Genomic DNA, 114,671 nt, shown 5'->3' on the forward strand with positions numbered 1-114,671 from the left:
GCTCAAAGGCAAGCAAAAGGTGGAAATTGAGTGGGCTTTATTAGCAATTGCACAAAACTTAAGGAAAAAAGTAGCCTAAATAGGCACTTTTAAATGTTTTTTTCCAAAAAAAGGAAAATATATCAAATTCAGGAAATACTCAGGAAAGAAGCTGACGATTAATAAATAAAAAGCCGTATCTAACTTTTGATGTTTTGATACGGCCTCTTTTTTTTATCATTTGTAAAATTTTATGTCCATAGGATTAAGCACTTTTGTATCAGCAACAAATAAAAAAACATGAATTGGATATTTTTAATACTCGGCGGTCTATTTGAAGTGGGATTCACAACCTGTCTTGGCAAAGCAAAAGAAAGCACAGGGTCTATGATGTACATGTGGTACTTAGGATTTGCCGTATGTCTATTTGCTAGTATGGGCTTATTAATCAAAGCGACTCAAACACTGCCATTAGGTACAGCATATGCTGTATGGACGGGTATCGGTGCCGTAGGAACAGTTTTGATGGGCATATTTTTCTTTAAAGAGCCGGCTGATTTTTGGCGTATATTCTTCATTTTTACACTTATTGCATCCATCGTGGGCCTGAAAGTAGTTTCAAGTCATTAAACAAAATCTACGATTTTAACATAAATTTTCAGTAATTTTGCCTTTCCTACAGGCAAAATAGACCCATAGGATTTAGAATTATGTTAGAAAAATTACAAGCTATTAAAGAAAGATGGGAAGAAGTGGAGGCTGAATTAAGCAAGCCAGAAACCATCTCTGATATGAAACGTTTTGCAAAGCTGAATAAAGAATACAAAGACCTTGGCAAAATCGTAGAACAATACCATATCTATAAAAATATCGTTAGCAACATGGAGGCTAACAAAGACATTCTTGTGAATGAAAAAGATCAAGAATTGCGGGAAATGGCCAAAGAAGAACAAGATCTTCTGTATCAACAAAAAGAAGAGAAAGAAGAAGAAATTCGTTTGATGCTAATCCCTAAAGATCCAGAGGATGCCAAAAATGCGATCATCGAAATTCGTGGTGGAACCGGTGGTGACGAAGCGGCTATTTTTGCAGGAGACTTGTACCGTATGTATACACGCTATTTTGAGAAAAAAGGATGGCGCAATGAAGTAATGGATGTTACAGAAGGTACTTCCGGCGGTTATAAAGAGGTAATCCTAAAAGTAATCGGCGAAGATGTATACGGTCAATTGAAATATGAATCCGGTGTACACCGTGTACAACGCGTACCTGATACCGAAACACAAGGTCGTGTACATACTTCAGCAGCTTCGGTAGCTGTTTTACCTGAGGCCGAAGAAGTAGACGTAGAGTTAAATCCAGGCGACATCGAACTACAAACATCCCGTTCGGGAGGTGCTGGTGGTCAGAACGTCAATAAAGTAGAAACGAAAGTACAATTGACGCACAAACCAACAGGTATCGTGGTAGTTTGTCAAGTCGAACGCTCACAATTAGCCAATCGTGAATTAGCAATGGAGATGCTTCGTAACAAACTTTATGAGATTGAATTGAACAAAAAAAACGGAGATATTGCTGCCAAACGTAAGACTTTAGTATCAACTGGAGACCGTTCGGCAAAAATCCGTACGTATAATTATCCACAAGGTCGTGTGACCGAACATCGCATCGGATTGACCATGTACAATCTTCCAGCGATCATGGATGGTGATATTCAGGACATTATCGATGCATTACAATTCGCAGAGAATGCAGAGAAGATGAAGGATGGTTCGACAGACTAATTTTTTGAAAAAAAAGTTTGTTTTTACGCAAAACAGCCCTATATTTGCACACCTTCTCAGATGAAGGGTTTTAGTCTGGTCGCCCAGCAAGTTCGAAATTCCGAACATCGGAAAGTCACTTGTCGGAGTCAAGATTTAAAACAAAAAAGGTCTGGTAGTTCAGCTGGTTAGAATACATGCCTGTCACGCATGGGGTCGCGGGTTCGAGTCCCGTCCAGACCGCAAAGATAAAGAAAGCTTTCTTTCATCGTTCTGAAAAATATTGAAAATAATTTTGGTCTGGTAGTTCAGCTGGTTAGAATACATGCCTGTCACGCATGGGGTCGCGGGTTCGAGTCCCGTCCAGACCGCCAAATTATTTCTCCATTTTTCAATCGTTCTTTAACACATTATAAAAAGATTTTAGATCTATTAATTCAGCAAGGTGAATATCCTTTTTTGGGAGAGTCGCTTGCCTGAGTCAAGATAAAAAAAGGTCTGGTAGTTCAGCTGGTTAGAATACATGCCTGTCACGCATGGGGTCGCGGGTTCGAGTCCCGTCCAGACCGCTAAAATTCTTTTTAACAACAACAATTAAAAATTTTTAATCTGTTAGCTCATGGAGTTTGATTATTCCGTTTTGCGGAAGAATTGCTTGTCTGAGTCAAGATTTAAAACAAAAATGGTCTGGTAGTTCAGCTGGTTAGAATACATGCCTGTCACGCATGGGGTCGCGGGTTCGAGTCCCGTCCAGACCGCCAAAGAAAATAAAAAGGTTATTCATTCACTTGGATAACCTTTTTTGGTTTTCAACCATTTGCCTCCTACCTTCCAACAATTACCTAACCCCCTACTCCGTTAAACACATTCATATATAGTTAGCCCATTCAGGTGATGGCATAGCTCTATTATATACAGTAATACAAACCGTCTATCCTCCCTCAAAACAAATGACTTGTATCCCAATAAGTTAATTTATTACCTTAGCAATTTGTTTAAGTTTATTGGGTTTTCATTAAAAAATCTGCTACGTTTGATACAAATATTTTTTATATCTTAAATTTAATTTTCAAAGGGTTACTATTTGGATTTTTGGGTATTAATAAGTGAGTAAGATCAAGAACATATCATCAATTGAAGTTTCGGATACGGAGATCATTGCAGGCATTGCAGTGGGAGACAATCGAATCATCAATAAGATTTACAAATCTTTCTTTCCTTCTATTGCACATATGATAGTGAGCAATAATGGGAGCAACGATGAGGCGAAAGATGTATTTCAAGAAGCCGTGATGGTATTGTACGATAAGATTACTCAGCAGCAATTTGAGCTGAATAGTAAGCTCAGTACTTTTTTATACGCGGTCTCACGACGCTTATGGCTGAAGCAATTGTCTCGCAAAGGACATACCTTAAATACGACGGATATATCGGACTTCGAAGATATACTGCACGTAGAGGAGGATATCCAAGAACATCAAGAAATTGAGAATCAATTCGAGCAAATGAACGAGGCGATGTATCAACTTGGTGAACCTTGTCAGACATTGTTGAAAGATTTTTATATCAAAAACTTGTCTATGCAAGAGATCACAGAGAAGTTTGGATACACAAACAGCGATAACGCCAAGACGCAAAAGTACAAATGCTTACAACGTCTCAAAAAGATATTTTTTACGAATAAAATCAAAGAGTAACATGCAAAGGCATCAGTTCATAGAATGGGCAGACCAATATTTAAGAGGCGACCTTACAGGTGTAGATGCACAGGCGTTTGAAGATTATTGCAAAGCGAATCCAGAATACGCAGAAATTTTTAGCACACACCAAGATTTCATCAATACACTAAAAGAAGCTGAAGCAAGAAACAGTTTCAAAGCGGCATTGGCAGAGGAAGCAACTAAAGTTGAGGCGCCTACTCACAAAGGTGACTTTGGCGCTAAGGTTATTTCATTCTGGAGCAGATTGCAAATTAATACAGGCGTGGCAGCAGCCGTGGCTTTGATTTCGGTATTCACTACTTTATGGCTGACTGGCTATTTTACAGATGTCAAGAAAGCAACTTCTGATTATAGTGCTTTGCGCCGCGAGATGAATTCCGTAAAACGTAATGTGACAGCACAAAATAAAGTCATTCAAAACATTAACAATAGCGATAAGTCCAATAAAGAAACCACTCCTACTCATTTTGGAGCGACTGGTTTTTTATTGACAAAAGACGGTTATGTAGTGACCAACTATCACGTGGTGAATGGAGCAGACTCTATACACTTACAAAATAACAAAGGCCGAGCATTTCGCGCCGAGATCATTCACTCAGATGCAGAAAAAGATTTGGCTATTCTACGTATCGTAGATTCCAGCTTCAGAAATACAAAAGCCATACCTTACACCTTCAAAAAACAGCTTACGGACGTAGGTGAAGATATATACACTATTGGTTTCCCACGTGATGAAGCTGTCTATGGTCAAGGATATTTGAGTTCGAATACAGGTTATGCCGGAGATACTATAGCTTACCAAATCTCGATACCAGTAAACCCAGGTAACAGCGGTGGCCCTGTCCTTGATGCGCAAGGTAATGTAGTGGGTATTATTTCGGGTAAACAAAAAGGAATAGATGGTGCAGCATTTGCCATTAAAACGAAGGAATTAGTCGAAACGCTTAACCGCATACCGCAAGAGTCTTTAAAGGGTAACATTGTGCTTAACAATAAAAACTCCCTTAACAAATTAAGTCGCACCGAGCAGATCAAAAAGTTACAAGACTTTATATACATTGTAAAAGTTTATTAATCAGGTTAGTCTAAAATAAATCATATCGTAGAAGGACACGCTTACGTGTCCTTTTTTGTCATCTTTTTATTTGTCTGATTATTAGATATTTGATACCTTAGATTTAACATGAAAACTTTTTGGATATATTTATTCATATTCTTGTCTTTACTAGGAGCTACGCAGCTATTTTTATACTTCTCTAGCAACGAGGCATACACAGTAGATTACAAGCAACTGCTGATTCATTTAATCATTATTGTTATCTCTGCGGTCATTGTGTCTTACATGTTGAGGAAAAGAAAAAATGAGTATAACGAAAAAGCCAACTAAATAGTTGGCTTTTTCGTTATTATCATCCATTGAGTAACCTCAGATTATTTATTTGGCTGAGGAGTTACACGCAGGTAAGGTTTTATTTCTGTATATCCTTTTGGAAATTTAGCAGGAATATCCTCTGTTTTAATTGCTGGAACTACGATCACATCTTCTCCATCTTTCCAATCTGCTGGTGTAGAGACAGAATAGTCCGCTGTCAGCTGCAATGAATCAATAACACGTAATATCTCATTAAAATTACGTCCCGTAGAAGCTGGATAAGTTAATGTCAATTTGATTTTACGATCTGGTCCGATGACAAATACAGAACGTACAGTAGCCGTAGCGGAGGCATTGGGGTGAATCATATCATACAATTCCGCAACTTTGCGATCTTTGTCCGCAATAATCGGAAAATCTACGGTCGTATTTTGAGTCTCATTAATATCTTTAACCCACTCTAGATGTTCTTCAACCGGATCTACACTCAAAGCAAGAACTTTAACATTACGTTTTTCAAATTCAGACTTCAATTGTGCAGTACGGCCTAATTCTGTAGTACATACCGGCGTAAAATCAGAGGGATGTGAATACAATACTACCCAACTGCCTTCTGTATACGCGTAAAAATCAATCTCTCCCATCGTTGTTTGCGCTCTAAAGTTTGGCGCATCATCTCCTAATCTTAAACTCATATCTATGTGTGTTTATATTAAAAATCTATTTACTCTACAAATATAGTAGACTATATTTGTTTTGCAATAAAAAAAGAAGAGAAATTTCTACTTTTCTACAAAATATAACATATAATCAACAATATAGTTCACACGCACCAGTGGAAAGAACTTAAAACTTATCCTTTTTGCAGCAGTCGATACATAAAGATTCGCAGAGGATGATTTACGTTGAAAAAAAGTTTGGGACACCTCTACTCCTTGCGTCCTGCTTATAGGAATAATGAGCTCTTTTTCATTCCACACGCCATAACGCTTAATGATATGACTTTGGGTAAAGATGAGCGTATAGCTTCTATAATAAAAATAGGAATAGACAACAGCGACTAAAATACCCGCAATCAGCACCGGATAGAATATCATAGGCGCTAGATTCATTTGGAGTAGGGCTACATTTAGTACAGAAAATAAAAGCAATGCTTTGAAGAGCATACTGATAAAAAGACCAATTCGAGGTTTGAGCAATTCCTGATTCCTGTAAATATCCTCACCCAAAGCAAGATTAAAGACAATTTCTTTATCGCTTACCGTTATGCCGGGAATGTCCACACTGCTTTTATCCGCTTTCGCCAAATCCGATACCAATTGTTTTAGCGACACTATTCCGATACCAAATCTTTTCAGAAGTCGATTTTGCTTGAATAGGACTAGCTGTACTTTATCTTGATTGAATATGGTATTCACCTTCTTAAAAAGACCATATTGCATACTGAATGTACCAGCTTCATTTCTAACAATACTGAAATCATAATATTTGAAAAAGTACCGGACCATATTGATTACAAATGGAATAGTAACAAGCAAGAGTGCCAGTACAATCCCAATCAAAAACAACGAATTAGATAAATATTGGGGAACCTCCAAGCTATCCACATCCGTATCAAAGGTATCCAATGCATCAAGTAGATGCTGCAAAATATAAGCTATAAAGGCAAGGAAAAGCGCAAAGCCTTGGCGATAATTACTAAAAAGGCTAAATAGCAATATATTCTTTTCAGGTAGAGAAACAAGAGACTGTCTTTGACGAGTAGAATCAATTAGATTCGTATCGCTATTGCTGGGCGAAACATCATTCGGATCAGCCACCTTATTAATTTTTGCAAGTAATATTCTTTTCAGTGTACTGGCACTGGTGCCGTCCAAAGCATACAGATCCACCTCAACCTTATCACTACCTGCTGTATCTAGCGTGAGGCTATAGAGGGAAAGCGCCTTCTGCAGCACGTTTTGCGTAATATTGACTTGCAGAATATTGCTGAATTTTATAACAATCTTAGACTTACTGAAAAAGCCTTTCTGCACAACAAATTCATCCTTTTCTTCGTCGATATAATATTTGAAAGAAATAAAATTCACATAGGCTATGATCACCACGATAATTATAAATCCCAGAATTATGAGCCATAAGTAGCTCGACTGTAGAATTTCACGACGTTGAATGAAAATATAAGCAAATAGAAACACAAATTGCTTCAAGAGTTTGACGAAAGTCTTAAGAATATTGATCAGGTAACCCAACGAATTCAGCCTCTGGGGATGAGTTAAAGCGCGTACTTCCTCCATAAAATCTAATGAGACTTATTGACGATTTTCTGTGAAATATATTCCTGAATGTAAGAGACAGTGGCGTGCTGGATTCCTGGCACAACCAGACCTTCACCCACTCCTGCTGTATGCAATGCGATACTGGATAATCCAAATATACGGGATAGCGCACCTTCTTTAATATCCACATGCTGCACCTGTCTGAAAGGAATTATTTTAACCGATTTACTGAAGATACCCGAGCGATAAAGCATATCATTCTCGCGCAGTGCATACCCCCAATAACGCAGGGACCATAAACTTATTCCCAATAAAACCAAAAGAAGGCCAAGCCCTCCCAAGAGAATATTTTGATAGGTTGCATCCCAGGGTTGATCTTTGTGAGAAAAAATAATGAAAAATACACTGACGAAAATCACTATTAGCAGCATATAGCGAATCAGTAAGACCATTTTATATTTAGGGGAAATCTTTTCAAACTGGACTGATTGCCATTCAGGCAATTCGGAAACCAGGATCTGTTGGTTAGAAAAATCTGTCATAATATGTGTATTCGAATTTAATAAAAATTTTTCTATAAAAATATTATGCTAGCATAGTAAAAAATTATTTATATTTGGTATACAACCATATAAAACTTATTGTCATGAACTTTGAACTATCCGAAGAACATAAAATGATTCAACAAGCTGCTCGGGAATTTGCGCAAGAGCTTAAAGCTGGTGTTATAGCCCGTGATGAAGAGGCTAAGTTTCCATTTGATTTTGTAAAAAAAATGGGTGAATTGGGTTTTATGGGTATCATGACTCCTGAAGAATATGGAGGTGCTGGAATGGACACGCTAGCGTATGTCTTGGCCTTGGAAGAAATTGCCAAAATCGATGCTTCAGCAGCGGTGATTATGTCAGCACATAATTCTCTTGTGCTTTGGGGACTCAATGAATACGGTTCGGAAGAGCAAAAACGAAAATATCTTGTACCTCTTGCCCAAGGTCAAAAGCTTGGCGCCTTTGCCCTCTCGGAACCCGAAGCGGGCTCTGATGCATCTTCACAGCATACATTAGCCGAAGACAAAGGAGATCATTATGTATTGAACGGCACCAAAAACTGGATTACAAACGGTGGGAACGCCGATATATATTTGGTCATCGCACAGACAAATCCAGAACTTGGCCACAAAGGTATTAACGTACTCATCGTAGAAAAAGGAACTCCAGGATTTACAATTGGTCCAAAAGAAAATAAACTCGGTATTCGGAGCTCCGACACGCACTCTTTGATGTTCTCGGATGTAATAGTTCCAAAAGAAAACCGTATCGGCGAGGACGGCTTCGGATTCAAATTTGCGATGAAAACATTGGATGGCGGTCGTATCGGCATCGCAGCACAAGCCTTAGGCATTGCTGCAGGCGCATATGATCTGGCACTGGCCTATTCGCAAGAAAGAAAAACTTTTGGCAAACCCATTTCCAATCATCAAGCTATACAATTCAAGCTAGCCGATATGGAAGTAGAAATCGAAGCAGCTAGATTACTGACATATAAGGCTGCATGGACAAAAGACCAAGGTCTTCCTTACGGAAAAGAAGCGGCCATGGCCAAATTGCATACTTCAGAAGTAGCTATGAAACATACTGTAGAGGCTGTACAGATTCATGGTGGGTATGGTTATGTGAAAGAATATCACGTGGAACGCCTGATGCGGGATGCAAAAATTACTCAAATCTATGAAGGGACTTCCGAAATACAGCGATTGGTTATCGCAAGGGAAATATTAAAATAGAAAAAGTCGGCAATGCCGACTTTTTCTATTTTAATGCTTTTTCTATCTGACTTAAATATCCATAGTCTTCGAAGGAGAAACTGCCAGAAGATCGCATATGATAGTCAAACAGCACTTTCGCTTTTTGCAAAGCCATTTGGTCCTGCTGCAAAAGACCATCATACATGAGCAGTTGTGCTAACGGTCGGATCTGCTCAGGCTCTAGCGAAGCGGCATAAACCATAAGCTCTTGTTCGGTCAATTGCAACAAATCTTCACGTTCTTTATTAAAAAAATCCTGATAACCTTGCTGTATAGTTTGAGGTTCCAAATCCTGCAACTGCCCTTCCCATTGCTCGACAAGCAATCGCAAAAATTTGCCCATCTCATTAACCCAATTCAGAATTGTATCTTTTTCGTATCGTATGCCCATCGCTTATCTTATTTGTCCGTCACCACGAATATACCATTTTTCGGTGACTAGCTTTTCCAAAGCAAACGGTCCACGAGCGTGCAGTTTTTGCGTTGATATACCAATTTCTGCACCTAAGCCAAACTCCCCACCATCTGTAAACCGGGTAGAAGCATTCGCATATACGGCCGCAGCATCTACCATCTGCAAAAATATTTCTATATGTTGTTCATTCTTCGAAACAATACATTCTGAATGCTTAGAGGAATATTTTTCTATATGCTCCAAAGCTTCGGATAAACCCTCAACAGCTTTTATAGAACATTTAAAATCCAAAAATTCTCTACCAAAATCTCCATCTTGTGCCTGTGTCAAATACGGATAATTTTGGGCTGCGAAATGCGGATAAACTTCTTCGGAAGCAAACACCTCTACTTGGAATGGTATAAAATGCGAAGCTAATTTTTGAATAAAGGGTTCAGCCACTTCGCTATCCACCAAAATGGTATCTAGGGAATTGCATACCGAAGGACGGGAAGTTTTTGCATTCACCACAATAGCGACTGCTTTTTCCAAATCCGCGAATTTGTCTACATAGGTGTGGCACACACCTGCCCCCGTTTCGATAACCGGAACCTTAGCATTCGCCCGTACAAAATCAATTAAAGATTGTGAGCCTCGCGGAATAATGATATCCACATATTGAGTAGCGGTAAGCAATTCATGCAGCAGCGCTCGATCCGTAGGCAACAATTGCACAATATGCTCATCAACTCCTTGTGCCGTTAAAGATTCTTGAATTAGCTGCACCAAATACGTATTGGTAAAAACCGCATCTGATCCTCCGCGAAGCAAACACACATTGCCTGACTGGATACAAAGGGCTGCAACATCAATAGTTACGTTCGGTCGGGCTTCATAAATCACAGCAACCACGCCCAGCGCTACTGATTTTTTCTCAATGGTCAAACCGTTTGGCAAACGCTTAGAAGATAAAATCTTTCCCGTAGGATCTGGAAGATTTGCAACATCCAGTACGCTATTCGAAAGACTGATTATGCGCTCTTTGTTCAACAACAGTCTATCATATTTCGAATCAGTCGGGCTCATGCGCTGCAAATCACGCTGGTTTTCTTGGATTATGTGATCCATATTTTCCAGCAATCTTTCGGACAAACCTATTAAAATCGCTTGCTTATCAGCAAGTAACAGCCTTTGTATAGATTTTTTTGCTTTCTGTGCTGTACTAAGTTGTGCTTGTATACTTCCCATGTTTTCTCTTATAATAGTACAATATCATCCACATGTGCAATTTCCAGATTTTTGGTTTTATCTTTGGTCTTCATCGTGATGGAATCAATTTTGGATTTAGCAACCGCATGAATGGTCCCTTCTTCATCAGCGATATGAAAAACCTCGCCGACTTCAAAATGTTCAATTATGTGGATAATACCCACCGCCAGTAGACTTTTACGATTCCGAATAGCAGCTAAAGCACCCTTGTCAATGGTTACGAGCCCTTTAATCAAGCTTCCGCTGGCCATCCATTTTTGTCGTGATGACACCTTTTTCGTTTGTGCCACGCAGATAGTTCCTGTCTGCCCCTGCACAGCCTGTATGATTTTATCTTCGCCTTGCATATTAAATATAACCACCTCTATACCCATTTTGGTAGCCAAACGCGCAAAATTAAGTTTGGATGTCATCCCTCCTAGCCCAACTGAAGATTTATCTTTGCGTGCTAACGACAGAATTTGGGCATCAATATGATCGATCTGTTTAATCACCTCCCCATTCTGATCCAACACGCCAGGCACAGACGTACACAATAGGAGCTTCTCTGCACCAAATCCCGCAGCTATCAAAGTCGCCAACTCGTCGTTGTCCGAAAATTTAAGCTCTTTGTTGCTTACTACATCATTTTCGTTAGCAATAGGGATAACATTATTTTTCCATAGCGTCTCATACGTGCTTTTTAATTGCAAGAATTGCTCCCTATTGGAAAAATGGTGGCGTTCACAAAGACTCTGTGCTAATGCTATTTTAAAAGGTTTGAAATACGTAGCATATTTACGTACCAATAAAGGATTACCAATGGCAGCAGCAGCCTTACGTTGCGCCAAAGTGCCTTTATACTTTGGAATATACTTCTTCCCTGCCGCCACCGCGCCAGAAGACACGATTACAATATTGTATCGCTGTTGTAAAAAAGATACTTGCCGAGCGATTTCCAGAATTATTCTTTCGTCTATTTCTCCATCAGTGGTCACCGAAGCTGAACCGAATTTGATAACTAAGACACTTTTTTTTGTTAACACTTTAATAATTATTACAATAAAACTTTAGCAATAGGATAAACATAACAATACTTTGTTATAAATAAAATAAAAGTACTGCAATAAAATAAGAAAAATACTGTTCGGAATATTTTTTGTATAAAATAGGACATCCACTACAATATGCACATATGAAGATTAACCTATTTTTAATTATACTAGTATGTTTGATGAGTTGTCAATCATCAAATAATACATCAAATTCGCCGGCTGCAGCTGATACTATAGCACGGGTAAGCAATACAAGAGATAATAATGGCTGCGTGACTACAGCAGGTTATACTTGGTCTCAATTGAAAAAAGACTGTATTCGTCCCTTCGAAGTGGGGGTTACCTTAGAGATTCTCAACACTGCTAACACCTATCAGACTGCGGCGCACATTCTCATTGACAGCACACAAAAGAAAGCGGAAATATTTGTGCCTGATGAAGATGATAGCATCATTTTAGAGCAAAGCACTGATTCCACTTTTACAAATGGAAAATTTAATCTTACGCGAGAAAATTACTGCTGGACGCTGAGCTTAAATACGATAAAATTGTTTCAGGAAAGACAATAAGAAAGATTTGAGATTACCCAAATCTTTCTTTGTATGTTGCTTCCATAGCAAACATCTCATCCCTCAGTTTGGCCGCTCCTAGGAAGTCCATATCTTTAGCTGCTTTCTCCATACGCTTGCGCACTGTCTCAATTGCTTTGCTAAACTCTTTTTCACCCATATATTCCATCAAAGGATCTGCTGCAATGATTGATGTAGCATCAGGTTCTACATAAGCCTTGACTTCTCCGGAAATATAATTAGCTACTGAAGTCTGCTCCAAAATTTCTTCGCGCGATTTGCCCACTGTACGTGGCACAATATTATGTTCAATATTGTAGGCAATCTGCTTATCGCGTCTTCTGTTAGTTTCCTCAATAGTAATTTTCATACTATCGGTTATTTTGTCGGCGTACATAATTACACGTCCTTTTTCATTACGCGCAGCACGTCCGATGGTCTGTATCAACGAACGCTCGGATCGTAAGAATCCCTCTTTGTCTGCATCCAATATTGCGACCAAAGTAACTTCCGGCAGGTCCAAGCCCTCCCGCAAAAGGTTTACACCCACCAAAACATCAAACTCACCCAACCTTAGTCCGCGCAAAATTTCAACCCTTTCCAGTGTTTTCACTTCAGAGTGGATATATCGTACTTTTATATTGAGTCGAGACATATATTTGGTCAGTTCCTCCGCCATGCGCTTGGTCAATGTCGTAGCCAACACACGGCCACCATCTTTGATGGTTTTATCCACTTCTTCCAAGAAATCATCTACCTGATTAATCGCTGGCCGTACATCGATCACAGGATCCAAAAGCCCTGTAGGGCGTATGACTTGTTCCACAAAAACACCTTCGGTTTTTTGTAGTTCATAATCTCCCGGCGTAGCCGAAACGTATATAGTTTGATTGGTCAAAGACTCAAATTCTGGAAAATTCAGGGGTCTATTGTCCAATGCAGCAGGCAAGCGGAATCCGTGTTCTACAAGAGAAATTTTTCGCGAGCGGTCACCACCATACATGGCCCGCAGTTGTGGCAAAGTCACATGGCTTTCGTCGATCACGAGCATATAATCTTCTGGGAAGTAATCTAACAAGCAGAAAGGACGCATCCCAGGCTGACGACCATCAAAAAATCGGGAATAGTTTTCGATACCCGAGCAATAGCCCAATTCACGCATCATTTCCAAATCGTAATTGACACGTTCCTCCAGACGCTTTGCCTCCAACATTTTGCCTTCTTCCTCTAATTGTACTTTACGCGCGACCAGCTCTTCTTGAATAGACCAGATAGACTGGGTGAATTTATCCTTTGGCGTCACAAAGAGATTGGCAGGAAATAAAGACAGCGCCTCATGTTTAATAATGGTTTTTCCAGTCACCGGATCAATTTCGGCCAATTCGTCGATCTCATCCCCGAAAAATGAAACGCGGTAGGCATTATCCAAATAAGCTGGATAAATATCCACCGTATCACCCTTCACGCGGAAGGTACCACGCTTAAAGTCTGCCGTCGTGCGCGCGTACAAGATCTCAACAAGTCGGTGCAAAAATGCATTTCGAGAGATAGTCGTACCTACACCAAATCGGAATATCGATCGCGAGAAATCTTCGGGATTACCCATACCATAGATGCAGGATACCGACGAAACCACAATCACATCTCGCCGTCCCGACATTAATGCCGAGGTAGTTGCTAAACGCAATTTTTCAATCTCTTCATTGATGGCTAGATCTTTCTCGATATATGTATTGGTCGAAGCAATAAATGCCTCAGGCTGGTAATAATCGTAGTAGGAAACAAAATAGTTGACCGAATTATTCGGAAAAAACTGCTTGAATTCCCCATACAGCTGTGCAGCTAAAGTTTTATTGTGACTTAGAATTAAAGTCGGCTTTTGTGTCTGCTGGATTACATTGGCGATGGTAAATGTTTTACCCGATCCTGTAACCCCAAGCAGGGTTTGATACATTTCGCCCTCGTGCACACCCGCTACCAATTCTTTGATTGCCGCAGGTTGGTCGCCCGTGGGATAATATTCTGATGTAAGTTCAAATTTCATATATACTCCTAACGTAAAAATACCATTTTTTGATACCATCTCCTATTGCAAAGAAGATATTGTGGCAACATATAAACATATATCAGAGATTTTTGTTAAATTGATGATTAAACTTGATAGGTATGATTACGATTCTAACACAAAAAAATAGTATAGCTAATCATTACATTGCGGAATTACGCGATATTTCTATTCAGCAGCACAGAATGCGTTTTCGCAGAAACTTAGAAAGATTAGGGGAAATCATAGCCTATGAAATCAGTAAAACCTTTTCCTATTTGCCGACCGAGGTAGAAACCCCGCTCGGTATCGCAGAAACGAAGACTTTAATCGAACAGCCGGTGCTGATTACCATCATACGAGCTGGGCTTCCTTTTCATCAGGGATTTTTGAATGTATTTGATGAGGCAGATTGTGGATTTATCGCTGCTTTTCGACACACAAAAAAAAGTGGTGAATTTGAAATCCACAAGAAATACGAAAACACGCCCAATCTGGATGGCAAAGTAGTAATCGTAGCAGATCCCATGTTGGCTACAGGCAAAAGCCTCGTACTGTGTTGCAAAGAACTGCTCAGTGCCTACAATATTAAAGAACTTCATATTGCATCGGTCATTGCCTCCGAAGAAGGCGTCGAACATGTCCGTGCCTTCATTCCCGAAGCACAGATCTGGATCGGTGACCTAGACAAGGAACTTACGAGCAAAGCGTATATTGTACCAGGCTTAGGAGATGCAGGCGATTTGGCCTATGGTGCCAAAGAATAATTCATTAAGTATCTAAAAAAATTCAATATAAAATGTACCAAAGTATTTCACAATCACTTCTTAAAAAACAAAAATATGGACTGGCAAAAATACAATGGAGAATATCTCCGTATACCTATCCAAGATGCTGTTGAAACAGCTATTTTGCGTGAAAAACAAATAGGCAATAAACTCAAAGTCTATATCGGCACGGATTCCCAAGTCAAGCGCCGCATCATCGAGATGGCCACGGTTATTGTTTTTCTACGCCAACACAAAGGTGGATTTATGTTTATCCAAAAAGATAAAATCACACGCCGCATGACAATCAAAGAACGCATGCTGGTCGAGGTACAAAAATCCATAGAAACAGCCTACCAACTCTGTCACCTATTAGAAAAATATGATGTCGACCTGGAAGTACATGCAGACATCAACACCAATCCCAACTTCGAGTCCAATGTAGCGCTCAAAGAAGCCATGGGGTATATTCTAGGCATGGGCTTTGTTTTTAAAGCAAAACCAGAATCCTTTGCCAGCACAAATTGTGCAAATAGAATCGTACAATAGGTACGAGCAGGACACAGCGTGCCTTTTTATAATAAAATAGATAAAGGAGAAGTCACTTGCCAAAAATTTACTATTATTGCAGGACATGGCATCAAATAGTAGTAACACAGCATTAAAAATAGCGGTCGTAGGTCCTGAATCCACAGGAAAATCTACAATGGCCAAATACCTCGCTACACAGCTTCACACCCTTTGTGTACCCGAATATGCGCGCTACTATTGCGAACATCTCAATCGTCAGTATACTTTACAGGACGAAACAAACATGTATTATGGCCAACTGGCTCTTGAAAATGCTATCGTAAGCCAAGTAACCGCTCCCTTGGTAATTTGCGACACAACGATATTGACAGTGAAAATTTGGTGTGATCATCTCTTTGGGCATACGCCGGATTTTATTGTGAATGAAATCCAGAATAGACCATATGATTTATACCTCTTGATGGATATTGATTTACCATGGCAAGATGACCCTCTACGCGATTTTCCGACGGAACGAGAACATTTTATGCAGGTATGGCAGCAGGAACTAAATAGACTACAAGCAAACTATAAAATTATTTCTGGAACTGATCAGCAACGCTTGGACAATGGCCTTCAGTGCTGTAAAGATTTTATAGCCGTACATTCCACACCGTAATCCAAATGATTAGTATCTGTTCATATCAGATGTTACCAGAGGCAATTGCCTTAATAAATTAATCTAAATATTTTCGGGAAGTGAATAATTTTTGAACGAAATTACCACTGTGATCCATTTCGTCAATGAATCAGTTTATGGAGATAAAAAAATAACTCATCTTGTAGAATGAGTTTAATTTTTATTGAAATACAATTTTACATTGTAACCATTGAGAGTACCCCTTTGACCTTATACACTGCTTTTACGGTATTTTGATCAAGGATAATATCATCATAATCGGCTGAGTTCTTGGCTACTAATTTCCATCTATTCTCATCTAAGCCACGGATAAAACGAATTACTTTAATGTGCTCAGCAATGATTAAGTAAATATCACCGAAAATTACGGCAGATTTATCCACTTCTTTGACGAATACTACACTGGCATGCTCGATCTCCGGAGACATGGCTTCACCCTCATTGACGATGGCAAAATCACTGCCCGACAAAATAGGTATTTCCAATTCATGAGCAGCAGTCATTAAACTCAAATCTGTTTTGAAATCATCGAGACTCACATTATATAAAGGTATTTTATAAAAGTTGTCTCCATCTTTTAACATATTACCTTCACCTGTAATCAGCCAAGCTTCATTAATATCTGGAAAACGCGCAGCAATAGTTCCGGCTAGATTTTTACTAATAGCGTAGTTACCTCTTTTTATTTGGTACAATCTTTCCGCACGGTTGAGGCCAATTTCTTTGGCAAATGAGTTTACATTAAAACCCAAATATTGTATTACTTTTTCTAAACGTTCCCAGTTTGACATTTCAATTTGTAGTGGAATAATGTATATACGATTAAGTTTCGCATACTACAAACAAAAATAAGACCAAAAAGCGGGATTCAAAAATTATACATCAAAAACACTGAAAAAATTGTATAACACAATTTTATATTGTAATTTTACACCGAAAACCAAAAACACAGTTAACACTTTACACTAGTCAACATTAATCTATGGAATGAAAAGTCCCTCTGTAAATGACAACAATGCTAACTTAGTTGATGGCTCTGATGAGATCACCAAACAAGATATTATTAATCTCGCAACTTTAAAAAACATAATTTTAATTGATAAAAACTACGCCACAAACCATATTACTATCCGTAAGAAGAAAATAATGACTTCTTACGAAATAGAGATAAATGATATCGACGGCAAAAAACATCAACTTATTTTTGAATTAAAAACATACAAAAAATAAAAAATTAAAAAAATTTTGTGAATGCAATATTATATTGTATTTTTACAAAAAATTTATTGCGGACGTCTTATAAATAACATTTAAAAATAATTCGAACTAATCTCAAAAAGCGAATATGAAAATTAGAAATCTATCCAAATTAGCCTTAGCTGTAGCTATTAGTAGCTCAGTAGTATTTGAAGGCTGTAAGAAGTATGATGATGACATCACACGTCTTGAACAAAGCATCGATCAGAACAAATCTGACATTGCGACACTTAAATCTCAATTACAATCTTTAGCAGCGACAAATGTGGTTGAATCAGTGACTTCAATTGCTGGCGGTTTTAGAATTGTCTTCAAATCCTCAACAGGACAAACTACTTCATACGATGTAGTAAATGGTGCTGCTGGAGCTAAAGGCGACAAGGGAGATAAAGGTGATGCTGGTGCACCAGGTACACAATGGAGAATCAATGCTTCTACAGGTGTGTGGGAAAGCTCAGCAAATGGAACTACATGGACAGCTACGACTATCAAAGCACAAGGCGCTGATGGTAAAGCAGGTGCAGACGGTAAAGCAGGTGCTACACCAGAAATCAAAGATGTAAACGGTAAAAAATACTGGTTCATCGATGGTAAAAACACAGGTGTACAAGCTTATACTGGTGACATCGCTCTAGTAGCTACGGATGGTGGATACAATGTAGTAATGACATCTTCTGAAGGAGAATCGTCTTCTACAGTATTCTTAGCAAAAGAACAAACATCTGTTAACTCTTTGACATTTGTTGCTAAACACCACATATCACAAGGACCGGTAGCTTCATTCCCAAGAATCGTAAAATCACTTTCTGATAGAACAACAGTGATGCAAGGTTCTGGAACATTGACTTACAAATTAAATCCTTACGGCGTAAACCCTTCAAACTACCAAATCGAAGGTCTTATCGCTAATACGTCAGAAATGGCATACTTCAGATCAGGTGATAACAAGTTAGCTGATTTCACAGTAAGTACATTAGAGCAAAAATATGACGAAGTAACTGTCTTGGCTAAACCAGGCAAAGATGCTTTTGACGGTATAATAAGTAATAGCACTACAAAATTCTTAAATGTAGCACTACAAGTTAAAAACACAAAAGCTAGCGCTACAGCGGGAGTAAACGATGCGTCAGCATACCGTGTGATCTCTAACTATGCTATTGCAAAAGAAGAAGTGATCCAACAATCTGAATTAACGATTGAAGTAGCTGATAAAGGTGCAGATGGTAAATATACGTTAGCGACAGACGCTGTTCACAATAATCCAGAGACTCGTCAAAACTTCTTCGGTAATGCAAATACGTTGTTTGGTAACCTAGACAATGGTAATTCAATCTCTACGAATTTGATCAACAGCCAATCTGTACCTACGTTGAAGTTGAACTTATTCGAAGATGCAGAAAGAGAAATCACTTCAAAATTACCTGGTGATTTAGAAGAATACAAATACCGTGGCGGTGTTAACTTAAATGAAACTTTCAAAGGTTTCTACTACAAACACCTTGAAGCCTATACACAAGGTTATTCGTTGCAATCTTTAGATGACAACGGATTGGCAGGATATACTTTATCATTCGAAACTATTGATTATACAGATAGCCAAGGTAACAACCACAAGAATGATGTAGTAATCAAAAATGGTGTTTTACAAGTTAAAGAACGTACACCAGGAGAATACAACACAGCTTCTAACTTAAGAACACCAGTGTTGAAAATCACAATGAAAACTCCTGATGGAACAGTTTTGGCTACTAAATTTGCTAAAATCCAAATCGTAAGAGCATCTGCTAAACCTATCGAAATCAAAGGTACTTCGACTTATGCAATGACGAATACAAATGGTGTAAGCAACGTTACTTTAGTAGAGCCAGCTACATTAGATGCAGCATACAACAGATTAGGTCTTGACAGACAATCGTTCTTCAACACTTACTGGTTCAATCCTTCTACTATCTCTGTAACTAAGGATGGCAAAAATGTATCTGGAATCTCAGTAGTTCCTGCTTCATACGGTGACAATACATTCAAATTAAATGTAGCTAGCACAGTACTTCCAGGCACTTACGTGATCAAAGGACAATACACTGCTACAGGTCGTACACCAGTTGAAGTATTATTGACATTAACTGTAACAGGTAACAACATCACAACTATCAGCAAGCACGAAAGCTTCTGGAGCAATGGTATCGGTATCATTACAGGTAGATTAGAAAGCGGTCAATGGAAATTAAACGCAAATGTTTGGGATCTATGGAAACGCAACACTAGCACTACTTCTGGAGCTCCTGTAACTACTTTCGTAGTAACGAAAATCTCGAATGTAAACGGTATCACGGTAGATAATGCAAACAGCAACATCTTACTTGATGAAACTAATGCTGACGCGAAGAAATACATCAACACAAACACAACTGTAAGCTTCAAAATTGAAACTTATGTGAATGGTGTACACTACGCTGCTAATGATCAAACATTTGCTGTAGCATTCAAAAACCCAGTTAAACCAATCGTTGTACGTTCTGGTGGTGAGATGAAAGATAAAGAGAACTCGACTACTAACGAATCGAAATTCGATTTGAGAAAATCATTCTCAGTATCTGACTTCAACAACAACGTAATGTACTTATTTGATAGTGCAACAGCTACTACAAACAAATACAACACTGGTTTATTAGGTCAATACGGCATGAGCTTCCAATTCGGTGCTGGTCAAAGCTTAAATAGCGGAGTAGCTACTTTCGTAAGAGCAGAAAATGCTAGCGGTACTACTATCAGCTTACCAGCTCAAACTACAGCTACTGTAGTAGGTAATGAAGCAGTATGGACTAACAGAGGTGCAGCATTACAAAGTGATATTTACTTGGTATACAAAATCAAAGTTGCTAACAAATTCAATACAGGTTCAGTAGACGCTACTAAACCAGAAGTAGAGAAAGAAGTTAAAATTAGAGTAAAACCTAACAACTAAGCTTAGTATTAAGTAAAACTTCATACCTAAAGGGCAGCATTAATGCTGCCCTTTTTTACTATATTTCTAACGTTAATTTCAATCTACTTTAGGATTTATATATTGAAATATAATTTAACATCACTATGAAAAAACAGGTATACATTCTATTTGCTATCGTACTCGCCTTCAGCAGCTGCAAAGATACAAAACCCGTCCCTGAGCCTGAACCAGAGCCTGAGATAATCATTGCCGAACGTACTACCTTAATATATCTAGCTGCCAATAATAACCTAGCGAATGAAGCTGAACTTAATCTACAACAGATAGAAAGAAACCTGAGCAGCACCAAAGGAAATCTTATTGTATTTGCGACATTACCCAATAAGATCCCAACGCTGTATCATATCAAGCCCAATCCTTCGACTAATTTTGCCGATAGAAAAATTATAAAACAATACCCGAATCTAAATTCTTCCGATCCGCATACCCTTAAAACGATCATCAACGAGATGGAACAAAATTTTCGTTCCAAATCATATGGATTAATCCTTTGGTCACATGCTACAGGATGGGTTCCTGCGCAAGTAGGTCCAATCAAACTAAATTCTTTTGGCAAAGACGCCGGTAGAGAAATGGACATCAAAGAGCTCAACTCGGCAATCCCGAAAGATCTATTTGACTTTATAATGTTTGATGCCTGCTCCATGGCCAGCGTAGAGGTACTGTACGAACTAAAAGATAAGACAAAGTACTTTATCGCCTCTCCCGGAGAAGTGATCGCACAAGGTATGCCCTACCATCTTATCGTAGATGATTTACTCGAATCCGACGATGAAGTTTATAAAAGAATAGCCCAAAAATATTACGATCATTACAATAATTTAAGCGGAAATTTTCAATCCGCTACAGTGTCTGTCATAGATGCCTCAAAGCTGCAAAACATCGCTGAAACCACAAAAAAAATAGTTGAGCAACAGTCACCAAAATTTCCTGATTTTAATCGGAATGAGATCCAGCGCATGGACTTTGACCGCTTCAGCAATCCACTTATTGCCTTCGATTTTCTAGATTTTATGGAGACAAATTTCGCGGGTGCACAAGTTAATAATTTGCGATCAGCAATGGATCAAGCTGTAGTGTACAAAGCGAACACGCCTTTATTTAATGGTTTTGCCATCCGTAAAAACAGCGGCCTTACCTGCTACATTCCGCATGTACGAAACGAAGAGATCGTACATGATTATTACAGATCCCTTACATGGTATCAAGCTAGCGGTTTCAACAAGCTACTGTAAACCTATTTGCATAACTTATCTTACGTAATTACACACAAAATCAATAGATTACACATTTATTGGAAAGAATTTCACGTATTTATATATAAAAATACAAACAATTAGGTATAGTATGGTACAACCTTTATACCCTATATTTGTATATCAAAATAGAAAACCAATCTATTAGCTATTAGTACCTATGAAAAAAATAAAATCATCAGATTATATTCATGATCTTATTGAAAAAATCAAGCATGTCAAGACTTGTATCAAGGAAAATACAAGCCAAGAATCTGCTTTAAATCAAACGATCACTTTCCAAACAAAAGACAAAACGCATATACAAATCAGATTGTATAATTAAAATATCAATACACATCTACCTATTTAACAAAAAGGGTCATTGTATGCAAGAGGGCACTGAAAAAGTCCTCTTCAAAAATTTGAGTATCAAAAACAGGGAAAAAGCACATATTTAACCCACTGACAATCTCATATTTGAAGAGTTGTTGCTAAATGCATTCAAATAAACAAAGGATAAGGGCTTATGAGTATAAAAATTCATAAGCCCTTTTTTAATGGATAGTTTTTCAGTGCCCTCGTATGCAATGACCCTTTTTTATAAGATATCTATTAATACCTGTAAGATTCAGGTTTATACGGACCTTCCACTGCTACACCAATATAAGCTGCTTGATCCGATGTCAATTCATCCAGCTCCACCCCAATATGTGCTAAATGCAGACGAGCTACCTTCTCATCCAAATGCTTTGGCAAGGTATACACCTTTTTCTCGTACTGCTCGGTATTGGTCCAAAGTTCTATCTGCGCCAAAGTTTGGTTTGTGAACGAATTAGACATGACAAAGGAAGGATGTCCCGTCGCACAACCCAAATTAACCAGTCGGCCTTCGGCCAATAAGATTATATCCTTACCAGCGATAGTGTATTTATCCACTTGAGGCTTGATTTCGACTTTGGTATGGCCATGATTTGCATTTAACCAAGCCACGTCAATCTCGTTATCAAAATGCCCTATATTACACACGACAGTCTTATCCTTCATCATTAAGAAATGCTCTTCGCGAATGATCCCGAAGTTTCCGGTAGTCGTCACGACAATATTAGCTTCCTTCACCGCATCCGCCATCTTTTTGACTTCATATCCTTCCATCGCGGCTTGCAATGCACAGATCGGATCGATCTCCGTGACGATCACACGAACTCCCGCCGAACGTAAAGATTCGGCAGACCCCTTGCCCACATCACCATATCCCGCTACTACCGCAACTTTACCTGCCAACATCAAATCCGTAGCCCTACGTATTGCATCCACCAAAGATTCACGACATCCGTATTTATTATCGAATTTCGATTTCGTCACCGAATCATTGACATTGATAGCCGGCAGATGCAAAGTCCCATTCTTGTAGCGTTCGTACAGGCGATGTACACCTGTTGTCGTTTCCTCGGACAAACCTTTGATACCCGCTATTAATTCAGGATATTGATCAAAAACCATATTCGTCAAATCGCCTCCATCATCCAAGATCATGTTCAATGGTTGGCGATCTTCACCGAAAAATAAAGTTTGCTCGATGCACCAATTAAAGTCTTTCTCTGTCATCCCCTTCCATGCATATACGGGAATACCTGCTGCAGCAATAGCTGCCGCCGCATGATCTTGGGTAGAAAATATATTACAAGAAGACCAAGATACTTCCGCACCAAGCTCAATGAGTGTCTCAATCAATACAGCAGTCTGTATGGTCATGTGTAGACATCCGGCAATTCGAGCGCCTTTCAATGGCTTGGAAGCGCCAAATTCACGACGCAAGCTCATTAAGCCGGGCATCTCTGCTTCGGCCAATTCTATTTCTTTACGCCCCCACTCTGCTAAGGAAATATCCTTCACTTTGTATGGCACATAGGTAGTTTCTAATGATGACATAAGTATTTCTTTTTAAAATTTAGATCTAAACAAAATTAAACCAAACTGCAATCAAATCAAAGCATTAGCTAACTATTCTGTTTATTCTGACATTATCTTGAGGATAGTATCTTGACCGTACGTCTATATTCATTTATATTTGCACATAAGCAAAAAGAAAAAATTATGTATCCAGAATATTTAGTAGCACCTATGCGTCAAGAATTAGTAGACGCAGGCTTTCAAGAATTAAAATCAGTAGAGGAAGTTGACGCTGCAATTCCTTCTGAAGGAACTGTTTTTGTAGTAGTAAACTCAGTATGTGGCTGTGCGGCGGCAAATGCACGTCCAGCAGCTCGTTTTGCAGTTGAGAATGGCAAGAAACCAAGTAAATTGGTGACTGTATTTGCAGGTATGGAAAAAGAAGCTGTGGATAAAGCACGTCAATATATGTTGCCTTACCCTCCATCTTCACCAGCAATGGCTTTATTTAAAGATGGTAAATTGGTACACATGATCGAAAGACATATGATCGAAGGTCGTCCTGCACAGATGATTGCAGACAACCTAATCGCTGCATTCGACGAATATTGCTAGTTAGAGCAAAGCATTTGATTTTTGAATAAAAAAAGGAAGTCTTTTTGAAAGAACTTCCTTTTTTTGTTAATATCTGTAGCCCGGATAATAGTAAACATCATGTCTGTGGTGATGTCCTTTAGATTTTTTTGGCTTCTTATATTTCTTTTTCTTTTGGCCAGGCGCATGTCGCTTTGCGGATTTGTCACCATATATTTTCTTAGCCTTACCTGGAGGCAAATGTCCATGTGGATGACGCGAAGTGTAACATGACGACACAGTCAATGTAATAACGAATGCAACCAGATACGTAATAAATCTATTCATAAATCTCCCTTTCTTTTTAGTAGTTTATGCAATAAATAGACCAAACTTGACCCAAAGGGTTTAAAATTTTTAATACAGGTTCATAATTTTAACACTCTTCCTTTCCGCTTGAAGGCTACAATCCCCATGCATACAAACGTTCAGTTCTGTACAAAACTCATATAGAAATCATATTTAACTTATATTCTTTTACTTTTCTATTTTTAATCGTAATATTACGATGATAAATATATTATGGGAATCACAAAGACAGAAATATTCACCAATGAGCAAAATCAATTGGCGTCGATGCTAAAAGTATTGGGGCATCCGGCCCGATTGGCTATTCTCAACTATATTATCCAGCAGGACGCATGCATATGCACGGATATTGTGGAGGAAATCGGACTGGCACAGTCTACCATTTCTCAACATCTTAAAGAATTAAAAAATATTGGAATCATTCAAGGTACAATAGAAGGAAAGTCCATTTGCTATTGTATCAATGAGCAGGTGTGGAAAACCATTCAAAATGACTTTAACGGTTTCTTTAATAAGCCAGTATCTGCCGATTCTTGTTGCTAACGACTCATACATACCTTAAAATTACATACAATGAAACTATCACAAATAAAATCCATTCTGCCATCTTTAGAAAATGTAACCTTCCAATTGGAGGATGGCACATTTGTACCGGAACACTTTCATGTGACTGAAGTGGGACAGGTTGTCAAAAACTTCATCGACTGTGGAGGAGTAATCCGTCAAGAGAAAGTAGTTAATTTCCAATTGTGGAATGCAAATGATTACGAACATCGCCTAAAACCAGGTAAATTGTTAAGTATCATCGAACTCTCGGAAAACAAATTGGGAATAGAAGACGCTGAAATAGAAGTAGAATACCAATCTACTACAATTGGGAAATATGATTTGGACTTCGATGGTCAACATTTTGTGCTAAAAAACAAGCAAACTGCTTGTCTAGCTGAAGATGCTTGTGGTATCCCGGCACAGAAACCAAAAATTCAATTGGTCAACCTAGCAAATTCAGGCAGCTGTACACCAGGCTCGGGCTGTTGTTAATAGGCATAGATGGATATGTTTGATACAATAAAAGATCAACTAGTGCTTATCCAAGCCTATGATACGATATCGGAAGAAAGAAAGGCTGAACTACAGCCTTTCATAGATTATATACAGTCAAAACACGAAAATGGACAGGCAATAAATCTTAATTTCATATGTACACACAACAGTAGAAGAAGCCATTTGGCCCAAATTTGGGCTCAATGTGCTGCGTATTTCTACAACATACCCGAAGTATATTGTTATTCGGGAGGTACCGAAACGACAGCTCTGTTTCCAAAGGTGGTCGAAGTATTACAAGGTCAAGGTTTCGAGATTAGTAAAATAGCTGACGGCAATAATCCTATTTATGCGATCAAGATGGATGAAAAGAGTCCTCCCCTTATTGGTTTTTCAAAGAAATACGACCATCCATTCAACCCTGCTTCGGATTTTGCTGCAATTATGACTTGTGACCATGCTGATGAAACTTGTCCCTTTATCGCTGGCGCGAATGTCCGAATACCACTCCGCTACGAAGATCCGAAAGCATCGGATGGTACACCGCAACAAACTCAAGTGTATTGGGATAGAAGTGTAGAAATAGCCAGAGAAATGTTTTACGCGTTCTCCCGCTTATAAACAACAGTATTTATCCTATTGTATTAACCATCTCCATTATTCATAATAGTATAATGGAGATTGATTAATGCATTATTCCGTAATTAAAGATTGTAGCGCCTCCATCATAGCAGGACTTGAATAGTCTCTTCCGCCCTCCATGCGGACATCAATACTTCCTCTTTTATCAAGAATAACTGTCGTAGGGATAGCACCATCTAAGAAAGTGGATGGGATTTCCGAATTAGGCACGTACAACGGCATATCCAATTTATGCTTTTTCATAAATTTAGAAGCACCAGTTATATTATTATCCACATCGACCATGAGAAATGCCACATCCTTATTATCTCTAAACTTATTGTATAATGTTTGAATGGATGGCATTTCTTCAATACATGGGGGACACCAAGTCGCCCAAAAATTGATAAACACCACTTTTCCCTTTAAATCATCCAAACTGACTACCTCTCCCTTTTCGTTTTTAAAAGAAATGTTCGACTCCTTGGGCTCGACGACAGCAACCGCAGCATCCTCCTTCGTAGGAGCAGTTTTTATTTTATTTTCTGCTTGGCCGCAGAAGACGAAAGCGAAGGACGATAGAACGGCTACCACACCTAATTTTAATCTTTTTCTCATATTATCTAAATTTATAATTTACTTCTGGTAATTCAGAAAAGTAATTTCTATCCAAATCAACGGCTATTGCTCGACCCTCTACACGCGGGCTAATTACTTTAATTTCTTTTAGATACTCAACTATCGCCTGATGTAACGTAAAATCTTTAATTTCTACATCTTTGGCATTCGGCATACGACACAATACATGCAAAGGTTCGCCGGTACGATTACAAGATGCCATGCTGTATTCTTTATTTAAGTCTATGGGCTGTCCTTTGATTTCAACAGTAAGCAAACGTGAGCCCATATCTTTTGAACTATCAAAGGTAATTTTCATGCCAGCAAAACGAACCAACCAGCCACCAAATCTTTCTTGCGCATTCTTCGCAAATACATTATTCAGCTCTTTCTCGAGCCAATTCCAAATCTGTTGACCAGACACACGACCTATCTTCATTTTTTCATCTACAGGAATCATGCGCCAGAGATCTTCACGCGTAATAGGTTGTTTACCATCCTTACCCGGCACAATCGGTACTCCAAAACGGAATCCATTTGAAAAAGCAATGTCAGCTCCTGATTTCCACAATAATGCATCCGTGATAAAATTATCCATCGGATTCTCTACAACCAAATATCGATACATCGGCGTGGCAGTATAACCTATTACTTCCTGCATTTGTGAGCGATAAGGGTCGGTCAAAGAATCAATAATCTGTTGCATTTGTTTATCTGCTTTATACTTTTTGGGATTGACTTGGACCAATTCGTAGCGGTAATCTGCTATTTTTCGATTTTTAATTTTCAGGTCCAATTTTCCGACAAAAGAACCAAATGAACCGGGCTCTAATACTAAAGCATATTTGCCTTTGATTGGCTCGCGAACACGTTCGTGTGTATCATTTCCAAAAATAAAATCCACACCTTCCACTGCTTGGTTATTCGCCAGCATCAATTGTTTCGATATCCCAATGTGCGCCACCATAAAGAGTAGATCCACCTTTTCCCCCTCACGCAAATGTGTAATAAGTGATTTCAAATTCGATTCTACTTCGGAAAACAAAATCCCTTCACTAAACATCGGATTCTGACGAATCGGAATTTCAGGATCATTATACGCAATAAAGCCAATTTTCAAACCTTGTTTTTCAGTAATCCAATAAGGAGGAAATAAGGCAGACTTGTCGGCTTCATGATACATATTGGATACAATAACGGAAGTGTTGTATTTAGTCATAATATCCATCATGACTTGCTTCCCGTAAATTACCTCCCAATTGCCAGGAATCATTAAATCGTAGTTCATTTCATTTACAATAGCAGGAAAAATACGGCCTTGGCTGAGAACACTCTCTCCACTTCCTTGGATGAAATCACCACCATCAATTATTATTGTGCCGTTTGGATTTTCTTTATGAACTCCATCTACTAAGGTTTTGATGTGTGCCAATCCTCCTGCTTCACGAAATTTCAATTTTCCCTTTTCGACAAAAAGCTCATTGTGCTTATTCAAATATGCATGCAAATCGGCTGTTTGTAATATCGTGATCGTTGTGTCTTTGCTTTTTGCCATAATGAGTGAAGAACTGAGCACTGAAATGAATATAATATATAGGATTCTAATCATGATATTGTTTTTTGGGGTTAAATAGTGAGTAAGCTTGCGGATTGTTCAGTATAAAAAACAACAATCCCCCGCCAATAGCGACATTCTTCCATAATGGACCATGTAACAAGCCCGCGTCAACCTGAATAGTTAATGTGATAGGTACTAAAATTAAAAATAAGATTAAGGCTGACCAACGCGTGTATATGCCTAATAAAAAAGTAACACCAAATACAATCATCACATAGCCAGACATCAACACTTGTGATTCGAGCGATGCTAATTTTCCTAATAATTCTAAAAATGGAGATTGCTGTAGTCGAGCTACAGTTTTAGACGAGTTTACTAAATGTGAAATACCTGCATTGATAAAAATACCAGTGACAGCTATACGAAGTATTAATATAGATAATGGAGAAACTCCTTCTTTTTCTTTCATAAAAAGTGTTTAGGATTTATAAATAATGAATATTACTTGTGCGGAAACATCCGCTAAGCATTCACTAAATCCTAAATTGTTGAAAGAGAATATGGAGTGCGTGTAGATAAGGCTTGTGAAGTAAAGCTAAGTAATCTTTTACTTGAAAACTGGTTAATACTTTTGCTGAAGCTACAAATTGATTGCTGCGTGAAGGAATAATTCCTCGCGAAGAAACTTCTTGATCTACTAGTTGGGAAGTAAATTCAGAATAATTACAAATCGTGTTGCTAATCTTTGCCACAGATTTACTTTCTGCGACAGGAATACCCCAAGATTGTTTTAGGTTTTGTTTAGCAAAACAAGGCAAACACAACAATACCATTAGCAGCACTAAACCGCTATATCTCATGATAGTATTCCATTTGCCTTGCATTATTACTAATATGATTTTCTTTATACGTGTTGATTAATCAATGCTGTCAATTCTTCTTTCTGACCTACACCCGATTTACGCCAAACGACTTCACCATTTTTGAAAAGTACCAAGGTAGGTACCGAACGAATGGCATATTGACCAGCTAAAGCATTGTTTTTATCTACATCAATTTTAATAATATCTGCCTGCTCGCCTACCACATCTTTTACTTCCGATAAGATAGGCGCCTGCATTTGACAAGGTCCGCACCAAGTCGCAAAAAAGTCTACCAATACAGGTTTATCTTGATTGATAATATCTTGAAACGATTTACTCATAATCTTTTTATTTAAAATTTGAAAACAATAATCCGCCCATCATCGCACCATAGATGGTACTCATATAGGGATTCGCTGTAATAGCGCACGTCCCATTGACGCAACCTACATATTTGTAGTATAGGAAGCCTCCTAAAGCACCTAATACAACACCTACAATGGCTATGCCATATTGTTTGATAAATAATTCCATCTTCATTTTTTTAAATATATACTAAACTAAGAAAACCCACTCACCTAGTCAGTAACAAAAGTTACATTAATGGAGCTGATAATACAGATTTACAAACGCAACATGTTCGGTATTAAATATGTTTTTCTTCGCTTTGTACCTTTCAATCCAGATATAGCCGATTTCAGATTTTAGATGAGGTGAAATTCTAATTTCATTCATCAGTTGCATACGATTATGGTCTATACTATTGTTGTCTTTTCCTATTGGATTTACTAATAGTTCTTCCGAAAGGACTAAGTTATAATTATCCATAAATTTGTGCTTTCAGTCCAATACGATTCCGAGCACGTAATACATAGCGATTGTCGGATGTAAAATGACGACTTTCTACTGCTGCACGATTAGAAATTTGCCAATTTTTAGCGATCGATTTTTGCCATCGTCCTGCTGCTGAAAAACGAATTTCGCGATTACCTTGCACATAATCCTCTCTACTCAAATCAATTTGGCTATGCGAAAAATAGGCAAATGGCGATAAAGACACATTAAAATTACTTCCTAAATTACGATGATACCACCATCTTAAAGATTCCAACAATGGCTTTTGAATACCTGCAATATTTTCTCTTAAATTTTGCCTGCGGTATTGTATTTCCGTATCCAGTTTATTCACGTTGTCAAAAGAATAGCCAACTGTCGCTCTCCCCCACACACTGTATTCTCCTTGCGCATGAGCGACAGATAAACTAACCCAATACTACTATACCTATTAAAACACCTTTTAGCATAAGGCAAATTAGATGCTTTCCACTATCGATCTCAATGTACACCAGCCTCCGCCATTATGTACCTTTTCAAAACCTTTATTTTGAAGAATACGCATGGCTTGGCCACTTCTATTGCCGCTCTGACAGAATACCACGATAGTCTTTGATTTATCCAATAAATTCAATTTGCTCTCTAGCTCGCTCAATGGAATGTTCTTTGCGCCTTTTACCGTACCCCCATTAAATTCTAACGGCGTACGTACATCTATTAATTGTGGATTATTCTTCGAAAACACCTCTTTTAAGGCTGAATCATCATTTGAAAATATTCCTTTAAATATCGATAACATAACTTTTACTATTTAAATGACACTCTATTCGCTAACCAGTTTATTCCCCAACTTTTTCCATTCATTGATACCTCCATCATAAACAGTAATGTCTGTAAAACCTAAACTTTCAAAAAGTGAATAACCAATAGCTGCACGAGCTCCACTTTGACAATGAATTATTATCGGTTGATTTTTATCTAGTTTTGATGCTTTCTCTTTTATTTCAAGCAAAGGCAAATTTGCTATACCAGCAATATGTCCTTCAGCGTATTCTTTAGCTGTACGAATATCCCAGGCTTGTATGCCTTTTCTCTTCACAGCTTTTGTCAAGTCTTCAGCCTTAACGTATTTAATTGACTTTAAGTTTACAGACGAAATATTGTTTACCACACCCAATACATTGTCAAACCCTACGCGCATCAACTTATGTGCTAATGATTTTTCGTTACCTTTTTCTACTATAAATATGACTTGGTCCTTATGATTTACTAATTGTGCAAACCAATTATTGAATCCTTTATTCAACTCAATATGTATTGTATTTGGGAGAAATCCCTTCCCTACTTCTTTACGAACACGCGTATCGATTACTTTTACTCCTTTACCAATCAGACTTTTTATTTCCGAAGCATCAATTATTGCATATCGCTCATCCACCAACTTACAAGACGTGCCATCACGATTCCATTCTTTCATCAACTTGAAATATGGAGGAGGCACCACTTGATCCGCCAATATGTATTTTATAAATTCAGCTTCTTTACCTGAATATTGTAAAGCAGGATTAGTCAATTTTTCAGCCTTCAGTGTAGAAAATGCAATATTGCTTAACGTCTTACCACAGAATGAACCAGCACCATGACCCGGCCATATTTCTAAATCGTCAGGTAATGCTCTGAACTTTTCAATACTTTGATAAAGCGCTGCAGCAGAGGCTGTTGAATTCGCATCACCCTCTTCGTATTTCTCTAATAGATCTGGCCTACCCACATCACCCACAAAAAGAAAATCACCAGTAAAAGCTTTTATTGGATTTATTATATCCATATTGGAATACAATAAAAAACTAATACTTTCTGGCGTATGACCTGGAGTGTGTAGCACTTGGAGAAAATAATCTCCAAATGCCAACTTATCTCCTTGTTTCAACGGTAGATAATCAAATTTATATTGCCATTCCGCAGGTCCTTCCTGAGACAATGCTAATGTTGATGCAGTCATTTTGGCTAATTCACGCGCACCACTCAAATAATCGGCATGAATATGTGTTTCGGTAACGAATTTTAATGTGGCGTCGTAAGCATTCAATGTATCGATAAACTCTTGCACATCTTTACGCGGGTCGATTACAATCGCTTCCTTTGATTGGTTATCAATCAGAATGTACCCACTTTGCGAAAGACCTTCTTCGTAAATACGCATTACACGCATATCTTGAGCTTTGATTTGGTTACCAAAAAGTACCCAAATCATACTCAAACTAAATATCAAATTTCTCATATTACTTCACTAAAGATTTACCGTTCATTGTCCATTCTTTCATGCCTCCGGCATAATTTCTTACGGACTCGAAACCATATTTTTTCAAAATTGAATACGCTATGGTTGAACGGTCACCTGCCTGACAGTGAATCACGATATCTTTAGATTTATCCAACTTATCCAAGTTCGACACTAGCGTTCCGACAAAAGCATGCGTAGCACCTTCAATATGTCCCGCAGTGAATTCTTTCTCATTACGAACATCAACTAGTTGAACATTGTCTTCCTGAATAGCTGCTTCAAATTGCTCCATATCGATCACGTTAGCCGTTTGCAATTCAACACCCAAATCTGTTACGGAATCAATGAAACCATAGATATTATCCAAACCTATACGCATCAATTTGCGTGTGATATCTTCCATAGCTGATTCGTCTGCGATAAGCACAAATGGAACATCGTAGCTTAGCACCCAGCCCATCCAGTTTGAGAATGAATTGTTGCCTTGGATATTTAACGAATCAGGTAAATATCCTTTCGCAAATTCCACTTTATTACGTGTATCGATCACCAACACACCTTCTTGATACACTTTCAAGAATTCTTCTTTTGTCAATTTTTTAAGTTGAGGCACAGCAGTCAATAAAGGTCTATCCACTTTATTCAACTTCTTCATCATCGCAAAATATTTCGGCGCTTCGGGTTGACCATCTAATAAATCCTTCGTGAAGGCCTCTTCGTTATCACCATATTGCAAGGCCCAGTTTCTGATTTTTTCGTAACCAACTGTTGTACTTGGTACAGCACCTAATGCTTTACCACAAGCCGAACCTGCTCCGTGACCTGGCCATACTTGTACGTGATCTGCCAAACTCATAAAGCGTTTGATTGACTCAAACAATTGCTTAGCACCTTTCTCTTGTGTACCTGCCATACCAGCTGCTTTTTCTAACAAATCAGGTCTACCTACATCACCCACGAACACAAAATCACCTGTGAATAACATAATAGGTTCTGCAGTCGCTGGATGATCCGTCAACAAGAAGCTAATGCTTTCAGGCGTATGACCTGGCGTATGCAACACTTCTAATGTCAAATTACCTAAAGTAATCACATCACCATGTTTCAACCCTGTGTGTGCAAACTCATATTGCCAATCAACACCACCTTCGTCCGATAATAATAATTCAGCTCCTGTTAATGCTACCAACTCGCGTGAACCACTTAAGAAGTCTGCGTGAATATGTGTTTCGGTTACTTTGGTGATTTTTAAATTATTTTGAGCAGCGATTTCTAAGTAAGTATCGACGTCGCGTTTTGGGTCAATGACAATAGCTTCGCCTTTTGCCTGACATCCGATGATATAACTTGCTTGCGCTAATGTCTTGTCGTATACGTGTTGAAAAAACATAATATTTAAATTTTAATTGTTTACTATTTTATTACTTATTGATACAAATTTCGGTAATGTCCATATGCCTATCAGCAACATTTGTTACACAAGGAATGAGGGGTTAAAACCAGATTTCTTTGAAAAGAATATAGATACCCATGAGCAGTACAAACACCCCAAAAGCAGGCTTTAACTTGTCGCTGTTAATGAATTTCGTCAGGTAAGAGCCTATAAATATTCCCACAATAGACAACGAAGTCAATGTGATAAGAAACGTCCAATCTAATGATGCATTACCCAATTCGCCTGTAAATCCTATTAACGATTTTGCCGCAATAATAACGAGCGAAGTACCGACTGCTTCTTTCATCGGCAACTTAGAAAATAACACCAAAGCAGGGATAATCAAGAACCCCCCACCAGCACCTACAAGCCCTGTCAATACACCTACGAATGATCCTTCTAACAAAATCATCGGGTAATTAAACTTTTGCGGCTCTGCATCGGGTTTAGTATCCGACTTTTTACCTTTAAGCATCGTATAAGCCGCCACAACCATCAATACTGCAAAAAGTATCATCAGAAAAATATCCTTCGTGACTTCGAACTCCGCCAGCGTAAATAAACTATCTGGAATCGCAGGTAGGATATACTTCCGTGTCAAAAAGACCGCAAATATAGATGGTATACCAAAAACTACGGCCGTCTTTATATTAACTAATCCTTTTTTGAAATAAGTAATTGATCCTACTATACTGGTGGTACCTACTATGAATAAGGAATAAGCTGTAGCAGTGACCGGCAATACATCAAATAGATAGACCAAAACAGGGACGGTAAGAATGCTTCCTCCGCCACCAATCAACCCTAATAATACTCCAATCAAAATGGATGCTATATATCCAATTATTTCCATGACTTTTCAATTTGTTGACACAAAGGTCAGCAAGTGGGAGAAAGCCTACAGTTACATTTGTTACATAGTAACGTTTCCGATTAGTTAAATAATTGCTATTTTGGCCGAAAGATATTTCCTAATGACCGCGAAGAAAAGCATTCCTATTAAAGACAAACTTACACCTAGCAAGCTTATCAAAATACTACCGTTTGACAACACAAAACACAGTACGAAAGCGCACAAACACAATGGTTATCTTGAATTAGTATATCTTTTTTCTACTACAGGAACACACGAAATTGATGGAAAAAGCGGGGAAATTCAAAATCCTTTCTTGTTAGTAATTCGAAAAAACGCTGTTCATAAATGGACGTTAAGGACACCAGTAGAAGGGTTTGTTATCCTTCTAAAAAATGAATTTATTGCGAATAGTCTTGACCTAGAAATAGGAAAACTAATCGAAAAAATCACGAAGATTGATCACCTAGAATTACAGAATATCACGACCTTAAAGACTATTTTAGAAATACTTGCAACAGAAGAGAATCCAATTGTCATTGAAGGACTTTTCAAAAGCTTATTAGCCAAAACAGTCGAAAGCAATTCTCCAACAGAAAGTAAGCTGCGTGTTAATTTGTCTCTGTACGATAGTTTTATGGATTTGCTCATAAATGAACATAAAATCATTAATAGTGTGGCGCACTACGCCAATTTACTGAATACTTCTCCACAAAATCTGAATGCATCCTGCAAGAAATACACTGATTTGTCCTCCTCAGAGATCATCGCAAATCACCTCATAAAGGAAGCGAAAAGACTTATCTATTACACCCAAAAAAGTATGTCCGAAATTGCGCATGAACTTGGTTTTTCGGATAAATCAAATTTTTCCAAATACTTCAAAAAGCACACCGGACATACTCCCAAAGCTTTTAAACAAACTATTAACTAAAACTCCTTTTCACCGAATTCACTTTTCGGTAATCGAAGGATGTTATTCAATTTTTTGATATTAAAATTCAAATTCAGCAGAATGATATTCTTTTCGTATATATAATTTGTTGTTGTGAAAAAATCATTGGCATAGGTCGTTATACGTTGTTCATTCACCCCCCAATTACCCAATTCAATATTTTTCCATTGTACCTGTGCTGTTACTGCTCCTTGATAAAAGGATTTTGACAAACTAAAATTCGGTGTGATGAAACGACTATCTACACCTTGTAATGTCGGTCTTTCACCCAAATAATTTACATCTACCGCAGCAGTCCATTGGCGAGGCAAGTTCAAAATACCCGAAGCATTGAAAGAATACACCCAATCTGAATTTTTGTATGTATTTACATAATCCAACACGTCACCTTCTATCTTGTAATTATACGTATTTGTGCCAAATAGTAGTTTTAAGGATGGTGCAGGTTTCCACTCTCCCCCCACTTCAAGACCATAACGCCTAGCATAATCTGCATTGGTAAATACTCGATGCAAAATGGTATCTGCATACACTGAATTAACACGTTGAATCGGGTTTTTTGTATGTTGATAATACACATTCGAAAAGAATAAACCTTGCGTAAACTTTTTGATCACTCCAGTTTCAAAGTTTGTCACAAATTCAGGCAATAATTCAGCGTCCCCTCGCTCCAGTGTTTCCGAGTGTTCGCGCTCTGGGATAGGATTCAACTCAAAATTATTATTACGCTGCACTCTCCGCGAAGCCGACATTTTCATTTCCCAACCTTTATCCAATTTATGTTTTATATCGACACTCGGATAGAGTTGATGCGTTTGATACGGATATTCTTCTTTGGTATCAACCAGCAACACATCACGCTTGTAGAATTCGTATCGCAGTCCAAAAGCAATATTGGTATTCGTGTATGCACGGTTGTACTGTGAAAATAACGCATGAACTAAATTATTGGCATTCATTTTCCCAGAAAACTCTGGTATGACTGCAAAATCTCCCTGTCCAAATTCTTTATTATTATATTTAAAATCGCCATTCTGCCCATCCTTGCGAATCTGATAGCCTGAAATTAATTCAGAATTATCAGTTAACTTCACTTGATGTTGTGCTGAAGCTCTTACACCATTTATTGGATTGGTGTAAGTATTACGAGTCCATTGAATGGTATCATTTCCATTTTCGATGTTACCATTATTGGTCGATCCATAAATATCTGCATGCTCATACACCACACCAAAGTCTAGGCTGTGTTTTTTATTCAAGGCCAATTGATAACTCAAATCCATTAAATAAAACTTCCCCTGTTTGTTCTGCAAATTTGGATTGAAGTATTGCAGTCTATGAATGGTAGAACCATCCACTGTGGAGATTGATTGATTATCGTAATAAATGTCTGCCACGCGGTCTTGAAATTTCTTAGACGCCAAAAGACCAAATTGTATCTTTTGATTTTCGGTCAGTTGGTACGCCGTATTGAGACGAGCACCATAGTTATATTTATTAAAACTACGTTCACCTTGCGATGGAAACATGGTCTTTTTATCACCTATAATTGTATACACATCGCCATCACGAAAACCCGCATTATCATTGCGCAAATAATTAAGTGAACCTTGAATATCTAGTTTATTCATTCTGTATTGGAAGGATACGTCCGAACCAAAGCGCTTCTGTCTTTCTACATTATCATAATCGTCGACACTCGGCAAACCATATTGAAGATTCATCAACCAAGCAAAACCATCACTCGAAGGTTTACTTGTTTTAATATTAATCATACCTCCTTTACCATCGGGGTCATATTGCGCACGAGGACTGCTTATAAATTCTACCTCTTTTACATCATTAGCAGCTATTTGAGTCAAGATAGTCTGCGCATCTAGGAGTGTCGGCGTGCCATTGATCAGCACAATCAAGCCTTTATTACCTCTAACCAAAATTTCGCCTTTTCCATCTAGCGTAATGGAAGGTAAATTTTTAACGATATCCAATGCCGTGCCTCCTACGGCAGATTTGTATTGGTTCGCTTGATAAACTTGTCGATCACTTTGATGTTGTTGTACCGAATTGGATGCTGTTACATTTACCTCACCAATTTCTTGGGGTCCTGCAACGATATATATATCACCCAAATTATGTTTACCATTTTTTAACAGGTGAATTAATGTATCCTTTTGCGCGAAACCAATGAACTTAATGTTTAAAAAATAAGTACCCACTTTTAATTTCTTTATTTCAAATTCACCAGTAGTATTACTCATCGCTCCAGCGATTAATTTTCTTTTTTCATCAAATAATGAAATACTAGTATGTGCAATACGTTCTTTTGAAATAGATTCTTTGATTGTTCCTACTAAGGTAATGTCTTGAGCGGAAGCGTAAATAAAACTAAATAGGAAGTAAAATAATAAATGAGCTTTTTTCACGGTTGTTTTAGATTAATTTCAAATATAGTTTATTGAAAAATAAGAGATTAGCAGATTGTAGAAATGACCACACATTATTCAAATCTACCACGTTTTGGAAATATTAAATTGATTCAAAAAGAAACAGGCGAATTATTTCCATAATTCGCCTGTTTAAAATCTTGCTAATAAAACTATTAGTGAGGAAGCTTGTCCTTTAACAAACCATAAATCCATGTCCCCGCCACTGCACTAGCTAATACCACAAGCATGGGTAAATATCCCGCGCCTGTTAATACAAAAATAGGTCCGGGACATGCTCCAGCTAAAGCCCAGCCTAATCCAAATATTGTCCCACCTACCGCGTACCGTGTAAATGATTTCTCTTTATCCGGAATTACAATAGCTTTATTATCTATATCTTTTACATTCTTTCTTTTAATGATTTGAATCAAAATCACACCAGTCGCCAAGGCAGTTCCCATCAGGCCAAACATGTGAAAGGATTGAAAATTGAACATTTCGTAAATTCTAAACCATGAAGCGGCTTCGGACTTATACATCAGTATCCCGAAGAATACACCTACCAACAAAAACACTATATTTCTCATGTGAATAATTAGAATAAAAGTGGAAAAATAAGGTGAATCATGACGATACCACCGACGAAGAAACCGATTGTTGCGATTAAAGAAGGTAATTGCAAATTACTAATTCCTGATATCGAATGACCTGACGTACATCCTCCTGCATAACGCGCACCGAAGCCTACAAGAAGACCACCTACAATTAATATAGCCATTACTTTAGGGTCACGAATAGCTTCTGGTCCGAAAAACTCGGAAGGCACATACGCTATGCCTGCGCTCTCAATTCCCATGTCTTCGAGCTGCATGATAGTTTTAGGATTCAAATCTGGAGATTGACCCGCTCCGAGATAATTAGAAGCAATAAACCCTCCAATCATAGCCCCTATGACCATTAGAAGGTTCCACTTTTGGCTACGCCAATTGAATTTAAAGAATGATGACGTTTTACCGGCTCCGCATAGGGTACACATCGTACGTAAGTTGGACGACATCCCAAAATTTTTTCCCAGATACAGCAATACAAACATCGTAATTGCTATAAGAGGCCCACCTACATACCAGGGCCAGGGTGCTAAAATCATTTCCATAATCAATTAATTTTATACAAATGTCCTGAAGTATTTTTAACCTATCAGTTACATTTGTTACATAAGAAAAGGGGGTAGATAAAAAGTAATTTTATACGTCATTTCGACGAGGAACAAGGAGAAATCCCAAAATCTAAATGGAATAAGCTGAATTCAACACTATTATTTTGGTATCTAAAGATTTCTCTCCTTGATTGAAATGAATGGACAGCAATGAAATGTCATCCACATCGTTTTTTCTTTTTATTTGACAAGTATCTCAATACTATTGCGGTTGAGCTTGATTCGTCCTTCTGTTTCCAAAGCCTTGAGGAGTCGTGACACCACCACACGCGAGGTATTGAGTTCTTTCGCTATATCTTGATGGGTTTTGTACACTACGTTACTATTCTCAATTTTACTTTTTTCGAAAAGATAATTCAACAACCGATCATTCATATCCATGAAGGCAATAGTATCCACGGCATTCAACAATTCGTTGAAGCGGTTATTGTAGCTTTCAAACACAAAAGCCATCCAACTTTTGTATTTACCGATCCATTCCGACATTTTCTGAACAGGAATCATCAAAATCTCGCCCGGCACCTCGCCGATGGCACGGATCTCACTCTGTTTTTCACCTAAACAACAAGTCATAGACATTGCACAGGTATCCCCACGCTCCAGGTAGTAAAGCAACAATTCGCCACTGTCGTAATCTTCGCGCATCACTTTGATCGCACCCGACAACAACAAAGGCATAGTCTTTATATATTGATTGTAGTCAATCAGTACATCACCTTCTTTGAATTGTACTACCTTAGCAATAGACTCTATTTCCTCCAATAGCTCTGACTCGAAAATATCTCCATAGGAATTAATCAGTAAATCGTGCATATCCATCCGCTTTGTTATTATACAAAATTAACCAAAAAATTATGTTAGAATGTAACAGTTGTTACACTATCATTAAAAGGATTTGTCAATTATTTGCCTTTTTTTTCTTGGCTGTTAGAATGGTATGCGTATCGCTCGTAGTCTCCGAAGTTTTATACGCTACCTTGAATGTTTTTAGATCAGAGAATTTGGTCTTAATAAGATTTTCCTTCAAGGTGTCCAGATTGTGATAATAGAAGTAAACACGCCCCCATACACCACTTTGAAACCAGAGGCCTCTGCTTCTCCTACAAAGCTGATATATATCAGACCATTTTCGTTGAGTAAATTGTAGGCATTCTCAATCAATTGACTACTCTTGATCAGACAAATAGGGAAGACAAAAGCCACAAATAATCGCATCATAGGAATCCGTAAGCTCCCCAATGTGGCGACTATCCATCACATCAAAATGAGCCGTCGGATTGTTCTTTTTAGCTAGCTCGATCATGTTGGGAGAAGTATTTAGGGATTAGCACCTTGTTGATCACCTCCGGATCAATCGTACTCGACAAAGCCTTCGTCATATCTTTATCCTGCAATATAGCAGCCTTCAGGGATCATACCGAAAAGTTGGGGGGAATATTAAATAATTCTTAGTTTAGCATCTTTAATACAGATATCCCTTGCAAGACGCTGAACGTAAATTACTATCCCTATTGCTGCCCGAAGGGCTGTTAGAATATTTCGATATCATAGAAGTTATTCAAAGAGATAAACAACTCCATATTCATCTTGATGAAAAAAACATAGTTTCCTCGGGATATGAAAACATTAAATTAGAATCTAAAGGCTTTATGCCTTCAGCCGAGATTAGTGATTTTCCTATTCGTGGTCAGAAAGTTACACTTCATGTCAGGCGTAGGCGATGGACGGTGATAGATACAGGAAAGATCATTACCAGAGATTGGAATCTTGTTCGCCAAGGTGCTCGAATGACTACGGAATTCGGGATTTTTTTAAAGGGCATATTTGGATAACCATCCCGTCAGTGCTAATCTCTTGGGACTTTTCTTCCATGTAGATGGTAAACAACTTCAGGAACAGTACAAGAACCATCTGAGCGATTTTCACGATTGGGATCAGAAGCATCATGCGGAGAACTGGACGCTCTTCCCCCAAAATATATCGGAACACCTTAGTATTGACGAGACGAGCTTTAGCAATGGAGACTTATACACCATCGTAAGCAGTAAATCTGCTAAAGGTAGGAAGGGGACGATCTTAGCTACCATAAAAGGGACAAAAGCAGAAGACATTATTCGTGTCTTGGAACGAATTCCCTCACGCTCCAGAAATAAAGTTCGTGAAGTTACGATGGACATGGCCCCAAATATGGCAAAAGCCATCCGTAGATGCTTTCGAAACTCCAGACGTGTAATAGATAGATTTCATGTCCAGAAATTAGCCTATGATGCCGTGCAGGAGCTGCGCATCAAATATCGTTGGGAAGTATTGGATGAGGAAAGTAGGGCAATCGCTGAGGCCAGAAAGCGGGGCAATCCTTATGAACCCGAGCTGTTGTCAAACGGAGACTCCATCAAACAACTTTTGGCCAGATCAAGACACCTCTTGTTTAAACATTCTAGCAGATGGACAGAAAGTCAAAAACACCGAGCGGAGCTCTTGTTTCTACGATTCCCTAAACTAAAAAAGGCTTATGACATCGGTATAGCATTGGGAGATATCTTTAATAAATGCAAGGATAAGACCCTGGCATTTACAAAACTAGGCTTATGGCATAACCAGGTTGAGAACTCCGGAATATTATCTTTTGAAAGTGTGGCAAGATCCATTGCAGCACACCACCCGGAAATCCTACATTATTTCGATAATCGTAGTACGAATGCTTCAGCCGAATCCTTCAATGCAAAACTGAAAGCCTTTAGAAGTGTGTCCCGGGGTGTTAGAGACACTACTTTCTTCCTATATCGGGTGATGAAATTATATGCTTAAAAATCTAGCCCCCCAACTTTTCGGTATGATCCGCCTTCAGGTCGTTAATATTCTCTTCGACGATATCTTTTACGCGCTTGGAGACAAGACCCTTAAATCCACGATTCCATTTCTGAAAAAGCAAATAGGGAGTACCTAATAGCGAAAGAATGGGGAGAATCCAAAATCAAAAGCTTACGATCAAATATTTAATTTTCAAAAAGGAAATATCTCAAAATAACAGCCAATTATTTTCTTACATTTTGATTTAAACAATTAAAATATATTCCAATCACTCTAAGTTACCTCAACTTAACAATAGCAAAATTTATATATATATTGTCCGAAATATGTCCGAAAAAAGAAAAAACCACTGATTATCAGTGGCTTTTGTCGGGGTGACAGGACGAATCCATTACCCTTCAAATATCTATTAATCAATAAATTGACTTCTTTGTTGAAGAACTACTCACCGTTTTCCTCACATATAATTTGTGATTCGATGGTGCAAATATAGCCAATTTAACCCAATGGGCAATACATTTTAGGGCTTTTTTCAAAAAGATTAATATAACTTCAATTGGATTTTTAAAAAATATCTTACATGAATGTAATATATAACTGGTAACCATTTAGTAACATATTTCCTTATAGATCTTTAGTCAATAAAAAGTATAGTGCTCAATCACTATACTTTCAAAGATTTTATATTTGTTAGAGTATTTACAAATTCAATCCACTATTTTTTTAATTCTGATTTTATTATATTGCTGTAAAAAGATTGGAATAAGGTTGTATAAAAAATTTGCTGCTAAAATAGAAAATCCCAAAAGAAAATGTTCATTGAAAAAACCATAAATGGTCGTCAATAGAAAAAAGAGCAGACAGATCCAATGGTAGCGTTCATACATGGCAATTGTTTTCAAATAGTCCCTCGCTTTAGCTTTACCCTTTATTGACGGGGCTCCGAGCCCGTTTGTTCGGGAATTGACTATATCTCCATTTTGAACAAATTTTCTGATGAATTTTATCCCATATTTTTCATAAACCTTTTTATCTGCACTTAACGTAAACTTACTTAATATCTTCCCTGGAAGAGCCCCAAAAAATAACGCTACGCCAAGAAATACATAAAAGTAAATATTGTCTATTCCTTCCTGAAACCAAAACCAAAATACAGGAGAAAAACAGAGTGCCGTCCAGAAAAAATTTATAATCTGATTTAATATATCTCGTTTATATGGTTTTTTCGTATTTCGCATAGATTTCTATTCGCCGGGTTTTGCTGTTTCCCTGATTTCAACACTTGTGTTTTGACCATTTAGTATTGGACATTTCCTAGCTATTTTAGTTGCTTCGTCTAAGTTTTCAGCCAGGATAATTATATAGCCCGCTACCGATACATCATCAGCAATATAAGGTTGATGAATAACTCTGTCATTGGGTTTTAGGACTCTTCCATCTTTTGAAAAGTGATTTCCACCATCGGCGAGCATACCTCTCTCTGCGATATCGTTGATCCACACCATCCACTGTTTCATGTAAATTTCCATTTGTTCTTTTGAAGGCTGTGCTTCTGCGCTCTTTATGTCCATTCGGAACAATAAAACAAATTCTTTCATATTATTGATTATTTAATGATATTGATTTCTTATTAAGCCATTTGGTCAACACAATTCCCATAAATGTCATTTTCATTAACCAATCGCCAGCATGCACAGCACCTAACTGCCATTGCATGTGATCCCATAAAACTGCTCCCGCCATTCCAACAGCATGAAAGGAAATCCACAATAGAAAAACCAGCTTTAATGTGTCTTTATATTGTGATAAATTCAATAGCAGAATTAATTTCGCCAGCACATATGCAACAATCAATTCTCTTAAGGGAGCAAACGCCATCGTCCATCTGGGTATTTCGGGGTTTGGCGGGTTTCGGTATGTCTCCCATATTTCGCCGAAAACCATCGGGCTGTACCAAATTCCACTGAGAACAAATGCTATCAGTCCCGTTGCGATTATTGTCCAATAATTGTGTTGTGTGAGTTTTTCCATTGCATTGCGTTTTGTAAATGCAAAAATGCTTAGTCTTACACATATTGCTATTGACATAGGTCAAAATCGTTCTATTTTGATTTAAGCCTACTTAAAGTTTCCTCCCGGATATCCAGATAAGACGCCAATATCTTGTTGGATACCTGTTGAACTAAGGCAGGATTTTCATTCAAAATAATTTCATATCGTTGCTTCGCTGTTAGGGTTACCCTTTGCTCAATTTTCCTGTTTTGAAACGAATAAGCCATTTCCAAAATCCGCTGATAAAAATTCCTCCAATTATCCATTTGGCTATTCAGACGATAAAAATCCGCATGACTGATTGCTAAAAGCTCGGTATCTTCAAGCGCTTCTATCATTTCTATGGAGGGCTTTTGAGAAATGAAACTTGTTAAAGCTGTTCCAATATGATTATCGAGCATAATGTATCTTGTCTTTTCATGCCCGTTTTTATCTACAAAAAATATACGTACACAACCGGTTTTCACAAAGTAAAATTCTTTGCAAATGCTTCCCTCATGTAATAAAACATCATTTTTGCTGACGCATTTTCGCTTAAAACAACTTAATATTCTAACCAGCTGGTTTTCGTCAAAGTCGGAAAACATTTTGAGCACTGATTGTAACTTCTCTGACATTTCTCTTTGTTATAAGATGGTTAACATGATGGATGTCATTGGCCTTTTGTAGCGCTTTTCGTTGTCGGTTCATAGTAAAGCATTACGGCTCCATTGCCGAATATTTTTGTTTTATTGAGTTTAAAAACAGTTCTGTCTATGTCTTCAAACAACGGCAAACCGCCTCCTGCCACCATAGGGTGTATACAGAGCTGGTACTGGTCAATCAAATCAAGTTTCATCAGTTGTAATATCAGGCTTCGGCTACCAATAAGGATGTCTTTCCCCGTTTGCTGTTTAAGCTTTAATATCTCTTTTTCTATATTTTGATCCGCCAACCTTGCACTTTTCCAGTCTACGCTTTCGAGGGTTCTGGAAAAAACAATTTTTGGGATATTATCTATAACCGCGGCAAAGTCGTCCATTGATTTTTCGCCGGAGGGTTTTTCAACTAAAGTCCGCCAAAATTCCATAAGCTGATATGTTACCCTCCCAAACAGAATAGCATCCGCATGGCGCAGTAAATCTGTGTAATGTTGATGTATTTCATCATCAGGAATTCCTGCGGTATGGTCGCAAACACCGTCTAGTGTCGTATTGATTGTTGCAATTACTTTTCTCATCGTATTTTATTTACATGTTTTTCATTTATTTTGCTGTGTTTCACTTTCGAAATCAGATTTCTTTTCTTAAAATGGCAAATCCCAAAGTACCGATGAGTTATCGTTTTATTGCTTCCGACAGAGAGCCAACGAAATTGATCTGTCGGCCTTTGTTGCTTTCATAAATGAAGTCCGTTAAACTTTGGGTTTCACATTTTGAAAAATCACCTATAATGATTAAAGGCATTCGGTACTGAGCAAATTTTTGAAGTACCTCACCTGCGAGTTTTGTTTTCAAGTCAAAAAAATCGGCTGTAATGTTTTTTTCATGAATAAATATTTTATCAAATCCCTGATAATATAGATTGCCCAATAAATCTAATCCATCTTCAACAGATCTTAAAACAATGTCGTCAGAAATAATTTCAGCTATTTTTAAATTGTTGATATGGTGTGTTTCAATTGTCATTGTCAGATCAATTTTTTAAATGGTTCGTATCTGTACCGCTTACTAAGCTATATCGATTAACTCAACAATTTGATCCTCAGAAAATTTGAATATGGATCTTCCGCTTAAATCAATTTGCTCGCCTTTTTTTAATCCGTTGGGAAGATCAGAAGCTAAAGTTGCAATGTAATCTATTTCAATTTCGGTGGTATCGCCCTTATGCTTGAAAGATTTTATGGTTTGCAGCCGGCTTTCAAAATAGGATTTTGCCTGGTCAGCTTGTTTTCTAAACGCTTCAATCCCGTTTAACACCATCGTAACCTCATTATGATTGATGTTTTTAAAAATGATAGCTTCGTTAAAATCCCGGACCATCTTGTCAATGTCGAATGCATTATAGCCGTCAACATAATTTTTTATAATTTCTTCACGTTTTGTCATTGTTCGGTCTTAAATTAATTTGCCAGAAAACCTCATAAATCTTTTTCTAACAGTACATTGTTTTTCATCGTTCCTACTATTCTAAAACCTAGTTTTTCGGCGAATTTTAATGCGTTTATATTTTCAGCGGTTGTATTCGCTACGACTTTGTTTATTGCATATTCCCGCTGTGCATAGGGGATCAATAAGAGAAAGGCTGTTGCCATCAAACCTTTTCCCCAATAGTCGGGAAGCAGGGAGCCGCCGATTTCAATTTCGTTCCTCAGTTTGTCCCAATGGTGCAATGCGCAATCTCCAATGATTTTTTCTGGGTTTACGGTGGTGCGTATTGTGAAAATATCATTGCATTGTGAAATGATATTTTCAGTAAACTCGAAAGCTGCTCTGCTGTTCTCCTTTGATTCGACTTTTTCACTTTCCTGCCCGTCTTTTTGGAAATACAAACTGTGAAATGCAATAGCATCTTTTTCAGTTAGCCGTTTTAATAGTAGCTTTTGGTTGCTTATATCAGTAAATTCAATGGCCATGCAAGCGTATATTTAGTTATTTAGTCCATTTTTATCTGATCGAACTAAGGCGCCTAGTTTTTCGGGTGCGACTTCGCAGAACGCCGTTGTCAAAACTTCAACGAAAAGCTCCCAAATTACCATTTCGAGCTCTATTATAGTCCAACCTTGTTTTCCCCATTTATTTTCAACAGGATAAATTGCCGCTTTATTTGCGGAAGAGAAGACATCCTGATCTATTTCTGATAACTTGACACTAACTCTTTTGAGCTTATCGTCATACGTTGCAAATATTTTTTTCTTCACTCTGAAGGAAGTCTTTTCAAAGTGTGGTTCCTCCGTGGTTTCAGGGAAGGAAAGTGCCAGTTTCCGCAATCTTTCAAGTGTTACCATAACTAATTATTTTTTTACCGGGGTCAAATGGGTCAGTACACACAACCATTCGTCACCGTCTTTTTTGTACACGTCTGTTATCCATTCATCAGCTTCCATGGGTTCACCTTGCCAGGTTCCGGTATTTTGCCCCCGGCCTGTGACCAAAGCAATGTTATCGTATATCTTGACCCGAAGAACTCTCTTTTTCATTGTGGAATGGGATAGCAACCCTTGTTTCAGAACTTCAAAAAACCGCTCTTGTGGTATAATTCCACCTTGACTGTCTACCAACACCCAATCGGATGTGATACATTTTTTTATTTCTGCGATGTCATTTGTGACAACTGCCCGGTTGAAGTTGTCTTCAATGTGTTGAAATTCCTTAATTAGATCTATTTCATTCATATTTCAATCTTTTATTAGGATAAGGGAAAGCCCGATGTTATCAGGACTTTCCCTAACTGTTTTTTGCTTACATTATTTTTCCAAATTGTTTTCAGCAAAATATTTCATTGCTTTCTGCAAGAACAGCGCAAATTCAGGTTGCGGATTTCCGTCTGTAACATTAGCTAAATAGCGCTCGTCATTTACTAAAAGATCACCAAGACCCGCATAAGCACAAGCTTTTTGATCTGGCACAACTGAATTGCCCCAAAATTTGCTAATTATCCCATAATGCCTTGCAATCTGTTGCTGTAGGATGTCCGATTCCGGACAGTCGTTTCTCAGTGCAAATAGTTCGCTGAAAACGTTTTCCATTTCCTTTTGAAGCGCTTCAACACCCGACTTACCAAGCTTCATCAGCTCTTTTTCAGATTGTTCAACGGTTTGTGCGCCGTACTTATTCATTGCTTCTTTCCTGTAGGCCGTTCCAACTTCTTTGGGAAAACCTTTATACAATTCTTCTGGATCTTTCATCATTTCTCCTTTTTTAAGATTATTAATAGTGATGTCGATCGTTCTCAATAAGTCAGAAATTCTTCTTTTACGGTTGAGCAGTGCCGACTTGTGCTGCATTAGCGCTTTAACCAGATCGTAGTCAGGCTCGTCTATCATTTCCAGAATATCCTTGAGTGGAAAGTCCAGTTCACGAAAAAACAGAATTTGCTGCAAGCGCAATAACTCGTCATTCCCATAAAGCCTGTACTTTTTCTCGGTTCTTACTGATGGACGGAGCAAGCCGATTTGGTCATAATAATGAAGTGTGCGTACGCTCACACCCGATATTTCCGCCAATTTTTTAACTGTAAGAGTTTTCATTCTTTCTGATTATTTATCGACTGTACAAAGGTATGATATGACGTAACGTTAGGGTCAAATGTTTTTTGAAATTATTTTTAAATTTAATTACAAACAACTGAAAATAAGATGATTAATCTTTACCTCTGTCGCTAAGAACATACGTTTGGTATCGTTTATCGCGGCAATTTTCTCATAAAATGTCAAGAATTTTCTAAGATATCTTTCGTTGTTTGCTCACCAAGTTGTTCGGCTAGTCCAATCAGAAGCCCTTCTGTTCCGCGTATATAGCATAGCCGATAGACGTTTTGGTAGTTAATCACTTCTCCAACGAGTTCAGCGCCGAGTTTCAAAAGCCTGGATAACAGTTCATCAATATTGTTGACCCTGAACATAATACGGAGATAGCCAAGTGAATTAACTGGTGCTGTCCTGTGGTCTGAAATTGTTGCAGGAGTAAGAAATTTTGAAAGTTCTAGGCGACTGTGGCCATCGGGTGTCACCATCATCGCAATTTCCACAGATTGATTTCCAAGCCCAGTTACACGGCCAGCCCATTCATCTTCAACTATCATACGCCCTTCCAGTGTAAGCCCTATTTCTGTAAAAAAACCAATTGCTTTATCAAGATTTTCTACAACGATACCAACGTTGTTCATTTCTAATAATTTACTCTTCATCCTATTTTTATTTTAAAGTTTTCAGGAAAAAGCTGTATCGGTTGAATACTAAGCTTTTATAAGGATAATCAAAAAAGTCAGGTAACGATTTAGTAACGGTGCTTATTGCTTTGTTTTTCAACGTGTTTCCGTTCGCTCATAGCAAATATACAAAATTTATTTTTCTCAAATTCATACAAAGATTTTTAATACCCGACTATTACATTTGATGCAATAGGGTAATAAAAAAAAGCTTAACAAAAGCCTTTTTAAGTTGGATAAATAGGACAAACCCTATCTTCTCTTGAATTTTTCTTTTTTGATACCCCTATAAATCTTTGTCCATATATTCTTCCAAAGAAGATTTCAGTTGGTCTAAAAATGCGGTTCGGGAACCCGCACGGTATTTCATTCGATGGAAAGAATTATGCAAATCCCCTAAGGTAATCTGAAACAGTCTCTCTAAAACCAAACTGATTTTCCGTATTCCTATTTTACCGTAGGAAAGAGAACCATTCGCATAAAGGGCATAAATCAGTTCTATTAAGGCATTTTTGGTATCCGTCCAAAGAATACCATCAGATGAAATATCTCTTGCTGAAAGAGAACCCGCTATTTCATCATCGTTAATTTTTTGAAGTATGTAGGTATAGAGCAACTCATTGGCTATAATACGAGCTACTTTGTTATCATAATAAGTTGAAAATAGCGGGTCAATTTCAAAGACAAAACTATTCAGACCATCGTGGAAATTGATGTTGCCCAGCCTAAAATAGGTCTCATCACGGTCGGTTCTTCCCGAACGATAATACCTGTAAAAATCTGAATTGTAGATATGCTCTCTGTATTCCTGTTTTAATTCCCGTAATTGCTCTGAAAAATAACTTGCGTACATTTTCCCTCCGTCAACAGGACAGGCTGTCTGTATGCGAAATATCTTATTGTGGTAAATGAGCTTGGAGAGGATGTACGGTTTAACGTTACGAAAGAAATTGATTTCCTCCCAATGGTTTTTAAAACCCTGTGTTGTAATATCCTCTCTTATCGACCATAAGTATTCTTTTAGGTATATCGTCATTTGGTACGCTTCATCAATCTCATTGGGAGAAGCAAGCGAAATAGCTTTTTCTTTTCGCTGTATCTCCGATATGATATGATTTAATGAAGATGCCATTCCGATTAGTTTTTTTATTGCTTATTCAACAGAAATATCTAAAGGTCATTCATCGGAATAACCTTTAGATTTCTTTAGTTTATTATGATTTGTACAGAATATATTTCTTACTTTCCTTGCTCCACGCGTTCCAAATCTTCATTATGCTTTTTTCTGAATTGGAAATTTTGGAAATCTTTAGTCGTTGGTGCTTCCAACTCAAAACTTTTCAGTTCGGCAATTTCGATTTTCAGGTTCTGACCTTTGAAACCTAAAACGTGTCCTCCTTGTTTGGTGTTGGCAGAAAGAAAATGTAAGTGAAAACCGCTCATTTGTATTCCGTTCAGATATTCTGGCAGATGATATCCAACTAATGTTCCTGCGGTATTTTGAATGTCGAAAAACTGTTGTCTATCCAAAATTGTGGAAAGAACAGGGAACGGCTCTTCCTTTACAGGCGGAAATGCTCTTGTTCTCACATTGCTAAAATCGCCTGTAATCTTAATGGCATACATTGCATTTTTATTCGTCAATCTATTTGCTATGATTTCCAATAAATCCTTTTGTTCAGTAGCATTGTTTACATAAAATACGGTGTCCGCTCTGAAAAAAGTAACCGTCGAAAAAGAGGTTTTGTGGTCGTTATCCAAAACTACTGTTTCGCCTGTGGCTTTGGTCTGATAGGCTTTTCCGTTAAGCATTGTCAATTCTCCGTTCAACATATCGGGTGCACCAATACCGAAGTCGCCTTTTAGTTTTAAGTCTTTTATCGGTAACGAACCTTTGTAAAGTCCTCCGATAAAAGCATCAATAATACCATAATTGTATAACACATTATGCTTTGTCTGTGCAGTTGCTGTAATTTCGTTTTTGCCTGCAATGATTACTTTATTGTGAAACATTTGAGGCATATAGATTTTTTGAGTGGTAGGATTGTAATAAATATCGGCAATACTTTCGCCTGTAAAATATGCTTGGCTTATCTGCTCCGATAAGTTGTAAATCCATAATTTCCCGAAATCTTTTACTGGAAATGTTACCCAATCCGAAATCAACAAATGATTATCATCTATCCATTCGATGCCGTCAAAAAATCCATTGGCAATATTGGGAAGTTCCTTAAAGTCCTCATTGCCTGTTTTAATATAAACCGAACCCTCTCCATAGTTTTTGCCATTGGTACAAACCACTAATTGCTTTGTTTTTTCGTTGTAATTTATTCCGTTGGCAGTAGGTATGTTTCCGATGATTTCAAAAGATTTGTTTTTGGTATTTATTTTATAGATGTTACCCGAAACCGTTTCTGTAACCGCTATAAAGCCGTTTTCTAAACGACATATATCGTTCAATACTTTTGCTTCGGGAATAGTGATTTCAAAAACCGTTTTTCGGGTATTGATGTTAAACCCTATAACCCTATCCAAATCTGCTACGTACAAAATATTGTTTACAACTGTCATTCCTTTCGGGGCATTTAAAACTCCTTTTAGCGGTAAAAATTTCAGTTCTATTTGCTTTCCGTCTTCCGAAATTTCGCTGATAAACCCATCACCGTCTTTACTGAAAACATCTTGCCCCTGATTGGAAACAAAAAAACGTTTGCCGTCTGATGTTACACTTTCAGGCATTGCAAAACCATTGATGATTTGTTGTGAAAAACTGCTCAACCCTATGCAGATAAAGACTGTGGTCAATATATTTCTTACTTTCATTGTTCTGATTTTTTTAAAATTTGATAACTACTTTTCCGAAAACCTTACCCGATTTCAATTTCTGAAATGCTTCTTGTGTTTGGTCTATGCTGTAAACACTATCTATCACAGGTTTAAGATTGTTCTTTTCAATGGCATATACCAAATCGTCCAATTCCTGTGCATTGCCTACGGAATAGCCCTGCAAACGGATATAACTCATAATCAACGGAAAAACATCAAAAGTCAATTTGCTACCCGACATAAAACCCACCAAGCCCACAAAACCGTGTTCTTTGACGGAAAAAATACTTTGGTTTATGGTTTCGTTTCCTGCTACATCAAGCGTAATATCTACACCTGCGCCATTGTTCAGGCGTTTTACTTCCTTGCTCCATTCGGGAAAATCTTTGTAATTAATGACTTCATCAGCTCCCAGGTCTTTCAGCTTTTGCTCTTTTTCCTTGCTTCCTGTTGTCGCAATTACTTTTAACCCCGACATTTTTGCAATTTGCAGAGCAAACAACGAAACACCACCACTTCCTTGTATCAGAATGGTTTGTCCTGCTTTGATATTAGCTTGTGTTACAAGCATTGCCCAAGCGGTCAAGCCTGCAACGGATAGCGATGTAGCTTCTTCATCAGTAAGGTTTTCAGGGGTTCGCACCAATGTATTTTCGGGCTGTACAGTAAATTCTGCCAATGTTCCCGAAGTCTGCATACCTGTTCTTAACGCATTGTGAAATGGCGTTGTTTTTCCTGCTTCCCAACGTGTGATAAACGGAATAAGCACACGGTCGCCTTTCTTCCAACGTGTTACATTTTTACCTACACTTTCCACAATACCTACACCCTCTGAAACAGGAATAAACGGAAGCGGAATGTTTAGCCCAACTGTATTTTCTACCGTAAGTAGGTCGAGATATTGTAATGAAACCGCTGTGGTTCTTACCAAAACTTCGTTTTCGCCGATTTCGGGTGTTGGCACTTCGGCTATTTTTAGATGCGCTATGCCGTAATTTTCTAATTGTATTGCTTGCATAATCTTTGATGTTTTATTACGATACAAAGTTCACGTAAGTACCGTTCTAAAAATTATGCTAATCAAACAAATGGTTATGCGATAGGGACAAAAGTAAAAGCCATATTTATAAATTAGAAACTACTATCTAAACGGTACACCTTTAGCCAACGGCTTAAATCTGAATATATAAAAAGGTGCTTTTGTTAAATTCTGACCATTATTGAAAACCGCACCTAAATGAACCTGTGCGGCAGAAACATACATATAGCCGTCTGCAACATTGTAGCTCACACCGTCTGCCCAAAGCAATTTTTCATCAGTAACGATATTGTGAACGCTCTTGTCTTCGGCAAGAACGACCGCCACACTGTTGCTTTCCATTGCTGTTAAATATAAATTTCCCTTATCATCAATACTTAACCCTCCGTTGTTTGGTTTTTCGGAATAGGTTTCTATTCTATTGTCCAATTCTGTTTCACTCAAATTTTCATTCAGTAAGTCGGTTGTTTTTACACGGTATAGTTTAGTACCGTTTAACGGTGCATAATACACCCATTCAAAATTTTTGTCTGCTGTAATTCCGTCACAACCTACCAAAAGATTTTTACCATTTACAGCTAACGGATTTCCGTCTATTATTGTAGGTTTGTTTTCGGGTAAAGTAGTACGTGAACCCTCTAATAATCGCCTTGTTTTGCCTGTTTTCATATCTACGATAATCAACGATGCTGTACTTCCGTCGCCTCCGCTTCCAATTCCCTCGTCTGCGATAATGAAAATACCGTGTTTGGTATCGACTACCATATCGTTTGGTTGTGAAGTAGGCACAACCGAAGTTTCTGGCAGATAATAAATCCGTTCCAATTTGTCTGTAACGGTATTCCACCCTACAATTTTTGGTGTAACAGGATTGCGTTGTCCCATATCAAGCATCCAAACAATTCCGTTTTCATCGTTTCTAATTCCCAACACATTGCTTAAATAATGGTCGTCCGTTTCTCGTGGTGTGTTCCATTCTTCATTGGGAAACGGCTTTGTTGTTCTCGTTTTGGCATCGTATTTTACAACCCGAAAAGTTGGATTGAAAAACGGATGATGGCTGTAAACCAAATCGCCCTGATGTGTGAAAGCAATATTTGCTACCGATTGCTCAACCGTGGCAAAAACTTCGTAATCTGTTTTTTGAGAATAAGCATTAATGCCTATCATCATACTGAAAGCTAAAATGTACTTCTTCATATTTTTAAATGGCTTGAATGATTTGTTCTAATGGTAAACGTGATTTTGGTTTAGTGGATGGTTGATTGCTGTCTTCGGGATTTCTGTAACCGATGGCAACCGCAAACAGCGTTTTATAGCCTTTTAGTTGTAGTATTTTGTCGTATTCTTCATTTTTCAACCCTTCCATTGGCGAACTGTCAATACTCATACTTGCACAAGCCGAAAGGAAAAAACCAAGCGAAAGATAAACCTGATGTTGTAACCAAGATTTGATTTCTGCATCGGAACCTATCTTTACAAATTGGTTATAATAATTAACAGAACCCTCTGGCAAGTTTTCTGCAATCTGTTTTTCAAAAAGTTCAATATCATCAATCGCACTGAATACGACTAAATGACTTGCTTCATTGATTTTTTGTTCATTAAAATAAGATACCCTTGCCAATTCACGTTTTACATTTTCATCGGAAACAAAAGTAAATTTCCACGATTGACTATTGATTGATGATGGGCTTAACCTTATAATCTCTTTTAATTCCTGAATTTGTTCTTCTGAAATCTTTTTATTCGGATTATACTTTTTGGCTGTGTACCTCCATTTTGCAAGGTCTAAAAACTTCATATCTGTAATCATTAAATTATACTATCATCTTTATAGTTGCAAAACTAAGCATAGTATAATATCTTTGCAATAACGGTCAAAATAGATAGTAACAGATGTATTGTATAGACGACAAGCAATATCCGTGTAGCACCAGCCTGACAATGAAATATATAGGCGGAAAATGGAAAGCGGTTATCCTTATTCATTTAATCGAAAAAAAGCGATATAATGAATTGAGAAAGGAATTACCAATGGTAACGGAACGGACAATAAGCCTCCAACTAAAAGAACTTGAACAAGACGGTTTAATTTCCCGAACTGTTCACACAAGTAAACCGCCTTTGAAAGTGGATTATGAATTAACGGAGTTTGGAAAAACGCTTATTCCATTGCTTAAAGCCATTGCACAATGGGGAAAAGAAACGGCTAAAACAGATAGCCGAATAAGTATAGTGAAATGAAAAGGAAACTATAATACTATTGCGATTTCCTTTCTGAACTGCAAAGGCGTAATGCCTATTTGCTTCTTAAAGAAAATGATAAAATTAGACGAATGTTCAAAACCTAAACTATATGCTATCTCGGCTATATCCCAACTGCTGAACTGCAACAATGCCTTAGCTTCCTTAATCATTCTTTCGGCAATCCATTCCGTAGTTGTTTTGTCTGTACTTTCTTTCAAAGCCCTGTTCAGTGTATTGGTATGTACGTTGAGTTGCAGGGCAAATTCATTAGCTGTTTTGAGTTTCAGCGTTTGGCTTGGTGCGTCAATAGGGAATTGACGTTCCAAAAGTTCTAAAAATAACGTGCTGATACGTTCCGAAGCATTGGCAGGTTGATAGAAAGTTTCGGGCGGTTGCATTTTCATAGCTTCGTGCATTATAATTTGCACATAGCTTCGCAACAAATCGTATTTGTTAGTGTATTCCGAGCAGATTTCACGCGTCATATTTTCAAAAATGCTTTCCAAAAGTTTTAAACTTTCTTCATTGGGAAAAAATATATGATTGCCCCCAACTTTGAACAATGCAGACTGTGAAAGATTTTCGTTTTTCATTGTCGGGTTTACAAAATCTTCTGTGAAAAGACAGAAAAAACCTGCTTGGTTTTCAGAAGTAGGTTGCCACGAATAAGGAATGAGCGGATTGAGAAACGTAATAGAGGGTCTGTCAATCTGTATAGACTTATCAGCATAACCAATAATACCTGTGCCTTTCGTAATCAATGATATTTTATAAAAATCTCTTCGGTTAGGCGGTAGTGATGTGTTGTCGCACGCAAATTCCTCCCTACGGTATATATTGAACTGCCTTGCTCTGGGATATTCCTGTCCGTGATTAATGTAAAACTCTTTGATTGTTTCCTTACGTTTCATTCTACAAAGTTATGAAAATCAAACGGACATATGCGAACAGTAACAGATATTTTCACAACCTCCTCCCTTTCTTCTTTTTCTTCTTCATTCGGTTGGCAAGCAAAGCGGTGTGGCTATCAAAACCACAAACCGCAATGTCATTCTAAAATCTTTACTCATTCATAAATTCTTCGGTTGTCAAATATTCGCCAAAATGATGAACAACTTCGCTTAAAACGTAATCCTGCTGTGTACGGTTAAATGCAGAAGTTCCGTCCGAAATTAGAAAAGTATTGTAGCCCTTTTCGTGTGCATCACGTAAGGTGCTTTCCACACAAACGTGGGTAGCGTAGCCGACCAGATACAGATTTTCAATTTTATTGTTTCGTAGATACACGTCTAAATTAGACCCTGTAAATCCACTTGCTCCGACACGTCCTGTAACCACAAATTCGCCCTCAATCGGTTTTACGGTTTCATAGAATTGTGAACCAAATTCATTTATCAGGAAAGTTCCTGCATTCGGTATCGCTTTCCGCAAACCGCTTTTTCCGTTCGCTAATTCGGGATAGCCTTTTTCAAAACGCAATCCAACGTGGATAACTTCGATATTGTTCTTTCTTGCATAATCCAATACCTTTTCAATGTTAGTGATTGAATTGTGCATCATTTCCTTGTCTTTTACCAAAGCCTTATACAATTTACCGTCTTTGTGCATCCATTCGTTTTGTGTTTCGATAAGGATTAAGGCTGATTTGCCTTGTTCCTGTGCGTTGATTGTTGTTGCCATTGTTAGAACTGTTGCTATTAAAAAAAATAGTTTTTTCATTTTTCCCGTTTTTATATTTATTGATTTTCACTTACCCAATTATCGTGTAACCATTTTTCGGTGATACGTTTCTGTTCATTGTTGTTCCATTTGATATTCCGCTCGAATGTAATTATAGAGCCGTCAAAGCCGACAATTACCCACGCATAGTCATTTTGCGAAGCACGGTAGCACTTGTACTTCATTCCTGCTATGATTGTTTTCTTTCCATTGACCAAAATTTCTTCATCGTGCCGTTCAATCCAAAGGTTTTTCAAGACATTGGCTAACGATTTATCCAACTTCAATAAAAAATTCTTTGCTATTTTTTCTGTTTCTGATTTTGAAAGCACCTTTGTATTGGAATATTTTTTATCCATATCCGTAAAACCCAAAACCTGTTTGTCCTTTTCTGAAATGACAAACGAATAATGCTCTCCTTTTAAACCTTTGTTGGTCGATTTCTCAAAGCGGAATAAATAAGCTGGTACATCATCGACATTGACCTTACTTACTGATTGAAATTGGTAATCTTTCGGGATTTCAATATGTTTTTTAAATTCATCTAAATAGGACTGTACTTCTTTTAAAGATACTTCCTGTGCTTTTACATTTGCTGTCATCATTAATACGCTTAAAATTAAAATTGCTATTTTCATACTTTTGTTGTTTTAAATAATCAATAATTGTAAATAATTTACAATTGCAAAATAAACACGAATATTTTATATTTGCAACATATATTGTAAATAAATTACAAAATGAGTAAATCGGAAACAAGCAACGACTTATCTTTTGACTTTGATTTTTTAGATAAATTAGTCGTTGGAATAGGCGAAGTATCGCAAATTACAGGTATTCCACCAAGGCAAATCCGTTATTGGGAAGAAAAAGGAATTATCAAAAGCCTGACCGAAGAAGAGGGCAAAAACCGAAGATATAACTATGAGAACATCAAAAGGATGTTACTCATCAAAGAGCTTTTAGATGAGGGTTATACTTTGGATGCTTCTGCCGAAAAAGTCAAAAAACGTATGGAAATGATTGAGGAAACGCTGAATAAATTAAAGAACAAGTAACTGCTGTAAATGATATTTAAGCGAAAACCGACCTTATAAAGTCGGTTTTGCTATTAGATAAGACAAATATTTCACAATCTCCTCCCTTTCTTCTTTTTCTTCTTCATTCGTTTGGCAAACTGTTCTTCTTCGTAATCCACGCCTTGTGCATCGGGTAATAGGCTGAACAATCCCATATCGAAATTGTGAGAATGTTCCTGCGGAATAAACTCAAAAAGGTCTTTCGTTGGTAAATCGTCCATTGTATTTGTTTTGGAAACAGGGCTTTCCTGTATCTTTAATTCGGGCTTGTTTCCGTTGTTCCACCAATCATTGAATACGTTTGCCGACAAGTTTCTATCTAAAGCCGAACCATTCCAAACACTACGGCTTTCGTGGTCAATGAACGTTATTCCATAAATCCGTCCGTTGTCGTTCCTGCGGACAACCGTATTGATGCCCTGTTCGGTCAATTGCTTTCTAAAATCCGTTTCGTTGTTTGTAGTATTTATGGCAAGCTCCACCGTGTTTTTCAGAACAGACCTTGCAGGATTGGTTTTCATTTTCTCTTTAGACTGCTCAAAATGTTTTTGAAGCTGTGTTACTCCTGCATCTTTCCCGAAAAGCGATGCTTTGAACGGATTGCTTGCCTTGTTTCCGTTTTCATCCAATGCCACATATACCAATCCGTTTACCCTCTGACCATTCCGCTCGCCTTTGACTTCTTCCGCGGTGATATTGAATAGCGATAATAAAGCATTATAGCTTCCCATCGTGGAAAAGCTGTAATACTTCGGCAGGTGTCGCACTACCGTAGCAATTTGGCTCTTTATATCTCCATTTTTATGATTTACAGGCTTAAAAATTTTATCGGCTTGTTTCTGCTCCTGTTCTGTCGCTTTGTTCAGGTTATATTTCGTTTCCAAATCCCGACAGATTGCCATTGAGCGAGGGTGGTCGTAATCATCGGGGATTTTCTTTCCGTCAATTCCCACACAGGTCGAAACGATATGGATATGCGTTCGGTCAATATCCGTATGTTTGAAAACAATATATGGCTGATTGCTGTAGCCCATACGCTCCATATATTCCTGTGCCATTTCTGTAAATTGATTATCGCTGATTTTATCCGCAGGATCTGGGTTCAGCGATATATGGCGTACCGTCTTTTCTGTTTTGATATTTGCTGATAAATATGGTTCAAAGCATTTATTAAAATACGCTACAGAATACCTGCCGTCCATTGTATCGGGTATCCTGTTCAGCAACAAAACTTCTCCATTTTCCTTGTCCACTTTCTGCTGATTGTACAAAATCGCTCCGTACATATTGCTTCCCTTTCCGATTTTTGCAATCATATTTCTACTCTTTATTCAGGTATTTCTTTTCAAATTCATCGGAAAGAATTAAAACCTTTAGTAACAGTTCTTTCATTTCTGCTGTCTGTTTCTCCAATTTATAGAGGTATGCCGATGCTTTTTTATCCGAAAAATTGGCGTTCAACAGCTTTACAATCTGATTGTAATTAGTTGCTATTCCCCGAAACTGACCGAAAAATTTGGTCAATCCTGTGTGGTATTCAACTGCATTCATGTCAATTTTTACGGTCTTTACCGTCTTCTGAAAGATACAAGCGGTAATAAAATGTGCCATTACCTTCATTCCCGATTGGTCAAAAAGGGCAAGAAACTTTGCATTATCTTCTGCATTCAGGTTAATGGAATACCGATTGACCGCAGGGTCATTCTTCGGTTTCCTTCCTGTTCTCCTAATCTGTTTTCTGTTTTTCTCTTCCATAATGATCCATTTTTAATTTTTAATAAACGTGCGACTTCGGAGCCGTTTCCAGCCTCCTGCAAGGGCAAGTGCTTTTGAGGTACTGAAATTCATTTCGAGGACCTCAAGAGATAACTTGCTCTGAACATGGGTTCAGAAAAATCCGTTTTGCAAACGGATTGTAGTTAGCAGGGAAAACCCATAGCTTCCATTACAAATTTCGGTAAGACTATTTGAATAACAGCTATTTACAACAATGACAATGAACGCCAAATGATGCCACTGAATACCACCTTAAAGCAGATTGGGACTGCTTTTATTTCCTTTGTATATGGCTAGCTAGCTGATTGGTTATATCCTTAATGAAGTAACTAAACAGCATAAATCCCGACAGCAAATCTGCGTGATAGAATGCAGACGAATTGCAGATTTTTGAGTTAATGAACTAACCAATTAAGGGTCTGCAGGTGCTTAGGTAGATAGGTAGATACAACAGTATATACAGCTGATTGCTTAGTTAACCAAACAGCTAATTGGATATAATATTAAAAATGATAGATATGATACACGAAGAAAACAAAAATCAGCAACCCGAAAAAGAGGATTTCTCTATTGAAAATTTCATAACTGATGAAAATAAACAATCTTTCACGGAACAACAGGAAGTAACACCTCGGGAAGATTTTGTCAAACCCAAAGTAGATGAGGAAGCTATTATGCGTGTAATGGCAGGCGAAGAACCTCCGGAAACTGAAACGGAAAACACAAAAACACCTGCGAGTAATACAAGAAGGATGATTTATAAGCCAAAGAAGCTGACCAAAGAGGACTACTGCGGACGGTTCTTCAAAATTCCCACGACAACGGCAAGCAGGGGGAAATCAGTGTATGTACGGCAGGAACACCACGAAACATTTAACAGGCTTACAAATATTATGGGAATCGACAAACTGACGATTTATGCGTATCTGGACAACATTATCGAATACCACTTTCAGGAGTTCGAGGAATTGATTAGGGAAATCTATAACGAGAAACACAAACCGTTGTTTTGATAACTATACTTGGTGGGTGGTACGTTTCTACCTCTTAAAATTATTTTCCAAAAGAAAAAAACAGAAAAAAAAGAAAGCCATTTTAACAAGGGGGACAGGCGGAAAAACCAAAAGGAAACGGAATAAGTCCCGAAGGGTGGCAGGGGGCACACAACAAACTCGGCGAAGCCACCATATTTGCCCTGCCATTATGCCGTAGTCTTTTGGTTGGGTGGTGCGGTGGCTGTCCGCCTTATCTTTGCTCCCTTTTTTATTCTTTTTTTATTCAATTCCAATCAAAGAAAGGGTACAAAAAACACGTAAGGGCTAAGGATTGGGTGTTTTTTGTATGCTTTCCTTTATCCTTACAAAACTCTTTAAATGTGTGAGGGCTTTGCGAAGAAAATTTAAAGTGTTTTGAGGATTACTTTCTATTCATATTGTGCCAACATAAGCCAAATACTGCAACATAATGCCAAATGAAAACAATACATTCCCTTGTGTTCTATATTGGGTGCAAATTTTAAACCTATGGCACAAAAAGTAATACCTGACAAAGAGCAGAAAGAGAAAGAACAAATCAGAAAAAAAGAACATAGTCCTTTGATACAGGTTGATAAGCAGAGCGACCCGATTTCCAATTTCATCGCTAATTTAAAACGTCAGTTCAGGGAAGCAAAAGGCTTAATAGATTGGAACAGGCTATTCGGGGGAAAACGTACTGAACAACAAAAGCAGACTTCCGAACCTGAAAGCATAATAGGTGCGACAAAAACGCTTATCCGTTCGGACTTCAAAAATGAAGAAAAAAATCAGGCTATACAGACCAATAAAAAGCCTGCTTTAAAAATGGACAATACAATTATAACGCAACAGTCTTGTCCTAAAAGTAAGAAACCAAAGTTAGGATTATAGCCTAGTATTTGGCAACTGTACGCCAAATACCGCCATCGGATGCAACATTAAAATGACCTATGTGAATAGCTTTTATTTTAGAGGTTTAAATGATGCAGATATGGAAATAACAGTTTTAGACATTCAGATTTTGAAAGCATTGCATAGGGAAGTTAAGGAAGTTTCCAATTTGATAGCGGAAATGACTACACCCTACAAAGCACTGCAACAGGCAACGAAATGGCTCGACCAACAGGAAGCCTGCCAATTGCTCAACATCAGCAAGAGAACGTTGCAGACGTACAGGGCAAAAGGCATTCTTGGAGCAACGCAAATTAATCGGAAAACGTATTTCAGATTATCTGAAGTGGAGTTACTTATGCAGGGAGAGCGACCATTAAAAAAGCAAAAGAAATGAAACAGATTGGAAATTCAAACGAAGATATGCTTGCCTTGCTCGAAGCTGTGGTAGGCATCAAAAATGAACTGTTGTATATCAGAGAATATTTCCACCCATTACTAAAAGGGGAAATCTATCTATCAGGCGAACAGGTTTGCGAAATGTTACACATAAGCAAACGGACATTGCAACAGTACAGGGATGACGGACTGATACCTTTTATCAAGCTCGAACGGAAAATCTTGTTTCGTGAAAGCGATATTGTAAAAGTATTGGAAGATAACTATCAGCGTTAGCCCATTAAATGAATGCTTTGAAACTGCAACCCGTATCGGTCAATTAAAGAAACAGCCCACTGCTTAAAGCGGTGGGCTGTGTTGTTTTAAAAAATTGTGACATTAATGTTATAGGCTTGAAACAAAGGACTCCTCCATACCCTTAAATTTATGCGATACCTTTTGCATATCCTTACCAACTTTCTCGTTGAGTATCTTAGCATAAATCTGAGTAGTGGCAATGTTTTTATGCCCTAACATCTTGCTCAAACTCTCCAACGGAACACCCTCGCTTAAAAATAGCGTAGCAAACGTATGACGTGCCAAATGAAAGGTTACTTTCTTTTCTACAAGGCAGTCAATCAGTTGAGATATTCTCTTTAAGCTGTCATTACAAACCGTATTAGAAGGTACAGGAAATACCTTTCCATCCTTTGATAGTCCTGCATATTTTTCAATAATCATTTTCGGAATATCCAAGAGCATCACGTTTGACGATGTAGCGGTTTTCTTTCTTCGTACAATAATCCACCTGTTACCGTCAAAAAAATCTTGGATATTGCTGTTTTTAAGTCCTTTCATATCTGAATAAGAAAGCCCTGTAAAGCAACTGAAAACAAACAGGTCTTTTACCAATTCATCTTTCTTTTTCTCGCAGTTGAACGTTACGAGCTGTTCCAATTCATTACGCAATAGATAACCACGGTCTTTATCCTTTTTGGTATTCTTGTATTCGCTGAACGGATTAAAAGCAAGATGCTTTCTGCTCATTGCCAATCGGCAAAGCGTAGTAAATCCAATCATATACAGCCAAATGGTGTTGTGTGTTAAACTTTGGTCGTCACGCAGGTAGTAATCAAAGTCCTGCACAAAATCAGGTGTAAGGTCGTTAAAGGACACATCGGAATAGCTGTATTTTGTAAGTGCAAAATTTCGAAGATGTTTCAAAAGTATTTTATATTTACTGCGTGTGCCATTTACCCGAAGTCCACTATTAACCTTTTTCTCATAGTCGGATAGGAACTGTTCATAGAATTTGAAAAAGGTCAGTTCTCCGCTTTCCATCCCAAGAACGGCATTTTTAAGTTTAGCACTGTTTACAGCCCCCTCATTCTTCAGAATTTTGGAATAGCATTCCTCAATACCCGAACGAATTTTGTCAAGTTTCCTGTTTGTGTCTTGTGCTTCTCGGCTTTTACCTAAAACCCTGCCGTACTTCAAATCCCAATTTGTTGCGGAAATATCCAGCTTTGTACTGAATGCAGACTGTTTGCCGTTTACGGTAATTCTGCACATAACCGTAACCTTTCCGTTCTTCTTCGGGGCATTCTTTTTAAGGTAGAAAAGAACCTTAAACGTTGATTTTTTTGTCGTTTCCATACTCACAATTCTTAATGATAAAATTAAACCTATGTGAGCTACGGAACAATATGAAAAACTATGCAGAAAGCTGAAATACAGTATTTTAAAACGATTGTTTCTAATATTTAAAAGTAACGTTTTAGTAACCTTACTTTTGCCAAACCTCGCTTTTTCCTGCTTTTTACCTCATTACCAAAAAATCACAAAACGGCTGTAAAGCCTTATTTACAACCGTTTTGCCTGTTATTAATCTTTAATGTATTTTTACTGAAACTTTATTTTAAATTTTCAGATTGCTGTTAACAGTATACTATTTTTGTTAACCCACCTCCTGTCTAAATAAGACCGCAATTCTTCTTGTTGCGAAATTCGAAATAGCTTGGTGAATTAATGTTTCATGGTTTTCCTGTGGTAAAAAAATCAATGTGATATTTTCATCCATTTTTTGATATCTTTTAATCAGACTTGGTAATCCGTCTTCAATTTTATTGATTTTTTTGTCTTTTGGCTCCCATTTTTAATCGATTATCAAGGAATTGAAACTGCCACCCTTCTCATGTCAAATTTATTTATAATCACTCCTGGGGCTGCCCAATCAATCGTAGGAGGCAAAACAGATTTAGCTTGATCCGCATTCTCAAATAGAATAAATCCAAAACCTTCGTCATTGACCGGATCTACCCAATACCCCGCGATAAAACCCGGTGCACTTTTAACCTTGGGTAATATACTATTCGTGAAAGTGGTTGCTGCTTCTGAAGCAAATTGAGGGTTTATTGTTAATTGAATTAGAATTGCATACATTGATTTTAATTTAAGTTTTTTTATGTTATTATTCAGTAGGCTTATTTATAATCACTAACATTCCTTAGTTTCCGAATAAACATGTTGTTTAAGTAAAAAAAGGCTTCCATTTAGGTTTAATCCTATTTAGTTAAAATCATGGGTAAAAAAGTCTAAATGAATTGAAAACCGCCTGATGCATTATTGTTGCGTGGTTTTCCAGTGGCAAATAATCAAAGTAAACGTTCACGTTCCTGTTTTTCAGGTTTTTGATTTTATCAGCTAGAACATTTGCATCTACTTCCATTACCCGGGGAATTTTAATGGGAGCCAAACCTTCTTTTCCAACTCCGATATAAATATCTTTGTGTTCAAAACGAGCAAGAGGTTGGTCTAATAACGACCCATTATCCCACCACAAACTGGGGCTGACGATGATATACTTGTTAAAAAGTTCCGGTTTTTTAAACAGGATTTCAGTTGCCAAAAGCCCGCCTAACGATTGCCCGATAATGGTTTTTGAAGAACTGGTCATATACTTTTCCTGTATATACGGTTGCAGCTCTTTTTCAATGAACGATATAAATCTGTTGGAATGCCCTGAGGTCGGATTTGCACTTTTATCTTCAGTTACATTTGTAGGGAATGTGAAATCCCTTCTCCTGTCCACCGTTGCGATACCAACTACTATTGATTTTGGAGCTTGGTTAACCCATTCAAAACTATTGAACTGCACAAGCCCTACGATATGGATAAAATCCTCATCTGCTGAACCGTCAAGTAAATAAATGACAGGGTAACGTATCGTGTCTTTCGGGTTGTAGCCTTCCGGCAGATAGATATTCAACACCCTTTTTTCATTCAGTTCGTTTGACTGTATTTCATCAATCACACCGAGAATAAAGGGTTTGACAACACCTGTTTGTTCGGGTATTGGCTTTTGTCCAAAAGTTAATGATGCATAAAAGACTACAAATAAGAAGATTAGTGAAATTTTCATCTGTAACTTTTTATTCAATAAGATTTTTTAATCCGTCTACGACTATCTTCCAATTTTCGGAAGAATATTTTGCTTTCTCCTCATCATAGTTTGATTGCGAAATGATTAGCTCAGTTCCGCTTTCAGTTGGAGTTACTTCATAAGAAACCAAAAGATAGTTTTCGGGCTTATCGTCCAATCCGCTCCAACTGCTTAAATAACTATAAGAGAGTTTCTTGTTTGGTAAATATTCCAAGACCACGCCTTTGTCAACATAGGTTGTTCCGTCATATTCACCTGTCCACAAGACTTTGCTACCAACATCCCAATCCGTTTCCTGGTTTGAACCGAAGAAATATTGCTTTACCATTTCGGGATTGGTTAATGCATTCCATACTTTATCAATTGGTGCTTTGATAATGGTTTGATACTTTGATTGATGGTTTGTTTGCATATCAATTTTATTTAGTTGTTATTTCTATCCTTTTTAAGTTTGTGAGTTACGATAACCACTTAGCTGTTGTTAGTGGGTCGTTGTTCCTTCTTTTATTTTTTAAACATGAATGTTTGTTTTAATGTCGTCAGCCAATTCATATAGCCCATTCGCAAATGCGTGGTCTGTTCCTTTCAAAACTCTTACGGTTGAATTAGGAAATGCTTTTTTATAGAAATTCAAATGGTTGAAAGGGACAATTGCATCTTCCTTACATTGATAGAGAAATATCCTTTTTATTTGTTTGAGTTCCACTTCAAAGTTTTCCTTCAGTTCAAAGTCGTCCACTTCCCAGCCATTCTTTCCCCAAAGAGGTGTCGCAACTAAATGCAGTGATGAAATCAAGAGATTTGGTTTTTCTTCTGAAATAAATTTTAGTAACATTGAACCTCCTAATGAATGTCCAATTAGGACAGTTGGTTGGTCTGACTTCTTAAACTCTTTCGTGAAAAGGTTTTTCCACATTTGATAGGTTGGAGCTTCTGGGTCATCGATAATCGGGTAAAGAATTTCAAATTCGTCTCCCAATTCATTCTTTAGGTACTCTACTAAGTCAAAACTACCTTGTCCTTTACTTCCCTGTCCACCACCGCTATGAGCGAATAATATTTTTATTGGTTCCATTTGGCTTTTATAGGTTTATAAAGTGTCTTGCTTTTTCAAATTCATTAGTTTTGATAACTGCGGTGATCATTCCGCATTTATACTCTTTATCTTCTCCAAAAGAAAATATTATCTCTATTAGTTTTCAATTTATTCATCCGTTCAAGTTTAATCGTATAAAATTATCACAACTTTATTTAGGTCAAGTTATCGTATGGTAAGAAATTCTTGCTTCATTATCTGGGAACAATTCTTCCTTTGAAGCTTTGTAGACACCTAGAATACTGTTCTCATGATTAATCGTTTTTTCAAATTTCAAACCGAGTTTTTCAATCAGCTTTATCGAAGGGTTATTATACGGCAGGCTGATTGCCAGAATAATATCAAGCTCATTGCTACTTACCATAGCCAGCAAAACAGCTTTGGAGGCCTCAAACGCATAGCCCTTATGAAAGAACTGGGGTAAGAAGGCAAAACCTACATCTTTAGATGGTAAATAGTCTCGCTTGATGATGGTCACCAGACCGATTGGCAATCCTTCTTTTTTTAACTTTACCGTCCAATAGGTGATATGCGGATTACTATTTACTTTTTGGATGTACTCCCTTGCATCTTTTTCTGAACGAATGTTACGATCACCAATATTCTTGACCCATCCTTCAGTATTTAAAAGCTCAAAAACAAAAGTTGTATCTTTTTCTGATAATGGCGATAAGGTAAGTCTTTCTGTAGCTATTCGCATTTCAATTATAGATTATTCATTTGTATAATTTTCCCTATTGGAAAGCTTTTGGAAATCAATCCAAAAAATATTTCCAAGCCCGTTTAAGGGTGAGTTTAACATATCGAGGTATACTTTTGTGGTCATTGGTTCTTTGCTATTATAAGGTTGACCATCCCTAAAAGAAGTAAAGAACAGGTATTTACCATCAGTTGAAACCATCGGACATTGATCCATATGCGGGGAATTGACCTGCTTTCCCATATTCCTTCCGTGTGTCCAAAGATCTTCTCTATTATAGCTTATATATAAGTCTCCGCTTCCATAACCATCTTTATATCCTATCCCCGTATAAATTATATATTTTTCATCAGGATGAACAAATGCATCAAATTCAATATTCGTTGTATTAAGAGAGCCACTCAAACTTACACGAGGTAGATACTTACCGTTACTATATTTAGATAGCATTATATCATATCCGTTTTCGCCATTTTCAGCGGAAAAAAATAAATTCCATTTTTTTGAGATAGCTGGATAAAGCTCGTCTTTTTCCGAATTGATTTCGTTACCCAAATGTTTTGGTTTGCTGAAATCTCCATTTGCATAATCTACGCACCAAATATCGAAATCCGATTTTGGTTGTCCTTGTAAAATCGGCCTGGTTGATATATAGTAGAGCTTTTCCCCATCCGGAGCAAAAAAGGGATCGGCGTCACTAAATTGTCCCGAGAATGGGGCGATTTGAGGTTTTGTCCATTTGCCTTCTTCCTTTTTTGTAATGAAAATTGTGTAGAACCTGTTTGCGGTAGTGGTATTTGCAATGGTAAATAACACCACATTTCCGTCTGGTGAAAAAGTTATATTATATTCATTCAGATGGGTTGAAATAATCCCGTCTGCAAATAATGTTGCTGAATCTTTTGATGCTTGTTGTGAATTGAAAGGGAGATTTGCACCATATTTTTGACCACATGATAAAAGCATGAATAATAATAGTAAAACAGAAGTTCCGTAAAGTTTCATTTAGTTTTAATTTTATTAATAATAGGTATCATGTTCATCATAAACGCATTAATATATTCTTTATCAGGATCTAAATCGGGGTCAAAAATTGTAATTTCCATTCCGGAAATCTTATCATGGTTGAATAAGAGGGTTAATATTTCCTTCAATTCGGGATAGGATAATCCGCCGCTCTGCCTACTATCTACGGCTGGCATTATTGTATCATCCAATACATCTACATCTAAATGGATGAAAAAACCATCAAGTTGGTTTTTAGATAATATGTCAAAAAAGTGGTTTATTACATTTTGAATGCCGATTTTCCGTAATTCATTTAGAGGGAAATAATGAATTTCAGAACCTCTAATTGGTTTCTCATATTCTTCGTCATACTCCCTGTTTCCGACGCAAAAAACGTTTTGAGCTTCAAAATAAGGACTTAGATTATCTATATTTGTTAGATTGTCATGACCATATCCACAAACAATAGCTAAGTCCATTCCGGCAGCACCATGTGTATGTGAGCACTCTGGAATCATGTAATCCGTATGGCCGTCAAGAAAAAATAAACCAAAACGCCCTTTCTTTTTAAATGCAATTGCACTCCCTATCAGTATGCTACAATCACCCCCTAACATCAACAGAAAAGTATCCTTGCTTATTTGTTTTCCAATTACATCTGCTTGAAGGAGTGAATAATTAATTATACTTCGGGCATTTCTGATATTTGTTATTGGATCAATTTCCATTGAGTGTTTGGGCGCTTTAATATGAATTGTCTTGGTAGAGCCTATAGCAGTATAAAATCCCAATTGATTAAGTAGGACAGGAAATTTTTTTACTCCAGGTTCTTTAGCATACGACATTCTTTTGAGACCTAAATTTGAAGGGCATTCAAAAACAACCAGGTTACGCATTTCTAAGTTTATATAATGTTATTCAAATATTATGACTGACCGTATGAGATGATTAAAATGTTATGTACGGCTGGTTTGCCTAATCTTTCTAACTTTAATCACTTTTTCTATGGAACCTATTTCGTCACTGTCTTTATAAGAATTATACCAAGATTCACCTTCTGGGTCTATTGAAAGGTCACCTAAGAGAAACTTGATCAGCGTTCCGCTTTTCGTTCCCGTTAGATGAAATTCATACGTTACACTGTCCTTCGGAACCTTTTTGTCCCAACTGATATCGAGTAATGAAATAACCAGTTTTGTATTCGGAACAAATGTTATGACTTCACCTTCAAGGTAAACGATGTCATTATCATTGATCCAATAAATTTTACTTCCTAATCCAATGGCTTTTTCATCTTTGGTTTTTGCAGGTACAAGCATCCAATCTTTAAAATATTTAGGAGTTGTGATTACTTCCCAAACTTCAGGTTGTGTTGCATCTATTATCTTTTCTTTGCTGACGATAAGGGGCTTATTCATTTAAGGCTATTTAAAATGTTAAAAATTTTTGTCAATTGTTTAATATGTCTTTGAGTATGCACAACATAAAAATGCAACCATTCAAACCGTGTCATATGTCCCAATGTTGGAAATTCAAAATCTAAGCATAGCACCCTGAGATCGTTTCGGCTGGAGAAGCTAATGATACGGTCACTTACAGTCTGTATATTCAAAACCAAGTTTTCCTTTTCAATATATCCCTCTGACGGATAGATAGCATCCGAATGCTCTGCGATTAGTTTTATATTGAAATTCAAAAAAAGCTCACTTAGTAGTTTGCAGTTCTCGTCATACGGTCTATCGGCAAACCCCGTCCAGCCTTTGAAAATTTCCCATGAACCATACGATTTTAAAAGATGATCACCGACCTGACCTGCTGTCCAACTGTTTGGAAAAGGAATTTTATTTAGCTGTTCAGTACTAAAAGCTTCTAACATTTCCGTTAATTCCTTGATCGTTTGTTGGAACTTGGTGGTGGTTGCTTCCATTTAATATTAATATTTGAAATGAAGTTTAAGTATCAGGTTTAAAAAGGTTTAGCAGTCTTACAATTCGTCAAGTCAATTTTGTAATACAGAATTAAACCTGACGAATACACTACTACAGTGAATATGACCTAATGGGACAAATTTTACTTGACTGTAATGGATCCATTTGGATTTAATGATTTATCCTGTTTTTTTGAACCATTGGCTACGTTGAAAATAAAGTCCTTGGCGTCGTACTTTCCAACAACCTTGCTAAGGTCTACGTTGATATCAAATTTTTTTTCTAAGCCACAGTCTTCTTGAGATTTGTTATTGAGCACAAGATTGATCTGCCCGGGGTTGGAAAACATTATAGATCCGTCCCACACGACATGGAAATCGTCTTGATTGCAACCACCTTTAACTTTAATGGTTAGCATGTTACCATTTCTCTTAATGTCTTCAATATTGAAATCTCCATCATTTCTTTTCTCTACCAGTTCCGCATATTTTTCGGCACTCCTCAGCAGATTGTTTTCAAGAACTGTTTCCGGATTGTTGTCGGATTTTTCACATGAAGTAATAGCAAAGCAAAAAAGCAATGCGAAGGCTGCATAAATTAAATTTGTTTTCATTTTTTTTTAAGTTTTTAAGTGATTAAAATTTTAGACTAATACGACCTCCACACTAATAACGCTACACCAATCTAAAAAACATTTACCAACTATTTTGATTTAGATGGTAAATTTACATATTTTTAAAATACGGACAACACTAACCGTAAAAATTTTATTCAGTCACCAGAATTTAGAAATGAATATATCTGCGCTAAAGCTTTTGATAGAGATACGGTCACATTATTAAACATTTTAAGTTGTATCCTTAGGTTTAAGTAGTAAATAGCATAACTTTGTCTTATGGGGAAATTTCGTAGTATTGAGACATTGAGTATCGACAGCACTGTATTGTGCTGTAATTTCGTCAATACTGTCAGTACCTGGAAAACCGCTAAAAACTATGACTATTTTGCTGTATATGATGATTTCATTGCATGGTGTTATAAATTGGAAATTTCTCCACGAGAACGTCTTGAAAGCTTAAAAGAATTAGCAAATGAACAGCCCGAGCAAGCTTTGATCGCTTTACATCGCATCAAAGAAATACGCAAAGTAATACAAGGGCTGATTTCTGCTGTAGCACAAGATGATAATGATAAAAAATCAGCCTATTTGCCTGCTGCCAATCTTTTGATTGTGGATGCGATATCAAGACAGCGTTTACTTTATGTAGATGGCAAATTCACTATGAGTCAAATAGATTCCGCAAACGACTTACTGTCCCCTGTTTGGAAAGCGGTGCAATCGTTGTCGGAACTTTTAACCGACCATGAGACAAAACGAATCAAAGAGTGCCCTATGTGTGGCTGGGTTTTCTTGGACGAAACCAAAAACGCCAGTAGGAAATGGTGTAGTATCAAAGCATGCGGCACTACCGATAAAATGAACCGCTACAACCAGAAGAAAAGCCTGAAGTTAAAAAAAGACAAAGGGTAATAGCATTCTTTCTGAATTCCAAAACTGCTGAGTTTATATAGGCTTAGGCATTGATGCTGTTTATCAGCAAGCGCCCATGAAGGCATGTATATCATGAATTACTAACGCCCATTCATGTGTATGGGGCAGACAACCCTCTGCAATCTCCGTCCTAATAAATTCTCAAATCAATATCTAGCACTAAATTATATACCATCTATTTTTGGTTAACTGGTAAAATTGTAATATTTTTGAAGGGTTTGACTTGTCATTTTATATTGCGAGTTCACTTAATCCATATTTTTTTAGATTGTTATGATAAGAAATGTACTAAAGTTTATAAGACTAACATAATTGAGATTTTTCATAAAAAATCGCTTTTGCTCTTATTGTTTATTTGAATTGAAAAGAATAGTTGTTATGCACTAAGTTTTATGTTTTGAGCTTTATATTGATGAAGCTTATGAAATGACAGTATATCTTCAGGATCTTTTATTTTCGGTTAAAAAGTACATCATTGAAAATGAATTTAAGAATGATGCCGAAGAGATCCATTTCTTCCGTACCATAAAACCTCAAATACTGGGTAAACTGATTTATTATAATAAAGTCTACCGTATAGAAACTACTTGTCCCGTCAGTAATGGCAATATGCATTACAGTTATTTTTCCAACCATTTAGCTAATCTTAAAAAAGAATATACTGAACATATATGCAATTCTGATTTTTATCGGTATTACCGTTCAGGCCGGACAGACCGTGACCACACCTACTTTAAAAGAGGGAATATTAATTATCACGATGGATTAAACAGCATTGTCTTTGAAATTGACCCTGCCTTCTCAACATTTTTTGATTACAAAGTTGCCCGGATAATTTCTAATGAATTATTGTACACCTACCTCTTGACAAAAATAAATCCAGATGAAAATCCCGATACGGTTTTAAAAAACTCAGAAACCACAAAGGATGTGTTTTGGACTGATAGCAAAAATGCCCTTATAGAACTTATATATGCTCTTCATGCTTCTGGAGTAATTTCGCATGGCAAAATAGGAATTAGAAAAATGGGGCTTATGTTTCAAATACTATTTCGTATTTCTTTAGGTGATTTGCACCATGCATTTCATCGCATGAAAACACGAAGTGGTTCTCGAACCGCTTTTTTAGACCAGCTCAAAATTTCCCTCGAAGAATACATGGATAAAGATCTTTAGCCATTTTATACAGCTTACATTTCAAACAAATTAAAAGCAGTACCAAAAACGTACTGCTTTTTCATTTACCCATATCTGCCAATTGGCAAATGTTAGCAAAACTCCTTTCTGAAACGCCTCTAATGCCTTGAAAGCACTTTAAAACAAGGACTTTTCCTAATTGTGAAAATTTTGAAAAAACAGCCAAACCAATTGGTAAGGCTTGGCAGACAAACCCTGCCACACTTCTCAATTTTGCATAAGTGACATTAAAGAGTTGTACAATGAAAATTATAACAATTGAAGAAGAGGCATGGAAACAGTTGAACAACCGTATCAATGCCATTGCCGATTACCTTAAAAGACAGGAGGAAAACAGCTACGACGACCTATGGTTGAATAACCATGAGGTATGCCAATATCTGCATATCAGCGAGAAAACCCTATGGCGAATGCGCACTAAGGGTGAGATAGCCTATTCAAAGTTTTATGGACAATATTTCTATACCATTGGGGCTATCAAGGATATGCTAAATGCCAATGCTGTACAAACCAGTGACGAGTATGTAAAAGAGCTGATGGCAAGAGGCAAAAGCTATATCGAAAAAGGCAGAAAGTTGAATACTGGCAAGCAATAAGACTATCATTAAACATATGAATATGAATATCGACAGAATTGAATTTATAGCGTGGATGGAGCGTATTTTAGAACGTCTTGATCTATTAAAAGAGCATATAGATGAAAGCAAGAGAAGCCTTAACAGTATAGACGGTGAAGAATTATTGGATAATCAGGATTTGCTACAGATGTTGAAAATAAGTAACCGCTCATTACAACGGTATCGCTCCATCGGTAAGCTACCTTACTATACAATTAGCGGCAAGCTCTATTACAAACTATCCGATGTACACCAGTTTATCAGAGAAAGTTTCAATCCTCCCTCAATTAAATAACGCCAAACAGTGACAAATGCTGCCTTTAACTGCCAATTGCCCTAAACCAATGAACGCTTCTTATACATTCGGCAATGAATAATAAATATTTGATAGTATGAGTGAAGAAATAACAACACAAAGAATGCCCGAACAATTTTCAGACATACTGCTAGTATTGGATAAAGAGAAAAAGAAAATTCAGGCTGTAAAGAGTATTGATGATAACGGGAATATGGAAACCGTTGATCCTACGAAAAAAAATCAGAACCATTTTATGCGGGTGGACAAACATGGAGACTTCTTTTCCAACTTCTTCTCCAATTTTTTTAGCCAGCTAAAGAACCCTAGCAATTTTTCATTCTTCAAGGTACCTGCACCTCTTGCGGTTGAGAAAGCACAGGAAATGCAGCTACAAATAAACAATCCAACTCCCGAGGGAGAAAAAGTGATGAAAGATCAAGAATTAAAACCAGAGTTAAGCCTCGATAAAAAACAAGAAAATCAAGACAATATGGAAACAACACAGACAACACCAGAAACAAGCGAATACCGCTACAAACCGGAACAGATAGATTGGGAGACGATGAACAATCTTGGGTTGAGTAAAGAAAAACTTGAAAAAATGAACCTTCTTGACCCGTTGCTAAAAGGCTACAAGACCAATGAACTGGTTCCTGTGAGCCTGAACCTCGGGACAGCCGTTACCCGTATGGATGCTCGTTTGTCGCTACAGCCGAATGATGACGGACAAATCGTGGTTGCCATTCACGGTATCCGTAAAGAGCCCAACCTCAACTTTGAATTTTTCGGACATAAATTCAATCAAGATGACAAGGATAACTTGCTAAATACCGGAAATATGGGGCGTGTAGTCAACCTGACCAATCCGAAAACAGGAGAAACCATTCCATCAATCATTAGTGTGGACAGACTGACAAATGAATTGGTTGCTCTAAAAACCGATTTCATTAAGATACCTGACGAAATAAAAGGAGTAAACTTGATGAAACCCAAAAGCAAACTTTAATGGAGGGTAAACCACTTCAATTAGAGGGTATGATTTCTAAAAAAGGAACAGAATTTTCGGCAACAGTACAGTTCAATGCAGACAAACGTTATGTAGAGTTCTTGTTTGACAGAGCGGGCAACAATCAGCAGTCGCAAAATAACCAACAAAAAAGTCAACAAAATCAGTCGCAGGAAGCACCAAGGACTTTTAGAGGTAAAGAATTGGATGATGAACACTACAATAAGTTCAAAGCAGGTGAGACTGTTTATGTAGATGGGCTGATAGATAAAAAAGGTCAGAAATATCAAGGGTATATCACACTGAACAAAGAAACTGGTAAAACTGGTTTTTCCTTCCAAAACCCTAATAAGCTCAAAGAACAGGCAAAACCTACGGAAGCCCACAAAACTCAAACCGCTGTCAATTCGGAGGGTAAAACCAATGAAGCGACCAAAAAGATTAAAGAACCTCTACAGAAAGGACAGCAAGCTCCGAAAAATAAAAAGCAACAGGAGAAACAAGAGAAACCCGAAACACCTGCCAAATCAAAAGGCAGAAAAATGTAATAAAGTATGAAGACAATTATTGCAGAAAAACCAAGCGTAGCAAGGGAAATAGCCGGACTTGTAGGTGCATCCGATAAAAAGGATGGCTATCTCACAGGCAACGGCTATTTTGTTACGTGGGCATTCGGACATTTAGTAGGCTTGGCAATGCCGGAAGATTACGGCATTTCGGGATTTGATAAAGCGGTTTTACCTATACTGCCTAACCCTTTTTTATTAACAGTTCGTAAAGTAAAAAAAGACAAAGCTTACACTACTGATGCCGGTGCATTAAAGCAACTGAAAGTAATCAAAGAACTATTCAATAAAAGCGATAGCATTATTGTAGCAACAGATGCAGGCCGTGAGGGCGAATTGATATTTCGCTATATATACGAATACCTCAAATGCAACAAGCCATTTGAACGTCTATGGATCAGCTCGCTTACCGAAAAAGCCATTAAGCAGGGTTTTGATAAATTAAAAGTTGGGTCAGAATTTGACGGACTGTATAAGGCAGCACAAGGAAGAAGTCGTGCCGATTGGCTCGTCGGTATTAATGCTACCCAGGCGTTAAGCACTGCCGCAGGAAATGGCATATATTCGCTTGGGAGAGTTCAAACACCTACGCTGGCTTTGATATGTAAGCGTTATCTCGAAAACAGGGATTTTAAAGTGAAGAAATATTGGCAAATACAATTGCAGCACAACAAAGAATTTATTGATTTCAATAGTCTTTCCAAAACCGAATGGGATGACCAAAAGTTGGCAGGAGATACGTTGAAATCTATTGAAAGAGTTAAGAGCGTTACCGTTACTTCTGTGGAGAGTAAAAGTATTACAGAGCAACCTCCTTTATTGTTCGACCTTACGGGATTACAAAAGGAAGCCAATAAGAAACTCAATCTTTCTGCTGAAGAAACCCTCAATATTGCCCAAGGTTTGTACGAAAAGAAATTCATTACTTATCCACGTACCGGAAGTAAATACATTCCCGAAGATATGTGGGCAGAGATCCCCGGCCTTGTGAGAGCCTTGCAGGACAGGGAAAGCTGTAAACAAGCCACCTCAAAAATGAAATGGGGACGTTTCAATAAGCGTATTGTAAATGACCTTCGGGTTACCGACCACCATGGTTTATTGATTACTGAGAAAATCCCATCAGCTCTGAACGCAAAGGAAAATGCGATTTATGACATGATTGCTTTTCGATTGCTCGAAGCACTTTCAGGGGTCTGTATAAAAGAGATTACCGATATAGGTTTACAGGCATTGCATTATGATTTCACGGCGAAGGGCTGTAAGATAACTGAAGCAGGCTGGCGTTCTATTAAAGGTAGTTTTTTCGATGCCGATACCGAAACTGTACAGGATCTTCCTGAATTAAAAAAAGGCGATGAACTCAAAATAAAAAAAGCCTCCGTTCTCGAAAAGAAAACTAAACCACCTGTACTTTATACCGAAGCTGGGCTTTTGTCGGCTATGGAAAGTGCCGGAAAGGAAATTGAAAATGAAGACGAACGCAAGGCTTTACAAAATATTGGTATCGGTACACCTGCCACAAGAGCAGCGATTATTGAAACTTTATTTACCCGTAATTATATCCAACGGGAAAAGAAGTCTTTAATCCCTACTGAAAAAGGATTGCAGGTGTATGAACTGGTCAAAGACAACAAAATTGCAGACGTAGCCATGACTGCCGAATGGGAACTTGCCTTGCAGAAAATCGAAAATGATGAAGCCAATGCCGAAGAGTTTCAGAAGGAAATGGAAGCCTACGCTTCAACCATTACCAATGAATTATTGCAAACTACCATTGCCATAAAGAACCTGCCTAATTTGATTTGCCCAAAATGTAGAAGCCAACATGTAATTATCCGTGATAAGATTGTCAAATGTCCAGATGAAGCTTGTACTTGGTTGCAGTTCCGTAATGTGTGTGGTGTGCAAATCAGTATTGCTGATGTTGAAAGCCTTGTAAGTAAAGGAAAAACTTCACTCCTCAAAGGAATGACTAGTAAAGCTGGAAAGAAGTTCGATGCCTATATCGTATTGAATGAAAAAGCAGAAAGTTCATTCGAATTTGAGAAAAATAAAAGCTACAAAAAATAATGGAAAATAAACCTGTCATTAGTCCAATGGAAATCAAAAACCTGATTTATACTATACGTGGAAAACAAGTGATGCTGGATAGTGACCTTGCTTCCTTATATCAGGTGGAAACCAAGAACCTTAACAAAGCAGTAAAACGAAATATTGAAAGGTTTCCAGTTTCTTTCTGCTTTCAACTGACCGAAGAGGAAGTTCAAAACTTGAGGTTCCAATCTGGAACCTCAAGTGTAAGTTACGGTGGAAGACGTTATTTGTCCTATGTTTTTACAGAACAAGGGATTGCAATGGCTTCTGCAATACTTCGTTCAGATATTGCTGTTAAAGTCAGTGTTGAAATTATGGAAGCCTTTGTAGAGATGCGAAGAATACTTACCAGCAATGCCTCGCTATTTAACCGCCTGGACAAAATAGAGCTTAAACAACTGGAAGCCGACCAGAAATTTGAAGATATTTTTAGGGCACTGGATAGTGATAAACTCCATAGCGAAAAAGGTATTTTCTATAACGGGCAGATTTTTGATGCTTATACCTTTATTTCTGATATTATCCGAAGTGCCAAAATTTCCATTATACTCATTGATAATTATGTTGACGATACAGTCCTCACATTGCTCGGAAAGCGTGAGCAGTCAGTAACTGCCAAGATTTACACCAAAAATATCAATAACCAATTACAGCTTGATTTGCAACGATACAACAGCCAATATCCAGCTATTGAAATTGAGCTTTTCTCTGATGCTCACGACCGTTTTCTGATTGTTGACAATACAGAACTCTACCATATCGGAGCATCGTTAAAAGACTTGGGCAAAAAATGGTTTGCCTTTTCACGAATGGATATTGAAGTCGGCAGGATGCTCCAAATCCTGAACAAGCCATAAAAAAGCACCTCGAATTATCGGAGGTACTTTGTTACTGATTACGCCAAATCCCACCTTTTAAAACCAAATTGTTTTGCCGCTCGTTGTTTTTATTATTTCCGTTTGTAATTTATTTGAATTAAGCCTGTTTCAAATGCCTTAGCTTTTACAAATTCAAGTACTTGTTCTGGTCTTCCGTCTTTAAAAAGCCTCGTTCCATTACCTAATAAAACTGGTACAACAGAAATTATAAACTCGTCTATTAAATCGCGTTCCAATAATTCATTTATTATTTCTGCACCACCGTCACAATAAATATTTTTACCGTTTTCTGATTTCAGTTGCTGGACTAATTCGGTTAAGTTTCCTGTGTAAAATGTTATCCTGCCAAGATTTGGTCTTTCTGTTCTTGTGATAACATACACATTTCTTTCTCCATTATCGTAGTGAGAAGCACCAATTTCTTTAACAACATAATCGTAGGTTCTCCTGCCAATAATTAACGTATCAATGGTTTCGGTAAACTCTTTATAACCGTAATCTTCGCCCTTTTTTTCTACTAATTTCAGGAAACTAAGGTCGTCATTAGGTTTTGCAATGTAGCCGTCTAAACTTGTTGCAATGAATAGTGATAATTTTCGCATTTGTTCTATGTTGGTCTGTATTATTTAATCTAAAATAATATTCTTCCCTTCCTCTCTAAGTTTTTCTAAATTCTCCTTCATTTTTTTTATTTGTTCGGCAGAGTTTCCGTGCCAAACGGCTACTTCCCCTACTATTTTAAACGGATGTTTTGAACAGTAGGACTTTGTCGGATTGCCTGGGAATTTTTTGTCTGTAACGTTCGGGTCATCCTCAATCTCGTCGGTTGCTTCTACCAGATAAATCCGTTCACGTCCTGTGCCTGACGCAAGTTCTGCACCTAATATTGCTGTATTCAGTGTTGCCGAAACATAAATGTGTTTTAATACTCTGTTTTCTTCATAATTGGTATTAAACCCCACCTGAATGTAATCGCCAATTTTCAGGTCGGCTTTTGTTCCGTGAAAATAGGTTTGGGCAAAAAGTGTGGGAGTATGATGTGTTTTTGGGGTTGTTGTTTTGTCTGTGTCCATTGTATTTCTTTATTATTTTTCTTCCACTTTTTTAATTTCTGCATTCATTAGCTCCAATGCCTTTTGAAAATATCTTTCCAAGATGATTAATTCATTGGTGGTAAATGATGAAAACAGGTCATCGGTTTTATCCTGATATTCTTTATAAAATGGTGTAATCAGGTCTGTTATTCTCTTGATGTTTGGTACTATAATTATTTTCCGCCTATCGGTTTTGTCTGGCTGTCTTTTTACCAGTTTTTTGCTTTCAAACCTGTCTATTAACCCAGTTACCGAACCTGTTGTTAAACCAGTAAGTACGGCAAGTTCCCCTGCTGTCATTTGTCCTTTTTGAATTATGAAACCCAAATATTTATGGTCGGTTCCGTTCAGCCCAATTTTCCTGCCGATGCTTTCGTGCATTTGAATAGACGTATAGACATACCGTTGGCTTAATTTTCTTAATTGGGTTGCTTCCTCTTTGTTAGACATAATATCTCGTTTAAAAAGTATCTTGTTTGCAAAGGTAAATATTTTTTAAATATTGCCCCAAATATTATAGTCAAATTAAAAGCCGGATGGTTTTTCATGTGTCTGACAGGGAAATGGGGTTGAAATGCAATTACAGCTTGGTCTTTACATACCTGCCACCACTTTTAAGCAAAGAAGTTTTTTGAAATAATCAATTTTAGTCCTTGGCTATTAAAATGCTATTACGCCAAATACCGCCTTTCAACGCCAAACCCTGCAACATTCCCAGAGACATTTGCTTCCTCTTATAATTTTAGGATTTAAGTGAAATTCTAAACAAGATATAGTATGGACGTACAGCAAAAAGACCTATCGTATTTCAGATTACGACTGCAAGAATTACTGAACAGCAGCTTCCCTGAAAAGGCGCACGACCAAAAATTTATAGACCAACGGTCTTCGTGGGCTGCCAATGCTTATGAGGGTGCTTTCCGTTCGGGAAACGCAATTGAGCAATGCAACGAAATAGCCAACTACATACTGTTTGAGGGCTTACATTTCTCCAAATTTGACACAGTATTCAAAGTGGTATGCAATGAGTTTGATACCATAATGGCAGATGAGGAACTGCGCCCGTTCGCCCTGAAAATGCTTCCTGTTTGCGAACCTGTATTTGCAGAATATGAATTAACCGATGATTTCGCCTATGGGTATGAGTTCGATTTACTCTATACCGAATTGACCGGAACCATCGCAATATGGATTGAGGAAAATGGGCTTCAGTAAGCGTTTCCACCTCCAACAGAATATTGATGCCCTGCGAATTGCTTTTAAACTGGAAAAGGAGAAACGGCAAGCCACCGTAGGCGAAAGACTGCTAATGATGCAATACAGCGGATTTGGCGGTCTAAAATTCGTATTGAACCCCATCGAAAGCGATATAGATATCAATAATTGGAGAAAAACGGAACATGACCTTTTCCCGATTACGCAGGAACTTCACCAGCTACTCAAAGAAAATTCCGAAGACGAAAAGCAATACCGAAAATATGTAGATAGTATGAAAAGTTCTGTATTGACGGCTTTTTATACACCGCCACAGGTCATTGATGCTATTTCATTTGTTTTGTTTGAAAGTGGTTTGAACATTGATAAATTCCTTGAACCATCCGCAGGTATCGGTTCATTCATACAATCCTTTTCGGAAAATCAATTGGCAAAAGTTACCGCTTATGAAAAGGATTTGCTCACAGGCATGATTTTAAAACAACTCTATCCCCAAAGCAATGTCCGTATAAGCGGTTTTGAGGAAATTTCCGAAAAGGAACATAAAAGCTACGATGTAGTCGCCAGTAACATACCGTTTGGTGATACATCCGTATTTGACCTTTCTTATTCCCGAAGTAAAGACACAGCCAAAGTACAGGCTGCCCGAAGCATACATAATTACTTCTTCCTGAAAGGTACTGATATGCTCCGTGAGGGCGGCTTACTGGCTTACATCACTTCACAGGGCATCCTTAACAGCCCGAAAAACGGGCCGATACGCAGGGCGTTGATGCAGGATAACAATTTGGTTTCAGTTGTTCGCTTGCCTAACAACCTCTTTACGGAATATGCAGGCACAGAGGTTGGCAGCGACCTGATTATCCTGCAAAAGAATACGGCAAAACAAGGTTTGACCGAAGGTGAAGAACTTTTTTGCCAAAGCAGGCAAACGGAATACAATACTCCAGGCAATGCACTTTTTCAGGATAGCACAAGGATTGTGCATACCGACCGTAAATTAGATACCGATCCTTATGGGCAGCCTGCCCTGATCTACACGCATAAAGATGGAGTTGCCGGAATAGCAAAAGACCTGCAACGTATGCTTTCAGAAGATTTTGGAAAGCATTTGGATTTCAATTTATATAAAGGAGAGCGGAACGATGAACCTGTTATACAGATTCCCGTAACACCACAACTGCCGGTTATAGAACCTGTAGTCATCAGTCAGGAACGACAGTCATTAGCTACACCAGCAGTTATTCAGGAAAATCAACAGGAATTAAAGCAATTAAGCATTTTCGATCTGTTTGAAAATATAGATGAACCGGTAGCGGTTCTTGATCCACCCAAAAGAACGACGCAAGCCAAAAGGCAAAGCACCAACAAAAGAAGAGGTGCAATAGGTCGCCCACCTGACCTCTTTAGCAATGCGATGCAACAACAACTTTATACGCCCCCTGTTACCAATAGAGCTACCAATGGAAATACTTCTACTAATGGCAAAAAACAGGAAGCTATCGACGACCTATTTTCACAAATAAATGGGAATGGCCATGCTGATAAGCCAGCCGTTCCTAACATCATTTCCGAACCTGGTCCTTATAGTGGCGAACTGAAATCTTACCACCGTAACGATTGCCTTGTATTGGATAAGGGTTGGGTTGGTCATCTGCAAGATGTAGATACATCAAATGGTACGGCTGTATTCCACCCATTGCAATTACCATCCTTACAAAAAGCAAGAGCCGAAGCCTACATTGCTGTACGTGATGTTTACCAAGATCTTTACAATAAGGAGGCGAAGCTTCAGACCGAATATAAAGAAGAAAGAGAAAGTCTTAATCAATTATACGATGCCTTTGTCAAAAGGCACGGAAACCTCAACAGTGCCGATAATATCAAGCTCATCAAAACGGATAGTTCCGGAAAGGAAATACCTTATCTGGAATGTGTGGTTGGTGGCGTGGTACACAAGGCCGATATATTCAGTCGCCCTGTAAGTTTTTCTACCTTAACCATAACAACGGACAATCCCGAAGAAGCATTAGCGGCCTCGCTCAATAAGTACGGAAACGTGGATATGGACTATATGTCCGAAATCAGCGGTATGACTGATGACGCTTTGAAAGAAGCCTTACACGGTCGCATTTATTACAATCCTCTACAAAACGAATACGAGATATCCGAACGCTGGATTGCAGGTAACGTTGTGGAAAAAGCTCAGGAAGTCAAAGCATATCTCGAAAGTAATCCAGATGATGCACAGGCTAAAGCAAGCCTTACCGTTTTGGAAGAAGCCCGACCAAGACGAATTGAGTTTGAAGAATTGGATTTTAACCTCGGCGAGCGTTGGATACCCACTGGTATTTATGGCCGGTTTGCTTCACATCTTTTTGATACGGACGTGAACATTCATTACTCGGAGAGTTCTGATGATTTTTCTGTAAGCTGTAAACAAAAGAATGTTCATATATGGGATAAATACGCCGTAAAAGCTGAAAGCCGGACTTTTGACGGGATTGCTCTGCTCAAACACGCCCTTGTCAATACTACGCCTGATATTACCAAAAAAGTGATGGTTGGCGATCAAGAGGTCAAGGTACGGGATATGGAAGCCATACAAATGGCGAATACCAAGATTGATGAAATCCGTACCGCTTTTACAGACTGGCTTCATGCCCAAAATGATGAATTTAAGACAAGACTTACCGACAAATACAACGACACGTTTAACTGCTTTGTCCGTCCGAATTACGACGGAACTCACCAGAACTTTCCCGGTTTAGACCGCAAAGCACTCGGAATTGAAGATTTGTATTCCAGCCAAAAGGACACAGTTTGGATGATAAAACTGAACAATGGTGCTATCTGCGACCACGAAGTAGGTGCAGGAAAAACATTGGTAATGTGTACGGCAGCACAGGAAATGAAGCGTTTAGGCTTGGCTCATAAGCCTATGATTATCGGGCTAAAAAGCAATGTTCACGAAATTGCCGAAGCTTACCGTACCGCTTATCCACACGCAAAAATATTGTTTCCAGGCAAAGAAGATTTTACACCCCAAAAACGCCAACGTATTTTTGGCGACATTAAAAACAACGATTGGGATTGTGTTATTCTCACACATGATCAATTTGGAATGATACCGCAATCGCCCGAAATTCAGAAGGAAATCTTAGAAATTGAGTTGGACAGCGTGGAACGTAACCTCGATGCCCTGCAATCGCAAGGCAAGGAAGTGACCAGAGGAATGCTTGCCGGGGTAATCAAGCGAAAAGAAAACCTCGAAGTCAAACTCAAAACCTTACAACACGATATTGAAAATCGTAAAGATGATGTGGTAGATTTTAAGATGATGGGTATAGACCATCTGTTTGTGGATGAAAGCCATCAATTCAAAAACCTGATGTTCAATACAAGGCATTCAAGGGTTGCAGGATTGGGCAATGTTGACGGCAGTCAAAAAGCAATCAACCTGCTATTTGCCATTCGTACCATTCAGGAACGCACCAATGCAGATATGGGGGCAACTTTTCTTTCGGGAACTACCATCAGTAATTCTTTGACGGAACTGTACTTACTATTCAAATACCTCAGACCAAGAGCAATGGAAAAACAGGGCATTCATTCCTTTGATGCCTGGGCTGCTATTTACGCAAGAAAAACGACTGATTATGAATTTTCGGTTGCCAATAATATTGTTGCAAAAGAACGTTTCCGCTATTTTATCAAAGTGCCGGAACTAGCACAGTTCTATTCCGAAATCACGGATTATCGTACTGCAAAGGATATTGGTATCGACCGACCTAATAAGAACGAAGTATTGTATAATATACCGCCTACACCCGATCAAGAAGTGTTTATTCAAAAATTGATGGAATTTGCCAAATCGGGAAATGCTACGTTATTGGGAAGAGCACCATTATCTCCATCTGAAGAAAAAGCAAAGATGCTTATTGCTACGGACTACGCCCGTAAGATGTCGCTCGATATGCGTATGGTAAGCGGTGCGTATGATGACCACCCCGATAATAAGGCTTCGCATTGTGCGGCAAACATTGCCAAATATTACAACCAATACAACGCACAGAAAGGAACACAGTTCGTTTTCTCCGATTTGGGAACCTACAAGTCGGGCGAATGGAATGTGTACTCCGAAATCAAACGCAAGCTCGTGGAAGACCACGGCATCCCTGCACACGAAGTACGGTTTATACAGGAGGCTAAAAATGATAAGCAACGCAAGGAACTTATCAAAGGAATGAACGAGGGCAAAATCCGTGTGCTGTTCGGTTCTACAAGTATGTTGGGTACAGGTGTCAATGCACAGAAAAGAGCTGTTGCGGTTCATCACCTGGACACACCGTGGCGACCAAGTGACCTTGCTCAAAGGGATGGCAGAGCTGTTCGTAAAGGCAATGAAATTGCCAAGTTCTTTGCAGAGAACAAAGTAGATGTGATTATCTATGCCGTAGAAAAATCATTAGATAGCTACAAGTTCAACCTGTTGTACAACAAACAACTTTTTATAGACCAATTGAAAAACAATAACCTCGGCAAACGTACCATTGACGAGGGCAGTATGGACGAAAAATCGGGAATGAACTTTTCGGAATATGTGGCTATCCTTTCGGGAAATACTGACCTTTTGGATAAAGCCAAATTAGAAAAACAGATTGCCGGATTGGAAAGTGAAAAACAGGCGTTCAACCGTTCTAAATTCAGTGCCAAATATAAGCTGGAAGATTTTACGGAATTGCTGGATAGTACGCAATCACGCTTGAACCGAATGAGCCTTGACTGGGAAAACTTACAGCAACGCATACAAAAACATTCGGATGGCACAATCGCAAATCCTGTACGGTTGGACGGGTTACCGCCCAATGTGGATATAAAACTAATCGGTGCAAAGCTCAACCACCTTTCGGACAAAGCCCGTACAGGCGGAGATTATGAAGAAATAGGAAGCCTTTACGGGTTTCAGCTCTTGGTAAAAACCGAAATGTCCGAAAAAGAGGGCGTGGATATACGGGTTAACCGTTTTTTGGTGCAGGGCGAGGGCAATATCAAATACACCTATAACAACGGTATCATCGCCAAAGATGAAAAGCTGGCTGCTACGAACTTCCTTAATGCACTGGAGAAATTGCCCGGCTATATCGAACAGGAAAAAAAGAAAATAGCGGAAATACAAAAAGATTTACCTGTTCTTCAGGAAGTGGAAATGTAAACTAAATGATAATGTAAAGCAGAAAAAGTTATTTACGCTTAATATTCCTATTTGGAGCTTTTCTTGTTCAATCCGCTTTACATTATATTTGCCTTTATCTAAAGGCTTTCAGCCACTGCAAAAGATCATGATTTTCAACCCACTCAGGTATTTCTTTTGTAATCACATCTACATACGCTTTTTCTATAGCCTCTCTTTTTTGCTGTGAATCTGCACGGGCATATATTTCCGTAGTTTGGACTGACTCATGTCCCAGGAAGTCCCTTATATAAACAAGGTGTACACCAGCCTGTAAAAGATGCATAGCCTTAGAGTGTCCTAATGAATGGCAACTTATCTTTTCTGGTATAAGTCCCGGATTCTTGTTTCTAGCCATACAGGCATATTTTTTCAATATACTGTTGACTCCCGCTCTTGTTAATTTTTCTCCGCGGCTATTAAAGAATAAAGGTGATGTGCGCAGATGTGGTGCCAGTAAGTTATTTTCGTCCATATATTTTCTTATGTGAACAATTGCCTCATCCATCAAAGGAACTATCCTGGCTTTGCTTCCCTTGCCAATAATCTTCATTGTATATGGCTTATCTAAGCGAATAAAGGATGGCTCCGCATCAATTATCTCCTGTACCCGGGCAGCGCAATCATACATTAAGGCCAACATAGAAAGATCTCGTCTTCCTTTATGGCTAAAGATGTCAGGCTGTTCTAAGAGTAGTTTAAGACCATCTATAGAAAGATAACTAACAGCATTTTTTGCTGTTTTCTTAACTTTTATGGCCAGGATACGTTGCCATTCTTCCATTTGATCTGGTTGCTTGTATTGCATAAAACTGAAGAAGGAATGTAATGCGGCCAGCCGTACATTTCGCGTAGCAGAAGACGACCTTCTTTCTGACTGCAGCCAGTCAAGGAATTCTACAACTATTTCCTTTGTAATATCCCTTAAAACTAGCTTGGAAACTCCTATTTTCTTCACCTGCTCTATAAAAGAGATGAAAAGAATAAAGGTAAACCTGTAGGATGATATTGTATGCTGGCTCATTCCACGCTCTCCCGGAAGGTAGCGTGAAAGAAAGTTTGTTAGGTGTATAGAAAAGTCAGTCGGCTTCATTGTCATCTTTGTTTAGGTAAAGCATAGGGAAAACACTGGCGAATAAGTCACTGGATTTTTTGATGAGGTCTGGGTAGATTTCAGCAGTTAAACGTACATAATCATCTGTCGCTTCAAGAGACTGGTGTCCAAGATAGGTCGATAGTAGAGGCATGGAATGATACAGATCAAGACCATCTTTGGCCATTGTTGCTAAGGAGTGAACGCTGAAAGTATGACGCAGATCATGAAGCCTCGGTCCTTTTCCTCTTCCTCCGTGAGATATTCCTGCCCACCAGATAATCTTTCTGAACCACTTATATGAAGTATATATACTCAAAGAGGAACCATCAGGTAGCATGAATATTCTTTCCGTTTTATTAGCTCCTGGAAACAGGGCGCGGTAGGTTAGGTAGTTTTTGCAGACTTCATATAGTGAGTCTGAAATTGGTACAATTCTATCTTTTCCATTTTTGGTTTTTCTTAGTACTAGGTATTTCTCTGTATGATTTACATCATTGCACGACAAGTAAAGAGCCTCGCTGATTCTTATTCCTGTACCATAAAGTAGTCTTATCAAAAAAGGGATCTGGAATACTCCTGAATTACGGTTACGACATGATGGTGAAAGCCCGTCACAAACAGCAAAGATACGTCGAATTTCATTCTGTGAAAAGATATAAGGGATGAAAGTACGGCTTAGTTTGGGAAGCTTGGGTATATAAGACCTCAATCCTAGATCACATAAGAATTGAGCAAACTGCCCTAATATTTGTATTCTGTTATACCGTGTTTTTTCTGATTCGTTAGGCCTTTTTTCAGCATATTTATCCGCAAGATCTTTTGTGATTGGAACTTCAGCGATATTCTCTTTCAATGCCAAACCATCCAGCAGCATCAATGCATTTCCTGCGTCATTATATTTGTAGCCTAGGCTATTTTTTAAGGCAATAAATTTCACAATGTAAGGCCCGTAATGGCTATAATAGATTCTGTTCATATCTCAACTGATTTTTTGTTCATAAAAGGAAGCTTTAAGCGCAGGAACTTCAAGTGCACATTTTTTTAATGAGTCTTTGTCGATTCGCAAATACAACATAGTGGAATCCATCGAACTATGACCTAGTGCTTCTGATATGACAGGCAACGGCACTTTGTCTCTCAAAAGGGCGCTAGCGAAGCTATGGCGTAGTGAATGAGGGCCGTGTTTCCGGTTGGAATAGTTTATTTTGGAAAGGGTCATGTACTTTCGTACCATATTGCCCATATCTGAAGAATGGATTCTTTCATAAGGAGCCAGGGCGTGAATAAAAAAGTGATTGTCATCTGTAACCGGTCTCCCGTACTTGAGATAAGCTATCATGGCGTTGCCTACCTCTGGCAATAGCGGGAGCTCTATTGCTTTCCCCGTTTTGAATTGAACAAGTTGGATAATGTTACGTTCCCAAATGACATTATCAAAGGTAAGTTCACATATGTCAGATGCTCTAAGGCCTAATCTGATTGCCAGCAATAACATGGCATAATCCCTTTTTCCCTTTGGATTACCACGGTCTACCGATTTTAAGAGCTGTGTGATTTCCACATCTGTAAATGTTGATGGCAACTTTGGTTGATTCTTATAATTGTCTTTGGGAATGATCCGGGAATAATCTGTTGATAACGTTTTGTTTTCGTAGAGATATTTAAAATAGTTACGTAGAATCTTGAGTGAAACGTGTCGGTTTGCGGGCTTGTCAGGATTCATATCCTCTACATAAAGCAACACCTCTGACGCTTTTATCGCTTCAAGATTGATGTTGTATTTATGTATATAGCAGCAGAATGAATACAGATGAAAAACGTAGGATTTAATTGTGTTGTCTGACAAATTCAACACACCTTGCCTATATTCAATAAAGCTTTTGATGCTTGCTGCAGCTGATCCACAAAATTCTTTAGGGCGCTGCTTCCTTGGCCCCATAAATAGACGGCCTGTTTTCTGGAATTCTCCAAGAGCTTCCGTTATGTTTACCAAGTCTCTTTTTTGCCTATCAAGCTGATAATAGTGGTAATCGCCGAGTTCGTGTTTTAAGTATGCCTGCTGGACTGATTCACTGTAATATTTTAGTTTTTGGGCTGACATGAAATTTTTTATTCTCTGCCATTTACGCTTGTAACGCTTTAAGCTTCCTTCTGTACGATGAATGCTCCTCATGTGATCGAAGAAGTCGCTCATCAAGTCATCGATTGTTTGTTTGTTTTGACTCATGATATTATTGTTTACAATCAATAACGTCCTGTTGTCAAAAATGTAATGTAAAATAAACTTTGTGAAATCTGTGCCTTTATATACAAAAACAGTATTTATGAACGTCGCTTTACATTATCATTTAGTTTACATTTCCAGAATAATGTAAAAGTTTGCATTACTGCGGTAAACGGTTCGTGGTCTAAAGAAAACCGATTGAGTGAACTCAAAACGGAACTGGCTGCCGTTGAACGGAAGATACAGTTGTCTATTACTCCGGAAACGAAAGAAGAACCAGCGGAGCAGGTCGAGAAACAAAAGCAAACGGCAAACAATTCGGAGAATATTGTACGGACAAAAGGTATTCATTTGCCTCGTGGGGTCTTATAAGAATGCTTATTACATTTCGTCCTCTTCGTCCATTTTTTTAAGCAGGCTTTCTTTTAGGCTGTCAAGAAATTTGGTACGGTTTATTTTTCTTGCTTTAAGTTCCATAAATGTATGATAGAAATCGCCTAAATTAATATTAAATGTACTTTCAAATGTTTTAGTGATGGATATTATATCTGTGTTGCCAAATGCGCCCTGCGAATGGAGTGCATAAATCAATTCGGTTAACGCTGTTTTGCTTGCTGTCCAGCTCAAAAGAGATTTATTATTTACTTTTTTATATTGTTTATTATTTAGCTGGTCTTCGAGATAGACTTGAATTAAATCGTTCGCCAGTATCTTAGCTACTTTGTAATCGGCAATGGTAGAAAAGGAATGGTCCGTTTCAAAATAAATGGTATCTAAATTTAGCTTAATGTCATACTTTCCCCGCACAAATAGTTGGTCATCAATAAAGGTATTGTTGGTGCGGTAATATTTATAAAATTCAAGATTATTGTCAAAAAATCTTTTGAGTTTCTTCAATTCGGTATTGAAGTATTTTCTTGCAGACTTTTTTTCATTTGGCTTTTTGCTTTCTATATTATAAATAGCATTGTAATAAATTAGTTTTGAAACAATGGCAGGCTTCTGATGTTTGAAAAATTGGATTTCTTCTTCTGTGTTTTTAAAGCCTCGTTTCAGAACGTACCTTTTTAATTCTGATAAGTATTCAACAATTATATGTATAACGGTTTCTATCCTTTGGATTGGGCAATCAGCTTCAATTTCTAATTCGTCGATTTCTGTTTCCAGCTTATAAAGTGTTTCTGTATAAAATTTGTTCATTTTGAAGTCTTAAAATTTGGTTTACTAATAGAGATGCCTAAATCTGTCAGATTTAGGCATCATCCAGCTAATACCCTTTAATATGTCAACGCAAGCCCGGCTCCAAAACCCATATCGCTATCATAATGGGTACGGAGATTTATATTTTTATTGATAATATACCTAAGCTCTCCCATAAATTCCTTATCGGTGTTGACCATAAAACCACCTCTTAATCTTTTTGAGATAGGAATATCCTCACGCATCAACGACAATCGTACAATTCCATCGTGATATACTTCTGCCTGAAAATTAACCAGCATTGGCAAAGTGTACATAAAACCTAAACTTAAAGCTCTACGTGTATCTTTTTCATTCTTTTGCCCGAACAGGTTCTTCTCTTGTTCGTCTATTCCCATTCTTCGGTAGCGCCAGTCAAAGCCTATAAACGGCATAAACCATTGCATTTTACCGATATATCTTCCCAAATGCGTTTCCACTTCGTAACCGTGCATATCATTGTAGCCTAAACGCCATTCTGTACCTAAACTCCATCTTGCATTTTGAAACATTGCTTCGCCATCGTTTCCATTGGTTGCAAAATCATTCTGTGCCATAAAGTGCGGCATATTGCTTTCTCTCTGCAATTTATTGTAGGCTTGTTTTTTGTTGGGCAAATATGGATTTTGATAATCGTCAACAGCAAATACCCTATTCATCCCCGACATCATATGATAAAGGATGTGGCAGTGGAAAAACCAATCTCCTTCTTCATTAGCTAAAAACTCAATAGTATCTGTTTCCATCGGCATAATATCCAAAACATTTTTGAGTGGTGATTTTTCGCCTTTACCGTTGATTACCCTGAAATCGAAACCGTGCAGGTGCATCGGGTGGCGCATCATTGAGTTGTTATATATGGTAATTCGTAAAATTTCTCCTTTTTTTACGGGTATTTTATCGGTTTCAGAAAGTATTTTATTATCCATACTCCATACATATCGGTTCATATTTCCCGTAAGGGTAAACTTCAATTCTTTGACCGGAGCATCTTTAGGAAGTTCTGTATTGTAAGGAGATTGTAACATTGCATAATTCAGTGTTTTTATTTCTCCCAAAGCATTTGCATTGTAACGGTTGGGGTCATTATCCATATTCATATTGTGCCCGCTATGGTCTTCTTTAGGTTTAGCCTCTCCAGTAATTTCGGGATACATTACCACATTCATATCCATTTGGTTCAGGCTCATTTTCATACCCATATCATCCAAATCGCCGTTCATCTTCATCATATCGTTCATCATCTTCATCCCCTCAAAATATTTCAATCTTGGGAGCGGCGATATTAACTGTTTGACGCCATTGCCTACAAAATAGCTTGCCGATTGTGTTCGGTCTTCGGTTGTGGCTAAAAACTCGTAGGCAACTCCATCGTCAGGAATTGTTACCACTATATCATAAGTTTCGGAAACCGCAATGATTAATCTATCTACTTCTACTGGCTCTACATCATTCCCATCATTGGCTACTACTGTAATTTTACCGCCTGCATATCGTAACCAAAAATAGGATGATGCTCCGCCGTTTGACACTCTTAATCTTACTTTATCTCCCGCTTTTAGTGTTTTGCCATCAACTGTTTTTAAATCGGTAGTATGATTTCCGTTGATTAATATTTTGTCATAATACACATCGCTTACGTCCATTGCCAACATCCGTTTCCATTCGTTGGTCAATTTGGTTTTGAAATGCCCCTCCCTGATTGCTTCCGCGTAGGACTGTGTAGCGTTCTTTTTTATCGCAGCCCAATCATTGGCATTATGCAACATGCGGTTAATGTTATCGGGATTTAGGTTTGTCCATTCGCTTAAAATGATGGGTACGGTCGGCAAATCATCAATTCCTTTTCTAAAGGTTTTATCGTCATTACGTTTTTTCATTACAAAACTGCCATACATTCCAATTTGCTCCTGCAAACCTGAATGGGAATGATACCAATGCGTTCCGTGTTGGATAATCGGAAAACGATAGGTATAAGTTGTACCTGCCTTAATAGGTTTTTGTGTCAGCCACGGCACACCATCTTCTTTATTAGGTAGGAACACACCGTGCCAATGGAGCGAGGTACTTTCTTTTAATTGGTTATGGACTACTATTTCGGCTGTATCGCCTTCTGTGAAAGTAAGTGTAGGCATTGGTATTTGTCCATTTACGGCAATAGCTCTTTTTTCTTTGCCTGCATAGTTTACAAGCGTATCTTTTACATACAGCTCATATCTCACTACTTTTTGTGCAAAAACGGATTGCGAACACAGCAGTATAAATACCGCTTGCAACAATCTCCTTTTACTATTTATGGGTATATTCATTTTGATATTTTATTAATGAAACTTATTCCTGTTCTTTTAGCCAGTCGGTTAATGTTTTGATTTGCTCGTCATTCAGTTTTGCATCTTTGTGCATCAGTGTATATGAGGACAGGGGCATTTGCTTCGTTTCTATTTGTTCTTTGATTGAGTTTAATAATCTTTCTTGTTTCCTATTTGAGTATTTACCCCATTCATTGAAATTCAAATCTTCTTTTGCGTTTTTGATATGGCTCTCTACCAATGCTCTTGCGGGCTGTATGTAATCGTACCAAACATAGTTGGTATTGTTGCTATGGCAATCGTAGCAAGAGGTTTGAAACATCGCTTTTACTTGAACAGGCATTTTATAGAATTGGGTAAAATCTGTTGTGTAAACCTGCCCTTTATCTACATTAAGGGCAGGCTGATAAAATTGAAATGCAATAAAAATAAACAGCACTATTGCTAATATTATCTTTAATACTCTGTTCATTTTAAAATTCTTTTTTTACAGAACCGCAGGTAAGCATCTGACTACCGTAATACGGATTTTTTATTGCTTTAGCTTCGCTAATCCAAACTGCACCTTTGCCATCATTGTACATTGGGCAATAGTCCTGATATAATTTTTGAGTTGTTCCAAACAATGCGATAAGGTCGGAAACGTCTTTACTTAACGATGCTAAATGCTCTCTCTGGTGGTCTATTTTACCAGCATTGTCGCCAATGTGTTCTGCATTTTCCTTAGCATTTTCGAAAACATCCATAAACTCCTTATGCTTGCTGGCAGGTATGGTTTTCATATCCACCTTCTTTAAAGTAGCAAAAAGTTGTTTTCCAGCATTTGCAGCTGCTTTATCATTATCAGCAACGAGTGCATTTTTCAAAGCCAAATAATCCTTAATTATCGGTGTGATTGTAAAGTTTTGTGCTTGTTCCTTTACAGTGGACTTTTCCTCTTTCTGAGAAGACATATCTGTTGAAGTAACAGTAGCTACAGTATCATTTTGTACCGCTGATGATAAATCCTTAGTTTCTGATACTCCGGTGCTATCATTAGCCTGTTGGGTGCTATTTTTATTGGAAGACTGATTGCACGAAACTGTTATTGTTGCAACCGTTGCCAATGCGATGATGGAGAAAAATATATTTTTCATTTTAATGCTATTTAATGTTATTAAAGAAATTTTTGTTGTTTACTTGTTTTCAAATTCTTTCAGCTTTCGCTTCATAAATTCGATTTCCTTTGCTTGTGTTTCGAGTATGTTTTTTTGTAGCTCAATTAATTCGGGATCGGTAAGCTTAGCTTTTTCGGACATTAATACCGCTGCTGCGTGATGCGGTATCATCCCTTTTACAAATTGCTTATCGCCCACATTTATTTGCTCCCTAATGCCAAACCACGAGAAGATACCAATCGCAAGAGAAACTGTAATTACAGCCCAATTGATTTTTTTGTTTTGATACATTCCTTTCATTATCAATAATTCAATAATCAACATTGCTGAAACCATTAGCAGCGTCATATATAAATTGTTGATGTTTGGGATAAGATTATTCAATCCGTCAATCATAGCATACATAATAAAATACATAGCTACAAACATTGCAACAGCCATTACAGCAAAGCGTTTGTACATTGCCAAAGAATGATTGGAATTATTTTCTTCACTCTTGTGGGTATGTTGCATTCCGTGTTGGTTTTTCATACTTTCCATAACAATTGCTTTTTATTTGTTATTTAATAGTTTCTTGTACACTGCCACAAGTAAGCATTTGAGAACCGTAATATGGATTTTTAACTGCTTCTTCTTTGCTTAACCAATTTGCACCTTTACCATTGTTATACATTGGGCAATGCTGATAGTAAACAGGTGTTTCTTGTTTTGATGCCTTAGCTAATTCGTACATATTCTTGGAAAGCAAAGCGAATGTTTCTCTTTGTTTTGCAACATCTTTAGAAGTGGAAATTTTTTCGGCATTTACTGTCAAGTCTTTCATTACTTTCATCCAAGTTGTATGTTCGTCAGTAGAAAGTTTTGCCATTTCTACCGCTTTGATAGCTTTTGCCAATTCGGCAGCTTTTGCCGATGAAGTACCTGCATCAGTTTTTACCAAAGCATCTTTCACTGAAAAATAATTGTCGAAAACGGCTTTAAGTTGTGTTGCATTTTGCGTTTCAGCGGTATTTTTTTTTGCCATATCGCTTTGGTTATGCTTGGCGTGTTCATTTTTCATATGCATACCCGCATCATTAGATTTTGCGACTGGCTTTAATTCTCTGCTGTACTGGCAACATCCAGGAAGTTTAGCATAAACATCATCAGGTGCTAAAAATTTTTCGCTATCGTAACCAGCCAAAGCAATTCGTTTCAATATTTCATCCTGATTTGTTTTTTTATCATCATAGTTGAGCGTAGCCATTTTGGTATCTTTATTCCATTCTACACTGGCTACCTTATTCACGTTTCCTGCTTTTTCGATAGTGGCTTTACACATACCGCAATTGCCGTAAATTTTTACGGTTTCTGTTTTCGCATTCTTGATTTGTGCGAAACTGTTTACTGATGATAGTAATACGCCAATTACCATCACTATTTTTGATAATGATTTCATTTTGAAAATTTTTAATTTAGTAAGATAAACAAAGATTGTGCGAAAACTAAATAGCTTTCGACAAGACATACCTGTGGCTAACAAGCCACCGTTTTAGCTTATTTTAGGCGGTTGCCAAATGGAAGAGTAGCCCGAAGAATAGTTGGCTTGTTTAAACCCGAATTTTTGCTTTTTAGTTTCGGCAAAAGGGGTTGTTATTTTTAAATCTATTGGTATTTGTAAACTAACAGAAGATGAAGAAGTACTACATCCACAAGAGCCGTGTTTACAATTGCCGTCGCAGTCGTGACCATCCTTACATTTTTTACAGGACTTGTCCTTGCAACTGTCTTTATGTTGAGATTTTTCAGATTTTTCTTTTGAGCAACTTTTTTGTTCTGTCTTAGCTGTTTTTTTTGCACAAGCATAGCTTATGCTTGGCATTAGGAAAAAGCCCAAACACAATAAGATGACAAAGCTGATATGTTTACTCAAATTTTTCAACACTACAAAATTATGAAATTATTTCTTTTAACTGCTATATTTTGCACTTTCTTAAATCTTCAACCTAAATTATATACTGCACTCTATAAGTTTTTTAGCGATTTCCGTTCCCTTGAAAGGGATACCTATTTAATTACTACCTTCAAATATTTCAAATGAAAATAATTAGATAGGCATCCCAAATAGAAAGTTATTTTATAGTCAGAGGCTCTATTTTAAAACCTGCTTTTTGTATCGTTTCGATAACTTGTTCCTCTGTAATTCCCGTCGATTTTACGGTCAATACCTTGTCTTTATTAGTTGTGTCCACTTCCCAATGGCAAATGCCATCAGCATTGTCTAAATGCGGTTTTACAGATGCTACACATCCGCCACAATTAATATTTGTTTTGAATTGAAGATTTTTATTTTCCATTTTTTTACTTTTTTAGAATGTTATTTATTGATACAAATTTCGGTACGATACCATTCTGTATTATTGCGGAATTTCTTATTTGATTTGTGAGATTTACTGTTTTACTTTTTCCATTTCAACCGCAGGCTGTTAGTTACTACGCTCACGCTACTCAATGCCATTGCTGCACCTGCAATCATCGGGTTTAATAGGAAACCGTTTATCGGATAGAGAATACCTGCCGCAATGGGAATACCTATTAAATTATAAATAAATGCCCAAAACAGATTTTGCTTAATGGTGGCTACGGTTTGTTTTGACAATTTTATTGCCTGCGGTATTTTAGTCAGGTCTGATGAAATGATGGTCATTTTGGCGACGTCCATTGCAATGTCCGAACCTTTGCCCATTGCTATACTCACATCGGCTGTTGCCAAAGCGGTACTGTCATTGATACCGTCCCCAACCATTGCCACTACTTTACCTTTACTTTGTAACTCTTTTACAAAATCGGCTTTGTGCTGTGGCAATACTTCTGCTTTGTAATGCTTAATGCCTGTTTGCTCTGCAATGGCTTTGGCAGTAGCTTCATTATCTCCGGTTAGCATATACAGGTCGATGCCCATATCCTGCATTTCTTTGATAGCCTGTACAGATGTTTCTTTAATCTTGTCTGATATGGCTAATACGGAAAGTGCCTGTTTGCTGTCGGCAAACCAAATAACAGTTTTCGATTGTTTGCCCCATTCATCGGCTTGATTTTGTAATTGTTCCGCAATACTGATATTGTTTTCTGCCAATAGTTTTTTATTGCCTACAAAATAGGTTTCGTTATTATGATTGGCTTTTGCTCCTTTACCTGTGATACTGTCAAATTGTGTTAAAGTTGTGGTTGTTGCTCCATCTAAGTGTTTTACCACCGCTTCTGCCAATGGGTGTTCCGATTGTTTTTCGATGCTTAATAAAATGTCTTTGGTCGCATCATCATTATTCAGCCATTGAACGCCTGTTACCTCTGGTCTTCCCTCTGTAATTGTTCCTGTTTTATCTAAAATAATGGCATCAACTTTTTTCGCTAATTCCAAACTTTCGGCATCTTTTATCAAAATACCTTTTTCAGCACCTTTGCCAACGCCAACCATTATAGCCGTAGGTGTAGCCAATCCCAAAGCACAAGGACAGGCAATAACCAATACCGTAACGGCTGCCAATAGCCCCTGAACAATTCCGTTATCGCCTCCTAAAACAAACCATAGGATAAATGTGAGAATGGCAATCCCTATCACAACCGGAACAAAGATACCAGCAATCTTATCTACCAATTTCTGTACAGGTGCTTTGCTTCCTTGTGCGTCCTGCACCATTTTGATGATATGGGCAAGCATTGTTTCTTTTCCTACTTTAACCGCTTTAAACTGGAAACTTCCTTTTTGGTTAATAGTTCCTGCAAATACTTTTTCGTTTTCGTTTTTCAATACAGGTACAGGTTCTCCGCTCAACATACTTTCATCAACGTAGGAACTACCCGAAGTTACCATACCGTCCACCGCAATTTTTTCGCCCGGCTTTACAAGAATAACATCGTCTGCATTTACTTCTTCAATAGCGGTCTGTTTTTCTGTTCCATCCGCTTGTATCACGATGACAGTTTTCGGCTGCAACCCCATTAACTTTTTAATAGCTGAAGAGGTATTGCCTTTGGCTTTTTCTTCCAACAGTTTCCCTAACAGGATGAATGCAATAATAACCGCCGCTGCTTCAAAATATACGTGGGCGTGTAATCCTCTTTGATGCCAAAAGTCGGCAAACAACATATTGAATACACTGAACAGATAGGCGATACCTGTACTCAATGCTACCAATGTATCCATATTGGCTGAACGGTGTTTTGTCTGCTTCCATGCATTGATAAAAAAATCCCTGCCCAACCACAATACAACAGGTGTAGAAAATGACCACATAATTTCGTTGGCATAAGGCATATCCATAAAAAACATACCTATCACTACTACCGGAAGAGAAAGTATAACCGCCCAAATGGTTTTAGTTTTTAGTTTTTGAAATTTTTGAGTGTGGATGGCTTCTAATGTTTCCTGCTGATTGGTTTCATCTTCAATCAACAAATCGTAACCGATGGACTGAACTGCTTTTTTCAGTTTGGCAGCATCGGTCATATTGGGAAGATACTCAACGGTAAGATTTCCCGTGGCAAAGTTTACAGAAGCGTTTACTACACCTGGTTCGTATTTAACGATGCTTTCAGCACTGCCCGCACAAGAAGCACAGGTCATACCCAAAACAGGAAAGGTGTTTTTTACAGTAGAAACGCCATAACCCAAATCTTTAATTACTTTTACCGCTTCGCCTACAACTTCTGTATTATTTACTGTAATGGCTGCCCTGCGGTTATTCAGTTCTACTTTGTGGGTTTCTATGCCTTTTACCTGTGCCAATCCTTTTTCAACGATTAATGCACAATGCTCGCTTTCTACATCTTCCAACGGAAGATAGATGATTTCTTTATTTTTATTTGTTGCCATTTTCGCTTGCTTTAATTAACAATACAAAATTTGCGATAATATGGATGGGAATTATTGTGGAATTATGGAATGGATTTGTAAGATTTACTTAGACCTTATCCAAAGGTTTTCTTTTATCATCCCGTATTTGCTTGAAATAGCTCGGTGTCAGTCCTGTTACTTTTTTGAATTGGTTGCTTAAATAAGCTACACTCGAATAGTTCAGACGAAAAGCAATTTCACTCAAAGACAGTTCATCATATACCAATAGCTCTTTTACCTTTTCTATTTTTTGGGCTATAAAGTATTTTTCAATGGTAGTACCCTCTATCTCCGAAAACAGGTTGGATAAATAATTATAATCGTGGTGTAATTGACTGCTTAACACATCTGAAAGATTGGTTTTGGCATCGTTGTTTTGATGATGAACCAACTCAATAATTATATTCTTTATTTTTTCGATAATTCTACTTTTCTTATCATCAATGAGTTCAAACCCTAATAAAACTAAGGCTTTATCCAATTTATTTTTTTCTTCGGCTGTAGGTTCTTTGCTAAGTACTACTTCTCCAAGTTTTATGTTCTTTACGTTTAAACCCAACTTGTCCAATTCATTTTGTACCACCATAATACAGCGGTTGCAAACCATATTTTTTATAAAGAGTATATTCATTCCTTACTCACATTTATATTCATATCAAACTAATGCACAAATTTACGATTTAAGTTGAACTGAACGTTGTTTAAAACTTCATTCGTTGTATTCTTACTGCATTCAATATAGCCAATAATGCCACACCTACATCAGCAAATACGGCTTCCCACATTGTGGCTAATCCACCTGCACCAAGTATCAATACAATGGCTTTCACTCCAAATGCTAAAGCGATATTTTGCCAAACTATTTTCTTTGTCTGTTTACCGATATTGATTGCCATTGGTATTTTACTCGGCTTATCGTCTTGTATTACTACATCGGCGGTTTCAATAGTAGCATCGCTTCCCAAACCACCCATTGCAATACCCACATCACTTAATGCTACAACAGGTGCATCATTCACACCGTCCCCGACAAAGGCAACGCTTTCATTTTTGGCTTTTATCTCTTTGACTTTGTTTACTTTGTCTTCGGGTAATAAATCGCCAAACGCATTATTGATACCCAATTTTTCTGCAACAAATTTTACTACCGTAGCTTTATCGCCACTCAACATTGTAGTTTTTACATTGAGTGATTTTAGTTTTTCAATCGTAATTTGGGCATCTTCTTTTATGGTGTCTGCAATAGTGATATAGCCTACAAATTTTTTATCATAAGCCACTGCAATTACGGTGTAAACAATACTATTCGGGTCAATGCCGTAAGCGATAGAAAATTTATTCATCAGCTTAAAATTTCCTACCAAGAGTTCTTTTCCGTTTACACTGGCTTTTAATCCGTGTCCTGCTATTTCTTCTACATTTTGCAATGGGATATTATGGTTTACAGCACCAACATATTCTTGAATGGCAGTTGCTACGGGGTGCGTGCTGTGGCTTTCCAAAGCGTTGACCATTTGCAGAGTTTCAGCCTGATTAAATGCTGCATCAAAAACAACTTCTTGCACTTTAAAAACACCCTCTGTCATTGTACCTGTCTTGTCCATTACCACGTTTTGGATATTGGCAAGTGCATCTAAAAAATTGCCTCCTTTAAACAGTATTCCGTTTTTGCTCGCTGCACCAATTCCACCAAAATAGCCTAACGGAATACTTATCACTAATGCACAAGGACACGATATAACCAAAAATACCAATGCCCTGTACAACCAATCCGAAAACTGATAATCGGCAACGAAAAAGTAAGGCAGTACACAAATGGCAACGGCTAACAGCACTACGATAGGTGTATAAATTTTTGCAAACTTCCTGATGAATAACTCTGTGGGTGCTTTTTGAGAAGTGGCATTTTGTACCAATTCTAAAATCTTGCTCAACTTACTATCTGTATATGCTGTGGTCACTCTTACCTGTGAAACGGTGTTCAGGTTTATCATTCCTGCTAATACGGTTTCTCCTTTTGATTTAGTATCTGGTTTGCTCTCTCCTGTGAGTGCAGATGTGTTGAAAGATGCTTTTTCGGATAATAATTCTCCGTCCAATCCTAATTTTTCGCCCGACTTTAATTGTATAATCTCGCCAATAGCAACCGTTTCCGCTTTTACAACTTTTGGCTGATTATCTTGTAAAATTGTAACTTCATCAGGTCGTTGGTCAAGCAAAGATTTGATGTTTGTTTTAGCTCTCTTTACTGCCAATGTTTGAAAGACTTCGCCAACGGTATAAAACAGCATTACCGCAACACCCTCTGGATATTCGCCAATGGTAAAAGCCCCGATTGTAGCAATACTCATCAATAAAAATTCTGAAAATATCTCTCCTTTACCGATGCTTTCAAACGCTTCTTTTATTACAGGTAAACCAACAGGCATATAGGCTACGGCATACCAAACAATCCTTATCCAACCTGTAAACCATTCGGGTTTCAGGACATTATCAAAGTAAATGGCTATGAGTAACAGCATTAATGAAATAATGCTTGGCAAAAACATTTTAATAGTGCTGTTTTTACTAATTTCCCTGCTGTGTTTGATGGTGTTATCCTTTTTTTCAACTGAACAACAGGTATCATCTATCATCTCTTTTGCACCTGCATTGGTGTATATTTTTTCTTCTTGTGTACAACAAAGCTGTTTACCGTCTTTGTCGTATATATGTTTATGTTCCATTGTCAAGTTTATTTAATGATTATTTTCACTTGTTTTATAGTCTAAATTTTATTCCTCCGTTAATTACAAATCCGTCTAATGGTGCATAGATGTCTTTAAAAACAGGATTGGTTATCGTTCCTGTATAAATGTTGTCAAAACGTGTCTGTCTTGTATCAAAGAAATTTTCAAAGTTGATATACAAAGAAAACCTTTCCCAAATCTTTTCAGCCATAAAGCCACACATCCAATACTCTTTTCCTATTGTTCCGTCATTCAGCTTTTGCGGACTGAAATAATAGGCTTCCAAGCCAATCTTCCATTTATCTTCTATTTCATACATCAATACAGAATTAACACGGTGTTTTGGGGTTAATGGATTTTCGGTGTTTGTTCCATTTTCAATCAATCGGGTATCGGTAAAGGTATAGCCCAAAAACAGTTTCAAATCGTCATAGCCGATTTTGATATTGGTTTCCGTTCCTTTGGTATGAATGTAGCCCGATGAGTTGATGAACTGATAAACGTTTGCAGATGTATTTTGAAGCAACAAAGGATTATCCAAATAGGTGTAAAAGAATAAATGGTTTATGCTAAAAGTCCAATCATCGCCCATATTAATGCGGTAGTTGATGTCTGCATTTGCTCCGTAGCTTCTTTCTAATTTATTGGTGTTATCATCAATAGGCATTACGTTTTGGTACTGTATGCGTTCGCTTTCTTCGGTAAAAATGGTTGGTGTTTTGTAGCCAAACCCACCCCCGACACGTGAAGTCAATCCGTTTGCAATCTGAAATAATGCCGATACTCTTGGCAAAAAAACAGCTCCGTAATCTATCACGTAATCCGTTCTTAAACCTGTTTCTAATTGTAGCCAATCCGTAGCCCTAAAAGAGTTTTGAACGAAAGCCCCGAATGTGGTTTGGTTGTAATCCCTCAACGGAAATACGGTAATCTGTTTTTCTATAAAATTGTCCGTCCAAATATTAACGCCTGTTACCCATTCTGATTTTTCTTTGATGTGGGTATAGCTTGCTTCCGTAAAAGTGGCTGTTTGCATTCCCTCAAACTCGTAATCGGGAATAGCTGTATTGCGGTTAAAATAACTTACGCTGTTTTTGATTTGTACAAAACTGTTTTCGTTTACCGTATGGTCAAAAACAAATTGGGTGGAATAACGCTGTGTTTTGTTTTCTTCAAAATATTGATGGGTGTTATCCCCTTTGCCTTTGATGTAGAGCATATCGCCACCCAAACGGTTTTCAATGGTGGTATTGATACCAAAGTTCATTTTTGTTTTATCATTGAAGTAAACAAATAATTTAGGGTTAAGTACATACCTTTCAAATTGGGGAATGGCAGAAAGCCCGATTTGTGCAGGGTCGTAAGCTCCGTTGCGATTGTGCGAAGCAAATATTGTCGTTCCGATTTTCTTAAACTTCTGTCCGTAAAAGCCGCTGATGTCTAAACCTCTGCCCGATGTTCCGTTTAAGTGAAAGCGTAAATCCCTTTCTTCCGTTGGTGTTTTGGAAATCAGATTGACCAGACCTGCTATTGCTCCACCACCATACAGCGTGGAAGTTGAACCTTTGATAACTTCCACCTGCTTTAAGTCAAGGGGTGGGATTTGCAACAAACCTAACCCACTTGAAGCACCCGAATAAATCGGGAAACCGTCTTTTAAGATTTGCGTATATCGTCCGTCAAGCCCCTGAATACGAATACTTGCATTGGCACTTGTGGGCGATGTGGTTTGTACGTGGATGCCTGTGCTTTCTGCCAAAAGCATACGAATATCCCCTGCTTTCATATTGCCTTTTTCGTCTAACTCCTCACTTCCTATAAACTCAATGCGTGTAGGGATATTTTGGATAGTTCTTGTACTTCTTGTTGATGAAATAACGATTTCTTCCAAATCTTCCGATTGTTCAGAAAGTAGGATTTCAATCGGAGCTGTATCTTCTAACGGAAAATTAAAGCTGTCGGTACGTTGGGCAAAACCAATATAACTAAATTGAATTTCCTGCAAACCATTTGGAATACCTGTTAATATGATTTGTCCGTTTTCGTCTGAAGTTGTTGCGATTGTAGTTCCTGTAACCTGTGCGGTTACGCCCATTAAAAGCTCTTTTTTTTCACTGTCTTTTATTACAGCTTTGAACGTATTTTGTGCATATACACAAAGGTTGAATGTCATAAATAATGACACAATGAATATTTTTTTCATTGAAAAAATAATGCTTAATATGAATAAATGAATGATAGCGGTGCTATGCACCGCAGGTAATAAACTGTGCTGAAAGCACTACATATTAAACAAGCTGTGGGGGATGCCAAACGGAAAAGGGAAAATCAGAAACAGGCGGTGTTGGCATTGTCCCTAATTTTCTTTGCGGTTCTTTTACTGAATGTGTAGCCGAAAAATGAAAAGTAGTTAAAACAAATCCTGTACAGGTGTTACAGCTAAAAAATGGCGAACAACAAACTTTATTGCAATCTTGGTCTTCCTGTCCGTTTTGTCTTTGCTCGGTTGTCTGCTCCTGCATACATTTATCTTCAATAAAAGTCGGTACTGCTGATAACAGCATTACATAGACGGCTAATATTAAAGATATAAATTTCATTTTGCTAAGATATTAAAAATTAGTTTTCAAATATCTATTCGTGATTTATGCCTTATAAGTATTTTTATTTATAATATTTCTTCTTCAACCACAAGCTTGCCCTGACCAATAATATGAGTACCGGAACTTCCACCAGTGGGCCGATAACTCCCACAAATGCCTGTGGCGAATGAATACCGAAAACCGCTATTGCTACTGCTATTGCCAATTCAAAATTGTTTCCTGTGGCTGTAAATGCGATTGATGCGTTTTTGTCGTAAGGAACTTTAAGGGATTTATTGATAAAGAAGCTCACAAAAAACATCAGTATAAAATAGATGATTAAGGGTATAGCCACTTTTACTACATCCATTGGCAACTCCAATATTTTATCTCCTTTCAGACTGAACATTAATACTATCGTAAACAGTAAAGCATATAATGTAATGGGCGATATTCGGGGTACAAATTTCCGGTTATACCATTCTATACCTTTTGATTTTACAAGGAAGTAACGGCTTAAAAAACCTGCCAAGAATGGAATACCTAAATATATCAATACGCTTTCGGTAACATCTTTCATTGATACGCTTACATTGAAATTGGCTAACCCTAATTTTGCGGGTAATACATTGATGAATAACCAAACTAAAAAGCTATAAGTAAATATCTGGAAGATGCTGTTTAATGCAACTAACATAGCGGTATATTCTCTGTTTGCTTTTGCTAAGTCACTCCAAACGATTACCATTGCAATACATCTTGCTAAACCAATAAGAATTAAGCCTGTCATATAATCGGGTTCGTTCCGTAAAAACAAAACGGCTAATCCGAACATCAGCACTGTACCGACACCCCAATTCAGCAATAAGGATATACCGATTACTTTTTTATCCTTAAATGCCATAGGTAATAATGAATAATCAACCTTTGCCAATGGCGGGTACATCATCAATATTAAACCTATTGCCAACGGAATATTTGTAGTGCCTACGGATAGGGTATTTGTAATTTTTGATATTCCCGGAAAAATATATCCCAACCCTATACCCATTGCCATTGCAAGGAATATCCATAAGGTTAGGTAACGGTCAAGAAATTTTAGTTTTGGTTGCATCGGCTAATTTTTTATCATTGAAAAAACATAGAACATTTCCGTTGCTATCTGCAAACTTCTTTCTGCATATACCTCCGATTGCTCCGAAGTATTGTCCGAAATTTTAGGGTCTTCAAATGTGATAGGTATTCTTTTTTCAGCACCTGCAATAAAAGGGCATCCGCCATCTGCCTGTGAACAGGTCATAATAGCTGCAAATGCTGATACAGGATTGAACGGGCTATCGTACTTTTTTGAAAAACCGATTACAGGTAAAGCATTATCACTGTACTTTATAGCATAAACAGGGTTGTCTGTTTCCGCAATTTTGAAGATGTTAAAACCCTGATTGGTCAATGTTTCCGCAACTTTTGGAAATAGTGCGGTTTCTTCTGTACCGCCTGAATAGCAATATACATTCGGGATATTGAAGTATGCACTTGCTACCTGTGCCCAAACCTGCGATAAATGGCTTCTTCGGGAATTGTGGGTACAAATAAAATTGATATTTATTTCCTGTCTATTGATTACTTTGTGCTGTACAAAATCTATCAGTGGTTGTAATGTGCTTTTACGTTCCTCAGTGATATTTTGAAAAGTAGTAACATTGTTTATTGTTTCAACTAAATTCTTATACATTTTGATTGATTTATAGGGTTTAACAACATCCTGAATTAGGTGTACACGCATTATTCAACGCCGATAATTTTATTTTTTGTTTTTCAGCAGGAATGCCACAGGCATCATTTGCCAAGCAAGCCGTTGTTTTACTTTTTAGTACGAATGTTTTTCCGTTGAAATCCAAATCATATTTTCCGATAGTATCACTTTGGTATTCTACTTCGATTTCAGCATCTTCAATACCTAATTTTTCTTCGGATAATTTGATGATATTTAATAGTTTGGTTGGCTTTAGTCTGTGTTCAAAATCGTTAGCATTCCATAATTGGAAATTGACAACTTTTTCATTTCTGATGGTTCCGCCACAATCAATAAAATTTTTATTGATTTGTCCCACTTCGGTAACGTGGAAATGTTCCGGTACAAATGTTCCGTTCTCTAATTGAAATTCAACATTCTCTAATATTGGTAGGATTTCTTTAATTTCTGATAGTTTCATTGTTTTTGTATTATTGTTATATAGTAATATTGCGATTATTATAAGCAAATTTTTAGCAACATTTAAAGTTCAACTTATTAAAATAGAAATTGAATTTTGGGAAATAAACCAAAATATGTAACAGGCTTATAAGCACTGCTCCGGGTAAAAGGTTTATAGCTATAGTTCTAAATGTATGAAAGCTCTCTATCTGCTGAAAATTATTAGCTAATGTAATTCCGTTGCTGTCAAGGTTTATTTTAATGACTAAGAATACCGCTATACTTGCGAAATGAAAACCGTTTACCAACAGGTGTAAAATGTATTCCCAACGTGGCAAACCTCCCATAAATTTACGGCTGTCTTTTTCTAAATAAGCATCAACAATCAATGTGATAATATCAGCTACTACCAACGCTGCACCAAATAAAAATAAGCTATTATTTTCTATGTTGGTGAATAATGAAACGAGAATACCTGTAAACAGAATTGCTCTTACGGTATGCGTAAGATGTTCAAATTTACTTTCCTTATGTTCGTACAAACGGTATTTGTACAGATGCAGAAATACACCGTCAAACAATGCAAGAAAAGAATAAGCTATGAGCAATACTATTGAAATGATAAATGCGATTTCCATACGATTAGCAACATTTTTGATTGGTTACGGTAAAGATGATTTTTGAAAAATATTCTTTCAGTAAATCAAAGGTTTTTTCATTGATGCAGTAGCAAATAGAATTACCTTCAATATTTCCCTTTATCAATCCTGCGTTTTTTAATTCTTTCAAATGCTGCGAAACGGTAGGCTGTGCCAAGGGAAGTTCATCAACTATATCGCTGCATATACAGGCATTCACTTTTAGGAGATACTCTATAATGGCTATTCTTGCCGGATGCCCCAACGCTTTTGCGATAATCGCAATTTGGTTTTGCTGATCTGTAAAATGGTCTGTTTTGCTTGCTCCCATTGTTTCGATATTTTAATATCGCAATATTACGATATTATTTCTAAATACACAAGCAATTTGAGAAAATTATCCCTCTTGCACTTAATGCTGCAAGTTCGGGTCGTTCTTGATCCGTTCTATTTCGCTTTCCACAATATGCAGGATGTCTGATTTTATCTGACGGTAATTGCTTTCAATTTCCTGTTTCATTTTATCTTCTCCCTGTTCATTAACAAAGGATAGGATTTCCGGTATCTTCTGATATACTTTAGTTTCTGCGGCAACTTTTTCATTGTCCACTACAATTTCAGCGTGAAAGATTTTTTGCTCAATACGTTCATCAAAATTATCTGATACCGAACCGACAAACATACCTTGTGTAAGTGTTGAGATTTTAGAAGCCGGAATAAGGCTGTCTAACTGTGTGGAGATAGAGGTAGATTTATCATTCCTGTTAATCGTCATACTTTGGCGTTTCTGCAATACTTTTCCGAAACGTTCCGAAAGGCTCTTTGCCGTTTCGCCAACTACCTGCCCGGAGAAAATATTACCAACGGTATTTTGAATTACCTTACTTTCCTTGTCGCCATAATCCCTTGTTAATTGCGAAAAATCCTGAAAGCCCAAACATACAGCCACCTTATTACTTCTCGCTGTTGCGATAAGATTATCCAGTCCCCTAAAATAAATTGTGGGCAGCTCATCTATGATTACTGAACTCTTTAATTGCCCTTTTTTGTTGATGAGCTTAACAATACGGGAATTGTACAAACCCAATGCTGCGGAGTAGATATTTTGGCGGTCGGGATTATTACCCACGCACAAAATTTTAGGCTCTTTTGGGTTATTGATGTCGAGCGTAAAGTCATCGCCAGTCATAACCCAATACAACTGTGGGCTAATCATTCTTGACAAAGGGATTTTTGCCGATGCAATCTGTCCCTGCAATTGGTCTTGTGCGCCACCTTGCCAGGCATCCATAAACGGAGAAAGATAGTTTTCCAAATCGGAATATGAGGTCAGAATGGTAAATACGTCCGAATACTTTTTATTCAGCAATTCAATGGCGTGCGGGAATGTACAATACTTACCATCCTCATAGATTTTCAGATACCAAATAATGGCAGCCAATAGGATAATTGGGCTTTCCACGAAAAAATCCCCTTGCTTCTGTATCCAGCTACGGTTGAGGTTCAGCATTATGGTGTAAGCCGCTTCGTAAGCGTCGGAAATGTCTGTCATAAAATCGGGATTGAGTGGATTGCACCTATGGCTCTTGCGTGGGTCATCGAAATTTATCACATGGAATTTTGGTTGAACTTTGTACTTATCCCGATGCTTCAATAAATGATTGTAGGCAATGGTGGAAAGGTCGTCAAATTTAAAATCATATATATACATACTAAAGCCTTTCTCAATCTGCTGCTTGATGTAGTTGTTTACGATGGCATAAGATTTACCGGAACCCGGAGTACCCAACACGATTGATGCCCTGAAAGGATTTACAATGTTTATCCAACCGTTGTTCCATTTGCCTTTGTAGTAAAATTTGGTGGGCAGGTTAACGGAATATTCATTTTCCATCAGCTTTGTTTCCTGTTGAAAGCTCTCGTTCTCGTTGTTGAAAACATCGTCCATTAAGTTGGTACGAAGCAAGCGGCTCATCCATACGCCCACCATCAGCAAAGCAATATAACCTAACGAGATAGTAAGGATATACAGAAATGTGCCTATTACCGGAGATAGCTTTAACAACGGCGTGTTCAGAAAGAACAGCACAAAACCAACGCCCAAAGCCACGTAGATTTTAGCCCAGGTTATCTTCTCATTCTTTACGCCTTTCGTTCCCAAACAACTCAAAGCAAGCAAAACCAAAGCGAACGCCTTGGTATAAAGGGTATGTGAAAACAAGCCCGCCGTCCGGTCGAAATTGCCTAACATCTTGTTGATTATTTCCAACGTCCAACCACGTTCTAAAAAGAACCCGTAGCAGAACCAATAAAGGTGCATCAGCACCAAAAGAATACTGACTGCCCGCATAAAAGCCATTATTTTGGCTAAACCTCTTAAATCGTCTTCTCCCTGCATTCTTTTTTAGTTTTAATGTTCGGGCGTGAATTTAAAGGCTCTACACAGCGGCTATAAGAATGTGGCAGTCAATGGCGGTGCGTGGCAGTGTTTGGCGAAGTGATAAGAGTTGTAGCTTCTATGATCCTTTTGTATCGTAACATTTATGAAGCATCCAAATAAAAAATACTTTTAGTTGCTCTTCTGTTTTCTGTCCGTCAGCAACATTTTTTGTCCTGCTGAATTGGTGGACAAGGAACACTTCCGTAACTACAATAAACACAACAGTCTCCTTGTTTTGGTTTAAGAACTTGTTTGCATTTTTCACATTCGTAGAAATATTGGCAAGCGTCTGTCGGCATTGTTTCTTCTTTCTTGTGTCCGCAGTTGGGGCAAGTAATTGTTGATTGCAATATGATTTCCATTTGGTTTTATTTTTTGTCGGTTACAGAATATCCTGTTGAGTTAATTGCTTTTTCGACCTCAGAAATATTCGTTTTTGAGTTGTCAAATTCCACGATTGCGTTTCCTTTTTCGTATGAGGCGTTTGAACTTATTATTCCTGTCAATTTATTTACTTCGTGATTTACGTGTTCGCCACAACTTGCACAAGTCATTCCGCTAATCGTAAATTCTACTTTTTGAATATTGGATTTGTCCACCGCTATAATTTGCTTTTCTGTCTTTGGGTAGAAAATGCTTGAGTAGTATGGAAAGGCAAGCATTACGATTGCAAATGCTGTTACAATTCCTAAAAACATTTTTGACTGAATGAATTTTGGTTTTTCTTCTGTCTCACAATTGCAATCTATCTGCTTTTTGGGTTTCAACTTTTGATACCAAGCAAAACCAAGAACCAAAATTGTCAACCCGATAAAATAGGGTCGAAAAGGTTCAAGCCAAGAAAAAGTGGAAGCAAGACCGCTTGTTCCTGCAATAAGAGCCAATACTGGTGTGATGCAACAAAGAGAAGCTGCAATTGTAGTCAAAAGTCCTGCACCAATTAATTTTTTGTCAGTTTTCATATTGTTTCTAATATTTTGTTTTCGTCAAGTATTTTGAAAAATGGTTTCAGCATTTTTTCATACTCTTTAGTCAGTGAGTGAAAAATAGTTTGAGCTTCTCGTTCGGTTTCAATAAGTTTTCTGTCTTTGAGTTTCCGCAAGTGTTGTGAAACCGCTGAAATTGTCATACCAAGAATATCACTTATATCACAAACACAAAGTCGTTTTTCTTCATAAAGTAGAAAGAGTATTTTCAGTCTTACATTGTTTCCCGCTAATTCAAGTCCGTTCGATAAATAGTCAAAAGAACCGTTGAGTTCTGAAACTCGGTCTTTACAGCGGTTTATTTGTTTAATGTCTGCTTGTTGTCGTATGCAAGAATTATTGTCCATAGCACAAAGATAGTCACTTTGTTTATTTAAGCAATTACTTAAATACAACTCAAATTCTTTCAGAATTATAAAGTGACAGCTCAATAAATCTTTTTAAAAACAGATTTTTAATTCCAAAATCTGACCTCTTACAGTCTTCTTTTTTTTTTCTTCTTCATTTTGTTAGCAAAATCCTGTTCCTCGTAATCATCGCCCTGTGCTTCGGGTAACAAACCGCCAAATGTCTCAATCAAACCGTCTTCGTGTTTTTCAGTAGTATTCAGGAAGTCGAACAAATGATGAGGTTCTTCCGCAGGAAGATCTGCATCATTTGATGTGGATGTTTTTGGAAGTTGTACGACAGGTTCTTTAATCTCCGGTTTGATATTATTGTTCCAATAATCATTAAAGGTATTGGCAGAAAGTTCCTTTGCTAAGCGTGAACCGTTCCAAACCGCCTTTGAATTGTGGTCTATGAAAGTGATACCATAAATACGACCTGTATCGTTCCGGCGGACCACTACATTAATGCCCTGTTCACTCAACTGCTTTTTAAAAGCCTGCTCATCATTTGTGGATTTCAGAGCAATAGAAATTGCAGCTTTTAGGGTCTGCTTACTTGGGTGGTCTTTTAAATCCTCTTTGCATTTTGCAAAATGCAGTTCCAAAGCCGGAAGCCCTGCATTTTTACCAAACAACGAAGCCTTGAACGGATGCCCGGCTGATATTCTTTGGGGTTTCTTGATATAATATAAAACAAAAAACCCTCAAATTCATAGAATTTGAGGGTTTTTGACCTTACTTAGTGTAAGTGTGGTCGGGGTGGCAGGAAGATTCCACACCTCCGCAAATATCTATCAATCAATTGGTTGAAAATACTTTTGAAGAACCGCTCACCTTTTTGCTCACATATAGTTTGCTCGGTTATTGGTATAAAGATAGGGATTTAAACCAACAAAAGGAAGCAATCGGCTACAAATTATACATCAGCCATTCACCGTAAACAGCCAAAGCGAGAACAGCGCAAGACAAAGAGCGGTGGGGTTTCGCAAGCCACTAATGAGCGAGGGGATATATTATTTTGTTGTTTGTAATTGTTTCCCAGCATACGTACCATACGCTTTTCCTGATACTTCTCCCAACTTATAATAGTCTGCTAATACTTTAAGAGTTAGGGTAATATCATTTTCGTCTTCAATAAACAACTTTCTATCTTTTAACTTTAGTGTTTCTCCATACTTCTTACATATTCGTTGCATTTTTCGGATAGTTTTCGCATCAAGGCCTTGATAGTTGCCAATTTTTGTTAATCGAACAAGTTTTTTATGGATAGATGGGTTTCCTTCAATTTGTTTGGCGATGATTTCAAGCCCTTCAATCATATTTGTTGAAGCTAATGCTGTTACTACTTCTTTTGCCTGATTTTTATATTCTTCCTCTAAGCCAATAATTTGCTCGAATTGAGTCTTCTTTGCTATGTAAAAAGTGTCTTCGTAATATATACAGTCAATTTGTTTGTCTAAGTTTACTGTCTCTCCCTCAATCAATTCAAGCTTTTGGCTTTTAGAATTGAAAATTGTCCTTATAGTCTTTTGGAGTTTACTTTTTTTATTACTATCATTCTCATCTATAGCCACCTTAGCAGCGAGTATCTTTCTGAAAGTGTAAACCCACTCGTTTTCATCATTGTAGAAACCGACACAATAAGCCCACAATTCTTCATTCACAATAATTTCTTCTAAACTCTTTATTTTAGGCGGATTTGAACTTAATTGATTATTGACAACATCGTAAAAAGACATTGCTTTATTAGTCATTTGATATGTGAATAATTGGGCTGTATCATCTGTAATTACATCGTATTCGTGCAATTCAGTTTTTCGTTTTACAAGACCATTTAATTGCTCTTGTGTTAGCGTGTACAGATGTTCCCTGATTTCATCGTTGACATCAATTTGGTAAACTTTGAACAAATATTTATCCATTATTTTACTTGATGCTTTTACTTCAGGCTTTAGCACCCTTGTGATAAAGTAGAGGATTACATTATCCTCACTTATATTTTCTATTTTTTGTAAAAGTTCCTCGATAATCATTTATTTGAGTTATTACTGGTTGCGAAATATAGTTTATGCCCGATTTCATAAAGTTTTACTTTACAATCATCTTGCAAAAATTTGTCTCGTGAAATAATCAATCCATTTCTATTTTTACCATTTTGAGCGATGTATTCAATTTCATATATACCGAATCTAAAACTCAAAAGCGGATTGATTAAAAGTAAAGACGAATTAATGTAAATACGATAAATTATCAAAAGTAGAAAAATGACAGAAGCACATTCGTACCAACCATCAAAACTTTGAAATAAAAACGGGATTATGTACGTAGCGATATATCCAATTGATTCACTGTTTTTATTCTTAACATCAGTAATAATTACTGGGTTTCCATTTTTTGCAACTTCTTCAATATTTGCTAATGTTTTCCAATAACCAAATGCCCCAATGACCGAGAAAGTGATAAGAAATGCTGATAAACCAAATTTTACCCCGAACATTTTCACGGATTCCCAAGAAACCCCTGCCCAGTTTAGATATTCACTATTCACAGATACCTGCCTTACTATCAGTAGCAAAAACAAAGGCAAATAGGATGACACGAAAAGCGAAAATTGAGCTATTCCGTGCAAATTATTAATTCCTTTGTTCTGTCGTTTAGTCATTACATTCTCAATATTTCTGCTAATTCTTCGAAAGAAGAAATCCCGTTGATGTCTGCTGTATCAATCCAGTCAATCCCTCCTGCTGGCAAATAGTTTATAATCCCCGTTTTGAAATTGTATTGTTCATTAATTTTTTTCATATCAATAAACCAATCCATAGGAAGCTTTTTCAATCGAACAATTTCTTGAAAGTCATTTGATAGTTTATTAGACGACATTCCCTTTTGAATAAGAAGTAACAAACCTAAATCAATGGTTTTTGCAACCTGTAAATAGCCCACCAACTGCGAATAATCTTTCAAACTCAACTGGTTTAAATACTTTGCTTCAATCAATATCAATCGTACTTTTTTATCAGGATTGATTATGGCAAATACAATATCTACTTTCAGTTTAGGAATGTAAATTCCTTCTTCTTTTATGGTAATCCCCGATTGTTTCTCTAAATCATAAATAATAAAATCTAACGTTTTATTACAGGAATAAAAAACGCTATAGTTATCTCCAAGATATGTATTTAGATATTGGCTGAATTTCTTTGAAAATTCTTCATAATAACTTATTTCATTCTGTATCACTATTTCAAATTTACGGTTAGGTTATCTACTTTAATTTTTGTTTTTATGAGTTGTTGATTCAAGCTGTTGCTTACAGATGAACAAATAAAAGCTCTGTCATTCACTGGGTTAATGACTAATAATGGACTATCAAATGTGTTTCCAATGGTTTTCAATGTTAATATTGCAGTTGTATGCGTATTGATAATACCGTCCATTGAACCAATATGTCTTTTCCCGTTTAAAGTTTCTGCAAATAGATAGGCAATGCCTTGGTCAATACCCGTGAAACTTTTAAAATCTTCGTGTTCTATAAGTCTTGAAACTTTGGCTTTATGCGTTGAAATTTCCAATTCGGGAAAATATTCGGCTTTAATTTCTTCCAACTTTTTCAAAAGTTCTTTTTTCGTTCCCTTTGATAATCTTGGGAAAAAGTTGATATATCTATTTTTGTTTTTTACTAATTTTTCAATTTCCTCAACAGGTGCGTGACGACAACCCAAAACCGCACAAAAATGATGATAGTGAAAGAACAGTTTGTTTCTTACTTCAATTGGTAGCTCATCAGAATTTTGGTCTGTATGAACGGAAACAGGACTTGGCGTCCTTAGTTTTCTTAAAATACAAGGGATTTGCTCTTCTTTCTTTTGATGCTTCTCTATTTTGGTTACGTCA

128 protein-coding genes, 4 tRNA genes and 2 pseudogenes (1 of these 134 running past the window's edge) are annotated in these 114,671 nt (G+C 37.6%); 40 read left to right on the top strand and 94 right to left on the bottom strand.

From position 1 onward, the window contains the following. Positions 1 to 279: 279 nt before the first annotated feature. The 8 genes from EDC17_RS02430 to EDC17_RS02465 all read left to right on the top strand — a co-directional run bounded on the left by EDC17_RS02430 (position 280) and on the right by EDC17_RS02465 (position 4,538). Positions 280 to 609 (top strand): DMT family transporter, encoded by a 330-nt coding sequence (locus EDC17_RS02430; RefSeq protein ID WP_132776547.1) that lies wholly within the window; start codon positions 280 to 282, stop codon positions 607 to 609. Positions 610 to 689: 80 nt separating this feature from the next. Continuing rightward, complete coding sequence (gene prfA, locus EDC17_RS02435; protein ID WP_132776549.1) at positions 690 to 1,763, top strand: peptide chain release factor 1; 1,074 nt, start codon at positions 690 to 692, stop codon at positions 1,761 to 1,763. Positions 1,764 to 1,911: 148 nt separating this feature from the next. Further along, positions 1,912 to 1,985: transfer RNA gene (locus EDC17_RS02440), tRNA-Asp, on the top strand. Positions 1,986 to 2,039: 54 nt separating this feature from the next. Then, a tRNA-Asp gene (locus EDC17_RS02445) sits at positions 2,040 to 2,116 on the top strand. A 121-nt stretch (positions 2,117 to 2,237) separates the two neighbouring features. Continuing rightward, positions 2,238 to 2,311 (top strand) — tRNA-Asp (locus EDC17_RS02450). Between the two features lie 115 nt (positions 2,312 to 2,426). Next, positions 2,427 to 2,503, top strand: a tRNA-Asp gene (locus EDC17_RS02455). A gap of 345 nt (positions 2,504 to 2,848) precedes the next feature. Further along, positions 2,849 to 3,439 carry an RNA polymerase sigma factor gene (locus EDC17_RS02460; RefSeq protein ID WP_132776551.1) on the top strand — a complete coding sequence of 197 codons (591 nt, stop codon included), beginning with the start codon at positions 2,849 to 2,851 and terminating at the stop codon, positions 3,437 to 3,439. A 1-nt stretch (position 3,440) separates the two neighbouring features. Next, positions 3,441 to 4,538 (top strand): S1C family serine protease, encoded by a 1,098-nt coding sequence (locus EDC17_RS02465; RefSeq protein ID WP_132776553.1) that lies wholly within the window; start codon positions 3,441 to 3,443, stop codon positions 4,536 to 4,538. 356 nt (positions 4,539 to 4,894) lie between these two features. On the opposite strand, the gene EDC17_RS02470 is transcribed toward EDC17_RS02465, so the two are convergent. The 3 genes from EDC17_RS02470 to EDC17_RS02480 form a co-directional block, all read right to left on the bottom strand. Then, entirely contained in the window at positions 4,895 to 5,530 is a 636-nt protein-coding gene (locus EDC17_RS02470) for a peroxiredoxin (protein WP_132776555.1), read from the bottom strand. A gap of 87 nt (positions 5,531 to 5,617) precedes the next feature. Beyond that, positions 5,618 to 7,132: a PH domain-containing protein gene (locus tag EDC17_RS02475; RefSeq protein ID WP_132776557.1), complete on the bottom strand. Its 1,515-nt coding sequence runs from the start codon at positions 7,130 to 7,132 to the stop codon at positions 5,618 to 5,620. A gap of 5 nt (positions 7,133 to 7,137) precedes the next feature. Then, a complete protein-coding gene (locus EDC17_RS02480; RefSeq protein ID WP_132776558.1) occupies positions 7,138 to 7,656 on the bottom strand; it encodes a PH domain-containing protein in 519 nt (172 codons plus the stop codon). 104 nt (positions 7,657 to 7,760) lie between these two features. Here EDC17_RS02480 and EDC17_RS02485 point away from each other — a divergent pair, with 104 nt between their 5' ends. Beyond that, positions 7,761 to 8,897 carry an acyl-CoA dehydrogenase gene (locus tag EDC17_RS02485; RefSeq protein WP_132776560.1) on the top strand — a complete coding sequence of 379 codons (1,137 nt, stop codon included), beginning with the start codon at positions 7,761 to 7,763 and terminating at the stop codon, positions 8,895 to 8,897. Between the two features lie 25 nt (positions 8,898 to 8,922). Here EDC17_RS02485 and EDC17_RS02490 read toward each other — a convergent pair whose 3' ends face one another. Genes EDC17_RS02490 through proB form a run of 3 tightly spaced genes read right to left on the bottom strand, consistent with a single transcriptional unit; the run spans position 8,923 to position 11,606 of the window. Then, entirely contained in the window at positions 8,923 to 9,309 is a 387-nt protein-coding gene (locus tag EDC17_RS02490) for a hypothetical protein (protein WP_132776562.1), read from the bottom strand. 3 nt (positions 9,310 to 9,312) lie between these two features. Then, complete coding sequence (locus EDC17_RS02495; protein WP_132776564.1) at positions 9,313 to 10,560, bottom strand: glutamate-5-semialdehyde dehydrogenase; 1,248 nt, start codon at positions 10,558 to 10,560, stop codon at positions 9,313 to 9,315. A gap of 8 nt (positions 10,561 to 10,568) precedes the next feature. Continuing rightward, positions 10,569 to 11,606, bottom strand: coding sequence for a glutamate 5-kinase (proB, locus tag EDC17_RS02500; protein ID WP_132776566.1), 1,038 nt, complete (start codon positions 11,604 to 11,606; stop codon positions 10,569 to 10,571). A 149-nt stretch (positions 11,607 to 11,755) separates the two neighbouring features. Here proB and EDC17_RS02505 point away from each other — a divergent pair, with 149 nt between their 5' ends. Beyond that, positions 11,756 to 12,184 carry a hypothetical protein gene (locus EDC17_RS02505; RefSeq protein ID WP_132776568.1) on the top strand — a complete coding sequence of 143 codons (429 nt, stop codon included), beginning with the start codon at positions 11,756 to 11,758 and terminating at the stop codon, positions 12,182 to 12,184. 13 nt (positions 12,185 to 12,197) lie between these two features. Here EDC17_RS02505 and uvrB read toward each other — a convergent pair whose 3' ends face one another. Further along, a complete protein-coding gene (uvrB, locus tag EDC17_RS02510; protein WP_132776570.1) occupies positions 12,198 to 14,228 on the bottom strand; it encodes an excinuclease ABC subunit UvrB in 2,031 nt (676 codons plus the stop codon). Positions 14,229 to 14,350: 122 nt separating this feature from the next. Here uvrB and upp point away from each other — a divergent pair, with 122 nt between their 5' ends. The 3 genes from upp (at position 14,351) to EDC17_RS02525 (ending at position 16,184) form a co-directional block, all read left to right on the top strand. Beyond that, entirely contained in the window at positions 14,351 to 14,995 is a 645-nt protein-coding gene (upp, locus tag EDC17_RS02515) for a uracil phosphoribosyltransferase (protein ID WP_132776572.1), read from the top strand. A 75-nt stretch (positions 14,996 to 15,070) separates the two neighbouring features. Continuing rightward, complete coding sequence (locus tag EDC17_RS02520; protein ID WP_132776574.1) at positions 15,071 to 15,544, top strand: ribonuclease H-like YkuK family protein; 474 nt, start codon at positions 15,071 to 15,073, stop codon at positions 15,542 to 15,544. Positions 15,545 to 15,629: 85 nt separating this feature from the next. Then, positions 15,630 to 16,184, top strand: coding sequence for an AAA family ATPase (locus EDC17_RS02525; RefSeq protein WP_132776576.1), 555 nt, complete (start codon positions 15,630 to 15,632; stop codon positions 16,182 to 16,184). A 197-nt stretch (positions 16,185 to 16,381) separates the two neighbouring features. Here the strand turns inward: EDC17_RS02525 and EDC17_RS02530 are convergent, their stop codons facing one another. After that, positions 16,382 to 16,996, bottom strand: a complete 615-nt coding sequence (locus EDC17_RS02530) for a S24 family peptidase (protein ID WP_132776577.1) — start codon at positions 16,994 to 16,996, stop codon at positions 16,382 to 16,384. Positions 16,997 to 17,192: 196 nt separating this feature from the next. On the opposite strand from EDC17_RS02530, the gene EDC17_RS02535 reads away from it, so the two are divergent. From EDC17_RS02535 to EDC17_RS02545, 3 genes are all read left to right on the top strand, one after another. Continuing rightward, the gene (locus EDC17_RS02535; RefSeq protein ID WP_132776579.1) at positions 17,193 to 17,435 is read left to right on the top strand and encodes a hypothetical protein; all 243 of its coding nucleotides are present in this window, start codon (positions 17,193 to 17,195) and stop codon (positions 17,433 to 17,435) included. Between the two features lie 115 nt (positions 17,436 to 17,550). Next, positions 17,551 to 20,427: a collagen-like protein gene (locus tag EDC17_RS02540; protein ID WP_132776580.1), complete on the top strand. Its 2,877-nt coding sequence runs from the start codon at positions 17,551 to 17,553 to the stop codon at positions 20,425 to 20,427. Positions 20,428 to 20,552: 125 nt separating this feature from the next. Next, entirely contained in the window at positions 20,553 to 21,704 is a 1,152-nt protein-coding gene (locus EDC17_RS02545) for a clostripain-related cysteine peptidase (RefSeq protein WP_132776582.1), read from the top strand. A 615-nt stretch (positions 21,705 to 22,319) separates the two neighbouring features. On the opposite strand, the gene ahcY is transcribed toward EDC17_RS02545, so the two are convergent. Then, entirely contained in the window at positions 22,320 to 23,636 is a 1,317-nt protein-coding gene (ahcY, locus tag EDC17_RS02550; protein ID WP_132776583.1) for an adenosylhomocysteinase, read from the bottom strand. A 165-nt stretch (positions 23,637 to 23,801) separates the two neighbouring features. On the opposite strand from ahcY, the gene EDC17_RS02555 reads away from it, so the two are divergent. Next, positions 23,802 to 24,212 (top strand): BrxA/BrxB family bacilliredoxin, encoded by a 411-nt coding sequence (locus EDC17_RS02555; protein ID WP_132776585.1) that lies wholly within the window; start codon positions 23,802 to 23,804, stop codon positions 24,210 to 24,212. A gap of 66 nt (positions 24,213 to 24,278) precedes the next feature. On the opposite strand, the gene EDC17_RS02560 is transcribed toward EDC17_RS02555, so the two are convergent. Next, complete coding sequence (locus EDC17_RS02560; RefSeq protein WP_207895635.1) at positions 24,279 to 24,518, bottom strand: quinol oxidase subunit 4; 240 nt, start codon at positions 24,516 to 24,518, stop codon at positions 24,279 to 24,281. A gap of 234 nt (positions 24,519 to 24,752) precedes the next feature. Here EDC17_RS02560 and EDC17_RS02565 point away from each other — a divergent pair, with 234 nt between their 5' ends. Genes EDC17_RS02565 through EDC17_RS02575 form a run of 3 tightly spaced genes read left to right on the top strand, consistent with a single transcriptional unit; the run spans position 24,753 to position 26,204 of the window. Then, the gene (locus EDC17_RS02565) at positions 24,753 to 25,082 is read left to right on the top strand and encodes an ArsR/SmtB family transcription factor (protein ID WP_132776587.1); all 330 of its coding nucleotides are present in this window, start codon (positions 24,753 to 24,755) and stop codon (positions 25,080 to 25,082) included. A 30-nt stretch (positions 25,083 to 25,112) separates the two neighbouring features. Then, entirely contained in the window at positions 25,113 to 25,580 is a 468-nt protein-coding gene (locus EDC17_RS02570; protein WP_132776588.1) for a DUF6428 family protein, read from the top strand. A gap of 15 nt (positions 25,581 to 25,595) precedes the next feature. After that, entirely contained in the window at positions 25,596 to 26,204 is a 609-nt protein-coding gene (locus EDC17_RS02575) for an arsenate-mycothiol transferase ArsC (protein WP_132776590.1), read from the top strand. Between the two features lie 72 nt (positions 26,205 to 26,276). On the opposite strand, the gene EDC17_RS02580 is transcribed toward EDC17_RS02575, so the two are convergent. The 12 genes from EDC17_RS02580 to EDC17_RS02635 form a co-directional block, all read right to left on the bottom strand. Then, positions 26,277 to 26,822 (bottom strand): TlpA family protein disulfide reductase, encoded by a 546-nt coding sequence (locus tag EDC17_RS02580; protein WP_132776592.1) that lies wholly within the window; start codon positions 26,820 to 26,822, stop codon positions 26,277 to 26,279. 1 nt (position 26,823) lies between these two features. Then, complete coding sequence (locus tag EDC17_RS02585; protein ID WP_132776593.1) at positions 26,824 to 28,431, bottom strand: bifunctional metallophosphatase/5'-nucleotidase; 1,608 nt, start codon at positions 28,429 to 28,431, stop codon at positions 26,824 to 26,826. Then, positions 28,424 to 28,849 (bottom strand): DoxX family protein, encoded by a 426-nt coding sequence (locus EDC17_RS02590; protein WP_132776595.1) that lies wholly within the window; start codon positions 28,847 to 28,849, stop codon positions 28,424 to 28,426. Before EDC17_RS02590 ends, EDC17_RS02585 begins: the two co-directional genes overlap by 8 nt. A 64-nt stretch (positions 28,850 to 28,913) precedes the next feature. Next, entirely contained in the window at positions 28,914 to 29,240 is a 327-nt protein-coding gene (locus EDC17_RS02595; protein ID WP_132776596.1) for a hypothetical protein, read from the bottom strand. A gap of 44 nt (positions 29,241 to 29,284) precedes the next feature. Continuing rightward, the gene (trxA, locus tag EDC17_RS02600) at positions 29,285 to 29,584 is read right to left on the bottom strand and encodes a thioredoxin (RefSeq protein ID WP_132776598.1); all 300 of its coding nucleotides are present in this window, start codon (positions 29,582 to 29,584) and stop codon (positions 29,285 to 29,287) included. Between the two features lie 7 nt (positions 29,585 to 29,591). After that, positions 29,592 to 29,777: a DUF6132 family protein gene (locus EDC17_RS02605; protein ID WP_132776599.1), complete on the bottom strand. Its 186-nt coding sequence runs from the start codon at positions 29,775 to 29,777 to the stop codon at positions 29,592 to 29,594. A gap of 66 nt (positions 29,778 to 29,843) precedes the next feature. Beyond that, entirely contained in the window at positions 29,844 to 30,071 is a 228-nt protein-coding gene (locus EDC17_RS02610; protein ID WP_132776601.1) for a porin family protein, read from the bottom strand. Further along, positions 30,064 to 30,471: a DUF2490 domain-containing protein gene (locus tag EDC17_RS02615; RefSeq protein ID WP_132776602.1), complete on the bottom strand. Its 408-nt coding sequence runs from the start codon at positions 30,469 to 30,471 to the stop codon at positions 30,064 to 30,066. The genes EDC17_RS02610 and EDC17_RS02615 overlap by 8 nt, the downstream gene beginning before the upstream one ends. A gap of 84 nt (positions 30,472 to 30,555) precedes the next feature. Beyond that, positions 30,556 to 30,876, bottom strand: coding sequence for a rhodanese-like domain-containing protein (locus EDC17_RS02620; RefSeq protein WP_132776604.1), 321 nt, complete (start codon positions 30,874 to 30,876; stop codon positions 30,556 to 30,558). A 24-nt stretch (positions 30,877 to 30,900) separates the two neighbouring features. Then, the gene (locus EDC17_RS02625) at positions 30,901 to 32,358 is read right to left on the bottom strand and encodes an MBL fold metallo-hydrolase (RefSeq protein WP_132776605.1); all 1,458 of its coding nucleotides are present in this window, start codon (positions 32,356 to 32,358) and stop codon (positions 30,901 to 30,903) included. Position 32,359: 1 nt separating this feature from the next. Further along, on the bottom strand, positions 32,360 to 33,751 hold the full coding sequence (locus EDC17_RS02630) for an MBL fold metallo-hydrolase (protein WP_132776607.1): 1,392 nt from the start codon (positions 33,749 to 33,751) through the stop codon (positions 32,360 to 32,362). 103 nt (positions 33,752 to 33,854) lie between these two features. After that, complete coding sequence (locus EDC17_RS02635) at positions 33,855 to 34,649, bottom strand: sulfite exporter TauE/SafE family protein (protein WP_132776608.1); 795 nt, start codon at positions 34,647 to 34,649, stop codon at positions 33,855 to 33,857. A gap of 121 nt (positions 34,650 to 34,770) precedes the next feature. On the opposite strand from EDC17_RS02635, the gene EDC17_RS02640 reads away from it, so the two are divergent. Beyond that, the gene (locus EDC17_RS02640; RefSeq protein WP_132776610.1) at positions 34,771 to 35,583 is read left to right on the top strand and encodes an AraC family transcriptional regulator; all 813 of its coding nucleotides are present in this window, start codon (positions 34,771 to 34,773) and stop codon (positions 35,581 to 35,583) included. Here EDC17_RS02640 and EDC17_RS02645 read toward each other — a convergent pair. The 6 genes from EDC17_RS02645 to EDC17_RS17540 all read right to left on the bottom strand — a co-directional run bounded on the left by EDC17_RS02645 (position 35,580) and on the right by EDC17_RS17540 (position 40,549). Beyond that, positions 35,580 to 38,027, bottom strand: a complete 2,448-nt coding sequence (locus EDC17_RS02645; protein ID WP_132776611.1) for a TonB-dependent receptor — start codon at positions 38,025 to 38,027, stop codon at positions 35,580 to 35,582. The genes EDC17_RS02640 and EDC17_RS02645 overlap by 4 nt on opposite strands. Positions 38,028 to 38,203: 176 nt before the next feature. Continuing rightward, positions 38,204 to 38,617 carry a DUF6691 family protein gene (locus EDC17_RS02650; protein WP_132776613.1) on the bottom strand — a complete coding sequence of 138 codons (414 nt, stop codon included), beginning with the start codon at positions 38,615 to 38,617 and terminating at the stop codon, positions 38,204 to 38,206. An 8-nt stretch (positions 38,618 to 38,625) separates the two neighbouring features. After that, positions 38,626 to 39,183, bottom strand: a complete 558-nt coding sequence (locus tag EDC17_RS02655; RefSeq protein WP_132776614.1) for a YeeE/YedE family protein — start codon at positions 39,181 to 39,183, stop codon at positions 38,626 to 38,628. Positions 39,184 to 39,426: 243 nt separating this feature from the next. Continuing rightward, entirely contained in the window at positions 39,427 to 40,059 is a 633-nt protein-coding gene (locus EDC17_RS02660; RefSeq protein ID WP_132776616.1) for a Crp/Fnr family transcriptional regulator, read from the bottom strand. A 210-nt stretch (positions 40,060 to 40,269) separates the two neighbouring features. Further along, positions 40,270 to 40,464, bottom strand: coding sequence for a hypothetical protein (locus EDC17_RS02665; protein ID WP_132776618.1), 195 nt, complete (start codon positions 40,462 to 40,464; stop codon positions 40,270 to 40,272). Then, positions 40,412 to 40,549, bottom strand: a complete 138-nt coding sequence (locus EDC17_RS17540; RefSeq protein ID WP_394343342.1) for a class I SAM-dependent methyltransferase — start codon at positions 40,547 to 40,549, stop codon at positions 40,412 to 40,414. The genes EDC17_RS02665 and EDC17_RS17540 overlap by 53 nt, the downstream gene beginning before the upstream one ends. 175 nt (positions 40,550 to 40,724) lie before the next feature. Here EDC17_RS17540 and EDC17_RS02670 point away from each other — a divergent pair, with 175 nt between their 5' ends. Together EDC17_RS02670 and EDC17_RS02675 are read left to right on the top strand one after the other, a co-directional pair. Further along, positions 40,725 to 41,078 carry an ISAon1 family transposase N-terminal region protein gene (locus tag EDC17_RS02670; protein WP_132776619.1) on the top strand — a complete coding sequence of 118 codons (354 nt, stop codon included), beginning with the start codon at positions 40,725 to 40,727 and terminating at the stop codon, positions 41,076 to 41,078. Further along, on the top strand, positions 41,071 to 42,054 hold the full coding sequence (locus tag EDC17_RS02675) for an ISAon1 family transposase (protein WP_132776621.1): 984 nt from the start codon (positions 41,071 to 41,073) through the stop codon (positions 42,052 to 42,054). Before EDC17_RS02670 ends, EDC17_RS02675 begins: the two co-directional genes overlap by 8 nt. Before the next feature lie 710 nt (positions 42,055 to 42,764). Here EDC17_RS02675 and EDC17_RS17545 read toward each other — a convergent pair. The 17 genes from EDC17_RS17545 to EDC17_RS02755 all read right to left on the bottom strand — a co-directional run bounded on the left by EDC17_RS17545 (position 42,765) and on the right by EDC17_RS02755 (position 54,686). Beyond that, on the bottom strand, positions 42,765 to 43,295 hold the full coding sequence (locus EDC17_RS17545; RefSeq protein WP_276346082.1) for a glycosyl-4,4'-diaponeurosporenoate acyltransferase CrtO family protein: 531 nt from the start codon (positions 43,293 to 43,295) through the stop codon (positions 42,765 to 42,767). Between the two features lie 6 nt (positions 43,296 to 43,301). Beyond that, on the bottom strand, positions 43,302 to 43,628 hold the full coding sequence (locus EDC17_RS02680) for a YciI family protein (protein ID WP_165894352.1): 327 nt from the start codon (positions 43,626 to 43,628) through the stop codon (positions 43,302 to 43,304). 28 nt (positions 43,629 to 43,656) lie between these two features. Further along, positions 43,657 to 44,088: a DUF1761 domain-containing protein gene (locus EDC17_RS02685; protein ID WP_165894353.1), complete on the bottom strand. Its 432-nt coding sequence runs from the start codon at positions 44,086 to 44,088 to the stop codon at positions 43,657 to 43,659. A gap of 71 nt (positions 44,089 to 44,159) precedes the next feature. Then, positions 44,160 to 44,726, bottom strand: coding sequence for a Crp/Fnr family transcriptional regulator (locus EDC17_RS02690; protein WP_065719268.1), 567 nt, complete (start codon positions 44,724 to 44,726; stop codon positions 44,160 to 44,162). A 35-nt stretch (positions 44,727 to 44,761) separates the two neighbouring features. Continuing rightward, positions 44,762 to 45,328: a dihydrofolate reductase family protein gene (locus EDC17_RS02695; RefSeq protein WP_065719267.1), complete on the bottom strand. Its 567-nt coding sequence runs from the start codon at positions 45,326 to 45,328 to the stop codon at positions 44,762 to 44,764. Positions 45,329 to 45,425: 97 nt separating this feature from the next. Next, positions 45,426 to 45,776, bottom strand: coding sequence for a DUF4180 domain-containing protein (locus EDC17_RS02700; protein ID WP_132776625.1), 351 nt, complete (start codon positions 45,774 to 45,776; stop codon positions 45,426 to 45,428). Between the two features lie 42 nt (positions 45,777 to 45,818). Then, on the bottom strand, positions 45,819 to 46,196 hold the full coding sequence (locus EDC17_RS02705) for a nuclear transport factor 2 family protein (RefSeq protein ID WP_132776627.1): 378 nt from the start codon (positions 46,194 to 46,196) through the stop codon (positions 45,819 to 45,821). Between the two features lie 32 nt (positions 46,197 to 46,228). Beyond that, a complete protein-coding gene (locus tag EDC17_RS02710) occupies positions 46,229 to 46,723 on the bottom strand; it encodes a GNAT family N-acetyltransferase (protein ID WP_132776628.1) in 495 nt (164 codons plus the stop codon). A gap of 12 nt (positions 46,724 to 46,735) precedes the next feature. After that, positions 46,736 to 47,095 (bottom strand): MmcQ/YjbR family DNA-binding protein, encoded by a 360-nt coding sequence (locus EDC17_RS02715; protein ID WP_132776630.1) that lies wholly within the window; start codon positions 47,093 to 47,095, stop codon positions 46,736 to 46,738. Positions 47,096 to 47,101: 6 nt separating this feature from the next. Further along, positions 47,102 to 47,482, bottom strand: coding sequence for a nuclear transport factor 2 family protein (locus tag EDC17_RS02720; RefSeq protein ID WP_132776631.1), 381 nt, complete (start codon positions 47,480 to 47,482; stop codon positions 47,102 to 47,104). Positions 47,483 to 47,554: 72 nt separating this feature from the next. Further along, entirely contained in the window at positions 47,555 to 48,337 is a 783-nt protein-coding gene (locus EDC17_RS02725) for a MerR family transcriptional regulator (protein ID WP_132776633.1), read from the bottom strand. Positions 48,338 to 48,519: 182 nt separating this feature from the next. After that, positions 48,520 to 48,996, bottom strand: coding sequence for a VOC family protein (locus tag EDC17_RS02730; RefSeq protein ID WP_132776634.1), 477 nt, complete (start codon positions 48,994 to 48,996; stop codon positions 48,520 to 48,522). Positions 48,997 to 49,303: 307 nt separating this feature from the next. Next, on the bottom strand, positions 49,304 to 50,149 hold the full coding sequence (locus EDC17_RS02735; RefSeq protein ID WP_132776636.1) for an RteC domain-containing protein: 846 nt from the start codon (positions 50,147 to 50,149) through the stop codon (positions 49,304 to 49,306). 107 nt (positions 50,150 to 50,256) lie between these two features. Then, positions 50,257 to 51,840: an acetolactate decarboxylase gene (gene budA, locus EDC17_RS16985; RefSeq protein ID WP_207895637.1), complete on the bottom strand. Its 1,584-nt coding sequence runs from the start codon at positions 51,838 to 51,840 to the stop codon at positions 50,257 to 50,259. 13 nt (positions 51,841 to 51,853) lie between these two features. After that, complete coding sequence (locus EDC17_RS02745) at positions 51,854 to 52,861, bottom strand: zinc-dependent alcohol dehydrogenase family protein (RefSeq protein WP_132776638.1); 1,008 nt, start codon at positions 52,859 to 52,861, stop codon at positions 51,854 to 51,856. Between the two features lie 123 nt (positions 52,862 to 52,984). Continuing rightward, complete coding sequence (locus tag EDC17_RS02750) at positions 52,985 to 54,082, bottom strand: L-dopachrome tautomerase-related protein (RefSeq protein ID WP_132776639.1); 1,098 nt, start codon at positions 54,080 to 54,082, stop codon at positions 52,985 to 52,987. Positions 54,083 to 54,086: 4 nt separating this feature from the next. Next, on the bottom strand, positions 54,087 to 54,686 hold the full coding sequence (locus EDC17_RS02755; protein ID WP_132776641.1) for an NAD(P)H-dependent oxidoreductase: 600 nt from the start codon (positions 54,684 to 54,686) through the stop codon (positions 54,087 to 54,089). Between the two features lie 143 nt (positions 54,687 to 54,829). Between EDC17_RS02755 and EDC17_RS02760 the strand changes: the two genes are divergently transcribed. Next, positions 54,830 to 55,129: a winged helix-turn-helix transcriptional regulator gene (locus tag EDC17_RS02760; RefSeq protein ID WP_207895639.1), complete on the top strand. Its 300-nt coding sequence runs from the start codon at positions 54,830 to 54,832 to the stop codon at positions 55,127 to 55,129. 8 nt (positions 55,130 to 55,137) lie between these two features. Here EDC17_RS02760 and EDC17_RS02765 read toward each other — a convergent pair whose 3' ends face one another. The 3 genes from EDC17_RS02765 to EDC17_RS02775 all read right to left on the bottom strand — a co-directional run bounded on the left by EDC17_RS02765 (position 55,138) and on the right by EDC17_RS02775 (position 57,489). After that, positions 55,138 to 56,043, bottom strand: a complete 906-nt coding sequence (locus EDC17_RS02765) for an AraC family transcriptional regulator (RefSeq protein WP_132776644.1) — start codon at positions 56,041 to 56,043, stop codon at positions 55,138 to 55,140. Positions 56,044 to 56,194: 151 nt separating this feature from the next. Then, complete coding sequence (locus tag EDC17_RS02770) at positions 56,195 to 56,812, bottom strand: isochorismatase family cysteine hydrolase (RefSeq protein WP_207895641.1); 618 nt, start codon at positions 56,810 to 56,812, stop codon at positions 56,195 to 56,197. A 56-nt stretch (positions 56,813 to 56,868) separates the two neighbouring features. Continuing rightward, positions 56,869 to 57,489: a hypothetical protein gene (locus EDC17_RS02775; protein ID WP_207895643.1), complete on the bottom strand. Its 621-nt coding sequence runs from the start codon at positions 57,487 to 57,489 to the stop codon at positions 56,869 to 56,871. A 102-nt stretch (positions 57,490 to 57,591) separates the two neighbouring features. Between EDC17_RS02775 and EDC17_RS02780 the strand changes: the two genes are divergently transcribed. Next, the gene (locus tag EDC17_RS02780; RefSeq protein WP_132776647.1) at positions 57,592 to 57,909 is read left to right on the top strand and encodes a MerR family transcriptional regulator; all 318 of its coding nucleotides are present in this window, start codon (positions 57,592 to 57,594) and stop codon (positions 57,907 to 57,909) included. A gap of 71 nt (positions 57,910 to 57,980) precedes the next feature. Here the strand turns inward: EDC17_RS02780 and mobB are convergent, their stop codons facing one another. Then, on the bottom strand, positions 57,981 to 59,246 hold the full coding sequence (gene mobB / locus EDC17_RS02785; protein WP_132776648.1) for a conjugal transfer protein MobB: 1,266 nt from the start codon (positions 59,244 to 59,246) through the stop codon (positions 57,981 to 57,983). A 4-nt stretch (positions 59,247 to 59,250) separates the two neighbouring features. Then, positions 59,251 to 59,685, bottom strand: a complete 435-nt coding sequence (gene mobA, locus EDC17_RS02790; RefSeq protein ID WP_132776650.1) for a conjugal transfer protein MobA — start codon at positions 59,683 to 59,685, stop codon at positions 59,251 to 59,253. A 539-nt stretch (positions 59,686 to 60,224) separates the two neighbouring features. Between mobA and EDC17_RS02795 the strand changes: the two genes are divergently transcribed. The 4 genes from EDC17_RS02795 (at position 60,225) to EDC17_RS02810 (ending at position 62,288) form a co-directional block, all read left to right on the top strand. Then, positions 60,225 to 60,719 (top strand): DUF3408 domain-containing protein, encoded by a 495-nt coding sequence (locus EDC17_RS02795; RefSeq protein ID WP_078720090.1) that lies wholly within the window; start codon positions 60,225 to 60,227, stop codon positions 60,717 to 60,719. Between the two features lie 510 nt (positions 60,720 to 61,229). Continuing rightward, positions 61,230 to 61,613: a hypothetical protein gene (locus EDC17_RS02800; protein ID WP_078720073.1), complete on the top strand. Its 384-nt coding sequence runs from the start codon at positions 61,230 to 61,232 to the stop codon at positions 61,611 to 61,613. 100 nt (positions 61,614 to 61,713) lie between these two features. After that, the gene (locus EDC17_RS02805; protein ID WP_031504736.1) at positions 61,714 to 62,010 is read left to right on the top strand and encodes a helix-turn-helix domain-containing protein; all 297 of its coding nucleotides are present in this window, start codon (positions 61,714 to 61,716) and stop codon (positions 62,008 to 62,010) included. Further along, positions 62,007 to 62,288, top strand: coding sequence for a helix-turn-helix domain-containing protein (locus tag EDC17_RS02810; RefSeq protein WP_021191501.1), 282 nt, complete (start codon positions 62,007 to 62,009; stop codon positions 62,286 to 62,288). The genes EDC17_RS02805 and EDC17_RS02810 overlap by 4 nt, the downstream gene beginning before the upstream one ends. Positions 62,289 to 62,396: 108 nt before the next feature. Here EDC17_RS02810 and EDC17_RS02815 read toward each other — a convergent pair whose 3' ends face one another. The 11 genes from EDC17_RS02815 to EDC17_RS02865 form a co-directional block, all read right to left on the bottom strand. Further along, on the bottom strand, positions 62,397 to 63,647 hold the full coding sequence (locus EDC17_RS02815; protein WP_132776651.1) for a site-specific integrase: 1,251 nt from the start codon (positions 63,645 to 63,647) through the stop codon (positions 62,397 to 62,399). 510 nt (positions 63,648 to 64,157) lie between these two features. Beyond that, positions 64,158 to 64,433 (bottom strand): hypothetical protein, encoded by a 276-nt coding sequence (locus EDC17_RS02820; RefSeq protein WP_080779279.1) that lies wholly within the window; start codon positions 64,431 to 64,433, stop codon positions 64,158 to 64,160. A gap of 136 nt (positions 64,434 to 64,569) precedes the next feature. After that, a complete protein-coding gene (locus EDC17_RS02825; RefSeq protein WP_132776653.1) occupies positions 64,570 to 65,412 on the bottom strand; it encodes an alpha/beta hydrolase in 843 nt (280 codons plus the stop codon). A gap of 10 nt (positions 65,413 to 65,422) precedes the next feature. Then, positions 65,423 to 65,845, bottom strand: coding sequence for an SRPBCC family protein (locus EDC17_RS02830; RefSeq protein ID WP_132776654.1), 423 nt, complete (start codon positions 65,843 to 65,845; stop codon positions 65,423 to 65,425). Between the two features lie 99 nt (positions 65,846 to 65,944). Next, on the bottom strand, positions 65,945 to 66,508 hold the full coding sequence (locus EDC17_RS02835; RefSeq protein ID WP_132776656.1) for an alpha/beta hydrolase: 564 nt from the start codon (positions 66,506 to 66,508) through the stop codon (positions 65,945 to 65,947). Between the two features lie 181 nt (positions 66,509 to 66,689). After that, the gene (locus EDC17_RS02840) at positions 66,690 to 67,229 is read right to left on the bottom strand and encodes a GNAT family N-acetyltransferase (protein WP_132776657.1); all 540 of its coding nucleotides are present in this window, start codon (positions 67,227 to 67,229) and stop codon (positions 66,690 to 66,692) included. A 12-nt stretch (positions 67,230 to 67,241) separates the two neighbouring features. Then, positions 67,242 to 68,234, bottom strand: coding sequence for a PD40 domain-containing protein (locus EDC17_RS02845; RefSeq protein WP_132776659.1), 993 nt, complete (start codon positions 68,232 to 68,234; stop codon positions 67,242 to 67,244). After that, on the bottom strand, positions 68,231 to 69,133 hold the full coding sequence (locus tag EDC17_RS02850) for an arginase family protein (RefSeq protein WP_132776661.1): 903 nt from the start codon (positions 69,131 to 69,133) through the stop codon (positions 68,231 to 68,233). Before EDC17_RS02850 ends, EDC17_RS02845 begins: the two co-directional genes overlap by 4 nt. 60 nt (positions 69,134 to 69,193) lie before the next feature. Continuing rightward, positions 69,194 to 69,655 carry an SRPBCC domain-containing protein gene (locus tag EDC17_RS02855; protein WP_132776663.1) on the bottom strand — a complete coding sequence of 154 codons (462 nt, stop codon included), beginning with the start codon at positions 69,653 to 69,655 and terminating at the stop codon, positions 69,194 to 69,196. Then, positions 69,652 to 70,164 (bottom strand): DinB family protein, encoded by a 513-nt coding sequence (locus EDC17_RS02860; protein ID WP_132776665.1) that lies wholly within the window; start codon positions 70,162 to 70,164, stop codon positions 69,652 to 69,654. Before EDC17_RS02860 ends, EDC17_RS02855 begins: the two co-directional genes overlap by 4 nt. 143 nt (positions 70,165 to 70,307) lie before the next feature. Continuing rightward, entirely contained in the window at positions 70,308 to 70,778 is a 471-nt protein-coding gene (locus tag EDC17_RS02865; protein ID WP_132776667.1) for a hypothetical protein, read from the bottom strand. Between the two features lie 282 nt (positions 70,779 to 71,060). Here EDC17_RS02865 and EDC17_RS02870 point away from each other — a divergent pair, with 282 nt between their 5' ends. The 8 genes and pseudogenes from EDC17_RS02870 (at position 71,061) to EDC17_RS02900 (ending at position 78,355) form a co-directional block, all read left to right on the top strand. Then, positions 71,061 to 71,696 carry a CGNR zinc finger domain-containing protein gene (locus EDC17_RS02870; RefSeq protein WP_132776669.1) on the top strand — a complete coding sequence of 212 codons (636 nt, stop codon included), beginning with the start codon at positions 71,061 to 71,063 and terminating at the stop codon, positions 71,694 to 71,696. A 447-nt stretch (positions 71,697 to 72,143) separates the two neighbouring features. Further along, positions 72,144 to 72,893, top strand: a complete 750-nt coding sequence (locus tag EDC17_RS02875; protein WP_132776671.1) for an RteC domain-containing protein — start codon at positions 72,144 to 72,146, stop codon at positions 72,891 to 72,893. A gap of 263 nt (positions 72,894 to 73,156) precedes the next feature. Then, positions 73,157 to 73,510 carry a helix-turn-helix domain-containing protein gene (locus tag EDC17_RS02880; RefSeq protein WP_099365218.1) on the top strand — a complete coding sequence of 118 codons (354 nt, stop codon included), beginning with the start codon at positions 73,157 to 73,159 and terminating at the stop codon, positions 73,508 to 73,510. A 22-nt stretch (positions 73,511 to 73,532) separates the two neighbouring features. Beyond that, the gene (locus EDC17_RS02885) at positions 73,533 to 73,826 is read left to right on the top strand and encodes a helix-turn-helix domain-containing protein (protein WP_132776673.1); all 294 of its coding nucleotides are present in this window, start codon (positions 73,533 to 73,535) and stop codon (positions 73,824 to 73,826) included. Positions 73,827 to 74,391: 565 nt separating this feature from the next. After that, a pseudogene (locus tag EDC17_RS17700) lies at positions 74,392 to 74,822 on the top strand (DUF4099 domain-containing protein); the annotation flags it as partial. 12 nt (positions 74,823 to 74,834) lie between these two features. Next, positions 74,835 to 75,383, top strand: a complete 549-nt coding sequence (locus EDC17_RS17705; protein ID WP_449441392.1) for a DUF3945 domain-containing protein — start codon at positions 74,835 to 74,837, stop codon at positions 75,381 to 75,383. Positions 75,384 to 75,389: 6 nt separating this feature from the next. Beyond that, positions 75,390 to 77,474: a type IA DNA topoisomerase gene (locus EDC17_RS02895; protein WP_132776674.1), complete on the top strand. Its 2,085-nt coding sequence runs from the start codon at positions 75,390 to 75,392 to the stop codon at positions 77,472 to 77,474. After that, positions 77,474 to 78,355 carry an ORF6N domain-containing protein gene (locus EDC17_RS02900; protein ID WP_132776675.1) on the top strand — a complete coding sequence of 294 codons (882 nt, stop codon included), beginning with the start codon at positions 77,474 to 77,476 and terminating at the stop codon, positions 78,353 to 78,355. The genes EDC17_RS02895 and EDC17_RS02900 overlap by 1 nt, the downstream gene beginning before the upstream one ends. 92 nt (positions 78,356 to 78,447) lie before the next feature. On the opposite strand, the gene EDC17_RS02905 is transcribed toward EDC17_RS02900, so the two are convergent. The 3 genes from EDC17_RS02905 to EDC17_RS02915 are packed head-to-tail and all read right to left on the bottom strand — an operon-like array spanning position 78,448 to position 79,920. After that, positions 78,448 to 78,978 (bottom strand): dihydrofolate reductase family protein, encoded by a 531-nt coding sequence (locus tag EDC17_RS02905; protein WP_099365214.1) that lies wholly within the window; start codon positions 78,976 to 78,978, stop codon positions 78,448 to 78,450. A gap of 24 nt (positions 78,979 to 79,002) precedes the next feature. Continuing rightward, complete coding sequence (gene arr / locus EDC17_RS02910) at positions 79,003 to 79,449, bottom strand: NAD(+)--rifampin ADP-ribosyltransferase (RefSeq protein ID WP_132776676.1); 447 nt, start codon at positions 79,447 to 79,449, stop codon at positions 79,003 to 79,005. A gap of 12 nt (positions 79,450 to 79,461) precedes the next feature. Then, positions 79,462 to 79,920, bottom strand: coding sequence for a MarR family winged helix-turn-helix transcriptional regulator (locus EDC17_RS02915; RefSeq protein WP_132776677.1), 459 nt, complete (start codon positions 79,918 to 79,920; stop codon positions 79,462 to 79,464). A gap of 327 nt (positions 79,921 to 80,247) precedes the next feature. Here EDC17_RS02915 and EDC17_RS02920 point away from each other — a divergent pair, with 327 nt between their 5' ends. Both EDC17_RS02920 and EDC17_RS02925 read left to right on the top strand, forming a co-directional pair. After that, a complete protein-coding gene (locus EDC17_RS02920) occupies positions 80,248 to 80,685 on the top strand; it encodes a DUF1896 domain-containing protein (protein ID WP_132776678.1) in 438 nt (145 codons plus the stop codon). After that, entirely contained in the window at positions 80,672 to 85,900 is a 5,229-nt protein-coding gene (locus tag EDC17_RS02925) for an N-6 DNA methylase (protein WP_243645981.1), read from the top strand. Before EDC17_RS02920 ends, EDC17_RS02925 begins: the two co-directional genes overlap by 14 nt. A gap of 94 nt (positions 85,901 to 85,994) precedes the next feature. Here EDC17_RS02925 and EDC17_RS02930 read toward each other — a convergent pair whose 3' ends face one another. Genes EDC17_RS02930 through EDC17_RS02940 form a run of 3 tightly spaced genes read right to left on the bottom strand, consistent with a single transcriptional unit; the run spans position 85,995 to position 89,187 of the window. Then, positions 85,995 to 87,011, bottom strand: coding sequence for a site-specific integrase (locus EDC17_RS02930; protein ID WP_132776679.1), 1,017 nt, complete (start codon positions 87,009 to 87,011; stop codon positions 85,995 to 85,997). Then, positions 86,998 to 87,990, bottom strand: a complete 993-nt coding sequence (locus EDC17_RS02935) for a tyrosine-type recombinase/integrase (RefSeq protein ID WP_132776680.1) — start codon at positions 87,988 to 87,990, stop codon at positions 86,998 to 87,000. Before EDC17_RS02935 ends, EDC17_RS02930 begins: the two co-directional genes overlap by 14 nt. 3 nt (positions 87,991 to 87,993) lie before the next feature. Next, complete coding sequence (locus EDC17_RS02940) at positions 87,994 to 89,187, bottom strand: tyrosine-type recombinase/integrase (RefSeq protein WP_165894354.1); 1,194 nt, start codon at positions 89,185 to 89,187, stop codon at positions 87,994 to 87,996. A 249-nt stretch (positions 89,188 to 89,436) separates the two neighbouring features. Between EDC17_RS02940 and EDC17_RS02945 the strand changes: the two genes are divergently transcribed. Next, on the top strand, positions 89,437 to 89,610 hold the full coding sequence (locus EDC17_RS02945) for a hypothetical protein (RefSeq protein WP_207895644.1): 174 nt from the start codon (positions 89,437 to 89,439) through the stop codon (positions 89,608 to 89,610). Positions 89,611 to 89,619: 9 nt separating this feature from the next. Here EDC17_RS02945 and EDC17_RS02950 read toward each other — a convergent pair whose 3' ends face one another. The 27 genes and pseudogenes from EDC17_RS02950 to EDC17_RS03080 all read right to left on the bottom strand — a co-directional run. After that, a complete protein-coding gene (locus EDC17_RS02950) occupies positions 89,620 to 90,438 on the bottom strand; it encodes an RteC domain-containing protein (RefSeq protein ID WP_132776682.1) in 819 nt (272 codons plus the stop codon). A gap of 77 nt (positions 90,439 to 90,515) precedes the next feature. Then, positions 90,516 to 92,786, bottom strand: a complete 2,271-nt coding sequence (locus tag EDC17_RS02955; RefSeq protein WP_132776683.1) for a multicopper oxidase family protein — start codon at positions 92,784 to 92,786, stop codon at positions 90,516 to 90,518. Positions 92,787 to 92,808: 22 nt separating this feature from the next. Beyond that, complete coding sequence (locus EDC17_RS02960; RefSeq protein ID WP_132776684.1) at positions 92,809 to 93,258, bottom strand: heme-binding domain-containing protein; 450 nt, start codon at positions 93,256 to 93,258, stop codon at positions 92,809 to 92,811. A gap of 1 nt (position 93,259) precedes the next feature. Continuing rightward, positions 93,260 to 93,922: a DUF3347 domain-containing protein gene (locus EDC17_RS02965; protein WP_065719295.1), complete on the bottom strand. Its 663-nt coding sequence runs from the start codon at positions 93,920 to 93,922 to the stop codon at positions 93,260 to 93,262. 39 nt (positions 93,923 to 93,961) lie between these two features. Beyond that, positions 93,962 to 94,483 (bottom strand): DUF305 domain-containing protein, encoded by a 522-nt coding sequence (locus EDC17_RS02970; RefSeq protein WP_080779253.1) that lies wholly within the window; start codon positions 94,481 to 94,483, stop codon positions 93,962 to 93,964. A gap of 19 nt (positions 94,484 to 94,502) precedes the next feature. Beyond that, positions 94,503 to 95,465, bottom strand: a complete 963-nt coding sequence (locus tag EDC17_RS02975; RefSeq protein WP_243645984.1) for a DUF3347 domain-containing protein — start codon at positions 95,463 to 95,465, stop codon at positions 94,503 to 94,505. 9 nt (positions 95,466 to 95,474) lie between these two features. Continuing rightward, positions 95,475 to 95,855: a hypothetical protein gene (locus EDC17_RS16990; protein WP_154286807.1), complete on the bottom strand. Its 381-nt coding sequence runs from the start codon at positions 95,853 to 95,855 to the stop codon at positions 95,475 to 95,477. A gap of 199 nt (positions 95,856 to 96,054) precedes the next feature. Continuing rightward, a complete protein-coding gene (locus tag EDC17_RS02985; protein WP_065719291.1) occupies positions 96,055 to 96,279 on the bottom strand; it encodes a heavy-metal-associated domain-containing protein in 225 nt (74 codons plus the stop codon). 101 nt (positions 96,280 to 96,380) lie between these two features. Beyond that, positions 96,381 to 98,798: a heavy metal translocating P-type ATPase gene (locus EDC17_RS02990; protein WP_132776686.1), complete on the bottom strand. Its 2,418-nt coding sequence runs from the start codon at positions 98,796 to 98,798 to the stop codon at positions 96,381 to 96,383. Positions 98,799 to 98,886: 88 nt separating this feature from the next. Beyond that, positions 98,887 to 99,405, bottom strand: a complete 519-nt coding sequence (locus EDC17_RS02995; RefSeq protein WP_425568658.1) for a helix-turn-helix domain-containing protein — start codon at positions 99,403 to 99,405, stop codon at positions 98,887 to 98,889. 115 nt (positions 99,406 to 99,520) lie between these two features. Beyond that, positions 99,521 to 101,545, bottom strand: a complete 2,025-nt coding sequence (locus EDC17_RS03000; protein ID WP_132776687.1) for a heavy metal translocating P-type ATPase — start codon at positions 101,543 to 101,545, stop codon at positions 99,521 to 99,523. 34 nt (positions 101,546 to 101,579) lie between these two features. Further along, positions 101,580 to 103,751, bottom strand: a complete 2,172-nt coding sequence (locus EDC17_RS03005; protein ID WP_132776688.1) for a TonB-dependent receptor — start codon at positions 103,749 to 103,751, stop codon at positions 101,580 to 101,582. Positions 103,752 to 103,836: 85 nt separating this feature from the next. Then, a complete protein-coding gene (locus EDC17_RS03010; RefSeq protein ID WP_132776689.1) occupies positions 103,837 to 104,148 on the bottom strand; it encodes a hypothetical protein in 312 nt (103 codons plus the stop codon). 64 nt (positions 104,149 to 104,212) lie between these two features. Next, positions 104,213 to 105,244 carry an ACR3 family arsenite efflux transporter gene (gene arsB, locus EDC17_RS03015; RefSeq protein ID WP_132776690.1) on the bottom strand — a complete coding sequence of 344 codons (1,032 nt, stop codon included), beginning with the start codon at positions 105,242 to 105,244 and terminating at the stop codon, positions 104,213 to 104,215. A gap of 3 nt (positions 105,245 to 105,247) precedes the next feature. Continuing rightward, on the bottom strand, positions 105,248 to 105,862 hold the full coding sequence (locus EDC17_RS03020) for a low molecular weight phosphatase family protein (protein WP_132776691.1): 615 nt from the start codon (positions 105,860 to 105,862) through the stop codon (positions 105,248 to 105,250). Positions 105,863 to 105,881: 19 nt separating this feature from the next. Further along, entirely contained in the window at positions 105,882 to 106,343 is a 462-nt protein-coding gene (locus EDC17_RS03025; protein WP_132776692.1) for a DUF6428 family protein, read from the bottom strand. Between the two features lie 52 nt (positions 106,344 to 106,395). Next, positions 106,396 to 106,962: a hypothetical protein gene (locus EDC17_RS03030; RefSeq protein ID WP_132776693.1), complete on the bottom strand. Its 567-nt coding sequence runs from the start codon at positions 106,960 to 106,962 to the stop codon at positions 106,396 to 106,398. Positions 106,963 to 106,966: 4 nt separating this feature from the next. Further along, complete coding sequence (locus EDC17_RS03035) at positions 106,967 to 107,293, bottom strand: ArsR/SmtB family transcription factor (protein WP_132776694.1); 327 nt, start codon at positions 107,291 to 107,293, stop codon at positions 106,967 to 106,969. 81 nt (positions 107,294 to 107,374) lie between these two features. Further along, positions 107,375 to 109,360, bottom strand: a complete 1,986-nt coding sequence (gene mobC, locus EDC17_RS03040) for a conjugal transfer protein MobC (RefSeq protein WP_132776695.1) — start codon at positions 109,358 to 109,360, stop codon at positions 107,375 to 107,377. 197 nt (positions 109,361 to 109,557) lie between these two features. Beyond that, a complete protein-coding gene (locus EDC17_RS17470; RefSeq protein WP_002996045.1) occupies positions 109,558 to 109,764 on the bottom strand; it encodes a GDCCVxC domain-containing (seleno)protein in 207 nt (68 codons plus the stop codon). Between the two features lie 6 nt (positions 109,765 to 109,770). Continuing rightward, entirely contained in the window at positions 109,771 to 110,364 is a 594-nt protein-coding gene (gene merTP / locus EDC17_RS03050; RefSeq protein ID WP_002978464.1) for a mercuric transport protein MerTP, read from the bottom strand. Then, entirely contained in the window at positions 110,361 to 110,735 is a 375-nt protein-coding gene (locus EDC17_RS03055; RefSeq protein ID WP_002978466.1) for an ArsR/SmtB family transcription factor, read from the bottom strand. The genes merTP and EDC17_RS03055 overlap by 4 nt, the downstream gene beginning before the upstream one ends. 128 nt (positions 110,736 to 110,863) lie before the next feature. Continuing rightward, a pseudogene (locus EDC17_RS03060) lies at positions 110,864 to 111,436 on the bottom strand (conjugal transfer protein MobB); the annotation flags it as partial. Between the two features lie 354 nt (positions 111,437 to 111,790). Continuing rightward, positions 111,791 to 112,810 carry a Kiwa anti-phage protein KwaB-like domain-containing protein gene (locus EDC17_RS03065; RefSeq protein WP_132776696.1) on the bottom strand — a complete coding sequence of 340 codons (1,020 nt, stop codon included), beginning with the start codon at positions 112,808 to 112,810 and terminating at the stop codon, positions 111,791 to 111,793. Further along, positions 112,807 to 113,325, bottom strand: a complete 519-nt coding sequence (locus EDC17_RS03070; RefSeq protein ID WP_132776697.1) for a hypothetical protein — start codon at positions 113,323 to 113,325, stop codon at positions 112,807 to 112,809. Before EDC17_RS03070 ends, EDC17_RS03065 begins: the two co-directional genes overlap by 4 nt. Before the next feature lie 113 nt (positions 113,326 to 113,438). Next, on the bottom strand, positions 113,439 to 114,017 hold the full coding sequence (locus tag EDC17_RS03075) for a hypothetical protein (RefSeq protein WP_132776698.1): 579 nt from the start codon (positions 114,015 to 114,017) through the stop codon (positions 113,439 to 113,441). Further along, positions 114,017 to 114,671, bottom strand: the end of a protein-coding gene (locus tag EDC17_RS03080; RefSeq protein WP_132776699.1) for a hypothetical protein. Its footprint extends 668 nt past the window's final position; 655 of the gene's 1,323 nt are visible here — the last part of the coding sequence; its start codon lies off the right edge, out of view; the stop codon is at positions 114,017 to 114,019. Before EDC17_RS03080 ends, EDC17_RS03075 begins: the two co-directional genes overlap by 1 nt.

The organism is Sphingobacterium alimentarium (assembly GCF_004342685.1).
Lineage (GTDB): Bacteria > Bacteroidota > Bacteroidia > Sphingobacteriales > Sphingobacteriaceae > Sphingobacterium > Sphingobacterium alimentarium.

Bases quoted from the DNA above. Each gene is read 5' to 3' on its own strand.
- mobC (WP_132776695.1), bottom strand. From the start codon at position 109,360: ATGCAGGGAGAAGACGATTTAAGAGGTTTAGCCAAAATAATGGCTTTT.
- EDC17_RS02805 (WP_031504736.1), top strand. From the start codon at position 61,714: ATGGAAATAACAGTTTTAGACATTCAGATTTTGAAAGCATTGCATAGG.
- EDC17_RS02900 (WP_132776675.1), top strand. From the start codon at position 77,474: ATGGAAAATAAACCTGTCATTAGTCCAATGGAAATCAAAAACCTGATT.
- EDC17_RS02535 (WP_132776579.1), top strand. From the start codon at position 17,193: ATGAAAAGTCCCTCTGTAAATGACAACAATGCTAACTTAGTTGATGGC.
- EDC17_RS02780 (WP_132776647.1), top strand. From the start codon at position 57,592: ATGAGTAAATCGGAAACAAGCAACGACTTATCTTTTGACTTTGATTTT.
- EDC17_RS02985 (WP_065719291.1), bottom strand. From the start codon at position 96,279: ATGGAAAATAAAAATCTTCAATTCAAAACAAATATTAATTGTGGCGGA.
- EDC17_RS03025 (WP_132776692.1), bottom strand. From the start codon at position 106,343: ATGAAACTATCAGAAATTAAAGAAATCCTACCAATATTAGAGAATGTT.
- mobB (WP_132776648.1), bottom strand. From the start codon at position 59,246: ATGATTGCAAAAATCGGAAAGGGAAGCAATATGTACGGAGCGATTTTG.
- EDC17_RS02880 (WP_099365218.1), top strand. From the start codon at position 73,157: ATGAAAATTATAACAATTGAAGAAGAGGCATGGAAACAGTTGAACAAC.
- EDC17_RS02710 (WP_132776628.1), bottom strand. From the start codon at position 46,723: ATGGCCATTGAATTTACTGATATAAGCAACCAAAAGCTACTATTAAAA.
- EDC17_RS02765 (WP_132776644.1), bottom strand. From the start codon at position 56,043: ATGAAACGTAAGGAAACAATCAAAGAGTTTTACATTAATCACGGACAG.
- EDC17_RS03065 (WP_132776696.1), bottom strand. From the start codon at position 112,810: ATGATTATCGAGGAACTTTTACAAAAAATAGAAAATATAAGTGAGGAT.
- EDC17_RS02735 (WP_132776636.1), bottom strand. From the start codon at position 50,149: ATGGCATCTTCATTAAATCATATCATATCGGAGATACAGCGAAAAGAA.
- EDC17_RS03055 (WP_002978466.1), bottom strand. From the start codon at position 110,735: ATGGACAATAATTCTTGCATACGACAACAAGCAGACATTAAACAAATA.
- EDC17_RS02475 (WP_132776557.1), bottom strand. From the start codon at position 7,132: ATGGAGGAAGTACGCGCTTTAACTCATCCCCAGAGGCTGAATTCGTTG.
- EDC17_RS02845 (WP_132776659.1), bottom strand. From the start codon at position 68,234: ATGAAACTTTACGGAACTTCTGTTTTACTATTATTATTCATGCTTTTA.
- mobA (WP_132776650.1), bottom strand. From the start codon at position 59,685: ATGGAAGAGAAAAACAGAAAACAGATTAGGAGAACAGGAAGGAAACCG.
- arsB (WP_132776690.1), bottom strand. From the start codon at position 105,244: ATGCAACCAAAACTAAAATTTCTTGACCGTTACCTAACCTTATGGATA.
- prfA (WP_132776549.1), top strand. From the start codon at position 690: ATGTTAGAAAAATTACAAGCTATTAAAGAAAGATGGGAAGAAGTGGAG.
- EDC17_RS02595 (WP_132776596.1), bottom strand. From the start codon at position 29,240: ATGAGATATAGCGGTTTAGTGCTGCTAATGGTATTGTTGTGTTTGCCT.
- EDC17_RS02950 (WP_132776682.1), bottom strand. From the start codon at position 90,438: ATGAACAAATTTTATACAGAAACACTTTATAAGCTGGAAACAGAAATC.
- EDC17_RS02655 (WP_132776614.1), bottom strand. From the start codon at position 39,183: ATGGAAATGATTTTAGCACCCTGGCCCTGGTATGTAGGTGGGCCTCTT.
- EDC17_RS02800 (WP_078720073.1), top strand. From the start codon at position 61,230: ATGGCACAAAAAGTAATACCTGACAAAGAGCAGAAAGAGAAAGAACAA.
- EDC17_RS02480 (WP_132776558.1), bottom strand. From the start codon at position 7,656: ATGACAGATTTTTCTAACCAACAGATCCTGGTTTCCGAATTGCCTGAA.
- EDC17_RS02530 (WP_132776577.1), bottom strand. From the start codon at position 16,996: ATGTCAAACTGGGAACGTTTAGAAAAAGTAATACAATATTTGGGTTTT.
- trxA (WP_132776598.1), bottom strand. From the start codon at position 29,584: ATGAGTAAATCGTTTCAAGATATTATCAATCAAGATAAACCTGTATTG.
- EDC17_RS02915 (WP_132776677.1), bottom strand. From the start codon at position 79,920: ATGTCTAACAAAGAGGAAGCAACCCAATTAAGAAAATTAAGCCAACGG.
- EDC17_RS02505 (WP_132776568.1), top strand. From the start codon at position 11,756: ATGAAGATTAACCTATTTTTAATTATACTAGTATGTTTGATGAGTTGT.
- EDC17_RS02705 (WP_132776627.1), bottom strand. From the start codon at position 46,196: ATGACAAAACGTGAAGAAATTATAAAAAATTATGTTGACGGCTATAAT.
- EDC17_RS02685 (WP_165894353.1), bottom strand. From the start codon at position 44,088: ATGGAAAAACTCACACAACACAATTATTGGACAATAATCGCAACGGGA.
- EDC17_RS02940 (WP_165894354.1), bottom strand. From the start codon at position 89,187: ATGAGGAGCATTCATCGTACAGAAGGAAGCTTAAAGCGTTACAAGCGT.
- EDC17_RS02485 (WP_132776560.1), top strand. From the start codon at position 7,761: ATGAACTTTGAACTATCCGAAGAACATAAAATGATTCAACAAGCTGCT.
- EDC17_RS02810 (WP_021191501.1), top strand. From the start codon at position 62,007: ATGAAACAGATTGGAAATTCAAACGAAGATATGCTTGCCTTGCTCGAA.
- EDC17_RS02490 (WP_132776562.1), bottom strand. From the start codon at position 9,309: ATGGGCATACGATACGAAAAAGATACAATTCTGAATTGGGTTAATGAG.
- EDC17_RS02830 (WP_132776654.1), bottom strand. From the start codon at position 65,845: ATGCAAACAAACCATCAATCAAAGTATCAAACCATTATCAAAGCACCA.
- EDC17_RS02580 (WP_132776592.1), bottom strand. From the start codon at position 26,822: ATGAGAAAAAGATTAAAATTAGGTGTGGTAGCCGTTCTATCGTCCTTC.
- EDC17_RS02700 (WP_132776625.1), bottom strand. From the start codon at position 45,776: ATGACAATTGAAACACACCATATCAACAATTTAAAAATAGCTGAAATT.
- EDC17_RS02590 (WP_132776595.1), bottom strand. From the start codon at position 28,849: ATGAAAGAAAAAGAAGGAGTTTCTCCATTATCTATATTAATACTTCGT.
- EDC17_RS02930 (WP_132776679.1), bottom strand. From the start codon at position 87,011: ATGAAGCCGACTGACTTTTCTATACACCTAACAAACTTTCTTTCACGC.
- EDC17_RS02850 (WP_132776661.1), bottom strand. From the start codon at position 69,133: ATGCGTAACCTGGTTGTTTTTGAATGCCCTTCAAATTTAGGTCTCAAA.
- EDC17_RS02885 (WP_132776673.1), top strand. From the start codon at position 73,533: ATGAATATCGACAGAATTGAATTTATAGCGTGGATGGAGCGTATTTTA.
- EDC17_RS02745 (WP_132776638.1), bottom strand. From the start codon at position 52,861: ATGCAAGCAATACAATTAGAAAATTACGGCATAGCGCATCTAAAAATA.
- EDC17_RS02755 (WP_132776641.1), bottom strand. From the start codon at position 54,686: ATGAAGTTTTTAGACCTTGCAAAATGGAGGTACACAGCCAAAAAGTAT.
- EDC17_RS02635 (WP_132776608.1), bottom strand. From the start codon at position 34,649: ATGGAAATAATTGGATATATAGCATCCATTTTGATTGGAGTATTATTA.
- EDC17_RS03005 (WP_132776688.1), bottom strand. From the start codon at position 103,751: ATGAAAAAAATATTCATTGTGTCATTATTTATGACATTCAACCTTTGT.
- EDC17_RS02840 (WP_132776657.1), bottom strand. From the start codon at position 67,229: ATGCGAATAGCTACAGAAAGACTTACCTTATCGCCATTATCAGAAAAA.
- EDC17_RS02870 (WP_132776669.1), top strand. From the start codon at position 71,061: ATGGGGAAATTTCGTAGTATTGAGACATTGAGTATCGACAGCACTGTA.
- EDC17_RS02695 (WP_065719267.1), bottom strand. From the start codon at position 45,328: ATGAGAAAAGTAATTGCAACAATCAATACGACACTAGACGGTGTTTGC.
- EDC17_RS02770 (WP_207895641.1), bottom strand. From the start codon at position 56,812: ATGGCAACAACAATCAACGCACAGGAACAAGGCAAATCAGCCTTAATC.
- ahcY (WP_132776583.1), bottom strand. From the start codon at position 23,636: ATGTCATCATTAGAAACTACCTATGTGCCATACAAAGTGAAGGATATT.
- EDC17_RS03030 (WP_132776693.1), bottom strand. From the start codon at position 106,962: ATGGAAATCGCATTTATCATTTCAATAGTATTGCTCATAGCTTATTCT.
- EDC17_RS02575 (WP_132776590.1), top strand. From the start codon at position 25,596: ATGTTTGATACAATAAAAGATCAACTAGTGCTTATCCAAGCCTATGAT.
- EDC17_RS02820 (WP_080779279.1), bottom strand. From the start codon at position 64,433: ATGTATGCAATTCTAATTCAATTAACAATAAACCCTCAATTTGCTTCA.
- EDC17_RS03010 (WP_132776689.1), bottom strand. From the start codon at position 104,148: ATGAAATTTATATCTTTAATATTAGCCGTCTATGTAATGCTGTTATCA.
- EDC17_RS02610 (WP_132776601.1), bottom strand. From the start codon at position 30,071: ATGGATAATTATAACTTAGTCCTTTCGGAAGAACTATTAGTAAATCCA.
- EDC17_RS02465 (WP_132776553.1), top strand. From the start codon at position 3,441: ATGCAAAGGCATCAGTTCATAGAATGGGCAGACCAATATTTAAGAGGC.
- uvrB (WP_132776570.1), bottom strand. From the start codon at position 14,228: ATGAAATTTGAACTTACATCAGAATATTATCCCACGGGCGACCAACCT.
- EDC17_RS02680 (WP_165894352.1), bottom strand. From the start codon at position 43,628: ATGGACATAAAGAGCGCAGAAGCACAGCCTTCAAAAGAACAAATGGAA.
- EDC17_RS02730 (WP_132776634.1), bottom strand. From the start codon at position 48,996: ATGAAGAGTAAATTATTAGAAATGAACAACGTTGGTATCGTTGTAGAA.
- EDC17_RS03035 (WP_132776694.1), bottom strand. From the start codon at position 107,293: ATGGGAGCAAGCAAAACAGACCATTTTACAGATCAGCAAAACCAAATT.
- EDC17_RS02620 (WP_132776604.1), bottom strand. From the start codon at position 30,876: ATGTTATCGATATTTAAAGGAATATTTTCAAATGATGATTCAGCCTTA.
- EDC17_RS02545 (WP_132776582.1), top strand. From the start codon at position 20,553: ATGAAAAAACAGGTATACATTCTATTTGCTATCGTACTCGCCTTCAGC.
- EDC17_RS02815 (WP_132776651.1), bottom strand. From the start codon at position 63,647: ATGGAAACGACAAAAAAATCAACGTTTAAGGTTCTTTTCTACCTTAAA.
- EDC17_RS02875 (WP_132776671.1), top strand. From the start codon at position 72,144: ATGACAGTATATCTTCAGGATCTTTTATTTTCGGTTAAAAAGTACATC.
- EDC17_RS02520 (WP_132776574.1), top strand. From the start codon at position 15,071: ATGGACTGGCAAAAATACAATGGAGAATATCTCCGTATACCTATCCAA.
- EDC17_RS02990 (WP_132776686.1), bottom strand. From the start codon at position 98,798: ATGGCAACAAATAAAAATAAAGAAATCATCTATCTTCCGTTGGAAGAT.
- EDC17_RS02495 (WP_132776564.1), bottom strand. From the start codon at position 10,560: ATGGGAAGTATACAAGCACAACTTAGTACAGCACAGAAAGCAAAAAAA.
- EDC17_RS02935 (WP_132776680.1), bottom strand. From the start codon at position 87,990: ATGAACAGAATCTATTATAGCCATTACGGGCCTTACATTGTGAAATTT.
- EDC17_RS02965 (WP_065719295.1), bottom strand. From the start codon at position 93,922: ATGAAAAATATATTTTTCTCCATCATCGCATTGGCAACGGTTGCAACA.
- EDC17_RS02585 (WP_132776593.1), bottom strand. From the start codon at position 28,431: ATGATTAGAATCCTATATATTATATTCATTTCAGTGCTCAGTTCTTCA.
- EDC17_RS02715 (WP_132776630.1), bottom strand. From the start codon at position 47,095: ATGGTAACACTTGAAAGATTGCGGAAACTGGCACTTTCCTTCCCTGAA.
- EDC17_RS02725 (WP_132776633.1), bottom strand. From the start codon at position 48,337: ATGAAAACTCTTACAGTTAAAAAATTGGCGGAAATATCGGGTGTGAGC.
- EDC17_RS02570 (WP_132776588.1), top strand. From the start codon at position 25,113: ATGAAACTATCACAAATAAAATCCATTCTGCCATCTTTAGAAAATGTA.
- EDC17_RS02825 (WP_132776653.1), bottom strand. From the start codon at position 65,412: ATGAAAATTTCACTAATCTTCTTATTTGTAGTCTTTTATGCATCATTA.
- EDC17_RS02925 (WP_243645981.1), top strand. From the start codon at position 80,672: ATGGGCTTCAGTAAGCGTTTCCACCTCCAACAGAATATTGATGCCCTG.
- EDC17_RS17705 (WP_449441392.1), top strand. From the start codon at position 74,835: ATGGAGGGTAAACCACTTCAATTAGAGGGTATGATTTCTAAAAAAGGA.
- EDC17_RS03000 (WP_132776687.1), bottom strand. From the start codon at position 101,545: ATGGAACATAAACATATATACGACAAAGACGGTAAACAGCTTTGTTGT.
- EDC17_RS02525 (WP_132776576.1), top strand. From the start codon at position 15,630: ATGGCATCAAATAGTAGTAACACAGCATTAAAAATAGCGGTCGTAGGT.
- budA (WP_207895637.1), bottom strand. From the start codon at position 51,840: ATGAAAGTAAGAAATATATTGACCACAGTCTTTATCTGCATAGGGTTG.
- EDC17_RS02470 (WP_132776555.1), bottom strand. From the start codon at position 5,530: ATGAGTTTAAGATTAGGAGATGATGCGCCAAACTTTAGAGCGCAAACA.
- EDC17_RS17470 (WP_002996045.1), bottom strand. From the start codon at position 109,764: ATGGAAATCATATTGCAATCAACAATTACTTGCCCCAACTGCGGACAC.
- EDC17_RS02630 (WP_132776607.1), bottom strand. From the start codon at position 33,751: ATGTTTTTTCAACACGTATACGACAAGACATTAGCGCAAGCAAGTTAT.
- EDC17_RS03020 (WP_132776691.1), bottom strand. From the start codon at position 105,862: ATGTATAAGAATTTAGTTGAAACAATAAACAATGTTACTACTTTTCAA.
- EDC17_RS02555 (WP_132776585.1), top strand. From the start codon at position 23,802: ATGTATCCAGAATATTTAGTAGCACCTATGCGTCAAGAATTAGTAGAC.
- EDC17_RS02960 (WP_132776684.1), bottom strand. From the start codon at position 93,258: ATGAACAGAGTATTAAAGATAATATTAGCAATAGTGCTGTTTATTTTT.
- EDC17_RS02860 (WP_132776665.1), bottom strand. From the start codon at position 70,164: ATGGAAGCAACCACCACCAAGTTCCAACAAACGATCAAGGAATTAACG.
- EDC17_RS02625 (WP_132776605.1), bottom strand. From the start codon at position 32,358: ATGAGAAATTTGATATTTAGTTTGAGTATGATTTGGGTACTTTTTGGT.
- EDC17_RS02540 (WP_132776580.1), top strand. From the start codon at position 17,551: ATGAAAATTAGAAATCTATCCAAATTAGCCTTAGCTGTAGCTATTAGT.
- EDC17_RS17545 (WP_276346082.1), bottom strand. From the start codon at position 43,295: ATGCGAAATACGAAAAAACCATATAAACGAGATATATTAAATCAGATT.
- EDC17_RS02775 (WP_207895643.1), bottom strand. From the start codon at position 57,489: ATGAAAATAGCAATTTTAATTTTAAGCGTATTAATGATGACAGCAAAT.
- EDC17_RS02995 (WP_425568658.1), bottom strand. From the start codon at position 99,405: ATGGTGGTACAAAATGAATTGGACAAGTTGGGTTTAAACGTAAAGAAC.
- EDC17_RS02920 (WP_132776678.1), top strand. From the start codon at position 80,248: ATGGACGTACAGCAAAAAGACCTATCGTATTTCAGATTACGACTGCAA.
- merTP (WP_002978464.1), bottom strand. From the start codon at position 110,364: ATGAAAACTGACAAAAAATTAATTGGTGCAGGACTTTTGACTACAATT.
- EDC17_RS02720 (WP_132776631.1), bottom strand. From the start codon at position 47,482: ATGAATGAAATAGATCTAATTAAGGAATTTCAACACATTGAAGACAAC.
- upp (WP_132776572.1), top strand. From the start codon at position 14,351: ATGATTACGATTCTAACACAAAAAAATAGTATAGCTAATCATTACATT.
- EDC17_RS02640 (WP_132776610.1), top strand. From the start codon at position 34,771: ATGACCGCGAAGAAAAGCATTCCTATTAAAGACAAACTTACACCTAGC.
- EDC17_RS02665 (WP_132776618.1), bottom strand. From the start codon at position 40,464: ATGATGCGATTATTTGTGGCTTTTGTCTTCCCTATTTGTCTGATCAAG.
- EDC17_RS02865 (WP_132776667.1), bottom strand. From the start codon at position 70,778: ATGAAAACAAATTTAATTTATGCAGCCTTCGCATTGCTTTTTTGCTTT.
- EDC17_RS02955 (WP_132776683.1), bottom strand. From the start codon at position 92,786: ATGAATATACCCATAAATAGTAAAAGGAGATTGTTGCAAGCGGTATTT.
- arr (WP_132776676.1), bottom strand. From the start codon at position 79,449: ATGGACACAGACAAAACAACAACCCCAAAAACACATCATACTCCCACA.
- EDC17_RS02750 (WP_132776639.1), bottom strand. From the start codon at position 54,082: ATGAAGAAGTACATTTTAGCTTTCAGTATGATGATAGGCATTAATGCT.
- EDC17_RS02905 (WP_099365214.1), bottom strand. From the start codon at position 78,978: ATGCGAAAATTATCACTATTCATTGCAACAAGTTTAGACGGCTACATT.
- EDC17_RS02970 (WP_080779253.1), bottom strand. From the start codon at position 94,483: ATGGAAAGTATGAAAAACCAACACGGAATGCAACATACCCACAAGAGT.
- EDC17_RS02760 (WP_207895639.1), top strand. From the start codon at position 54,830: ATGAAATATATAGGCGGAAAATGGAAAGCGGTTATCCTTATTCATTTA.
- EDC17_RS17540 (WP_394343342.1), bottom strand. From the start codon at position 40,549: ATGATCGAGCTAGCTAAAAAGAACAATCCGACGGCTCATTTTGATGTG.
- EDC17_RS02855 (WP_132776663.1), bottom strand. From the start codon at position 69,655: ATGAATAAGCCCCTTATCGTCAGCAAAGAAAAGATAATAGATGCAACA.
- EDC17_RS02430 (WP_132776547.1), top strand. From the start codon at position 280: ATGAATTGGATATTTTTAATACTCGGCGGTCTATTTGAAGTGGGATTC.
- EDC17_RS02650 (WP_132776613.1), bottom strand. From the start codon at position 38,617: ATGAGAAATATAGTGTTTTTGTTGGTAGGTGTATTCTTCGGGATACTG.
- EDC17_RS02690 (WP_065719268.1), bottom strand. From the start codon at position 44,726: ATGTCAGAGAAGTTACAATCAGTGCTCAAAATGTTTTCCGACTTTGAC.
- EDC17_RS02560 (WP_207895635.1), bottom strand. From the start codon at position 24,518: ATGAATAGATTTATTACGTATCTGGTTGCATTCGTTATTACATTGACT.
- EDC17_RS02565 (WP_132776587.1), top strand. From the start codon at position 24,753: ATGGGAATCACAAAGACAGAAATATTCACCAATGAGCAAAATCAATTG.
- EDC17_RS02835 (WP_132776656.1), bottom strand. From the start codon at position 66,508: ATGGAACCAATAAAAATATTATTCGCTCATAGCGGTGGTGGACAGGGA.
- EDC17_RS02895 (WP_132776674.1), top strand. From the start codon at position 75,390: ATGAAGACAATTATTGCAGAAAAACCAAGCGTAGCAAGGGAAATAGCC.
- EDC17_RS02605 (WP_132776599.1), bottom strand. From the start codon at position 29,777: ATGGAATTATTTATCAAACAATATGGCATAGCCATTGTAGGTGTTGTA.
- EDC17_RS02795 (WP_078720090.1), top strand. From the start codon at position 60,225: ATGATACACGAAGAAAACAAAAATCAGCAACCCGAAAAAGAGGATTTC.
- EDC17_RS02660 (WP_132776616.1), bottom strand. From the start codon at position 40,059: ATGCACGATTTACTGATTAATTCCTATGGAGATATTTTCGAGTCAGAG.